General features: G+C 46.7%; 49 protein-coding genes (1 of these 49 running past the window's edge). 38 read left to right on the top strand and 11 right to left on the bottom strand.

What is annotated here, in order from left to right; translation table 11 throughout:
* Positions 1-137 precede the first annotated feature (137 nt).
* The 16 genes from AC1DPK_RS03425 (at position 138) to AC1DPK_RS03350 (ending at position 40,873) form a co-directional block, all read left to right on the top strand.
* Entirely contained in the window at positions 138-281 is a 144-nt protein-coding gene (locus AC1DPK_RS03425; protein WP_477509322.1) for a hypothetical protein, read from the top strand.
* Positions 282-420: 139 nt separating this feature from the next.
* Entirely contained in the window at positions 421-1,014 is a 594-nt protein-coding gene (locus tag AC1DPK_RS03420; protein WP_339209204.1) for a hypothetical protein, read from the top strand.
* Positions 1,015-1,233: 219 nt separating this feature from the next.
* A complete protein-coding gene (locus AC1DPK_RS03415) occupies positions 1,234-2,298 on the top strand; it encodes a serine hydrolase domain-containing protein (protein WP_477509321.1) in 1,065 nt (354 codons plus the stop codon).
* Between the two features lie 696 nt (positions 2,299-2,994).
* Complete coding sequence (gene panD, locus AC1DPK_RS03410; RefSeq protein ID WP_076270779.1) at positions 2,995-3,378, top strand: aspartate 1-decarboxylase; 384 nt, start codon at positions 2,995-2,997, stop codon at positions 3,376-3,378.
* 29 nt (positions 3,379-3,407) lie between these two features.
* Complete coding sequence (locus tag AC1DPK_RS03405) at positions 3,408-15,515, top strand: amino acid adenylation domain-containing protein (protein ID WP_477509320.1); 12,108 nt, start codon at positions 3,408-3,410, stop codon at positions 15,513-15,515.
* 30 nt (positions 15,516-15,545) lie between these two features.
* Positions 15,546-16,400, top strand: a complete 855-nt coding sequence (locus AC1DPK_RS03400; protein WP_477509319.1) for a lysostaphin resistance A-like protein — start codon at positions 15,546-15,548, stop codon at positions 16,398-16,400.
* 1 nt (position 16,401) lies between these two features.
* Positions 16,402-17,202: a lysostaphin resistance A-like protein gene (locus AC1DPK_RS03395; protein WP_477509318.1), complete on the top strand. Its 801-nt coding sequence runs from the start codon at positions 16,402-16,404 to the stop codon at positions 17,200-17,202.
* Positions 17,199-17,990, top strand: coding sequence for a lysostaphin resistance A-like protein (locus AC1DPK_RS03390; RefSeq protein WP_477509317.1), 792 nt, complete (start codon positions 17,199-17,201; stop codon positions 17,988-17,990). Before AC1DPK_RS03395 ends, AC1DPK_RS03390 begins: the two co-directional genes overlap by 4 nt.
* Before the next feature lie 64 nt (positions 17,991-18,054).
* Entirely contained in the window at positions 18,055-31,518 is a 13,464-nt protein-coding gene (locus AC1DPK_RS03385; RefSeq protein ID WP_477509316.1) for an amino acid adenylation domain-containing protein, read from the top strand.
* An 88-nt stretch (positions 31,519-31,606) separates the two neighbouring features.
* Positions 31,607-32,578, top strand: a complete 972-nt coding sequence (locus AC1DPK_RS03380; RefSeq protein WP_477509315.1) for a cysteine peptidase family C39 domain-containing protein — start codon at positions 31,607-31,609, stop codon at positions 32,576-32,578.
* Between the two features lie 41 nt (positions 32,579-32,619).
* Positions 32,620-33,348: a thioesterase II family protein gene (locus AC1DPK_RS03375; RefSeq protein ID WP_477509314.1), complete on the top strand. Its 729-nt coding sequence runs from the start codon at positions 32,620-32,622 to the stop codon at positions 33,346-33,348.
* Between the two features lie 15 nt (positions 33,349-33,363).
* Positions 33,364-36,576 carry a non-ribosomal peptide synthetase gene (locus AC1DPK_RS03370; protein ID WP_477509313.1) on the top strand — a complete coding sequence of 1,071 codons (3,213 nt, stop codon included), beginning with the start codon at positions 33,364-33,366 and terminating at the stop codon, positions 36,574-36,576.
* Complete coding sequence (fabD, locus tag AC1DPK_RS03365) at positions 36,570-37,841, top strand: ACP S-malonyltransferase (RefSeq protein WP_477509312.1); 1,272 nt, start codon at positions 36,570-36,572, stop codon at positions 37,839-37,841. The genes AC1DPK_RS03370 and fabD overlap by 7 nt, the downstream gene beginning before the upstream one ends.
* 43 nt (positions 37,842-37,884) lie before the next feature.
* On the top strand, positions 37,885-39,228 hold the full coding sequence (locus tag AC1DPK_RS03360) for a M20/M25/M40 family metallo-hydrolase (protein WP_441876017.1): 1,344 nt from the start codon (positions 37,885-37,887) through the stop codon (positions 39,226-39,228).
* Between the two features lie 54 nt (positions 39,229-39,282).
* Complete coding sequence (locus tag AC1DPK_RS03355; protein WP_477509311.1) at positions 39,283-39,972, top strand: 4'-phosphopantetheinyl transferase family protein; 690 nt, start codon at positions 39,283-39,285, stop codon at positions 39,970-39,972.
* A gap of 169 nt (positions 39,973-40,141) precedes the next feature.
* A complete protein-coding gene (locus AC1DPK_RS03350; protein ID WP_477509310.1) occupies positions 40,142-40,873 on the top strand; it encodes an MOSC domain-containing protein in 732 nt (243 codons plus the stop codon).
* A gap of 66 nt (positions 40,874-40,939) precedes the next feature.
* Here the strand turns inward: AC1DPK_RS03350 and AC1DPK_RS03345 are convergent, their stop codons facing one another.
* From AC1DPK_RS03345 to AC1DPK_RS03335, 3 genes are read right to left on the bottom strand one after another with little or no spacing between them, the layout of a single operon-like run.
* The gene (locus tag AC1DPK_RS03345) at positions 40,940-42,922 is read right to left on the bottom strand and encodes a CotH kinase family protein (protein WP_477509309.1); all 1,983 of its coding nucleotides are present in this window, start codon (positions 42,920-42,922) and stop codon (positions 40,940-40,942) included.
* An 18-nt stretch (positions 42,923-42,940) separates the two neighbouring features.
* A complete protein-coding gene (locus AC1DPK_RS03340) occupies positions 42,941-43,657 on the bottom strand; it encodes a DUF4956 domain-containing protein (RefSeq protein ID WP_339207980.1) in 717 nt (238 codons plus the stop codon).
* Position 43,658: 1 nt separating this feature from the next.
* Entirely contained in the window at positions 43,659-44,372 is a 714-nt protein-coding gene (locus tag AC1DPK_RS03335; RefSeq protein WP_441876032.1) for a polyphosphate polymerase domain-containing protein, read from the bottom strand.
* A gap of 238 nt (positions 44,373-44,610) precedes the next feature.
* Here AC1DPK_RS03335 and AC1DPK_RS03330 point away from each other — a divergent pair, with 238 nt between their 5' ends.
* Positions 44,611-45,804, top strand: coding sequence for a purple acid phosphatase family protein (locus tag AC1DPK_RS03330; protein ID WP_477509308.1), 1,194 nt, complete (start codon positions 44,611-44,613; stop codon positions 45,802-45,804).
* A 51-nt stretch (positions 45,805-45,855) separates the two neighbouring features.
* Here the strand turns inward: AC1DPK_RS03330 and AC1DPK_RS03325 are convergent, their stop codons facing one another.
* Positions 45,856-46,857: a VanZ family protein gene (locus tag AC1DPK_RS03325; protein ID WP_477509307.1), complete on the bottom strand. Its 1,002-nt coding sequence runs from the start codon at positions 46,855-46,857 to the stop codon at positions 45,856-45,858.
* A gap of 202 nt (positions 46,858-47,059) precedes the next feature.
* On the opposite strand from AC1DPK_RS03325, the gene AC1DPK_RS03320 reads away from it, so the two are divergent.
* A complete protein-coding gene (locus AC1DPK_RS03320) occupies positions 47,060-48,091 on the top strand; it encodes an ROK family transcriptional regulator (protein WP_477509335.1) in 1,032 nt (343 codons plus the stop codon).
* A gap of 68 nt (positions 48,092-48,159) precedes the next feature.
* Complete coding sequence (locus tag AC1DPK_RS03315; RefSeq protein ID WP_477509306.1) at positions 48,160-48,720, top strand: maltose acetyltransferase domain-containing protein; 561 nt, start codon at positions 48,160-48,162, stop codon at positions 48,718-48,720.
* A gap of 51 nt (positions 48,721-48,771) precedes the next feature.
* Here AC1DPK_RS03315 and AC1DPK_RS03310 read toward each other — a convergent pair whose 3' ends face one another.
* Positions 48,772-49,560 carry a copper amine oxidase N-terminal domain-containing protein gene (locus AC1DPK_RS03310; protein ID WP_477509305.1) on the bottom strand — a complete coding sequence of 263 codons (789 nt, stop codon included), beginning with the start codon at positions 49,558-49,560 and terminating at the stop codon, positions 48,772-48,774.
* Between the two features lie 161 nt (positions 49,561-49,721).
* Here AC1DPK_RS03310 and AC1DPK_RS03305 point away from each other — a divergent pair, with 161 nt between their 5' ends.
* Positions 49,722-50,912 carry an acyl-CoA dehydrogenase family protein gene (locus tag AC1DPK_RS03305; protein ID WP_477509304.1) on the top strand — a complete coding sequence of 397 codons (1,191 nt, stop codon included), beginning with the start codon at positions 49,722-49,724 and terminating at the stop codon, positions 50,910-50,912.
* Positions 50,913-50,991: 79 nt separating this feature from the next.
* On the opposite strand, the gene AC1DPK_RS03300 is transcribed toward AC1DPK_RS03305, so the two are convergent.
* The gene (locus tag AC1DPK_RS03300) at positions 50,992-52,533 is read right to left on the bottom strand and encodes a sensor histidine kinase (RefSeq protein WP_477509303.1); all 1,542 of its coding nucleotides are present in this window, start codon (positions 52,531-52,533) and stop codon (positions 50,992-50,994) included.
* Positions 52,530-53,216, bottom strand: coding sequence for a response regulator transcription factor (locus AC1DPK_RS03295; protein WP_076269413.1), 687 nt, complete (start codon positions 53,214-53,216; stop codon positions 52,530-52,532). The genes AC1DPK_RS03300 and AC1DPK_RS03295 overlap by 4 nt, the downstream gene beginning before the upstream one ends.
* 301 nt (positions 53,217-53,517) lie before the next feature.
* Between AC1DPK_RS03295 and AC1DPK_RS03290 the strand changes: the two genes are divergently transcribed.
* The 12 genes from AC1DPK_RS03290 (at position 53,518) to AC1DPK_RS03235 (ending at position 67,184) form a co-directional block, all read left to right on the top strand.
* Positions 53,518-55,173, top strand: coding sequence for a urocanate hydratase (locus tag AC1DPK_RS03290; protein WP_477509302.1), 1,656 nt, complete (start codon positions 53,518-53,520; stop codon positions 55,171-55,173).
* Positions 55,170-56,270 carry a DUF917 domain-containing protein gene (locus AC1DPK_RS03285; RefSeq protein WP_477509301.1) on the top strand — a complete coding sequence of 367 codons (1,101 nt, stop codon included), beginning with the start codon at positions 55,170-55,172 and terminating at the stop codon, positions 56,268-56,270. The genes AC1DPK_RS03290 and AC1DPK_RS03285 overlap by 4 nt, the downstream gene beginning before the upstream one ends.
* Positions 56,271-56,315: 45 nt before the next feature.
* Entirely contained in the window at positions 56,316-57,875 is a 1,560-nt protein-coding gene (locus AC1DPK_RS03280) for an HAL/PAL/TAL family ammonia-lyase (RefSeq protein ID WP_477509300.1), read from the top strand.
* Positions 57,865-59,235 (top strand): dihydroorotase, encoded by a 1,371-nt coding sequence (locus AC1DPK_RS03275; protein WP_477509299.1) that lies wholly within the window; start codon positions 57,865-57,867, stop codon positions 59,233-59,235. Before AC1DPK_RS03280 ends, AC1DPK_RS03275 begins: the two co-directional genes overlap by 11 nt.
* 39 nt (positions 59,236-59,274) lie before the next feature.
* Positions 59,275-60,537, top strand: a complete 1,263-nt coding sequence (locus AC1DPK_RS03270) for a M20 family metallo-hydrolase (protein ID WP_477509298.1) — start codon at positions 59,275-59,277, stop codon at positions 60,535-60,537.
* Positions 60,530-61,780: an allantoate amidohydrolase gene (locus AC1DPK_RS03265; protein WP_477509297.1), complete on the top strand. Its 1,251-nt coding sequence runs from the start codon at positions 60,530-60,532 to the stop codon at positions 61,778-61,780. Before AC1DPK_RS03270 ends, AC1DPK_RS03265 begins: the two co-directional genes overlap by 8 nt.
* Before the next feature lie 96 nt (positions 61,781-61,876).
* Positions 61,877-62,521, top strand: coding sequence for an ABC transporter permease (locus AC1DPK_RS03260; RefSeq protein ID WP_477509296.1), 645 nt, complete (start codon positions 61,877-61,879; stop codon positions 62,519-62,521).
* Between the two features lie 18 nt (positions 62,522-62,539).
* Positions 62,540-63,445 carry an ABC transporter substrate-binding protein gene (locus AC1DPK_RS03255; protein WP_477509295.1) on the top strand — a complete coding sequence of 302 codons (906 nt, stop codon included), beginning with the start codon at positions 62,540-62,542 and terminating at the stop codon, positions 63,443-63,445.
* 68 nt (positions 63,446-63,513) lie between these two features.
* Positions 63,514-64,470, top strand: coding sequence for an ABC transporter ATP-binding protein (locus tag AC1DPK_RS03250; RefSeq protein ID WP_477509294.1), 957 nt, complete (start codon positions 63,514-63,516; stop codon positions 64,468-64,470).
* A 5-nt stretch (positions 64,471-64,475) separates the two neighbouring features.
* The gene (locus tag AC1DPK_RS03245; RefSeq protein WP_477509293.1) at positions 64,476-65,114 is read left to right on the top strand and encodes an ABC transporter permease; all 639 of its coding nucleotides are present in this window, start codon (positions 64,476-64,478) and stop codon (positions 65,112-65,114) included.
* A gap of 48 nt (positions 65,115-65,162) precedes the next feature.
* Complete coding sequence (locus tag AC1DPK_RS03240; RefSeq protein WP_256710970.1) at positions 65,163-65,906, top strand: IclR family transcriptional regulator; 744 nt, start codon at positions 65,163-65,165, stop codon at positions 65,904-65,906.
* 144 nt (positions 65,907-66,050) lie between these two features.
* Positions 66,051-67,184, top strand: coding sequence for a peptidoglycan-binding domain-containing protein (locus AC1DPK_RS03235; protein WP_477509292.1), 1,134 nt, complete (start codon positions 66,051-66,053; stop codon positions 67,182-67,184).
* Positions 67,185-67,359: 175 nt separating this feature from the next.
* Here the strand turns inward: AC1DPK_RS03235 and AC1DPK_RS03230 are convergent, their stop codons facing one another.
* Entirely contained in the window at positions 67,360-68,079 is a 720-nt protein-coding gene (locus AC1DPK_RS03230; RefSeq protein WP_477509291.1) for a collagen-like protein, read from the bottom strand.
* A 328-nt stretch (positions 68,080-68,407) separates the two neighbouring features.
* Here AC1DPK_RS03230 and AC1DPK_RS03225 point away from each other — a divergent pair, with 328 nt between their 5' ends.
* On the top strand, positions 68,408-70,033 hold the full coding sequence (locus AC1DPK_RS03225) for an S-layer homology domain-containing protein (RefSeq protein WP_477509290.1): 1,626 nt from the start codon (positions 68,408-68,410) through the stop codon (positions 70,031-70,033).
* 117 nt (positions 70,034-70,150) lie between these two features.
* Here the strand turns inward: AC1DPK_RS03225 and AC1DPK_RS03220 are convergent, their stop codons facing one another.
* Positions 70,151-71,026: a helix-turn-helix domain-containing protein gene (locus tag AC1DPK_RS03220; RefSeq protein WP_477509289.1), complete on the bottom strand. Its 876-nt coding sequence runs from the start codon at positions 71,024-71,026 to the stop codon at positions 70,151-70,153.
* A gap of 98 nt (positions 71,027-71,124) precedes the next feature.
* Here AC1DPK_RS03220 and AC1DPK_RS03215 point away from each other — a divergent pair, with 98 nt between their 5' ends.
* Positions 71,125-73,431 carry a glycoside hydrolase family 95 protein gene (locus AC1DPK_RS03215; RefSeq protein WP_477509288.1) on the top strand — a complete coding sequence of 769 codons (2,307 nt, stop codon included), beginning with the start codon at positions 71,125-71,127 and terminating at the stop codon, positions 73,429-73,431.
* A gap of 86 nt (positions 73,432-73,517) precedes the next feature.
* Here the strand turns inward: AC1DPK_RS03215 and pdxR are convergent, their stop codons facing one another.
* Positions 73,518-74,891, bottom strand: a complete 1,374-nt coding sequence (gene pdxR / locus AC1DPK_RS03210; protein WP_477509287.1) for a MocR-like pyridoxine biosynthesis transcription factor PdxR — start codon at positions 74,889-74,891, stop codon at positions 73,518-73,520.
* 116 nt (positions 74,892-75,007) lie between these two features.
* On the opposite strand from pdxR, the gene AC1DPK_RS03205 reads away from it, so the two are divergent.
* The 4 genes from AC1DPK_RS03205 to AC1DPK_RS03190 all read left to right on the top strand — a co-directional run bounded on the left by AC1DPK_RS03205 (position 75,008) and on the right by AC1DPK_RS03190 (position 80,554).
* Positions 75,008-75,952, top strand: coding sequence for a DMT family transporter (locus tag AC1DPK_RS03205; protein WP_477509286.1), 945 nt, complete (start codon positions 75,008-75,010; stop codon positions 75,950-75,952).
* Positions 75,953-76,055: 103 nt separating this feature from the next.
* Positions 76,056-77,336: a DUF445 domain-containing protein gene (locus tag AC1DPK_RS03200; RefSeq protein WP_441911228.1), complete on the top strand. Its 1,281-nt coding sequence runs from the start codon at positions 76,056-76,058 to the stop codon at positions 77,334-77,336.
* Positions 77,337-78,671, top strand: a complete 1,335-nt coding sequence (locus AC1DPK_RS03195; protein ID WP_477509285.1) for a DUF445 domain-containing protein — start codon at positions 77,337-77,339, stop codon at positions 78,669-78,671.
* Positions 78,672-78,904: 233 nt separating this feature from the next.
* On the top strand, positions 78,905-80,554 hold the full coding sequence (locus tag AC1DPK_RS03190; RefSeq protein ID WP_477509284.1) for a response regulator: 1,650 nt from the start codon (positions 78,905-78,907) through the stop codon (positions 80,552-80,554).
* A 114-nt stretch (positions 80,555-80,668) separates the two neighbouring features.
* Here AC1DPK_RS03190 and AC1DPK_RS03185 read toward each other — a convergent pair whose 3' ends face one another.
* Positions 80,669-81,175, bottom strand: partial view of an alpha-mannosidase gene (locus AC1DPK_RS03185; RefSeq protein WP_477509283.1) — the final stretch only. Its footprint extends 2,229 nt past the window's final position; the window shows 507 of its 2,736 coding nt (coding positions 2,230-2,736); the start codon falls outside the window, past its right edge; it ends in the stop codon at positions 80,669-80,671.

Below are 81,175 nucleotides of genomic sequence, written 5' to 3'. Positions count from 1 at the left end.
TTTACGGCCCGACAAAAGAGCAGTGGGCCGAGTACGGAGCGCTACCTCCAGTAATTTAGAGTAAGATTATATCCGCTTTGACCGTTTGGCTATAGTGGGATTTATAAGTATTTTATCATAGGATTGAAAGTGGTAGCTTGAATCATAGACAAGAGGATACCATCGGACTGAAACTGTTGATACTATTGAACAAACGGGGAACGATAGTTGAACGGAAAATGGAGCAGTTTGCCGGGGCATCTGCTCCATTTATTATTAAGCTAACGGGAAACGATAGTTAATAACACACTTGATGAGCAGGCGCTACGGTGGGCTGCTCTTTTTATTAAGCTAACGGGCAGTTTAGCGCAACTTAAGACTATATTAATCATATGAATTAGGTAGGAAAGTAAATGAGTTCCATAAAAGGGATGAAGCTAGTTGCAGACGAAAAGATGGATTGTATCAATCAGCTTGATTATTATCGTCATTGGCGCAATCTGGGTCATGTATGTGAAGCACCCCAGCACAATTGATGTAAAGCTGATTGGTGTTAAGTATCAGTTAGGTTACGAAGATGTAAAATCTGGGATAGAGCCTGCGACTGTTATAATTCAGGGCAAGGTGCATACGAGCTTGAAAAGAGAGCGAATATTTAAGGGTGTAGTACGAATTGTAGGTGAACAAATTCCAGTGCCTCAGGATCAGCGCAATATAGAAATTCATTTTTCTAGAGACGGCTGGGGCTCAATAGCCTATCCTTATTTTCTTTATGACGAACGGGGAACAACTGTAGGAGCTGAAATTTACCAGTCACATTCTATATTCGCGAACAAAGACTTTAGTCAAGTAACATTCCTTATAACAACGCCCAATCAACAGTCTGAATCCGAAGATGGAAATCTTCAGACCGTTTGGAACACTGAGAATGGAAAGATGCTATCTGCCCCCGCAACAACACGAGAAGAGGCCCTAGCCTTATCCAATAAGCTGATGCGTGAATATTTGAAACCTTATGGGAAGTCTTTACGATAACCTGTACATCACATAATTAAGCTAACGGGAAATGATTGTTCAATACACTACGTTAGCTGGTCTAATGCTCAGCTGCCGTTTCTAATTGAAATAACGAGCAGGAATATAAAGAATTGGAAACGAGTACATAATTCAGCATCAAAAATAGGTTGATTAACGTGATTTCAACAACCGAGGATTTTTGTAAGCATCATAAAACTAAAAGGAGTAGCTGTTACTATGAAGGATTTACATAATTTTGTTTCAGATTACACGAAAGATAAGAAACATTTGCATCTTGCGATCGGGATTATTAGAGAGGGCGGTATTGAATACTTTTCGTTCAGTAATAATCAAAAGAGAAGTACGATTCCTCCTGAGCATATGTTGTTTGAAATCGGCTCCATAACCAAAGTTTTCACATCCATTCTCTTATTAGAAATGGAACGGGAAAAACTGCTTTCCTCGGATGACATGGTTGGTAAGTTTGTGCCAAACGTTAAAAACGAYTATTTGAATAAGATTACCTTGAAAAGCCTTGCTACTCATACCTCTGGTTTACCTAGATTGGCAACAAACCACAATCTGGCTAAAAAAAGATCGAATCCTTATTCAATGTATACCGAGCAAGATTTAACTGCTTTTCTATCTGATGCTGACTACACGGATAGTATTGGTTCATTTGGATATTCCAATATCGGTGTGGGCTTACTGGGGAATATTCTATGCAAGGTGTCAGGAAGCAAGTATGATGAACTGTTGAAAAAATACATAACGGGCCCATTAAAGATGRATGAGACAGCCGTTACACTTGATTCAGAACAGAATAGAAGGTTTTTGAATGGACATGCTTCAACTGGGAAGAGAGTCCCTCACTGGGATCTCTCTATACATGAAGGAGCTGGGGGGATTAAGTCATCGGTTAACGATTTAAGTTTATTTGTCCAAGCCAATCTAAATGATGATAATCCGATAGCCTCTACACTGCAAAAAAGTCATATCCCTATGTGGATCGGAAATTCAAACCGTTATTTTGGCTGGGGTGAGGATAAACTTCTAGATAAAGGTATCCTCTGGCATAACGGGGGTTCAGCTGGTTTTAACAGTTATCTAGCTTTCAACAAGGAACTCCGTGTAGGAATTGTATTGCTATCCAATTATTCTTGTTTCTCAAATTCTCTTATGGATTATTATGTTGCTCAATTAATAAAATGGATTACTAAAAAAGAGCCTTCTCAAGGAACTATGATAGACGTTACAGGGTTAAAAATATTTGAAGCCATCCTAAGTAGTGAAAAGTCATGAACTAACGGAGAACGTTAGTTGAAATAGCCGCGGCAGTCTAAGACTTTATTTATCTGGTCTTGGTTCGCCGCTGCTTTTGTTATGGGGTTAGTCTAAAACTTATTTTTTAACCCCTATTGTTTTACACGAAATCGTTTATTATGCGCGAATCTATCACAATAGTGACCATATAAATCAAAAAAAGAGAATTCCACCCCTTTTTAACATAAAAATCCCCTTTCTTTCATAGGTGCAATCCAACTACTATAGGTATGAGTTCGAATGGTAAAAAGTATCATTTTTTTGATATTAGTATCAAATTAGTCAGGATGACCACGCTCTTTGATATCAAAATAAGCTAAACCTTTACAGCATTTTCCCACACCTCTTTCATTGCGCAGCTCTTTTCTAGTAAATGATTTCATTGCTAATCACTTGCTTGTCAGTCTCCCCAACAAGTTAACCCACATGTTATTTTAACTCGAATATTCAACCCGCATAAGCTATACCTTCAACCAAAACTACTTAGTCGTATGCAATCAGAAGTTATTAACAAACTATTGTTAACGCTTTCATGTTGACGGAGCGATTTCTTTGTCTTTTTTATTTTAAAATTTGTAATAAATACAAATAAAAGTAACTTTAAGGTTGTGTTAAAGCACTATTATTTATCGGTATATTAACCAAATTCACTATTCTATGAGGAGTGTGTTATTTATGTTTAGAGAAATTCACAAATCCAAAATTCACCGTGCGGTCGTTACGGAAGCAAATTTAAATTATGTAGGCAGCATCACGATTGATCAAGATATTTTAGACGCATCCAATATTTTAGAGAACGAGAAAGTACAAGTTGTAAATATCAATAACGGCGCGCGGTTGGAGACGTATGCGATCACTGGCCCAAGAGGCTCAGGCATGGTTTGTCTAAATGGAGCGGCTGCGCGAATGGTTCAGCCAGGAGATCTCGTTATTATTATCTCCTACGCCATGATGGAAGATCATGAAGCGAGGGTGTACAAGCCCGATGTGGTCATTATGGATGAGAATAATCGGATTGTGACGGACAAGTATCAAGAGCTGCACTCTACAACGGTATAATGCCACAGACAAAAAGTAGGGGGAGCTATATGAATATCATCCGAAATCTCTCAGAGGTACTCATTGCAAGCGGAACGAGCGGTGCGGGCATTACGTTCTGCGAGGCGGGTAAGGATCGATTCGTGTCGTATGGGCAACTACGCAAGGCAGCGGGTGCAGTACTCGGTCAGCTGCAGGAAAGAGGGCTTGGCAAAGGGCAGCATGTTGTGCTGCAGACCGAAGATAATGAACGATTTCTTGTTTTGTTTTGGGCCTGCCTATTGGGCGGCATGATCCCCGTTCCACTTACAGCGGGACGAACTGACGAAGGCAGGAAGAAGCTTCTTCAAGTAAGCAGCCAACTTGGAAATCCGTATTTGCTGTGCGAGCCAGAAATATGGGAATCTGTTGCAGCTTATTGTCTCAAAAATGAAGAACATGCCGCAGGACAGCTTCTGCAAAAAAAAATGCTGCCGATCAAGGATGTTTTGGATGAAGCAGCTGCTATAGATCGCCAAGGAACAGTCTATGCGGCAACCGAGGATGATGTTGCATTTATCCAATTCACCTCTGGTTCTACAGGTGATCCTAAAGGTGTTGTTTTGACACATGGCAACTTACTTTCGAATATGCGGGCGATATTGGAGGGCGCGCAGTCGACCGAGGCTGATTCCTCTTTAAGCTGGCTCCCGCTTACGCATGATATGGGTTTGATCGGATTTCATCTAACTCCGATGCTTGGGCTTATGAATCAATGGCAGATGCCGACCTCGACATTCGTGCTTCATCCGATGAAGTGGATGGAGCTCACGCATCAGCATCGCATTACCTGTCTATCATCACCTAACTTTGGTTATGTTCACTTTCTACAGCATTTTAAACCTGAGAATGCCACCTGCTGGGACCTTAGCTCGGTAAGGCTTATCTTTAACGGAGCGGAACCAATATCTGCGAGCAATTGCCGCGAGTTTCTCGCACAGATGAAGCCTTATGGGCTTAGAGAACAATGTATATTTCCCGTCTATGGACTAGCGGAAGCAAGTTTGGCCGTTACATTTCCGCATGTGGAGGAGAGCTTGAATACCTTATATGTAAGCCGAAAGGGCTTGAATATCGGAGATGTTATTCAGGATGCTCCAGCAGATGATCCCAATAAAATAGAAATCGTTGAGCTCGGGTTCCCTGTATCCGAATGCGAGCTTAAAATTTGCGACGAGTCTGGTCGGGAAACGCCAGATCGCTACGTTGGACTCCTCCATATTAGAGGGAGGAATGTCACCAAGGGTTATTTTAACCGCCCTGATGTGAATGCCGTTATTCTATCGACAGACGGATGGCTGAATACCGGTGATCTTGGATTTATGCAAGACGGCAGATTGTATGTGACTGGCCGCATGAAGGATATTATTTTCGTCAATGGACAGAACGTATACCCGCATGATTTGGAAATGCTGGTAAGCGAAATAAAGGGAGCAGAAATAGGCAAAGTAGCTGTTAGCGCGATTCAGAATGAAGCAACGAAGCAGGATGAGATCGCCGTATTTATTCAATATCGAGGCAAGCTTAACGGTTTTGTGCCGCTGAGGCAAAGCGTGCAGCGATTGCTAAATCGAAAAACTGGACTCCAAGTGGAGCTCATTGTTCCAGTAAAGCGTATTCCGAAAACTACCTCTGGGAAAATTCAGCGTTACACTCTTGCTGAGAGTATGCAGAGCGGACAATTCTCCTCAGTCATTTCGGAATTGGAGTCGCTGGCAGCGATTATGGAAGAAACAGCTCCCGAGTCGGCTGCTGCAGCTCCTGAAACGGATGCCGAACATCGCATATTGTCTATTTGGAAAAAAGTGCTGAAGACAGACCGCATTGGAATAGATGATCATTTTTTGGAGCATGGCGGTAATTCACTGAGCGCAGCTTATGTAGCTGCCCAGCTGCAGTCGGCGTTTGGCATAAATGTATCTCTGAGCGAGTTGTTTCAGCATCATACTGTTCGGTTACTAGCCGCTTATGTCGCTGAAGTGACTGCTGGGGAAGATCAAAGAAATGACAGAAATGGCCAGTGCGAAGTGATTTCAAATGGAGGCACGAGGGATTGGTATCCCGCCACATCTACTCAGAAGAGATTATTTATTGTTGAGGAAATGAATTCAGGTCTCCTTCGTTATCATCTTCCGCAGCGCATAAGCATTGAGGGGGAGCTGGATCTCAGTAAGTTTCAGCAGGTGTGGGAGTCCTTGATCAACAGGCATTCTTCACTACGTACATCATTTGTTATGGACAATGATATCGTGGTCGGTCGCATTGCAGATTCAGTAAAGCTGCCCATTGTTTATACAGACGGCCGCGGCTGGTCTGAGAGTGATATGCAGCACAAAATAAGTACATTTCTACAGCCCTATGAGCTGTCTAAGGCGCCGTTGTTCCGAATGGAGTTAATCACACTCAGTCATAACCGCCATCTGATGTTATTTGATATGCATCATCTCATTACGGATGGCACGTCGATGGGAATATTAATCGGGCAATTTGTTGCGATGTATGAAGGGGCTGAGCTGCCTCCAATTCCTTTTCAATACAGCGATATTGCTGATTGGGAGAAAAGGTTCAGGGCAGAAGATAGGCGCATGAGCGGACAGAGAGGATATTGGCGGCAAATCTTCAAGGAGGGAGCGGGGGAGATCGATATCCCGGCAGATTATCGGCGTCCGCTCACTCCTAGCTACAAGGGAGCTATTGAAAAATTTGTACTCGATGCAACACTTACAGCTAAGCTGGAGCAATTAGCTTTCCGAACAGGCGGTACGTTGTATACCGTTTTAACTTCCGTTTACTTTATGCTGCTGAGCAAGTACACCGGAGCAGTTGATATGGTGATCGGTACTGCGTCGGCAGGGAGAACAAGGCCGGAGATGGATGGTATCGTGGGCCTGTTCGTCAATATGGTGCCGCTGCGACTTCGGGCTGGCAAGGAGCTTTCGATCCTTCAATGCTTTGAAGAGATCAACAAACAAATATTGTTATCGCTAGACCATCAGGACGTCCCTTACGAAGAAATTGTAGAGCTGGCAGAGGCAAAACAAGAACTTGGCCGTAATCCATTGTTCAGCACTGTATTTACGTTGCACAACATGGAAATTCCACAGTTTCATACAGCGAATGTCACATTCAAGCCTGAGCCGATAGGGACAGGTACATCTAAATTTGATATGACCTGGGAGTGTATAGCTTCGGAGGAAGGCATTACAGTATCTATTGAATATTCCCTCGACTTGTACAGTCAGGAAACAGTAAGAGGATTTGCTCGCCATTATAAAACATTGGCTGATGCAGCAGTTCAATCCCCTGAGACGACTGTTGAGATGCTTCCTATGTTAGACGAGGATGAATGCCAGCTTATTTTGGCAACTAGCGAGTCGAGTCGAGCACCTTACCCTAACGATGCTTCGCTGTACCGGCTGTTTGAGAGGCAGGTGGATCATACACCGCAGCTCCCGGCTATAGTTATGGATGAGGCGACCCTCTCTTACACAGAGCTGAATGAAATGGCAAATGCTCTGGCTAGATGGCTTATCAATCGAGGAGTAGTTCCGCATTCACGTGTGGCGCTGCTTCTTCATCGATCCTTTAATATGCCAGTTGCGATACTTGCTGTGTTGAAGACCGGCTCCGCTTATGTGCCAATCGACCCGAGTTATCCTATCGACAGGATTGAGTTTATGCTTGGAGACGCTGATATTTCTACAATGATAGTAGATGCTCAGACAAGCCATATAGGCGGCAAGCTTGCTCAAGCTGGGAATAGGCCAGTAGATAAGATTGACATGGATGCTATGAGGAACGAGTGGAGACAGGCAGAGGGACATAATTATAATGTGGATGTAACAGGGGACGACGCAGCTTATGTGATGTACACCTCTGGTTCCACAGGACGGCCAAAAGGAATTTTAACTACGCACCGAAACGTCATTCGCATTGCTCGGGATACTGACTATATCCGAATCACGAATGAGGATGCGCTGCTGCAGTTATCGAATTATGCGTTTGACGGATCGACGTTTGATTTTTATGGGGCACTTTTGAACGGCGCAAAGCTCGTCCTTGTGAATGAAAACGATTTGCTTGATATCCATCAGCTTATTTTATTGATGAAGAAACAAAGGGTTACGGTATTTTTTGCGACTACAGCTTTGTTTAATGCATTCGTTGACTCTGGATTGAAGGACTTGCCTTCCCTTCGTCATCTATTGTTTGGCGGTGAACGCGCATCAGCCTCGCATATTAAAAGAGCTTATCAGATCGTCGGTTCAGGCGTGCTGCTTCATGTGTACGGTCCAACAGAGTCTACTGTTTTCGCTACTTGTTATCCGATTGACTCGCTAGAGCAGGACAATGCTGCAATTCCAATAGGCAAGCCTATCGCACATTCAGAAGCACTTGTATTGGACGAAAATGGTGCCTTGCTCCCACCACTTGTGCCTGGGGAGTTATGTATTGCCGGCGATGGTTTAACACAAGGTTACTTGAACCTGCCGGAGCTTACTGCAAATAAATTTGTTCCCCATCCTTTTAAGGAGGGAACCAAGCTTTACAGGACAGGGGATTTGGTTAGGCGGCTGCCTGACGGTAATCTAGAGTTTTTGGATCGGCTCGACACCCAGGTGAAGCTGCGTGGATTTCGTATAGAACTGGGGGAAATTGAGAGCAAACTGCTAGAGTGTGAGGACGTTAGGGAAGCAGTAGTTATGCTGAAATACCGCAGCGGCGATCCACAGCTTGCTGCTTACATCGTAGCAAATGGTGAACTTTCCATAGATCGGCTGCAAGCAGAACTGGGAGCAAAGCTGCCGCAATTTATGATTCCGGCAGTCTTCGTGCGGGTGGAGAAGCTCCCGCTCACCTCTAACGGCAAGATTAACAAAAACGCATTGCCTGAGCCTGACTTTTCCAAACTGAGCATCGTAATGGCAGCAGCCTATGTCCCGCCTACAACCCAAACCGAGATTCAGCTTGCAACCATTTGGGAAATGGTTTTGAAGGTAGAGGCTGTTGGCGTTAATGATCATTTCCTCGCACACGGCGGTCACTCATTGAAGGCTGCAACGCTTGTGTCGGAAATTTATAAGCAATATCATGTCCGAATGCCGATCAAGGAAGTATTTCTACGTTCAACAGTTAGAGAGCAAGCAGAATGGATTGACAGCGCAAATAAAGAGGCATATGAACCCATAAAACCGATAAACATTTCTCGTTCTTACCCGTTAAGTCCATCCCAGCAGCGTATTTTTCTTATTGAAGAAATAGCAAACGCGGGTATAGCCTATCATATCCCGCTAGCGCTGCGCTTAACTTGCCATGTTCAGCGATCGGATATGGAACGGGCCATAAAAGGACTTATTGCTCTGCATGAGCCGCTTCGTACATCATTCCAGTTTATTGACGGTGAGGCGCGTCAAGTTATACATGAGCATGCTTCGTTCGAGCTTCAAGAGATAAGCGATACAACAATAGACCTGGAGCAACAGTTCTGCGAATTTGCTAAGCCGTTGCCGCTTTCACAAGCACCGCTCCTTGACGCACGGCTGCTCAGCAGCGCATACGGAGAAACTTATTTGCTTCTAAATATCCATCATATTATTGCGGATGGCATTTCGGTGAGTCTGCTTATTGAAGAGCTAGTCAAACGACTAGACGGCAAGCGCTTGGAAGAGCCGCATATTCAGTACAAGGATTATGCGGTATGGAGAGCAAGCCAAGGGAATACGGAACGCATGCGGAAGAGCATCCGATATTGGGAGACCGAGTTTAGCGATCCACCTCCGAGCCTCGACATGCCGCTTGACTTCCCGCGTGGGGAACGGCAATCGCTAGAGGGGGAGACGTTTGGATTCCATGTCCCTTCAGAGCTAGCAATTCGGCTTCAATCTATATCCGATACGCTCAATATTAGCTTAAATAGTCTGTTGTTTGCTTCCTACGCTCTGCTTCTTCAAAAGTATACAAGTGGAAATGACTTGATTATTGGGGCGCTAGCGGCAGGAAGATCACATCCCGAAACGGCTAATATGATCGGTATGTTCAATAATTTTCTTCCAATTCGCCTTAAAATAGGCGATGGAATGAAATTTGATCAATTTGCGAAGGCGTCACATGATCATATGCTTGCAGCACTCGAACATCAAGATGTGAGCTTTGACCAGATGATTGAAGCTGCGCAAATGACGATGGATCCCTCACGAAACCCGCTGTTCGATACGATGATGATTTTGCACAACCAGATCGGAAATGATCTGGAAGTAAAGGGTCACACTGTAGGGGTACAGCCTATACGCGCAGGTAAAAACATGACATCTAAATTGGATTTTAAACTTGATCTTTATCCTCATGGTGACGGAGGCCTTCGAGCAGAGCTAGAGTTTAATACGCGATTATTTCATAAAGCGACGATGATGAGGCTGGCGGACCATTGGCTCAATGTACTGAAACAAGTGACGGATGAGCCAGGTATGAGATGCTCTTCCCTCAGCCTAATTATGAAGAAGGAAGCGCAAATGCTTCTTCAAGAATGGAATGATACAGCAAGGCCGTATCCTGGTGGCGAAACCATCCATGGCTGTTTTGAGGCACAGGTGCGCAAGACGCCTGATGCTCCAGCTATTCGATCGAACGAGGGCATGTTTACTTACCGTGAGCTTGATGAACGCGCAAATCGACTCGCTCTGCTGCTCCGTCAGAAAGGTGTTGGAGCTGACACAATCGTCCCGATTGTTGCAGAGCGCTCTTTTGAAATGATGGCAGCGATTTTAGGCATTCTAAAAGCCGGGGGCGCTTACTTGCCTATCGATCCGCATTTTCCAGAGGAGCGTATTGGGTACATTCTTGAAGATAGCGGAGCCAATATATTATGTTCCCAGCACAAATGGATGAACCAACTGCCGTTTAATGGTGAAATTATAGATATAGATGCTGTTGAAGACAAGGGTTCCCATGATGCTGAGAAATGGCTATGGGAGCCTGCAGTGAACGCGCATCATTTGGCATATGTCATCTATACATCAGGTTCTACTGGAAAACCAAAGGGAGTTATGATCGAGCATGCTGCGGTCATCAACCGTATACATTGGATGCAAGATCAATATCCACTTGATTCGCAAGATGTCATTCTTCAGAAGACACCTATAACTTTTGATGTTTCAGTGTGGGAGCTGTTCTGGTGGAGTTTTGCAGGGGCATCTGTTTACTTGCTGGAACCGCGGGGGGAGCGGGAGCCGCAGGTCATGATGAAAGTAATCCGTGAGCAAGCGGTGACGGTCATGCATTTTGTCCCATCCATGCTGGGCGTATATCTCCAGTATGCATCGGAAGTTAAGGCGGACAAGCCTTTCGGAGGTTTGCGTTACGTATTTGCAAGCGGAGAGGCGTTGAAGCCTGCACAGGTGGAAGGGTTCTACAGCCAACATTCTGCAGGCAGCGAAAGTCCACGACTCATAAATTTATACGGACCGACTGAAGCGACCGTGGATGTCAGCGCATATGACTGCGCGAACTATAAGCAAGGATCAGTTCCGATTGGCTCGCCGATTCAAAATATTCGGCTGTACGTTGTGGATGAGCAGCGACGGCTGCAGCCCATTGGAATTCCGGGCGAGCTCTGCATCGCTGGAGTGGGACTCGCTAGAGGTTATTTGAACCGTCAAGAATTGACAGCGGAAAAATTTGTACCCGATCCTTTTTTTGCTGGGGAACGCATGTACTTGACCGGAGATCGCGCGCGCTGGCTTGCTGACGGTCATATCGAGTATTTGGGTCGATTCGATCATCAAGTGAAGATTAGAGGATTTCGAATGGAATGTGGAGAGATCGAGCATGCGCTGATGCAGCTGGAGGAGGTTTCCGATGCGCTCGTCATGTCCGTGAAGGATCGGACGGGAGAACCAGCCTTATGTGCATATGTGGTTTCTTCTTTTGAACGCAATGAACGTGAGCTGAAGGAGAGGCTGAGGGGGATGCTTCCGGAATATATGATTCCTTCCCTGTTTGCCTGCCTGCATTCCTTTCCTCTTAATGCTAGCGGGAAGATAGACCGCAGCCGCCTTCCACAGCCGACGTTTGCTGATTCTATTGGCGGCGCCGATCCGCGCAGTGAGACGGAGCTTCGACTAGCAGAGCTATGGAAGAGCATACTTGGTGTTCGCATCGTACGCACCGACGATCATTTTTTCCAGCTTGGCGGACATTCGCTGCGCGCAGCGCAGTTAACGGGTGCAGTGGAGCGGCAGTTAGAGGTCACATTTACACTAAAGGATGTGTTCGCCTACCCGGTCCTAGAAGAGATGGCAGCGTTCATTGATAGATCGCCGAAAAGGACTGCAGCATCTATCACAAGGGCCGAGCAGAGGGATGTTTATCCATTGTCGCTTGCGCAGAACCGACTATTCGTTTTGCATCATATGAAGCCTTCCAGTACAGCCTACAATTTGCCGCTCGCACTCAGTATGCGTGGTGAACTGAACGTTGAGAGACTGCAAGAGGCGCTGCAGCGGCTCATTGATCGTCATGAACCGCTCAGAACAAGCTTTGAATGGCGCGATGGCGCCCCCGTTCAACGCATTCATGAGCGAGTAATGGTGCGAGCTGATGTAACAAAAACGGATCAAGTGGATGGATGGAGCAGCATGCAAAAATTCGTTCAGCCATTCGATTTGAGCATTGCTCCGCTGCTGCGCGCTTCGCTTATTACGAATGGCGCGCAAGAGCATTTGCTGTTGCTTGATATGCATCATATCGTATCTGACGGTATTTCAATGACAGTGCTGGCACATGATTTCACCAAGCTTTATGAAGGCGGCACGTTGCTGCCGCTTGAAGTCCAGTACAAGGACATAGCTGTATGGCAGCAGGGTTTTATGAAGAGCCGAGAGCGGGATAGGCAAGAGCAGTACTGGCGAGAGGAGCTGGCGGGAACGCTGCCGCTTCTGGATTTGCGAGTGGACAAGCCAAGGCCAGCCGAACAAAGCTTTAAGGGGAGCAAAATCATTCATGCGCTGCCTCTCTCGTTAATGTCCGAAGTAGAGTCATTGGCAGCAACGGCTGGCATGACTAGTTTTCCAATATGGCTTGCTTGTTTTCACGTGCTGCTTCATAAGCTGACGAGGCAAGAGGATATTATCTCCGGTACACCGATTGGAGGAAGATCCCATCCAGAGACAGCCCCGCTTGTTGGGATGTTTGTCAATACCGTTTCTATACGGAGCCAGCCATCGGGCGAGCACAGCTTTCTTCATTTTGCCAAACAGATCAAGGAGAAGGTGCTTGGTGCGATGCATAATGGGATGCTGCCGTTCGAGCATTGTGTAACCGCACTTGATGTGAAGCGAGACCTGAGTCGAAATCCAATCTTTGACGTCATGTTCGTTATGCAAAATATGGATGTGCCGGCAATGAAAGCTGATGTGCTGCAATTAAAGTCGCAGCCGCTGGAGCACGCTGTATCCAAGCTGGACCTGACGTTTGAGCTTGCAATGCGTGAGGATGGTGCAGACCTTACTGTAGAATATGCAACGGATCTATTCGAACAACAAACAATCAACCGAATGATTAGCTACTATATTCGAATTGTGGAGCAAATTACGAAAGATACGCATATCTCTTTAAACCAGATACGCTTGCTGACTTCGGATGAAGAAGCCATTCAACTTGTTCAATTTAATGAAACGGCTACCGCTTACCCAAGCCATATGACCGTTGAGTCTTACTTGGAAGCACAAGCTGAGTGGATACCGCATGCCACTGCCCTGATCTATGAGACGGGGAAAATGTCCTATAGTGAATTGAATGGGAAGGCTAATCGGCTGGCAAGAGCTCTGAGAAAGCATGGGGTGGAGCATGAGGATACTGTAGCCGTCATCATGGAGCGTTCTGTAGACATGATCATTGCGATTTACGGCATATTGAAGGCAGGAGCGGCGTATGTCCCGATCTCACCTGGGCTTCCTGAAGAGCGAGTTCGATATATGCTGGATGACTCGGGAGCAAGGATTGTTTTGACTCGGGGCTTAGACGGGCAGATCGGCAACATGTCGCTAGACTCTGAACGATTGAACATAGAGGAAGCGCTGCAGCATGAGCAAAATGATGGGCCGTTAGAAAAAATCCATCGATCGCGCAGCTTAGCGTATGTGTTGTACACCTCAGGGTCAACAGGACAGCCGAAAGGGGTAATGATTGAGCACCATTCCGTAGTGAATCGCCTTACGTGGATGCAAAACAGATACACACTTGATATGCATGATGTGATTTTGCAAAAAACGCCATTTACGTTTGATGTGTCGGTATGGGAGTTGTTCTTATGGAGCTTCTCAGGCGCTAAGCTATGCTTGCTTGCACCAGGCGGAGAAAAGGACCCTGGGGCGATATATGATGCCATTAATAAGTATGCGGTGACTACGCTACATTTTGTACCTTCTATGCTTCATCTGTTTTTGGATTACCCGGGCCTTGTTAAGGATAGTAAAAAGCTTGAGAGCTTACGTTATGTTTTTGCCAGTGGAGAAGCGCTTACGGTCAATCAAGTAGAGAGATTTAGAGAGCGAATCGGAGAACCTAATGCTGCGAAGCTCATTAATCTGTATGGTCCAACGGAAGCGACGGTCGATGTGTCCTATTACGAGTGTATAGGAGAGCAAAGTTTAACGAGCGTGCCTATTGGCAAACCAATCGACAACATTTCCTTATATGTGGTCAATGAAGTTATGCAGGCTCAACCGGTAGGCGTGGCGGGAGAGCTGTGTATTGCGGGAGTTGGCTTGGCGCGAGGGTATTGGAAACGTCCTGATTTGACCTCGGAAAAGTTTGTGATAAATCCATTCGCAGCTAACGAGCTCATGTATCGTACAGGTGATCTTGCGAGGTGGCTGCCTGATGGCAGCATCGAATTTCTGGGACGAATGGATCACCAGGTGAAAATTAGGGGGTACCGCATTGAATGCGGGGAGATCGAGCATGCGCTTACGGGTCATCCAGACGTAAGGGAAGCCGTTGTCATGAAGCGTGACGGGGCTGCGGGGGAAAGCGCATTTCTATGCGCGTATGTCGTAACGAGTAATGCAGTCACTACTGCACAATTACGTTATCATTTGGCTAAAACATTACCCGATTATATGGTTCCGGCTGTCTACGTGGAACTGGATCAAATGCCGCTTTCTCCAAATGGCAAGGTAGATCGTAAGTCATTGCCAGCACCAGACGAGCGGTTGGATGTAGGCGTGCGTTATGTGGAGGCAGCAAGCGAAACGGAAAAAACCATTTCTATTGTGTGGGGAGAAGTGCTAGGCCGAACCGCTATTGGGACGCATCATAATTTCTTTGATGTTGGGGGAGAGTCGCTGCTGCTTGTCCGTACCCACCAGCGACTGGAAGAGCTGTACCCAGGTTTACTCAAGGTGACGGATCTATTTAATTATCCGACGATTGCCGCGCTTGCGGAATATATTGATTCCCGAAGCAATCTTCCTCACATTTGGCATTACGCTGGAATTGCTACAGGTGAGGACTCCTTCAATAACACATACACTGCGCAGCGGAATGGTTCGTACCAATTCACCCTTGAGGACGATTTAATTGAGGGACTGGCAGAAATGGCATATTCGGAGTCCGTGTCCATTACAACCGTTGCACTAGCAATCTATCTGCTCTTCTGGAAGCAGCAGTCAGGCGCTAATGATCTGGTAATGCCGGTTGCAACATCAAGGGGACGGCTCACACCTTTAGCGCTTGACTTTAGTACGGTGCTGGAGTTTAGCGAGCTAATCCGAGAAGCCGACTCGTTGTTTGACGATACGAAAATTTCCTACGATTGGAATCAAGTGGAGAGAGAGCTTGGGAGCCATAATAGTTCCCGCATAACGCCTTTGTTTGTAGATCGCTCGCGCACAGGCTTCATTCCCGAAAATCAACTCATGCACCACTTCGATATCATTCTGACGTTAGACAGCGCCAGGGGAGGAGCAGGTAAAGGGATGAGCGGTTTATGGGAATTTAATGCACGTCGATTAAAGAAAGAAAAGGTTAAGGCATGGGCTCAGGGCTATATTAAACTGCTCAGAATGGCCGTTCATCAATTTCAGCAGACTTCTAATGCTAGAGCTGGCGGCAAGCAGTAAGGACAACCCTATATGCAAAGGAGCATTACGTTGAAAAAGATCTTGTTTATGCTCGGGAATATCGCATGGTATTTAGGTATCTTCTACGCTTTGCTTTATCTGCTGCGATCAACCTATCAGTATGAAGCTACACTCGGCCTTGCCAAGTTTATGGATCGTAACCCGGCGATGTTCATGGCGATATTATTTACCTCCATCTTACTCATCTATATGCTTGTTTTCCGTTTAAAGAGAAGCATATGGAAAGAGCAGAAGCAAACTTTGTTTCAAGTTAGCGGCTTCAAGAAGATCGGGGTCAAAGATGCCGGGTTGATGCTGGCTATGGGGGCAGCCGGATGCCTGTTTAGTATTGGTCTAATTGAAATTGATGTCATCGCTCGGCACTTTCCGTCCATCCCCTTTCTCGTAGATGATCTCATTAGGGGAGATTCCATTTTATTCGTTATTTTAGGTGCGGGGCTTATTGCCCCCATCTATGAAGAAATTTTGTTTAGAGGATTAATTTACGGACAATTACGTCAAGTGATGCCGCTGTATGCTGCGCTTATTTTGCAAGCATTGGTTTACGCCTATTTTCAGCCAAGCCTCAGCCTGTCATTCATTGGTTTTGGTTCTGGACTCATCTACGCGATATTGTATATCCGAATAGGGAGCCTATGGGCGCCAATTATTGTACAAAACTCAGCCATGAGTCTTATTTTTATAACAAAATATGTTGGATGGCATGAAGCGATTAACGAAATAGGAGAACCCGCGTTGTATGTTCTAACGGCTGGAAGCCTGCTCTTTCTCGTAGGAGGAACGGCATATATTTGGCGCAGAGGGCTCGAAAAAGGTGCAAGTTCAGTACAAGCAGACCCGATTACGGTTGGAAGAGGGCGATAAGATGAGAAATTGGACTGTATCGATAGGGCGTGTTCTACTAGTCATCGGGTTGTATTTCGCCTGGTTTCTTACCGTTACCAAGTTATTTTTTGCTTATATCTACCCGTTGAGTCCTTGGTTTGAACAAAATACGCTTGCTGTCATTATATTAAATGACATTATTGGTTTTCCGCTTATGTACTTTGCGATAAAGCTAATATTTAAACAAAACCTATTCAAGGAAGCCCGATTTCAAAAGATGGATGGCAGCGCTATTTCCTTGTCGCTGTGGGTGGGTTTGGGCGCGGGGTTGTTCACTGTGGCATTCTCACAATTGCCTGCGATCCAGTCTGATCAGTTCAAATTCCAAGAGTTATTCGAATATTTGAATCGGGCAGAATGGTATGTTTTCCTCGTTTTTCTATTGCTAGGCAATGTATACAAGGAAACGTTATTCAGAGGTTTACTGCTGAACAGTTTTAGAGGCGTTCTGCCTGTCACCGTTGCGATTTTACTGCAAGGGTTATTATATGGCGTTCTATTCTTCTTAGGTGATATTCCGCTTTCCTTGTATGGGTTTCTTGGCGCTATCATTTTTGCCCTCTTGTACGTATGGTTTGATTCCATCTGGGCACCGATTGCCGCGCAGGTGGCTTGCCAAGGAGTTCAATACTTGCTCTGGCATCTAGGCCCGAAGAGTGACGATGTATTCATATTGTCAGCCGTAATGGCAGTTGCAGGTGCCATGATTGTTGTTGGATTATATTTGGGCAATCGCCGCTTTCGCAAGCCATACAGTCACGAAGAGGTCATTCACACATGAGAACGTTAACTGTAATTAGTAAAGTTCTACTCTATTTAGCTATTTACATCTGCGTAGTTTTATTCACCAATTGGGCGTTGAACAATTGGATTCAAGATGCTGAGTTTAGTACGTGGCTTAGCAAAAATCCAGCGAGCTCTCTTATCGCAGCGAATACGATAGTGATCGCCATTTATGTGCCGCTGCTTCGCTGGCAAAACATTCGAATGCAAGACCTCGGCTTCGTTCGACCACAATCAGCAGTGATGGCTGCTGGGACAGGAATTTGGCTTGGTCTGTTCATCGCGGTGTTCACACAGCTTGGTTGGATCGCTGAGAATTTCCCGGAAATTGCGAATTTGGTTCAATTTGTAGCTGGTGGAGGGAATTTCTTCATATTTGTGTTGAGCAGCTTATTGCTAGGTTCTTTGCTCGAGGAATTGCTGTTCCGGGGGATGCTGATCCATATTTTCCGCCAACGATTCTCCTCTGCATGGTCTGTGCTGCTGCAAGCTTTGTTGTTTGGCACTGTATTTATGAGCGTAACCATTGGTGCCTTCGCTGCTCTTGGAGCGATTATTTATGGTGTAATTCGCGTGGCCACAGGATCGATATGGTCATCTTTGCTCGCGCATGTGTTCAGTACAGCAACCTTGTATGTCGTCTCTCATTTTATGAAGGATTCCTCTCCCGAAATTTTTCTTATTCTGTCGTTCATAAGCGGATTAGCGATTATTGTGCATTTGTATATTTTGCTGCGTAGACAATCGGAGAATTTGAAGCGGCACAACAAAAGTATAACGAGTTAAATCAATGATTCATGGTAGTGATCACATTGCCACTGCAAACAACCGCAAAAGAGGAGTGTGCAGCATGTTCCAGTTGGATTTGTTGGAACCAAATCGCAATGAAAATGAAGGAGACGCAAGTAGTGACGCGGTGCTGGAAACCGCAAGCCAAGAAATTGCGATCATCGGCATTTCTGCCAAGCTTCCGAAGTCAGACACACACCGAGAGTTTTGGGATATGCTGCAAAATGGAGTGGACGGTGTACGTTCCTTCCCGCAGTCGAGGCGGCAGGAGTTGGAACCGTATCTTCGTCGCCTGAGCGCATTGTATGAAACCATTTCAATATTTGATGGTGCATATTTGGAGGATATCTCTTCCTTCGATTATTCCTTTTTTCGATTGTCTCCGAAGGAAGCTTCTCTAATGAGTCCGAACCAGCGCATGTTTCTGCAGACCGCATGGAGCGCATTGGAGGATGGCGGGTATGGGGGCGAAGCGCTCCATGGCTCACGAACAGGTGTATTTATCGGTCATAACGCCGATGCGCTGCATGATTATAAACGTATTATTGAGACGGTAAATCCAGAAGCGCTCGCAATGGCAGCGCCAGGCAATTTAAGTTCAATGATCGCAAGCCGCATCTCTTATCTCTTGAATTTGAAAGGGCCGGCACTTAATGTCGACACCGCTTGCTCATCCTCTCTTGTGGCCGTCCATTTAGCATGTCAGTCCATTCGCAGCGGTGAATGCGATGCTGCTATCGCTGGAAGTGTGAAGCTCAATTTGCTTCCGATCGATATGGGCATTCGGCTTGGGATCGAGTCAAGCGATAACCGTGCAAAGCCGTTTGATGACAGATCTGACGGGACCGGTATCGGGGATGGTGTAGTCGCATTGCTGCTTAAACCGCTCGCAAAGGCGCTGCAGGATGGGGATCATATTTATGCACTCATTAAAGGGAGCGCTATGAATCAGGATGGCAGCTCCGTAGGCATCACTGCGCCTAACGCCTTGGCGCAGGAGGATGTCATTGTCCGTGCTTGGCAGGATGCAGCCATTGATCCCGAAACGATCATGTATTTGGAAGCGCATGGTACAGGAACCACATTGGGAGATCCTATTGAAATTGACGGCATTACGAGAGCATTCAGACGTTTCACAGACAAGAGGCAGTTCTGTGCGATTGGCTCGGTCAAAAGCAATATCGGACATCTGGATCATGCTGCTGGTATTACAGGGCTGCTGAAGGCAGTTCTTTCTCTTTGCAATAAACAGATTCCACCTACGCTGCATTATCGTTTCCCCAATCGCAAAATATCGTTTGTTGATTCTCCAGTGTATGTCAACGACAAGCTATCGCATTGGAGTGATGAGTTTGGTGCGCGTAGATGCGGTATTAGCGCATTTGGTATGAGCGGAACCAACTGCCATGTTGTGCTGGAAGAAGCACCGTCAATGTCAATGAATGATAGCGTTATGTTGGACGAGGTAGCGAATGCAGCTTATGGGGAAGAAAAAAATGAAGTTTTTTGCCTATCCGCCCAAAGCGAATCGGCTCTTAAGCGATCCATTATTAATTATCGTGCTTGGTTTACCGATCAGGAGCAGCAAGAATGGCGCTTGACGGACATCTGCTTTAGCGCGGCGATAGGTCGCGGACATTATCGATATCGTTTGGCGATCGTCGCCAAAAATGAAGTTGAGCTTAGAAATAGGCTGGAAGCCTTAGATGTTGAGCGGTTGCAAAACACGAAAATGCCGAATATTTATTACGCCGATTCAAATGCAGCGCATATGGGAGGGAATGACGAGCGAAAGCAAAGGGAGCTCTTAGAGCAGGTTGTCCGCAGTAATCGGGGCTACGATGATGCAAGTACACAGTTAGCTCAGTTATATGCAGCTGGTGCTAAAGTAGATTGGAAGGAGCTTTATCGTGATGAGAGACGCAGAAGGGTACCGCTGCCTGTATATTCATTTGATCCCTATCCGTGTTGGGTAGAGGAAGATGATCGCAGTGTTAATATAGCACCTCTGAGAGAGATTAAATATGAATCGGCAGTTAACCATGTGAGGCTGTGCAGTGAAGGTGCCGTCTCGGAATCGGAGCAAAGTGTCGCTAATGTATGGGGGGAACTGCTCGGTTATCGTGAGTTCAGCAATGATGCTAACTTCTATGAATTGGGCGGTGATTCGATCATTGCGCTGCGAATCGTTAATTCACTTAGTCAAAGCTGGGGGATTCGACTAGAAGTGCAGCATTTGCTAGGACATCCTACACTTAGCGAGTTTGCTGGAGTTGTGGAAGAGCGGCGATTAAGGAGCGGTTCGCCAGAAACGGAAAAAGTAATTCATATGCCCCAGGTGGCGGAGCGGGAGTATTATACGATCTCTTCGTCGCAAAAGCGCATGTACTTGCAGCAAGCTGCATCGCCTAGCGATAGAAGCTATAATTTGCCGGAGCTTTTACATATAGAGGGGGAAATTGATGCAGGCAGATTGGAAGCGTCTATACATTTATTAATAAAAAGGCATGAGATGTTAAGAACGTCATTCGCCATAGTAGACGGTGAAATTTGTCAATTTGTCCAAACTGATGCTCACTTTTCCCTTCAGCGGCTGCAGGCATCCGAAGAAACGGTGCTTGAAACGCTGCATAGCTTGTTTACATCATTTGACCTGAGTCATGCACCGCTGCTTCGCGCTGCTTTATTGACCGTTAATCCTGAGCGGCATGTGTTGTATTTGGATATGCATCATATTGCTTCGGATGGCTTCTCCGCAGGTATTTTGCTCAAAGAGCTTATGATGCTTTACCGAGGAGAGAGTCTTGAGCCGTTAACCTTGCGGTATATAGACTACGCAGCGTGGCAGAGAGAGGAACTGCAATCGGAGCGGATGGAGCGACAGAGAAGTTACTGGATGAAGCAATGCCAAGGGGAGTGGCCTGTGCTGGAGCTTCCGACTGACTTTCCTCGCCCTCTGATAAAGAGCAATCGCGGCGAAACATTTGATATATATGTGGACAACGAGTTATCGGATAATCTACGAAAGCTGGCAAAATCAACGGAATCTACGCTATTTATGGTGCTTTTATCGGTCTATTATACCCTTCTTGCAAAGTATTCTGGCGGGGAAGATATTGCTGTAGGCACACCGATTGCGGGGAGAGTCAACCGTGAAGCTGAGACTCTGGTAGGGATGTTCGTCGGAACACTTGTATTGCGCGGGTATCCCGTGGCAAACAAACCGTTTACCCAGTTTTTAGAAGAGATAAAAGCAGCATCGACAGAGGCTTATGAAAATTCCGACTTTCCATTTGAAGAGCTAGCGTCCATGGTGGATCGGCGAGACAGCAGCCGCAATCCGTTATTCGATACGATGTTTATTATGCAAAATTTGAACATTCCCAACTACTCGAGTGAAGAATTGACCTATCGACACGAGAGGTTCCCGCATGGGACGGCGAAATACGATCTGATGGTTCAAGCCGTGGAGCAAAATGACGGCACCCTGCGATTGGTAGTCGAATATGGCAAGGACTTGTTCCGCGAAGAGACTGTAAGGTCGATGATGAGGCATTACGTTACGTTGCTAAGTTATGTATCGGACTATCCAGACCATACATTAGGCGAGTGTGAAATGTTGTCCCCTCAAGATTACAACAAGTTGCTGACGGAATTTGGCAGTCGTGCGGCTGCTTTCCCTAGTGCTCGCTGTATCCACAGCAGCTTTGAAGAACAGGCAAGACGGGTTCCTGGAAGAGTCGCCGTTCAGTGCAGAGGGGAGTCATTAACGTACGAGCAATTGAATGGGCGAGCAAATGCGCTGGCGCGCAAGCTTGTTCGCTGCGGTGTTGGCCCTAACAGCATTGTCGGTGTGATGGCTGAACGTTCGATTTCAATGGTGACAGGAATGCTTGCGATTATGAAGGCTGGCGGTGCATACATGCCAATCGACCTTCAATATCCGCAGGAGAGAATTAGCTATATGCTTGCTGACAGCGGAGCAAGTTTGCTCTTAGTAGACGATTCGGTTCATAGAAATGCGTATCCATCCGCTCAGGAAATGCGATTAACGGATGAAACGATATATGACGGGGATAAAAGCAATATGGACGTATCCATTTCAGCAGATGATCTTATGTATGTCATCTACACTTCGGGTTCTACTGGGCAGCCGAAGGGGGTTATGGTTCCGCATCGCAGCTTTTATAACTTCAGCCATTCGTTGAAGCTGTTTTATGACGGAAATTTTGATGAAAGAGATCGCTGCTTAAGCCTTACCAATATTTCGTTTGATGTGAGCGTATGCGAGCTGTTTATGCCTTTTATGTTTGGCGCGTCCCTGGTCCTTTATCCAAATCCCAAGCTGCTTGATCCTAGAGAGCTAGCTAAAGTAATTGTAGAAGAGCAGATAACTTTTGCTTATATTCCGCCGACGCTGCTTCGGGATGTGGCGCAATCGTTGGAACAATCGAGGATGACGATCTCCTTGGACAAGCTGCTTGTTGGCGTTGAACCAATAAAAGATACAACGCTTGCGCTTTTTGTTCAATTAAATCTGAATATACGTATTGTTAACGGCTATGGTCCGACTGAGGCAACGATCTGCTCCAATATGTATGTGTATAAATCAGCTGCTGCCAGCGGCGTTAATGTGCCAATTGGCGGACCGATGCATGGCGTCGCGGTTCATATTTTAAATTTTGGAGACAAGCCTGCACCGGTGGGAACGGCTGGGGAGCTATGCATCTCCGGCAGCGGCCTTGCTGCTGGGTATGTTAATAAACCGGAATTGACCGCGGAGCGGTTTGTTGAACACCCGCTACTGCCAGGCACCATCATGTACCGTACTGGTGATTTGGCTAAGTGGCTGCCAGACGGAAATGCGATGTATTTAGGCCGAATGGATGATCAAATCAAGCTAAGAGGCATTCGGATTGAGCTTGGAGAAATTGGTGCGCAGCTTCTAAGACATGAGGCGGTAGACGAAGCGGTTATCATCGCATATGAGGATCAAGCAGGCGATAAAAAACTTTGCGCATACATGGTTGTGAATCAAACAATAGGAGTTCAGGATTTAAAGAGCTTTTTGAAAAATAAAATGCCAGATTATATGATCCCTTCGTTTTTTATGGAGATCGCTGCGATACCGTTAACACCTAATGGCAAAGTGGATCGCAAGGCGCTCCCAGAACCTGTTTTACAGCAACGAGTCGTTGCTGAGCTTACCCTGCCTCGAACCTCGCTGGAGGCAGAGGTGGCTGAAATATGGAGAGATGTACTCGGCATTGAGCAAATTAGTATGTATGATGATTTCTTCGAGTTGGGTGGACATTCCCTGAAGGCTGCGGTATTGGTAAGCCGGATTCAAGCTAAATTCCATGTTGAAATGCCGCTAAGCGTCGTATTTGAACGACTGTCTGTTGCGAGTATGGCTGAGTGGCTGTCAGGGGGAACGCTGTTAAATTCTGAGCTGGGCATCGAAGGAGCTATCATTCCACTGCAAGCAAATCGGGATCATTATCCAATGTCTCCTGCACAGAGACGCCAATATATGATCGAGCTCATTGCCGGACAATCGACGATGTATCATATTCCGTTTGTGCTTCACATCCTAGGTAATCTGGAAAAAAAGAAACTGGAAGCCGCGTTTACTGCACTAATTACGAGGCATGAGAGCCTGCGAACATCATTCCACTATGTGGGTGAACAGTTCTGTCAGCGAATTCATCCTGCAGAGCCATTTGAGCTAACGGAAATGGTTATAAAAGGCGAGCAGGCTGATCTATGGCAGCGCGCGTCATCTGCAATCGGAGCAGATGTGAGGATCAATGAATTAATGGCCCAATTTACAGATCCATTTGATCTCGGAAGCGGTTCACTGCTAAGAGTCGGTCTTGCTGAATTGGCAGAAAACCGTCACTTGTTGTTGCTGAACATCCATCATATTGTGACGGATGGGATATCGATGAGCGTGCTCATAAAAGAGTTGATCGATTTATACAACGGGCAGGCGTTGCCAGAGCTGACGGTGCAATATCGTGATTATGCAGTCTGGCAGCTGGAACGATTAAGCGGTGACTATTACTCGAAGCTGAGGCGTTATTGGCTGGGCATGTTCTCGGACGAACTCCCGGTGCTTGATCTGCCTGCAGACAAGCAGCGTCCGGCGGTTCAGCGTTATGAGGGCCGAAGGTATGCTTTTCAGCTAAACGAGGAGCTGGCATATCGGGCGCGGCAATTGGCAAGGGAACGAGGGACGACTTTATATACGCTGCTGCTTAGCGCTTATACGGTACTCCTTGGGAAGTATAGCGGACAAGAGGATATTATCGTGGGTACTCCCGTAGCCGGACGCAGTCACATAGATGTAGAAAGGCTAATCGGCATGTTCGTCAATACGGTCGCCATTCGTTGCCGTCCGCAATTCGGAATGACGGTTGGCAGTTACATTACTGAAATGCACGGGAATGTGCTGCAAGCGCTGGAGCATCAGGAATTTCCGTTCGAGGATCTTGTAAATCAGCTTGATATGGAACAGGATTTAAGTCGCAATCCCCTATTTAACACGATGTTTATATTGCAAAATATGGAGCAGCCAGCAAGGCAAGCGGGGGATTTGATCTTCGAGCCGCAGCCGTACGAAACCGGATTCAGCAAGTTTGATTTGTCGCTGGAAGCAGTGGAGACGGGGAAGGGGATCACATGCTGCCTTGAGTATGCAACCTCCTTATTTCATGAGAGTACGATCGAGAGAATGGCCGCGCATTTCTGCACAATCGTTAAGGAGATGACATCAAGCGAAGGGTCCAGAAGAACGATAGGTGAGCTGGAATTAGTGGATGAGGCAGAGCGATTGAAGCTTTCTTCGCCGTTAGCAAGCGCTGCTGATAAAGCGGAACAGAAGAGTAATGACATCGCGGAGAAGGTAAGAGATGCACTGCTCGATGAAACAAAAGAGATGGTAGAGATGTCAGCAAATAATGCACATTTCTCTGCATCCACCGAAGAGCATCCCTGCTGGATGAGCATTATGGAAGAGATAGAGCGGCAAGCGGCAGAAACGCCGCATTCCGCTGCGATTTTATTTGGTTTGGAGACGCTCTCGTATTCCGAATTAAATGAGCAAGCGAATCGTCTTGCCCATACGCTTCGCAGCCGCGGGGTAGGGCCGGAGCGAATTGTAGCATTGATGGCAGACCGTTCACCTCTGTTGATGATCGGCATTCTTGGCATTTTGAAAGCAGGAGGCGCTTATGTCGCTATTGATCCGGCATACCCTGCTGAGCGTATTCAGTGGATGCTGGAGGATTGCGGCGATCAATGGCTTCTGACAGAAAGAAAATATGCCGGGTTTGTCATGAACGCTTCAGAAGAATGGTATTTGGATGATGCTGATCTGTATAGCTCGGAACGAAGGAATTTGGAGATCGTAAGCCGTCCGGAGCATCTGGCGTATGTACTGTATACTTCCGGCTCAACGGGCAGGCCGAAGGGGGCAATGATCGAGCATCGCGGACTAGCAAGCTTCGTGAGTTCATTCCGTGAGCGAATTCCATTCGAAGCAGGCCAAAGCCTATTGGCAATGGCGACCGTATCATTCGATATTTTCATTGTAGAGAGCCTGCTCCCATTAACAATGGGGATGAAAATGGTGCTGTGCAATGAAGAGGAACGGGGTGATGCTCATCTGCTGCAGGAGCTTATAAAAAAGCATCGGGTAGAGGTGCTGCAAATTACGCCATCACGCTTCAAGTGGTGGATGGCGCAGGTGAGCCAAAGCGAGGTTTGGAAAGCCTTAAGCGTAGTCATGATTGGAGCGGAGCCGTTGACGATGAAACTGCTGGAGAGACTTCGTTCGGTGACGAATGCACGTATCTTCAATCTTTATGGACCAACGGAAACAACGGTATGGACTTCAGTGTGCGAAGTAACTAGCGGTGAGAACATTACGATTGGCAAGCCTATTTCCGGGGCAGCAATGGTTGTGCTAAATCCAGCGCTGCAGCTGCAGCCAACGGGTGTGATTGGTGAAATCTGCATCTTAGGAGCAGGCGTTGGACGGGGTTATCTTCGCCATCCAGAATGGGATCATGGAGTATTCATCACGAGCCCTTTTAATGCAGGTGAGAGGATGTATCGTACGGGTGATCTTGGCCGAAGGCTGGCGAACGGTGAATTTGTATACGCAGGCCGCCGCGATCATCAGGTGAAAATAAGAGGACATCGCATTGAAACCGGTGAGGTGGAGCAGCAGCTGCTGCTGCATGAGCGTGTGAAGGAAGCAGTTGTCATTGCATTTCAGGAGGAGAAGGGCGAGCACGCGCTTTGCGCGTATGTTGTACCCGCTTCCGACTCTAGTTGTAACAACAATATTATCGAGCACAACCTCTCCGACATGATTTCGGAGCTGCAGACCCATCTCAGCAGCAAGCTGCCTGCCTATATGATTCCAGCTTATGTGATGCTGCTAGATGCAATACCGCTCACACCAACCGGAAAGCTGCATCGAAAGGCGCTGCCGAAACCTCATAAGGTTGCGCGGAGTGAGCGCCAGTTCTTAAGGCCAAGAAACGAAACGGAACACAAGCTTGCCGAGCTGTGGAAAGATTTGCTGAAATCGGACGATATTGGCGTGATGGACAGCTTCTTCGAGCTTGGCGGCCATTCGCTCAAGGCTGCAGCGCTGGTGAGCCGAATCCACGAGCAGTTCGGTGTACATGTGCCGCTGAGGGAGCTGTTTTTAAATCCAAAGCTAGGGTCCCTTGCTGAAGTAATTGAAGGTAAACATCTGCAAACATATGAATCGATTCCTCGCCAGATGGATCAGGAGCATTATCCGATGTCGCATGCGCAGAGAAGACAATATTTGCTGGGGCTGCTAACAGGAGAATCGACGATGTACCATGTTCCGTTTGCACTGCGAATTCGGGGCAATCTGGACGCTTCGAGACTTGAAGCTGCGTTTTCATCATTAGTCGCTAGGCATGAAAGTTTACGAACTTCGTTTCATTATATGGATGAACAATTCAGGCAGCGAGTTCATCCAGCGACGGCATTTCATTTCGAGGATGCTGTAGAGGAGCTAGTGCCAGCTGGCAAGTGGTTGGGAGCATCTAGTGATGATGTAAGCGCTGAATCCGAATGGCTGAATGAGCTTACTACGAAGTTTATAAGACCTTTTGATTTGGAAAGCGGACTGCTGCTAAGGGCAGGACTTCTTCAACTGGAAGAAGAGCATTACTTGCTGCTGCTGGACATCCATCATATTGTGACTGATGGCGTTTCAATGAGTGTGCTGGTAAAGGAATTAACAGCATTATACGGCGGAAATGAACTGCCAGAGCTGCGGGTGCAATATAGGGATTATGCGGTCTGGCAGGAGGGACAGCTAGGCGGCGAAGCAATCGAGGCGCATGAGCGTTACTGGTTGAAGAAGTTTGAAGGCGAGCTGCCGCTGCTGGAATTGCCGACAGATAGGAAACGCCCGATCGTTCAAACTTTCAAGGGGCGAAAACATGTCTTCCATCTAGACGGAGAGCTTGCACAGCTGGCGCGGCGTTTGGCGGTAGAGCAAGGTGTGACACTATATTCAGTGCTGCTGAGTGCGTATGCTTTTATGCTTGGGAAGTACAGCGGACAAGAGGATATTATTGTTGGCACGCCAGTAGCTGGACGTAATCATGTTGATGTGGAGGGACTCATCGGCATGTTCGTCAATACAGCAGCCATTCGTTGTCGACCACAGCTCGATCGTACGGTTAGCAGCTACGTTGCCGAATTGCACGAGGATGTGCTGCAGGCGCTGGAGCATCAGGAGTATCCGTTCGAGAAGCTGGTGGAGCGGCTAAACCACGTTCAGGACAAGAGCCGAAATCCGTTGTTCGATACGATGTTTATTTTGCAAAATATGGAACATTCAGCGTTGCAAGCGGGCGGTTTGAGCTTCGAGCCGCAGCCGTTTGAACACGGTGTCAGCAAGTTTGATTTGACACTTGAAGCTGTAGAGCGCGCGGAAGGCATTGCCTTCAGCTTGGAATATGCAACGGATCTGTTTCATGAGGAGACGGTCATCAGGATGGCGAACCACTACTGCGCGATTATTAAAGCAATGATGTCGAGCGAAAATCGATTGCGGACTCTTGGCGAACTAGAGCTGCTAAACGATGAAGAAAAGTTGGAGCTGCTTGCGGCATTGAATAGTATGACGTGGATGAATAGCAGTGGAGCTGATGGTGGAGGGGCTGTAGCTGCAGGAGATGCACCCGCTAAAATGCCGCTGAGTTTGCAGGGCCAAGTATTATCTTTGCCAGGAGACCCGTTCAAATGGCGATCCGTCATCGAAGAGATAGAGCGGCAGGCAGCAAAAACTCCTGATGCGGTTGCAGTCCATTTTGAATCGGAGCAGATGACCTATCGCGAACTAAATGATAGATCCAACCAGCTGGCACATACGCTTCGCAGCCGCGGGGTGGGACCGGAGCGAATCGTAGCGCTGATGGTAGACCGTTCACCCCTGTTGATGATCGGCATTCTTGGCATTTTGAAAGCGGGTGGCGCTTATGTCGCTATTGATCCGGCATACCCTGCTGAGCGTATCCAGTGGATGCTGGAGGATTGCGGCGATCAATGGCTTCTGACAGAAAGGAAATATGCCGGGTTTGTCATGAGCGCAGCAGAAGAGTGGTATTTGGATGATGCTGATCTGTATAGCTCGGAACGAGGAAATCTGGAGATCGTAAGCTTTCCCGAGCATCTGGCGTATGTACTGTATACTTCCGGCTCAACGGGCAGGCCGAAGGGTGCAATGATCGAGCATCGCGGACTGGCAAGCTTCGTGAGTGGATTCCGTGAGCGAATTCCTTTCGAAGCAGGCCAAAGCCTATTGGCAATGGCGACCGTATCATTCGATATTTTCATCGTAGAGAGCCTGCTCCCATTAACAATGGGGATGAAAATGGTGCTTTGCAATGAAGAGGAACGGGGTGATGCTCATCTGCTGCAGGAGCTTATAAAGAAGCATCGGGTAGAGGTGCTGCAAATTACGCCATCACGCTTCAAGTGGTGGATGGCGCAAGTGAGCCAAACCGAGGTTTGGAAATCCTTAAGCGTCGTCATGATTGGTGCGGAGCCGTTGACGATGGATTTGCTGGAAAGACTTCGTTCGGTGACGAGTGCACGTATTTTTAATCTCTATGGCCCAACGGAAACAACAGTATGGACATCGGTGTGCGAGGTAACTAGCGGTGAAGCTATTACGATCGGCAGACCTATTGCAGGGGCAGCAATGGTCGTACTGAGTCCAGAGCTGCAGCTGCAGCCAACAGGTGTGATTGGTGAAATTTGCATCGGAGGAGCAGGCGTAGGTCGGGGTTATCTTCGACATCCGGAATGGGATCAGGGAGTATTTATTACGAGCCCGTTTGGTACAGGTGAGAGGATGTACCGCACGGGTGATCTTGGCAGAAGGCTGGCGAATGGTGAATTTGTATACGCAGGCCGCCGCGATCATCAGGTGAAAATACGAGGGCATCGCATTGAAACCGGTGAGGTGGAGCAGCAGCTGCTGCAGCATGAGCGTGTGAAGGAAGCGGTTGTCATCGCGTTTCAAGAGCCTGAGGGTGAGCCTGTTCTCTGCGCTTATGTTGTCCTACAAAAGGCTGATGATGCTGATCTGCCAAATATGACCTCGTACGCGGATCATTATGTTGCAGCAGCTTTCGAAAGTATCCATAAGGGAGAAACCGTATGGTTAGAGAGCGTAGGCGGGCATTCTCTCGGTGTAACTGAGGAGCTAATCCAACATCTGAGAGGCAAGCTGCCTGCTTATATGATTCCAACCTATGTGATGCTGCAGGATGAAATACCGATGACGCCAACAGGCAAGATAAATCGCAAGGCACTTCCAAGACCGCAGCAGACAGAACGGAATGTACGACATTACCGGGAGCCGAGCACGGAGACGGAGCGCAAGCTGGTTATGCTCTGGCAGGAGCTGCTATTGACGGATAACATCGGAGCGACAGACAGCTTCTTCGAGTTAGGGGGACATTCGTTAAAGGCGGCAACATTGGTCAGTCGGATAGGCGTACAATTTGGTGTGCGCGTCCCTCTGAAAGAATTGTTTCAGAATCCGACACTAGAGTCACTCGCTCTAGTAATTGAAGGTCAAGGCCAGCAAACGTATGAATCGATTCCGCGTCAGATGGACAGGGCGTATTTCCCAATGTCGCGCGCTCAAAGAAGGCAATATGTTTTATCTCTGCTGTCTGGAGAAGCAACGACGTATAATGTCCCTTTTGCACTGCATATTCATGGGAATCTGGATGCGAAGAAGCTGGAGCAGGCGTTCACCGCTTTAATCATGAGGCATGAGAGTTTACGGACGTCTTTCCATTATGAGGATGGACAATTCAGGCAACGGATTCATCCATCTGCGGCATTTAAGCTGGATGGCAATGCATGGGCGCGAATGACTGCCAAACGTATGTTGTCAGAAACGGGAATGGATGAAACCATCACTAGATTAATGGCGCGGTTCATCCGTCCATTTGATCTTGGCAGCTGCTTATTGCTGCGGGCAGCTCTTGTTCCGCTAAGCTCTAGCTCTCACTTGCTGCTGCTTGATATGCATCATATTGTTACGGATGGTGTATCGGTCAGTGTGCTTCTGAAAGAATTGATCGAATTGTACTCCGGCAATGAGCTTGCAGAGCTGCGGGTGCAGTATAGAGATTATGCTGTCTGGCAGGAAGCTCAATTAATTGGTCCAAGGTACGAGGCGCATGAGCGCCACTGGCTGGATATGTTCTCAGGCGAACTGCCAATACTGGAGCTCCAGACGGATAATCCGCGACCAGCGATGCAGAGCTTCGAGGGGCGCAGATATAGTTTTAAGTTGAATGAGGAACTTACGAGACGAGCGCAGCACATGGCAAGAGAGCTGGGGACAACATTGTATACGGTGCTGCTTGGTGCTTATGCGCTTTTGCTTGGCAAGTACAGCGGCCAAGATGACATTATTATTGGCACGCCGACAGCGGGACGTGACCATGTCGATCTTGAGGGCCAAATTGGCATATTCGTTAATACAGTTGCGATTCGATGCCGACCACAGCCTGAAAGAATACTCGGCGGTTACATCGCCGATGTTCATAATCATGTACTGCAAGCGCTGGAGCATCAGGAGTATCCGTTTGAGGATTTGGTGAAGCGATTGGAGCTTGGGAAAAATCAGAGTCGAAATCCTTTGTTCGACACGATGTTCATTTTGCAAAATATGGATCGTTCTGTCATGCAAGGAGGCGATTTAACCTTTGAGCTTCAGCCGTTCGAGCCAGGAGTTAGTAAATTCGATTTGACGCTGGAGGTTGTGGAGAGCAATGGTGAAATGATTTGCAGCTTGGAGTATGCCACAGCACTGTTTCACTCAGATACGATTACGCGCATGGCTCAGCATTATTGTGCAACCGTAGAGGAAATGACGGCTGCTGCCAGCCCTCTGATGAAACTAAGCGATCTATTGCTGCAAGATGGTCCGAAATAACATCGTTCTCGGAGGTATTTCCTTCGTGCAGTACCGCCGAGAAATGATTAAATGATACGAGTTTGGATCTATTAAGGAGGATAAGCGGATGAAAGTTACGTTGGACAGACAACCATTTAATGAATTCTGGGCGAACTGTATGCTCAATCAAGCCTATTCAATCGCTGTTTCTGCTCATCCCAGCTATCGATATGCGGCATATTTGAACATTCATCGATATTATCCTTGGTCTGCAGCGACAGACCAGCAATTTCGATATCCGACGATTGATACGCTATATTATCTCGACGATTGGACCAAATTCCCACTAACCGGTGTTATTAAGTGGATTGAGCCGGGGCACTTCCGCGATAAGGAAATGTTTATAGATGAAATAAAAGAGGTGCTTGACGGTGGGCGCAATTTAAGTGTGAATGTCGATTTGTTCTATTGGCTGCCGGGAAGCATGGCTTGGAAAAAGTTTCATTGGTACCATTATTCGCTGTTTAATGGTTACGATAATGAACGCTCATCCTTCTATGTCATTGACGATACGCTTGCTGGCTACAATGAACATGAGGTTCCTGAGGATCGGCTCAGAAAAGCATTCAAAAATTCAGAATACAATATCAACAAAAACTATAATGGCCCTGCCTATTATATTTACAATCTTCATTCAACGATTAAGCCATATGAATTGAACTTATCGGAAGTTGTTGACAATGCGGAGCGGCTTACGCGGGAGCTTGATGATTTCTCTATGGAGGGAATGTGGCAAGTAGATTCAAGCCCGGATAAATATAGCGCTCATATTACGTATGCACTCATTGGAATCAACATTATATGCAACCGGCATATTGCAAATGAAGGACTTATTCGAACGCTGCGAGAGCAGAAGAAAATAAATGTGACATTATACGAATCCCTTAAGGATCAATTGGAGATGATCTGTGACGGCTGGCATGCGATCAAGCAATCTTTTGTTACGTATAAATTTCAGCGAGACAGAGAGATAGCTCTAGCAGAAAAACTATTTGCAATGGAAAAAACATTTTGGCGTACGCTGGCTAGTGGTGTTTAACAAAATCAAATCGCTTCCTAACAAGGTGGTCGTTCCTAATTATGGATAGTATACCGTTGCTTTGTTTGCCTTACGCGGGGGGCTCGGCTCAGGTCTATAAGAAATGGTCGCGGCAGCTCGATCCTTCTATTCAATTGATTCCGATTGAATTAGCTGGGAGAGGAAGCCGGATGAGTGAGCCGCTCTACGAGGATATTCATGAGGCAGTTAAAGATATATTGCATTTAATCCGTGACTATACACAAAATCAATATGCTTTATTCGGCCACAGCATGGGATGCTTGATCGCTTTTGAATTAATTCATAGCATTCATGCAGCAGGATTGACGCTCCCATCCGTAGTTTTTATGTCAGGGTACGGGGCGCCTCATTCCAGCCATGTGAACCGAGAAATATATCAGCTTCCCGATAAAGCTTTTATCGAAGAAGTATTAAGCCTTGGCGGAACATCTGCTGAGCTGTTCGAGCATAAGGAGCTGCGAGACGTATTTATGCCCATATTGCGAGCTGACTTTAAGCTGGTTGGCACGTACAAGCCAGAGGTTAAGCCGCCGCTCCCTCTTCATCTCATTGTTATGAATGGCTCTGAGGACAGCAGCCTGTACGGGACTTCAGAAGATTGGCAGTCACAAACGACGGAGACCTGTAAAATCGTCAACTTCAAAGGAGGTCATTTTTTCATACATGAACGGGAACAACAAGTCGTTTCGCTCCTAAATGATACGCTCCTGAGGATATTGGCTGGCAAAGAAATCATCCATTCACAATAGAGAGGAGCAAAAAATATGGATAAGGTAGTCATAGACGCTGGTGAGAGAAATCAATATTTGTGGCGAGAGGATGGAGGGTTTCCCCCAGATTTGCTTAGCAGAGAAGCGGAGTATCGTTCTATGGAGCAGCGCATCCATTTACCCAAAGAGCTCACAGAAATGCTGCTCCGATATGCTGAACAGTCCAATCAGCGATTGTATAGCGTACTGCTTACTGCGGTTTACATCATGCTTTATAAATATAAAGGGGATGACCGATTAACGATCGGCATTCCGTCTCAGAGATTCGGAAGTCATATGGACGGGACATGGATTCCGCTTCAAATCAGGGTAGATGAGCAAAATATGCTTCAGTCATTGCTAAAGCAATTAGACGGAGCTCTGAATGAATTCGAGGACAGTAACAAGGGACATATTTTGGAACTAGAAACTATCGATTCCGCCAGAACAAGCAGCTTCAATTCGGGACAGGCTGTAGCCGTAACCTTGGAAAATAGTTATGGGAAACCGAGCGCTGATGGGGTTGGTTTGCTCTTTTCGTACAGTGTCTTGGAGTCAGAATCACCCGCCATAATGCTTACTATGACATACAATAGCTCTGCTTACAGCACGACAATGATGAAAAATCTAGCTAATCATGTTCATCGGGCAGCGGAGCTGTTAGTTCGAGGCGACGATATTCTCCTTAGAGATGCAGCCATATTGGATGAAGATGAAGTTCAAGCATTAATAAAATCACTTTGTATTGGTTCATGCCCATCCACTGAATCTAAGCCATTGCATAGAAAGGGAATAGCTGGTGAATCAAGCATGACCCTGCATCACCTATTCGAGAAGCAGGCTCAATTTCGCCCCTATGAGACTGCACTTATTTGCGGCGAGGAGTCGTTTACTTACAGCACGCTGAATCAGCGGGCACACGAACTTGCTAGTAGACTGCGTAGCGAAGGCGTGCGTTCAGGAATTGTGGTTGGACTGATGGTGGAGCGAACGGTCGAGCTGGTAGTTGGCATCATCGGCATTTGGAAGGCTGGAGGCGCCTATTTGCCCATTGATTTGGAATACCCAGAGGATCGCATTCATTATATGCTGGAGGATACTAAGGCTCCGGTTTTGTTAACGCAGCACGAATACCTCTCGAAAGCTTCTCAATATGAAGGCAATATTGTTTGTATCGATGAGAGAGACGAGCAGTGCGCTGCTGGCAGGGAAGAGAAGGATTCACACATACTCTCAAGCAGCATGGAGCAGGACAATGCCTCTCAAAATCTAGCTTATGTGATCTATACATCAGGTTCAACAGGCAGACCAAAAGGTGTCATGATTCAGCATGAGAGTGCGATACGGTTCATAGAAGGAATGGCAGAGCAAGTAGAATATGTACCAGGAAAAACGATTGTTGCTTTAGCAAGCGCTGCGTTCGATGTATCTATACATGACTTAATTATGCCGCTTCTTTATGGGCTGAAGGTGATTCTAGCATCACAAGCGGAGCGCAGAGACCCAGACCTGCTGGATCGTCTCATCGTCAAACATGATGTTGAGATGATGGTAACTACCCCGATGAGACTGCAAATGCTGCTGGCTGGCAAAGAAGAGAGACCATGCTTGCGCTATTTAAAAGATTTGATCATTGGCGGGGAGCCGTTTATTCCAACCCTATGGAATCGGCTGAAGCCTTATCCACAGCTTCAAATATACAACGTTTACGGGCCTACAGAAACGACGGTATGGTCAACGATACAGCGGATAGAGGATAATCATCCCGGAATAGGCAAACCGCTTGCTGGAGTGCGAACGTACATTTTGGATAAGGCGGGACGTCTTCAGCCTCCTGGAGTAGCTGGTGAACTTTGTATAGCGGGGACAAGATTGGCCCAAGGTTACCTTGGGAAGCCGGAGCTTACGGAGGAACAGTTCGTTAGCGACCCTTTTTATCCCGGTGAGAGAATGTATAGAACAGGTGATCTTGCACGCTTCTTAAACGACGGAAACCTCGAATTTCTCGGGCGCAGTGACTTTCAAGTGAAAATCCGCGGACATCGCGTCGAGCTGGAGGAAGTTGGAATGATGCTCGCACGGCACGAGGACGTTACTGAATCGGCGGTGCTGCTGGAAGATGAGCAGTCTAATGGCGGATTGTTATGCGCTTATTATGCAGCGGAGTCTGAATTGTCGACATCAGAGCTTCGCAGCTTTATGGCAAGTCGAGTGCCTGAATATATGGTGCCGCAGCGTTACATTTGGCTTGCAGCATTGCCATTGAATAATAATGGAAAGATTGATCGCAAGGCGCTGCCAAAGCAGAGTGAAGTGGCTCGTTTGCAGGATAATGCTGCATTTGCTCTGCAGCTGCTTGAGCTGGATACCAATACGGAGCAGAAAGTAGCGGCTCTTTGGCAAGAGGTGCTGCATACAGTCGATTTTGCCGCTGAAGACAACTTCTTCGAGGTAGGAGGCAACTCCATCCTGCTTGTTGCTTTACATCACAACTTGGAGCAGCACTACCCTTCTCGTGTATCCGTTGCAGATCTGTTTGGACATGCGACACTCCGCGGAATGGCTGCGCTAATGGATGCACCATTCAGTGAAGAAGGAGATATGGAAGGGCTAGCAGGGCTGAAAGGTTTAACTTTCCCTAATCGCATGATAAGTAGAGAAACGGGTATAGATCATGAAGCCATTCCCCGTTCATGCAAGCTGGATGAAGCGCTGCTCGGGAAATTGATGCAGCTATCAGAAGACATTGGATCAGATATCGTCGATATATTGCTTGTCCTTTATATGTACGTGCTCTCCGATATTACGATGTCCGATGAAGTTACAGTCATCGTCAAAGACGGTGTAGGAGATCGGATGGTGCCTGTGTCGCTGAATATGTCCCACTATATGACGGTTGTGGAAATGATCCCTGAAGTAGCTAATCAACGGGAAAGCGGCGACTATTATACCTTTTCCTCGCTTGCGACAGCAGCTGGTTTCCGTACATTGGACAATGGAATCATACCATGGTTCTCTTCAACCGACTTGAGAGGAATGGAGTCCTATATGCCGCTAATCGGCTTTGCGCTTCAGCTTGAGTTTAGTGAAGACGAGTTAAACATCCGATGTCTATATGATGCTCGTTCATGGGACATAGCAAGTGTGGATGAATTGCTCTCTCTGTATCTAGCATCTCTCAAAGTTGTAATGGCAGAATTAGAAGAGGGAGCTGAAAGCGTATGGTAGGCGGCACATTGCTGTTTCCCGGTCAAGGCTCACAGTATGTTGGCATGGGCAAGGATTTGTATAGGAAATATGAGCTCGCCAAAGAGACCTTTCATGAAGCGAGTGAAGCGATAAACATGGATCTCACAAAACTTATGTTTGAGGGCAGCATGGAGGAATTGACAAGGACGGAATATGCACAGCCAGCTATATTAACTGTAGGGATGGCAATGTACAAAATATACAGAGACCTTCTGGGGAAGGCTCCGCAATTTTTAGCCGGTCATAGCCTTGGAGAAATTACCGCCTTGACTTGTGCAGGGGGTATTCCATTTGACAGCGCTGTCCGTATCGTTCATCGTCGTGGCGAGCTCATGCGTGATGCGGACGATGCTGGCAGTGGTGCAATGGCGGCGGTAATGTCGCTTAGCGCAGCTGAAGTTGCAGAGATCTGCAAGCACGCTAGTTCCTCGTTTCAGGGTGGAGCTGAAATTGTTGTAGTGTCTAATATTAATTCAGATGATCAGGTTGTCATTTCTGGACATAAAGGAGTATTGAACGAAGCGGTGCAGCGTATCTCCAAGCGGGGAGGCGTTGTCATCCCGCTTCATGTGAGCGCGCCGTTCCACAGTCCTCTTATGGCACCAGCGGCGCAGCTATTTGCAGAGGAGCTTAAAGGACTGAAGCTTGGAACACTCCAGCATCCGGTTGTTTCCAGTGTGACTGCAAGATTATATCGGAGTGCGGATGAGATTCCAGCAGTGCTGGCAGAGCAGATTACCGCACCCGTACAATGGACAGCGGTTATCCGTTTTTTGCTGGAGAACGGGGTTTCGGAAGCGGTTGAGATGGGCCCCCAATCGATATTGAAGAAACTAGCCAACAATAGTACAGCTCTTAGGGTGCTTTCTTTCGACCATGAACCGGATAGGGAACAGCTCCTTGGGAAGTGCCGGGATGAGGGGCAAGACTATTCGTTAGATTTTATTATTCAATGTTTGACTATCGTTACTTGCATGCGTAATCGGAACAGGGATTTAGAGCAGTATGAGCAAGGTGTAGTTGCACCTTACCGCGAGGTTCAGACGATGTTGAATGGGCTTCAGCTTTCTCGTGGCCGGGCAGAGTGGAAGCATCTGGTTAAGGCTTATGAGATGCTGATTTCTGCGTTCCATACGAAGCTTGTTCCAGAGAACGAACAGCAGGATCGATTGGAACAAGTGCTTCACGACAACGGCCTTAAGGATAAATTAGGGAGTCGATTTTCAGCTTCTAATAGAAGTTAAAGGATGAAAAAGGGAAGTCAACCATGCCAAGGAGGACTTTACGATGATTAGCAGCTTGGACGGGCCAATATATGAGTCCCCTCAATATCTATTGCAGCAATTAATACGGTTTAATACAACGAATCCGCCAGGCAATGAGCGAGATTGTATTTATTTTATTCGTGATCTTCTTCTTGAATCGGGAATCAGCGATACGATCATTATTGCTCAAGAAGAGCATAGACCTAATTTAATTGCACGATTAAAGGGGTGCGGAGATGCACCTCCTTTTCTCATGTACGGGCATGTTGACGTTGTTGGTGTAGAGAAGCAAGCATGGAGCCGCGATCCATTCGGGGGTGAGATTATCGATGGTTACGTATGGGGGAGAGGAAGCCTAGATATGAAAGGCGGTGTAGCGATGATGCTTGCCGCCTTTCTAAAAGCCCACGCGGAGAAAACAGCATTACAAGGCGATATGATTTTGGCTATTGTAAGTGATGAAGAAGCAGGAGGGGATTTAGGAGCCTCCTACTTAGTTAAACATCATTCTTATCTCTTTGCTGGCGTGAATTATGCGATTGGGGAGTTTGGGGGCTTCTCCTTTCAAGTAAGCGGCCAAAAATTTTATCCCATTATGGTGGCAGAGAAACAAATTTGTTTCCTTAGAGCTACGGTTAGAGGAGGGGGCGGACATGGTTCTCTTGGCCAAAATGAAGGAAGCATGGCGCAGCTTGCCTATATGCTGGGAGCGTTAAATAAGGTCAAGCTGCCGATTCATGTCACGCCCGCAGCGTCGTATATGATTCAATCCATGGCATCGGCATTGCCCCTATTGCCGAGGTTATTATTGAAAGGGCTGCTTCGGCCACGCCTGAGCAATCTCATGCTGAGGATAATGGGTGACAAGGGAAAGCTGTTTCAACCGCTGCTTCGCAACACAATAAGTGCTACGGTTGTGCATGGTGGCGAAAAAATCAATGTGCATCCAAGTGAAATCATCGTGGAGATGGATGGGAGGCTGCTGCCCGGTTTTACTCCAGAGCAGTTCATAGCCGAGCTGTACGATCATGCCATACAACATCAAATAATGTTAGAGGTGATTCGTCATGACCCTTGTCCAGAAAACCCGGAAATGGAATTGTTTGAATTGCTGTCAGATGTGCTGAAGAAAGCGGATGAAGCTGCAGTGCCTATTCCGATGCTGCTGCCGGGTGGAACAGATGCGAGACATTTTTCAACATTAGGTATTCAAACGTATGGTTTTTTGCCTATGACGCTCCCAGAGGACATGAATTTCTCGGAGTTGATCCATGCTGCAGATGAGCGTGTGCCTGTTGAGGCTATTCGTTTTGGGGCAAAAGCTATTCATGAAGTGATGGCGCGTTATGGAAATTCGAGGTTGTGATAGATTCAGACGAGTGCTTTTAGGATTAGTTGAGGGGGAAAGGAGCAGCAAACTGTGCAGGCTGAGATTATGGTTTTGAAAATACCTCAAAACATCACGTCGAATGACTACCGGCAATTGTTAAGTCTCGTATCAGAAGAGAAGCGTTTAAAAATAAGTCGATTGCGACAGCAATGTGATGTTTATCGGACGTTATTTGGTGAAGTGCTTGTACGTGCTGCAATTGTGCGAAACCTAGACCTATCCAATCAAGCGATTCAGTTTACTTGCAATTCATATGGTAAGCCGTCACTTATCGGCTGCGAAGATTTTCACTTTAATATTTCGCATGCTGGAGATTGGGTTGCCTTATTTATAAGCTCTTCCCCGGTAGGCATTGATGTGGAACAAATATGTGAAATAGATGAAAGTATAGCAAAATCTTATTTTTCGAAAATGGAATATGAACGTTTGTTTTGTTTGAGAGGGGAGGAGCGAACCGCTTATTTCTATGAGCTTTGGACGCTGAAGGAAAGTTACATAAAAGCAAAGGGTAAAGGGTTGTCCATACCGCTGGATTCCTTCTCAATACATATTGGCGAGGATAGCTCCATCGCTTTAACTCCGAGAACGGAAGCTTATTTTTTCAAACAATATGAACTGAACCGAAGCTATAAGCTGGCGGCTTGTACTACTGCTCCAAAAGGATTCCCTAATCAGCTGCAGCATTGGAGCATGGAGGATTTAATACACCTTTTTTTCTAATCGTATTACAATGCGTTTGAACCAATCATATGAAATGACATGACGCGTGATAAGCGGAAAGCCTTTCTGTACCGAAAGGTGTACTTGGCTTATCGCGCGTCTTTTGTGTTTATACTATAATCAAAGATACATGTGAATGGAAGAAAACGGATGTATGGAGGTTGTTGGATTGACATTAACGTTGATTGGTAAAATTAGTAGTATAAGCAGGTACCCGATTAAGTCATTTGCAGGAGAGGAACTGGATACCTGTAAAATCGATAGATACGGATTGATGGGCGACCGTTGTTATGCTTTTTATGATGAAACAAAGGAAGGCTGGGATAGCTTCTTTACTGCAAGAGAAATTCCAGCGATGCTGGCATACAAAGCGAAGCTGGTTGATGAACGCACGAGCGCAGAGCATCCCCTAGTAGAAATAACTTCTCCAGAGGGTCAGACCTTTAGCTGGGACGAGGAGCTGTTAGCTGAAATGCAGAAGTACTCAAAGAAGAAGATGCGGATGCGCAGCTATCAGGCACAAAGTCCTGACCTTAAAGCGGTGGATGAAGGCAGTATCCTCATCATTACCGATAAGAGCTTGCAAAAGCTCGAAGCGATATGGGGAAAACAGCTGGACGCGCGGCGCTTTAGAGCAAATATACTTATTACTGTAGAGGAAGGCGCTTTTGGAGAAAAAGAGTGGCTAGGCAGACGAATAACGGTAGGCGGTGCTGAATTGCAAGTGGATAAATATTGTGATCGCTGCTCCATGGTTACGCTTGATCCAGATTCGCTAGCACGTGATGCTTCCTTATTGAAAAAAATTAACACAGAGATGAATTTAAACTTCGGGGTGTATGCTTCTGTAAAAAAGACAGGAGACATTGAAATAGGCGAAAAGGTATTTCTTATGGATTGAAAAAAGATCGCTGCCCGAATGCCACTGTGGCAAAGGGTTCGCGATCTTTTTTTTGAACTAGAATGCTTATAGTCGTTTACGTTTATAGAAGACGATGAATGCACAGGAGAGAAGCAGGATCACGATGGCGATTCCAGCCGTCGCGGCTTCTTTAGGGCTGCCTTGTGCCTGAGTTTGCTGCGTGCCAGGGCCGCCGAAGCCGCCGCCCATGCCGCCACCCATATCGTTTGGTCTTTGGCCGCCAAACCCGCCTTGCATGCCGCCTTGCTGATTAGGCATTTGACCATCTGGAGGCGCCATGCCCGCATCGCCCTGAGGTAGCTGCCCTTCAGGAGCAGCAGCACCTGCATTGCCCTGAGGGACCTGCCCGTCAGGAGCAGCATTACCTGCATCGCCCTGAGGGACCTGCCCATCAGGAGCAGCAGCACCCGCATTGCCTTGAGGGACCTGCCCGTCAGGAGCAACAGCGTCTGTATTGCCCTGAGGGAGCTGCCCTTCAGGAGCAGCAGCATCTGCATTGCCTTGAGTGTTCTGTGTAGTAGGGGAGGTAGTGTTATCAACTACTTGCTGAACGACGCCATCTGCCAGAGCACCTTGCGGACTCAGCTCTTTGTTCACTGTAATGCCGGCATTTTGCTGCCCAGCTCCTACATTAACAGCAGCATTGCTGTTTCCGGTGTTGCCCTGAGTGTTACCCTGCTGCCCGTTTGGCCGATTTCCGCCGAAACCGCCGCCACCCATACCACCACCCATCCCGCCGCCGCTGCCAGAGCCGTCGCCAGCAGCAGGAATAGTGCCGGCGAGCTGCTGTGCAATGGTGCTGGTTTGCTGCGAGTTAAAGGAAACAACCTGAGCAACACCTTGCTCATATTGCTCATACGTGTAGAAGGAGGAAGGGTCTGCTTTTACATAATTCGAGATCATAGCTTTAATTACATCGACCCTTGCCTGAAACGTATCGGTTGCCAAATATCCTTCTAACATGCTTGTAACGATTTCGTGATACTTATCTTTATAGGCATCCACTTTAAGCAGCTTGTCAATAAGCGACCGATCGGCAATCGCGCCAGTAGTTGGCTCATCAATGAGTACGCTGGAGCCGCCGAAACCGCCAAAGGACATATTGTAATCCCATGGCAAAATGCTGAAAATACCATCATCCTCATACAAATAATAATTATGTTTTTTCTCAGAGAGGTAGCTGTCAAAGTTGCCGGCTACTGCGTTTAAGGCGATGAACTTAAGCGCTTCATCAACGTCCAGCACACTCTCGTAACTTGCGCCATTGTTCAGTACATCCAGCATATCGAGCAAAATATCATCATTTGATTTGTCGGACTTCAAATCGAGGCCCGTATAGGAATCGATCGTTTCTAACCAGTTGAGCTCGCTGCCGTTGCCGCCGTTTGCTTTGTAAAGCGCGCCATATGCATTGCCGAAATTACGTTCAAGATAGGCATCGCCAATCTGCTCGACAGCCAAATAAAAGCCCCAAAGCTCGCCATTGACGTAAACATTGACATAAGAATATTTTGGGGTTGGAAGTCCCATTTGCTCAGCAAGCTCATACGATAGAAACTCTCGCATATAAGAGGCATCGCTGTAGTTGTTATTTAAATTAATTTTGCTTATTCCTTGCAAGGTTTGATTAACATACTCATCGAATGAAATTTTAAAGCTGTACCGATCGGATTCGGTCATTCTTACGACACTGTTCAAGCTGAGATTGCCCTTCGTTCGAATGGCTACGTTTTCGAACTTCTGACCGTTATATTCGACCGAGGCTTCTTTATATTCCTCCGCGCTGGCGTTGTCCAGCATATTTTGGAACGCGTCCTCGTCGATCGTAATTTTTACATCTACGATTTTATCTTTAGGAAAAACCGTTTCATCTAGCTTTTGCTCATCCGCTGATTTCTCATCTGTACCCTTTGCCGCACCCGAGCTGCTGAGACTGAAGGATGTACCGCCTGCGGCACATCCAGCGAGTAAAGTAACCAGGAGAATGGAGCAAAAGCATAATAAGATTACACGCGCTTTCGCTTTCATGAAAACACCTCCCGATAATTAGGATACATAGTCCCCGCTATAGCTAATAAGTACGGCGTTACGAACGCCAGCCAGCTCCGTTAGTTGGTTAACGAAACGTCCGGTTTCGTCGCGAAGGCGAATTTCCAGCGTCATTTCAATATTGCCCTGCGTCACTGTTTTTTGCTTCACGTTATAACGCTTAACGAGCGTGCCGACTTGCTTGTGAACAAGCTGCTCGGTAGCATCGCTGTCGCAGTTAACAACAAGCAGGTAAGGGGTTTCTACCGATCCGCCCTTAACGAAGAAGAACAGAATAAGACCAACCACAACCGAACCAATTACCGCTAGTGTAAAGAAACCCGCGCCAGTAACGATACCTGCAACGGCAGCCCAGAATAAGAAAATTAAATCGGTTGGATCTTTAATTGGAGTACGGAAACGGACGATGGACAAAGCGCCAACCATACCAAGCGACAGCACGAGATTGGAGTTAATCGCGATAATAACAACTGCTGTAATCATGGTCATGCCGATCAGCGAAACGTTAAAGCTTTTTGAATAAAGCACGCCGCTAAATATTCGTTTATAAAGCAAGTAAATGAAGAAGCCAAGTAAAAAAGCGACGCCCAGCGTAATCAATATTTTCGAAAGGCTGATATCAGAAGCAAAGTTATCCAGTACTGAATTTTTTAAAAGATCGGCAAAATTTGTTGTCGTCTCCGTTGCTGCCGCGGCAGTTGTATTGGTTTCCATTTTAATAATCCTCCCAAGTGTTGAACTTCAAATGTTTTCGGCAGATGACATACTTTGATGCGGATTGCCGGTTTAGTCCTTCCAGCTGCAAAGCGATTCGGATAAAGGCTGGAATGTATTCATCATATTTCACCTCAAGAATGATTAAATCATTGTCGAGTGCGCGTACGGGCTCCACCTTTTCATCAAAAATATTAACGGCATGAAGCCCGGTGCGCAGCTCCTTGTCGAACGTAATGCGTACGTTGCCGTTAGCGTAAACATATGGCTCACGGACATAATCGACGATGACCTTCGGACGCAGCAGATGATGCTTCATTTCATTGTGAATTTCGTTCAAAAGCGGCTTGTCCGGCCCTCTAAGGACGTCGTATTCGCCATCCATAAGCTTGTCGTACATTTCCCTCGTTAGCGGTTCCTTTACCTTTGCGATGTAGTCCTTGAATTTAATTTTTTTCTCAAAATGAATGACATGGTCTTGGCCATTGTATATGCGGATACGATATTTGACCCGATCACGAATGCCGCCAAGCTTCTCATGCAAAGCTTTGTTGTTTATATCATCAAAATATAAGCTTCTAATATGGTACTCGCCTGACGGACCGACATGTTTGTCTTGTTCCATCAGATCCTTTAGCCGCTGGCGAATAATAAAGTATTGATGGTAGTTAATGAAAAATTTCAATTCATGGCGATAGTTTAGGTTTTTGTTCATCTCACACCTCATTTCATGTTCAGCGCCCCTCGCTGCTTACAAATGTTATTCTACGGGCCTTTACTTATTCTTAACTTAAGGCTGGCTGAAAGATTGCTGAATGCGCCGTGCAACAGCTTTTTGTTAAGATATAATTAAAATTAGATAGAGAAGAAGGAGTGTGACTAGGATAAAAATCCGAAAAGACATGATCATACTGCTCATATGCTGCGCCTTATTAGTTGTTGGAGCCATTGGCATGGAATGGTTAAAGGCCAATAAGTCGGCGAAGCCAGCCGCGATTGTGACTACGTTCAAGGGCGATCCAAAAACTAGCCGCGCCTTCACTTGGCATAGTACGAATGCACACTCGGGTTCAATTGTTCAGATCATTGAAGGAGCCGTCCCTAGCGATTGGGAAGAGGCTCTTGTAATGACCTTTAAGGGTACGACATCATCGATTGACATAGGTGAGGATACTTTGCGTGGTGTTCATAAAGCAGAAGCAACCGGCCTTAATCCGGGAACCACATACACGTACCGAGTAGGCAGCGGAGAAAAAGAGGCATGGAGCGATGCTGCACAATTTAGGACGGAAGCTGAAGCAAGCGATGCTTTTACTTTCATAAACATAACGGATTCGCAAGGCATGACGGAGCAGGATTTTGAGCTGTGGGGAAATACGCTGGGTCAGGCGTTTAACGTTTTCCCAGCCTCTGCCTTTATCGTTCATAATGGTGATCTGACAGAAGAGCCCACCGATGAGCAAGCCTGGACCGAGCTTTTCGCAAAAGCAGGCAAGTGGGTAACACAGGTTCCATTTATGCCAGTTACGGGGAACCATGATGAAGTGGATGGAGATGCCAAGCGATTTGTTTCTCATTTCAACTTACCTGCGAGTGGCGCGAAGGGATCGAATGCGGGAACGACATACTCGTTTGATTATGGTTCTGTTCATTTTGTTATTTTAAATTCGGAATCGAATATAAAGGAGCAAACAAGCTGGCTGAAAAAAGATTTGGAGAGCACGGATAAGCYATGGAAAATCGTTGCTCTGCATCAAGGGCCTTATGGAGGAAATACGAACAAGAAGGTGAAGGATTGGACAGCGCTATTTGATGAATTCGAGGTTGATTTGGTGCTGCAAGGTCATAATCATGAGTACTCCAGATCCTATCCGCTTCGTGATGGTCAAATCACAGGCGACGGTGATCAAGCGGTGCAAAACCGAGCGGGCACTGTATATGTGGTAACCAATACAGCAGGGCAAAAATTCAATGAGAAAAAGGAAGATAAGTTTTATCATAAAGTTCATTTTCAGAATGAGAAGCAAATGTTTGCAGGGATTACGGTAAATGGTGACACTTTAACCTATCAAGCCTATGACGTGGAAGGTGCAAAGCTGGATGAGTTTGTGCTACAGCACGGAGATGCCGATGCTAAAATGAAGTGACATTACAAAAAGCCGATTTCTTTGCAAGCTAAGAAATTCGGCTTTTTCCATTTAAAATAATGTTTTTAGTTTTTGTTTGATCCCATTTATTATTTTTTGTCCGGTATTTACTTTATGAAGTGCAATGTCCCACAGCAGGACATCTCGATCGGATGTATGATTAACAAATTTTATAGTAAGTTCCTTTGCTCCATTTAAGGGGATTTGAAAAAACTCGGAAGGAAGCTCTTCCTGTCTATCGAAACTCCATCCAAATGAATGGATTTCGGTTCCGTCTGCGCTAAAAATGAGATCGATATTTCCATTGCCGGTACTTTGAGTTAAGGTTTTTGATATCGCGAGATTACCTGCTATCATGTGATATTTGCCGTCTAAAAGATAGGTAAACTCATTTGTTCGTGTATTGTTTCGGCTGTACATATTTAGTTTCGGCTCAACGTTCTCTTGGGCTGCGGGAAAGCTGGAGAGACTTTTATCCCAAAGAACAGTTCCAGCCTTTAATGGCAGTTTATCTAAAGCGATAACCTCGCTGCTTGCTTTATCTAAATAATTATTAATGCCTCCAATACTGCCGATGACACCAACCGCAAGTACAAATGCTGTTATTATTATTTTGCAGAAGCCATTGAATGTATCACGCTCATGTCGAACAAGCCTTTGTGCGCAGTAGCCTACTGCAGCACCTAACGTATTAATAATAATATCGTTGATATCAAAGGAGCCTAAACGGGAAAACATCTGCAGCGTCTCAAGCATGGTAATCGATACAATAAATAGCAGTATAAAACTCAGAAAACGAGAACGAAACAGAAGCGGGATCATGATTCCGAAAGGTATAAATGCTGCAAAGTTGCCGAACTCAAAAAGCGAAAATGGAAACTCTCTTTGCATAGGGAGGAATAAATGGATCTTCTCGGGTATTAGATTATATCGCAAGCCGCTGTCATGAATAGAAGCAGCTCTGTTGAATCCGGCATATAAGAAATAGAAGATTAATACGGTATATAAAACCAACAGTAAAATAGTCATTTTTCGCTGCTTTCCTTGATACATCAAAACATCCTTTCTTGTCTCTGTGCGGTAATTACCAGAACAATTGCTTTACGTGTTATTCTATAGAATAAACATGAAAACTTTTTTAAGCATCTCTTATTTTTTCCTGAAGATTACTTTTATCCAAGACGATATTCTGATATTATCGGTGTAACTTATTAAATAAATTTAATAAGTATTGCGCTTAGAGGTGGTGATCATCATAAATGAGCTATTTGCAACTCCAAAAGAATGGAAAAAAGTTATTTTACGCAGCATTCGAGCGGCTCTTCTGGAGCATGGGAGTGCGACGAAGGTTGAGCTAAGTCAAAAGCTAGGAGTAAGCTTCCCTACCATTAGTAAGTTTCTCACGCAAATGGAAAAGGACGGGGAACTCATTTTAGTTGGTCTCGACCATTCAAGTGGCGGAAGAAGAGCAAAAAGATACGCATACAATCCCGAGTTCATGCTCGGTTTGGCTATATTTTTAGAGAAAACAGAAACTAACTATACCATTTTTAATTGTTTAGGCGAAGAGAAGGAACAAGGCAGTACTTCAAGTGTGCTAATGGATGATGCTTTGAGCTTATCTCATTTACTTGAAAGCATTATAGAAAAGCATCCCAAAATCAGCTCTGTAGCTATAGGTGTGCCGGGTTCAGTCAATAATGGCCGAATTATTTTCATCCCAAGCTATGAGCAGTTTCATGATTTTGATTTAAAAGGATATTTTGAGGAGCGTTTATCCATACCTGTCGTTGTAGAGAATGATATGAATGCGGCTGTCCTTGGATACTATGACAACCGAAACAATAAAGACAAGGGTTCCTTGGTCTACTTGTATTTGGGTCAAAATGGTCCTGGTGCCGGCATTATGATAAATGGTGATGTCGTGCGAGGCAGTACGTTTTTCTCAGGAGAAATATCCTTCGTTCCTCAGTATGATGACCGAAATTTTGTACAAGCCCTGAATAACGAGGATGGAACAGAAACTGCATTGGTTCATGATGAGAAAAAGATTGATGCGATTAGTCGGTTGGTAGCCTCATTTACAGCTACAATAAACCCGCACACGATTATTTTTTCCAATGATGAAATAAATAAGCAAATAACCGACCAAATAACATTAAGAAGCGCAGCCTATATTCCTAAAGAACATTTGCCAGAGCTTACTGTGAGCGACTGGAAACAAGATTATTTGTATGGATTACAGAAGCTTGGTTTAGGCCTCATGATTTCAGGAACAAGAAAATAAACGAATGTAGTGACCAGACAAACCGTATTTCTGCTTAAAATTGAAACAACAAACAGGAGTGGTACCAAATGAAGACAGAAAAAGAGAAAATGCTGAATGGTGAGCTTTATAATGCTGCCGATGCTGTGCTGGTTGCGGATAGAATGAACGCTCGCAGACTAACGAGGTTATTCAATCAAACTTTGGAGACAGAGGATAACAAAAGAACGGAGCTGCTAAAGGAATTGTTCGGGTCCACAGGCAAAAGTCTATATGTCGAGCCCACTTTCCGTTGTGATTACGGCTACAACATTCATGTTGGAGAAAACTTTTATGCTAATTTTGATAGTGTACTATTGGACGTTTGCGACATTCGGATTGGCGACAATTGTTTTCTTGCACCAGGAGTACACATCTACACAGCAACTCACCCCTTGAATGCAAAGGAGAGAATATCTGGCGTTGAATACGGAAAACCGATAACGATTGGCCATAATGTATGGATAGGCGGGAGAGCCGTTATAAACCCTGGCGTGAACATCGGCAATAATGTCGTTGTTGCTTCCGGTGCTGTCGTTACAAAGGATGTGCCAGATAACGTAGTTGTAGGTGGAAATCCCGCCAAGATTATAAAGCAGATTGAAGAGTAATGAAACGTAATTGAAATTTTTTATTAAACAAAATCGCGGGCTTATGCTTGTTTAAGGTGCCGAGCTTGAGAAAATAATATCGTTGACCATCCATGTATTTTGAATTTGTTTAAGGATGATTTTTCGCTCGACAATCATGCCTCCAGCATTTAAGGGGGATTCATATTGATTAATAGATCCTTCCTTTCCTTCGGAATGACTGTATGCTGTACCTGTGAATGGAACGTTGAACTCTAGTCCATTTTGTTTGATGATTTTATTAATGAATGTCCCAGTAAAATTGGATTTAAAATGGGCTCTAATTTGTGAATAGGAAGATAGCTTAGTCGCTTCGTTCGCTTTTTGGATCAGCGTATTAATATGTTCTTGCGGGATCGTAGACAAGTTAAAAGTAGACTCTGTAGTAATTCTAACTTGTTTGTCGCCTAAAGAAACGTCTGCTGATCTACGTTCGGCATCCCAACTAATGGTGCCGCCTAAGGTCTGTGAAATAAAGCGAATGGGGACGTATGTAACCCCTTTGGTTATTTGAGCAGGAACATCAATCGTGATTTCAGTACCATTCTGCATCACTTTATTTGAATTAATTTTGAGCATAACCTCGGTTTTTTCGTTAAGAATGGTTACCGTTTTGGACTGTTGGTTCCAATTAACCTCAGCCCCTAACCCTGCAGCAACATAGCGTACTGGAACTAAAGTGCGTCCCTGAACCACTTTTCCCTCTATTACGAATGGCTGATTTGCTGCTTCTGCATGAATGTGATTAACTGAAAATATACTGGCAGACAACATTAGCGCTAATAATGCAATAGTAGTTTTTTTTATCTGAAAGCCCTCCATATCATGTATATCGTAATAGACGTCTCTACAAAGGATTAGTTGCTTAGATCACCTAAGCAATTTAATCCTTTTTTCATTTTTATTTTGGCAGGATGGGTGTAAACTGAAAGGAAAGATTGCTATACAGATATGAAAGTGTGGATAGGAGGCTGGACAGCTTTATGCAGGTGAAAATCGAAAAGGATCGGTTCGTTCGCAATGAGCGCGAAGCGGAAATCGCGGCGACAGCGGATCAGCTGGCGAGCAAGTTTGCAGGAAGATCAGCTAAGCATGATAGGGAAGGCTCTTTTCCACATGACAACTTTGCCGATATGCGGGAGTGCGGTTATTTGAAGCTTACTGTGCCGAAGCAATATGGCGGGGATGAAGCGTCATTGTATGAATTTGTACTAGCGCAGGATCATTTGGCCCGCGGTGACGGTTCAACGGCGCTCGCCGCGGGCTGGCATCTGGGGCAGGTAATGCAAATGCGGATAAGCCGTCCATGGCCCGAAGCTTTATACGCCAGCTTTTGCAAGGAGGTTGTAAGCAAAGGCGCCACAATAAATCATTATGCAAGYGAGCGAGCAACTGGAAGCCCAAGCAGAGGCGGCAAGCCGGAAACTACAGCGATAAGAACGGCTGGAGGTTTCCTTGTTAACGGGCGCAAGACCTATAGCACGCTTAGTCCTGATGTGTCTTATTTCACCATATCTGCATGGATGGAAGAAGAAAATCGTGCAAGCGAGTTTTTAATTCCAATGGGTGCAGGCATAAGTATTGAGGAAACATGGGATACACTCGGCATGCGGGCAACAGGGAGCCATGACCTCCTGTTGAATCAAGTATTCGTGCCAGACAGCGGTACGCTTGAAGGCGCAGAAATTAATCGTAAAGGCGGGACGGCCTTCGATGGCGGAACGCTGCTTCATATTCCTGCCTGTTATATCGGCATTGCACATGCGGCACGTGATTTTGCAATTCACTTTGCCCAAAACTATCGGCCTAACAGTTTGCCAGGCCCGATATCCGAACTGCCAACGATCCAGCGGCAAATTGGCGAAATGGAAGCGGAGCTAATAACGGCTCGCACCTTACTCTACAGCATCGCCGATCGCTGGGACCGGGAACCGGAGGGACGGAGCGGATTAAAGCCAGAGCTGGGCCTCGCTAAATATGTGGCGACCAATTCAGCCGTTCGTATCGTTGATCTTGCCATGAGAATAGTGGGGGGAAGCAGCTTGTCTCGCACGCTTCCGCTGGAGCGGATGTACCGCGATGTTCGCGCAGGCTTGCATAATCCGCCGATGGATGACATTACTTTAAACGGATTAGCTCAGCGGGCATTAGCAGAGATGCAGTCTGCGGAATAAATAATAAATCATGAAGAAGAGGCAGTCTCAAAAGTAGAAAATCTACTTTTGAGACTGCCTCTTCCTGTTTTTTTCTAAGTTAATCTTGCATATCAATCGGCTGGAGCGGGGTGGTTGGGAGCAAAATGCGGAAGGTTGTTCCTGCTCCGGGCAAGCTGTCTACTGCAATTGTACCTCTATGAGCATCTACAATCGATTTCGTAATGGCAAGCCCGAGACCTGCGCCGCCCTTCTTTCGCGTTCTGGATGATTCGTTTCGATAAAAGCGTTCAAACAAATGAGGCAGATGCACGGCCTCAATCCCTGTTCCATTGTCGGCAACGAGTATTTCAGCTTGAGTATTGTATGTGGCAAGCGTGATGCTGATCACGCCAGTCTCCGAATCGGTATGCTGCACCGCGTTGAAAAATAAATTGAGCACCACCTGTTTCAGCTTATCCGCATGGAACTGACCGCTCACATGAGGAGTGAGAAGCAGCGCTACTGTGCGATTGCCAGCAATCAATTGTAATTGCGGCTCCATCTCGAGCAGAAGCGCATCCAGCTTTGTTTCGGCCAGCTGCAGCTGCGGGTCTTGATCAAGCTTCGCCAGCACGAGTAAATCCTCGACCAGCTTGTTGATACGATTGGATTCAAGAAACATGCTGTTAAGCGCGCGCGCGAGTTGATCCGGATTCGAGGCCGCTCCGCGCAGCAGCACTTCTAGAAATCCGTGAATAGAAGTAAGCGGCGTCCGCAGCTCATGGGAGGCGTCCCCTACGAAACGCCGCATTTTTTCAGTTGTTTTCCGTTCCGCCTCGAAGGAATGATCGAGTCGCTCAAGCATCCCGTTAAATGCATCGGATAAACGATCGATTTCCTCTTGTCCTTGGCTGGCGGGAATTCGTTTCGTTAAGCTGCCTGCATCGGTTTGCTGTGCTGCCACAACGACGCGAGATAAAGGACGAAGCGTACGCCGAAGCAGCGGCAAATAAAGCGCGAGCCCTGCTGCAAGTGCAAGTACAGATAAGCCAGCGAATATGGCAAGCTGTGTCATGAGCAGCTGCTTGAGTGAATCGGTTTCGGTGCTCACTTGAATGAGGCCTTCGGCTCTGCCTGGCGGTCCAGCCATACGGAAGACGACTAGCTGCTCGATGCCTTCGGCATTGTTCAAGATTTTATAACCAATTTGCTTATGCGCTTTAAGCTGATTTCTAATTTGCTCATATTCATCCGTTGATAGAAGCGGGGCGTTAAGGTTATTATCCTTCGATACGTCAGCCGTGACACCGTTTGGATCAATAAGGACGATAGACAAGCCCGGTTGATAGAACATAGGCGAGTCGCGTCGATCACGCTGGGGCCGTTCAGCCGGATTAGCGGGATCACCCTGATTGCTCGTTTCAGGGCGGTTATTCGTATCTTTCCCATCCATAAACCAATCCATGGGCATCGACATGATTTGTGCATTTAAGGAATCGGCTTTATTTTGAAAAATAAAGTCCTTCATAATGAAGTATTGAAGCACGCCAATTAACAGAAACAAAGCCGCTAGTATAAGCAGCGACCGATATAATAACTGATATTTTAGTGAACGTGGAGCAAAGAAACGAGTGACGTCTGACGTTTTAATACGCGTCATGGCAGATCCATCCGATAGCCGGCCCCGCGGAGTGTTCGAATGAGGCGATGCTCCTTGTCGTCCAATTTGTCGCGAAGCGAGCGGATATACACCTCGACAATATTTTCTTCTCCACCGAATTGATATCCCCATACCTTATCCAAAATGAGCGATTTACTAAGCACGACACCATGATTTAGAATGATAAACCTTAGCAGCTCATATTCGGTAGGAGACAGCTCTAGAACCTGTTCCATATAAATGAGTTCTTTGCGGCGGTCATCGAGCCGGAACGGTCCATACACAGCTTCACCAAGCAAATTAGGAAACTGATTCCGCAGTCTTGCACCTATGCGGGCAAGCAGCTCGCTGAAGCTGAAGGGCTTCACCAAATAGTCGTCAGCTCCAAGGGTTAAGCCTTTGACACGATCCTCAATCTCATCTTTTGCTGTCAGCATAATAATAGCGATATTATCGCCTGTAGCCCTTAATGCCTCGCATACTTCAAATCCGTTCAGCCCGGGCATCATCACATCGAGGATGACGACATGGGGCTGAAAGGTACTCGCTTCCTGCAAAGCGGATTCCCCGTCATAGGCGAATCGAATATCAAATCCTTCATTGATGAGCCCGAGCTCCAGAAATTGCACGATATTTGGTTCATCATCTACAAGCAATATTTTAATCCCTTTGAAGGACACCATTTCAAATTCCCCTTTCGCAGCTTACCCCTCTATTATCTGTCTTTTTAGAAAAAGATGCATCTGTTTACTCGTTCTTTCAGCAAACTTTCAGCCACATATGAAACCGATTGATGGGTTTAGTTTACAGGTTCTATTTTGCAAAAAATGAGGTAACCTTTATATTTATAAAGCATCTTATTCCTAGTGCGTTACTTAAACTGACGTAAACTTGTTTTTTTGTATTGACTAGAGAGGAAACGTTTGTTAATTTATTGATTAATAGAAACTAATTATTGAATAATGATAATAAGGAGAATCGGACATGGATCGAATTGTAGCTGCCAGAGGCGTTGAACTGCGTTGCAAAGGCTGGAGGCAGGAGGCGCTGCTGCGAATGCTTGAGAATGTTCTTGAAAATGGCGAAAACCAACAAGAGCTTACTGTCTATGCTGCCCTCGCGAAAGCAGCGCGTAATTGGGACTCCTATCATGCAATTGTCAGCACGCTCAAATCATTAGAGGAAGATGAGACGCTGGTCATTCAATCAGGCAAGCCTATCGGCATTATGAGAACGCATAAGTACGCTCCAATTGTTGTGATGGCGAATTGCAACATTGTTGGCAAATGGGCAACGAGCGACAATTTCTATAAATATCAAGAACAGGGATTAATCGTTTGGGGCGGTTTGACCGCGGCAGCTTGGCAATATATCGGTTCACAAGGAGTCATCCAAGGAACCTATGAGATTTTTCAATCGATAGCTAGAATGCATTATGACGGCAATCTGGCTGGGAAGTTTATTTTGACAGCGGGTCTCGGAGGGATGGGCGGCGCACAGCCGCTTGCAGGAACGATGGCGGGTGCCGTTATTTTATGCGTAGAAGTGTCCGAGGCTAGAATCGACAAACGTATCGAGGTCGGTTATTTGCAGAAAAAAACAGCAAGCTTGGATGAGGCTTTGGAATGGATTCAAGCAGCTTGTGCGAATAAGGAGAGCTTGTCAGTCGGTCTTCTTGGCAACGCAGCCGATATTTATCCTGAGCTGATTCGCAGAGGCATTCAGCCTGACGTTGTAACCGATCAGACGTCGGCGCATGATCTCATGTACGGTTATATCCCTTCAGGCTACAGTTTAGATAAGGTTGCTGAGCTGCGCAGAACAAAACCGGCTCAGCTTCAAGCGGATGCAAGAGCTTCTATCGCATTAGAAGTTGAGGCGATGCTGGAGTTTCAGCGCAGAGGTGCAGTCGTTTTTGACAATGGCAACAATATTCGTTCGCAGGCTGTACAAAATGGAGTTACAAATGCTTTTGATATTCCTGTGTTTACCGAAGCGTTTCTAAGACCGTTGTTTTCTCGTGCGATTGGGCCGTTCCGCTGGGTCGCTTTGAGCGGTGAGGTTAGTGATATTCGCAAGATAGATCAATATATTTTGGAGCATTTCAGCGATAACGAGGTTGTAGTGAACTGGATTCGCTTAGCGAATCAGTATGTTCCGGTCGAGGGCTTGCCTGCGCGCATTGGCTGGTTCGGTCATGGCGATCGGACGAAGCTGGCACTAGCGGTTAACGCCATGGTTCAAGCTGGCGAGCTGAGCGGTCCCATTGCCTTCTCGCGTGATCACCTTGATGCGGGAGCGATGGCTCACCCGAATATTATGACGGAGAACATGAAGGATGGCAGCGATGCAATATCGGATTGGCCGCTGCTTAATGCGATGATTAACTGTTCATCGATGGCTGATCTTGTAGCGATACATTCCGGAGGCGGCGGATACAGCGGATATATGACAAGCGCAGGTGTCACGCTCGTTGCAGATGGCACATCCGATGCAGAGCTTCGATTAAAAACGACGCTAGACAATGACACAGGCCTTGGCGTACTGCGATACGCTGACGCTGGTTATGAGGAAGCGCTGGATGAAGTAAGCAAAAAGGGAATACGACGAATTGATACGAATCGGAAGGAGAATGCATGATGCGTGAATTAACGATAGAGGATGTAAAAGCAGCGGTAAGAGGAGGGGCAGTATTCGCATCCGGAGGCGGAGGCTGGGTTGATCATGGCCTTGAGATTGGCGGAGCAGCAGTAGGCATTGCTAGACCAAAGCTGGTTTCGGTTGATGAGCTGCCTGACGATGCCATTATTGTGACAGCGACGGCGATTGGCGCACCAGCAGGAAATGACTGGGAAATGTGGGGCATTGATTATATTAAGGCTGTTCAACTGCTGATGGACAACTATGACGGCAAGGTTGTGGGGGTTATGACACCGCAAAACGGCATGTCAAGCACCATAAATGGCTGGCTTCCAGCTGCAGCGCTCGGATTGGTTGTCGTTGATGCGACTGGTGATATTCGTGCGCATCCAACAGGCAAGATGGGTTCGATGGGCCTTGCTTCCCGCACCGATTATGAAACGATTCAGGTCGTTGTTGGCGGACGCAGAGATACGGGTTCTTATTTGGAGCTCGTTGTAAAAGGCACGCCAGCTAAGACATCGAACATTTTGCGGACAGCTGCAGATATGTCGGGAGGATTTATCGCTTCTGCTCGCCATCCGATTCCAGCATCTTATGTGAAGGAGCATGCAGCGATTGGAGGCATTTCGTTAGCGCTTGATCTAGGTTATGCGATGATCGAGGCTGAGCCGAACGGCGCGGAAGCGATTATGGAAACGGTTTGCAGCAAAACAAATGGACAGATCATCGGTCGCGGTGTCGTATTGAAAAAGGACGTCCATTATTCAGGCGCTTTCGATATTGGCACCATTACTATGACGGATGGATCAGGCGGTCAACTGACGATGCATGTCATGAATGAATATATGGCTGTGGATGATGCTGACGGCAAGCGACTTACAACTTATCCGGATGTCATTACGACCTTTGAAGCAGCAACAGGTTTGCCGATCAGTGTAGGCGGCGTGAAGGAAGGCATGGAGATCGCATTGTTTGCAATCGACAAGCAATATGTGCCTTTAAGCTCCAGCGTGAAAGATCCTACCGTATATCCAGAAGTGGAAAAAGCGCTTGGCATACCGCTTGCTGAGTATGGCTTGAAGGGTATCGTCTAGCACGATCATTCTAATTTATCGATATCTACTAAGAAGGTGCCTGTTATGAATGAAGTTATAGATGGTATCGGTCTGGAGGATACACAGTCGTCCGAACGGGTGGTTACGCTTGATGGCAATGCGCTCACGATTCGCGAGCTTGAGCAAATTGCATTGGAAGGTTATCGCGTGGAGTGCTCGCAGCATGCATTAAAGCGAGTAGAGGAGGCTCATGTTCTCATTCATGAGCTTGCCGCCGAAGGCATTCCGATCTATGGGCTAAACCGCGGCGTAGGTCTTAATAAAGATCGAACCATTACAACGGAGATGTATGAACAGTTTAACCGCAATCTTATTTATTCCCATTCGGCGGCTATTGCGCCTGCTGCTTCTGAGCAGCAGGTGCGGGCCGTGCTCGTTGCCAGGCTGAATTCATTGCTTATTGGTTGTACAGGTGTGCAGCCTGCGGTCGTACTCATGTATCAGGATTTGCTTAACGCAGCTATCCATCCGATCATTCCGCTTCGAGGATCTGTTGGCGCAGGCGACATCTCGGTTTTGTCTCATATCGGCTTAACGATGATGGGAGAAGGAAATGTGAATTACAAAGGCCAGATGATGAGCGCGGAAACGGCTTTTCAAGCTGCGGGGATTACTCCTGTGAAGCTGGGGCCAAAGGATGCACTGGCAATTGTAAGCTCCAATGCGCTGTCCGCGGGCACTGGTGCACTGGCAGCAGCAGCGGCTTTAAAGCTGCTCGGTACGGCAGATGCTATTTTTGCATTGTCGCTTGAAGCGCTTCGGGGATGCATGAATCCGCTTGATCCGGCGTTATTTGAGGTTAGGCCATTCGAGGGAGCTGCAGCAAGCGCGGCAAATGTGAGAAGTTATTTGCAAGGCGGAACGCTGCAGCAGTCAAGTGAAAACGATAAAATTCAAGATCCGCTCAGCTTTCGCAGTGCTTGCCATGTACATGGCGCAGCTCGTGATGCGCTTGCTTATGCGACAAGGCTGCTGCTCATTCAATTAAACGGATCTGATGATAATCCTTGTGTATTAATAGATGAAAGAAGAGTAGTGCCCTCCTCAAACTTTGACGTAACCTCATGGACCGTGGCGTTTGAGATGGTAGCGATAGCGCTAAGTCATGTATCCAAAATAAGCTGCTACAGATCACTTAAGCTCGGAACGCCATCCTTTACGGGTCTGGAGAGGTTTCTAGCCCCAAATCCTGAGTCTATCGCATTCGGAACGCTTCAAAAAACATACACCTCCCTTGATGCGGAAATCCGCTTGCTCTCTAATCCGGTATCTGCTGATTATTTATCGCTGGCAGGCGACATGGAGGATCATGCAAACAATACACCGCTCGTCATTCGTAAGCTCGAAGATATCATAGATCGCTTAACCTACATTATAGGGATGGAAGCGCTGCATGCAGCCCAAGCCATTGATTTACGCGGTATACAATCTGAATTAGGCAGAGGCTCGGCCGCTGTTTATTCGCAAATTCGCAGTGCAGTGCCTATGTTGACGGAAGATCGTCCGCTAACCCCAGATATTTCTGCTATGTATGAGCTTATTCGCAGCGGCATTCAATTGGAAGGAGGAGCAAATGGTGAATAACAGCTATGATCTCGTCATTTATGGAAATCTCGTACTTCCAGGGGGCGTCGCATACCATTCCGCAGTTGGAATCAAGGACGGTAAAATTGTTCGTATTGGTGATAGAGACGACACGGACATGGCTGCCGCAACAGAAAAGATTAATGCCGAAGGCAGCTATGTGCTGCCTGGTGCAGTCGACGCTCATGTCCATTGTTACAGCTCGCTTGACGAAGGGTTTTACACAGCGAGTGCAGCTGCAGCTGCCGGAGGCGTAACGACGATTATTGAAATGCCTTATGATGCGACGGGGATGATCTGTACGCTTCCTGCTTTTGAGGAAAAAAAACAACAGCTAGAACAGCAATCCATAGTTGATATGGCGATGCTTGTTACGATTCATAAGCAAGACGGTTATGACCATATCCGCCAGCTTGCCGAGGCCGGTGCATGCGGCTTTAAAGTATCGATGTTTAATACGGATTCCTTCCGCTTTCCGCGAATAGATGACGGACAATTGCTTGATTCGTTTGCGGTTATTGCTGAAACAGGTTGTCCGGTTGGCGTGCATGCGGAAAACGATGAGATCGTCCGCAGATATATTGATAAATATCGCTCCCAAGGCGCAGATCCACGTTCGCATGGCTGGAGCAGGCCGAAAGTAAGTGAATCAGCAGCAGCGCTGACCGCTATGGAGCTTGCTTATGAGACAGGAGTCAAACTGCATTTATATCATTGTACGTATCCGCGTATTTTTCAGCTGGTGGACTATTTCCGTTCAATCGGAGCGAGAGTCACTGCGGAAACCTGTACCCACTATTTGACGCTAAGTGAAGAAGATATGCCGCGTTTGCAGGCGAAAGGTAAAATCAATCCACCGCTTCGCACGAAGAAAGATAAAGAGGATTTATGGGACTTATTGAAAACCGGATCGATCGATATGATTACTTCCGATCATGCTCCGTGGCTAATTGGGCGTAAATCAGACGCGGATATTTTTAATAATGCTTCAGGTGCTCCCGGAGTAGAGCATTTGCTTCCGATTATTTACAGCGAGGGAATGGCGAAAGGAAAATTAGCGCTTACCGACATGGTCAGGCTGATCAGTCAAAGGCCTGCTGACGTATTTGGGCTTGGTCATCGCAAAGGCAGATTAACTGAAGGTTACGATGCCGATATCGCGATTATCGATCCTGCTGCAGCTTGGACGCTAGATGAGCGTGAGCTTCAATCGAGTGCTGGCTGGAGTGCTTATAACGGCATGAGTATGCAAGGAAAAGTGACGCACACGCTCGTAAGGGGAACGCTTGTGTATGAAGCGGGAGCGGTTACCGGCAAGGCGGGTCATGGCGAATTTATTAGAGCAGAGCATCTTGCTTAATCATTTTGCGAGAGAGGAATGAATGGGATGGGTAGCAAAATGGATAGACTGGTGCCAAGTGTATCTCGAATGATGTCTGATATTGAACATCTATCAATGTTTGTTGATCCAACTAAACCCGGCTGGACGCGTCGTCCATTTACGAAGCAATATGCTGACGGCAGGCGCTGGCTGACCGAGAAAATGGAGGAAGCGGGCCTGTCTGTTTCGCTGGATGCAGTTTCAAATTTGATAGGCAGCTTGCCTGGCAGCGATCCGAATTTAGCGCCTATCATGATTGGCTCGCATACAGATACCGTTACTGGCGGCGGGCGGTTCGATGGAATCATAGGAGTGCTAGCCGGCATAGAAATTGCCCGTTTGCTTCAACAAACAGGAACGAAGCTTCGGCATCCGCTGCAAATTGTCGATTTCACGGCAGAGGAGCCGAGTGAGTTTGGCATCTCCACGATTGGGAGCAGAGGGATGGTTGGCAATTTGCCTGAAGCGATGCTGGAGCTTCGCGATGATACTGGGCTGAAGCTTAGCGATGCGATTAATCAACAAGGGGGAAATGTCGAACGGCTGATGAGTGAGGCAAGGCAGCTGGGTGATGTAGCGCTCTATCTTGAGCTTCATATCGAGCAAGGTCCGGTGCTGGAGCAATCAGGCCATCAACTTGGGGCGGTGCTCGGTATCGTAGGTATTCATCGCTATCGTGTCACGCTCAAAGGTGCGCCAAATCATGCAGGGACGACGCCGATGACGCTTCGGAACGATGCGCTGGCAGGCTTTTGCGAGATTGGTTTAGCATTTGAACGTCACTGCAACGATCATGCGAGCGTAGCCGTAGGCACGATCGGCAAAGTGACGAATGAGCCGAATGCATCCAATGTCGTGCCCGGCCTCGTTCGGTTTGAGCTTGAAATCCGCTCACTTGATCGYACGGTGGCTGACGCGGTGTACGCCGCTTTTGCAGCGGAGACGATCCAGATTGCTGCAAGGCGAGGCCTTCGTTTGTCGCTTGAGCTGCTGTCGAAGTCAGATTCCGTCATTGTCAAAAAGTCTGTGCTGGGTGGAGTGCTTGCAGCCTGTGCTTCTGTTGCTCCAGCTATTCACCTCGCAAGCGGGGCGGGGCATGATGCGAACCAGCTTGCGCGTATTGCACCAATTGGCATGATCTTTGTTCCTAGCAAGGATGGCAGAAGCCATTGTCCCGAGGAATGGACCGATGAGGATGATATTGCTTCGGGAACGCAGGCTCTAGCCGCCGCATTGCTTTATTTTGATAAGGAGGATTTAAGCGGGTGGCAAGATGGCTAAGGCTCAGCATGTGCAGGTCAACGGTAAACGGTTATGGGATTCAATACAAGCTTTAGGTTTAATCGGCGCAGATCCAAACGGCGGTGTAACACGTCTATCGCTCAGCAATGAGGAATTTATAGCGAGGCAATTTATTATCAGTGAAATGAAAGCAGCGGGACTAGAAGTCAGGCAGGATGAAGCGGGCAATCTAATTGGGCGATTGGAGGGGGAGGAGCCGCGGGCAGGAGCTGTAGTGACGGGCTCTCATATCGATACGGTCATTCAAGCAGGCCAATTCGATGGAGCGCTTGGTGTACTTGGCGGTATTGAGGTTTTGCGAACGATCAAGGAGCAGTCAATCAGGCATGATAGACCTTTCGAGGTTATTTGCTTTACGGACGAAGAGGGCGTGCGCTTTGGAGCCGGCTATTTGGGAAGCCGTGCGATGGCAAATACTTGGGATGAAAAGTGGCTGGATCTTACGGATTCTTCCGGCATGTCGCTTCGCGAAGCGATGGAGCATGGCGGCTTGAACCCTGATCAAGCAGCTCTTGCAAGTCGCAGCTCAGAATCCATTCATGCCTATGTTGAGCTTCATATTGAGCAAGGACGAGTTCTGGAAGAGCTGAATACAGCGATTGGCATTGCAACAGCGATTTATGGACATCGCTGGTTCGAAGTGACCATACATGGACGAGCGGACCATGCGGGAACAACGCCCATGAAGTTAAGACAGGACCCTTTGCCTGCCGCAGCAGAAGTTGTGCTTGCTGTGGAACGAATCGCAGTGAAGTATGGGGGCGTCGTAACAACAGGGACGTTTAAGCTTGCGCCAGCCGCAATCAACGTAATTCCGGGTGAAGCGGTATTTACACTCGATGTGCGGCATGAATCCTTGGAGTCGCTCAATAAGCTGGAGGTTGCGATAAAAAGCGAGTTGTCACGCCTTACTGCAGCAAGAGGGCTGAGCTACGCTATCCGGACATTAGATGCTGCTGTGCCTGTTCAAACGTCGGAGTATATTACAAAAGTGATTGCAGATAGCTGTGAGGATGCTGGTATGCCTGCGGAGTATATGATTTGCGGCGCAGGTCATGATGCGGTGGTCATGAGTGAATTAACGGAAATGGGGCTCATCTTGGTACGTTCTAAGGATGGTATCAGTCATCATCCACTTGAATGGAGCAGCCGTGAGGACTGTGAAGCAGGAGCAAATATACTGCTGCAAACCCTTATTCAGCTAGGAAATGATGTAAATTAATAATTCCGATTGACATAATGGGGTATAAAGTTTAATAATAGTGGTAACAAGTTATTGATTAGTGATAATACATAGGGGAAGGAGGATGACAAACGGGTGAATGTGTTCCTCGAAGCTTATGAATATGTGAATGCTAACAGCGACAGATTTTTGGAAGCGGTCAAGGTGCATTTAAGCATAAGTTTCTACGCGCTCCTTATTGCTTTCGTCGTATGTGTGCCGCTCGGTATATTATGTGCCAAGAAAGAGTGGCTGACCGGTCCGATTATGGGGCTGTTCAACTCCTTGCGAGTCATCCCAAGCCTTGCGGTTTTAGTCATTATTTTACCGATCATGGGAACTGGCTTTGCACCGGCATTAGTTGCATTAACGCTGCTTGCTTGTCCGCCTATTCTCATTAATACATACATGGGCTTTAGAGGTATTGAGCCAGCGATTATTGAAGCTGCTTCAGGCCTCGGTATGGGAGAGAAAATGATTATGCGGAAAATCGAGCTGCCGTTAGCTGCTCCGCTGCTGCTGTCAGGACTAAAAACAGCCGCTGTAGAAGTGATCGCCAGTGCAACATTGGCCGCATTCATCGGAGGAGGCGGGCTGGGAACGTTTATTATCAACGGTCTTGGCATGTACAAATTCTCATTGCTGCTTGTCGGGGCGCTGCCGGTAGCGCTGCTAGCTATTTTATCGGAGATCGGATTTGCTGGAATTGAAAGAGCAGTAACCAAATATCAGCGTGTATAATGAAAGGGGAAAATTCAGATGAAAAAGAAATGGGTAAGCTTGGCATTATTGATTATAAGTGTGGTACTCGTTATTAGCGCTTGTTCTTCTAAAGGAGGTTCAAGCAAAGAAAAGATTAAAGTCGGCTCGAAAAACTTTACGGAATCATTGATTTTGGGCGAGATGTACGCACTGGCACTTGAGGACGCAGGTTACAAGGTAGATCGCAAGCTCAATCTTGGCGGCACACTCGTTGCCCATGAAGCGCTCAAAAAAGGCGACATCGACTTTTACCCGGAGTATACAGGAACAGGCTTAATCAACGTATTGGAATTGCCGCCAAACTCCGATGCCAAAACCGTATATGATACTGTAGCAAAAGGCTACAAAGAGAAATTCAACCTGGTTTGGCTGGAGCCAACAAACGCAAACGATTCACAAGGTCTTGTTACAACAAAGAAAATTGCTGAAAAATATAATCTTTACAAAATATCAGATTTGGTGAAATTAGCTCCTGAGCTTAACCTCGCTGCTGTTCCTGAGTTTGAAGAGCGCGAAGACGGATTAAAGGGACTAAATACTTTCTACGGTAAAATGAACTTCAAAAGCATCAAGCTGTTTGATTACGGCATCAAATACCGCGTAACGCTAGATGGTGAAGCGGATGTAACTGTTGGCTTCACGACTGATGGCGATTTGACGAATCCGGATCTTGTATTGCTTGAGGATGATAAGAAGTTTTGGCCTCCTTACTTCGTAGCTCCAGTGCTTCGCGGCGAGCTAAGCGAGAAGGACCCTGAAATTGCTAAAGTGTTGAACAAAATTTCTGCAAAGCTGGATAACACAACTGTTCAGAAGCTGAACGCGCAAGTGGATATCGACAAGAAAGAATACGCGGATGTAGCGAAGGCATTTTTGGTAGAGCAAGGTTTATTGAAAAAATAATTCATAATTAAATGCAGCGGGGTTTCTCCATATTGGGGAAGCCCCCTTCCTACAGGAGTTGATATAGAATGAGCAAAGAGGCCATTATTTTTGAGCAGGTGTCCAAAACATTTCCAAAGTCTGCGAATCCCTCCGTTAATGAAACGAGCCTTATTATTCCGCAAGGCTCCTTTGTTACGATTCTAGGTGCTTCAGGCTGCGGCAAAACGACCTTGCTAAAAATGGTAAACCGAATTATTGAACCGACCGCAGGCACGATTTCGATATTTGGCAAAGACATTCGCAGCTTGCCCGTGACAGAGCTTCGCCGAAGCATCGGTTATGTAATCCAGCAGGTAGGGTTGTTTCCGCATTTGTCGATTGAACAAAATATTGCAACGGTCCCCAATATACTGGGCTGGGAACGCCAAAAAACAGCGGAGAGAATCGATTATTTAATGGATCTTGTTCATTTGCCAGCAAGCTATAAGAAGCTTTATCCGCGGCAGCTGTCAGGTGGGCAGCAGCAGCGTGTAGGGATTGCTAGAGCGATGGCAGGTGATCCAGCTATATTGCTGATGGATGAACCGTTTGGAGCGATTGACGCTATTACGCGTACGAAGCTGCAGGATGATTTTAAGCAAATACAACGTGAGCTTGGCAAAACCGTATTGTTTGTGACGCATGACGTGGAAGAGGCGATGAAGCTCGGCGATCATATGATCGTGATGAACGAAGGGACGATTCAGCAATATGATACGCCTCTTGCCATCATGTCCAAGCCCAATAATGCTTTTGTATCGCAACTGATTCAAGCCGATGATTTGTTCCAACAGCTTCACCTGATTCGGGCAGAAGAGAAAATGGTTGCGCTGGAAGAACCGGCTGGATCTGATATTCCCCGCATGCCCGCTGGTGACAGTCTAAAGTCGGCGCTTCAAATTCTGCTGCAGCAAAATGCTCCTTATGTGGTTGTGGAAAATACCGAGCATGAAATCATTGGAATAATAACGCTTGAGCAATTGAAGCTGCAGAACGGCAGGTGAGAGGCATGATTGACTATTTAACCCGCCATTATGATGATTTATTAACCTCGTTGCTGGAGCATATTTATCTCACCTTTGTTTCGTTATTTATCGCACTTGTTATTGCGCTGCCATTAGGGTATTGGCTGTCGAGGCATCGGCGGATTTCCGTTCCTATTTTGTCCGTGCTAGGCATTATCTATGCGATTCCAAGCCTCGGGATGTTCGCTTTGCTAATTCCGCTAGTTGGCCTCGGCAGCAAGCCGGCGATTATCGCATTAGTTGTGTATAGTCAGCTGATTTTGGTGCGAAATGTCATTTCAGGCTTTCAATCGATTGAACCTTCGATTATTGAAGCAGCCAAAGGAATGGGCTATGGCAAGTGGAGGCTGTTCGTCCATATCGAGCTGCCGCTGGCACTGCCTGTCATCATTGGCGGCATTCGTATAGCATCGGTATCCGTAATAGGTATCGCAACCATAGCGGCATGGATTAATGCCGGCGGGTTAGGCGGTATTTTATTCGAAGGCTTATATCAAAACTCAGTGCCAAAAATGGTATGGGGCACGCTGCTCGTATCGTTATTAGCTTTATCTACAAATACGATTTTGCTGCAATTTGAAAAATCAACGATGCGCAGAGCACGCGGAGAACAAAGGGTATGATATACTGATCCTTATAATTGACTACTATTGTAAATATTTTGAGGTGCAATGATGAATGGAACTCAAACATTAGGACGTGCTATCGATATTTTATTCGTACTCGCTGAATCGGGAGCAACGCTCACGGTTAGTGAAATTGCGGAGAAGGTAGGCATCCCCGACAGTACCGCATATCGTTTTATTCAAACACTTATAAAAAATGGTTTCGTAGAGCGTAAGGGCAGAGGGCAAATTGGTCTAGGTCTGCGTATTTTTGATTTGGCAAGAAGCTTATCGCAGCAAATCGAGAAGGAGCTTCTTACGATCGCGAGGCCGATTATGGAGGATCTCACCGCACTTACGAATGAAACGACGGTGCTTTTTGTCCGCTCCGGTTCCAAAGCCATTTGTATCGAAAATGTAACGAGTAAACGTTTGATCAGGCTTTCTATTGAAAATGGAAGAATATTGCCGCTTAATTCAGGCGCTTCTGGGAAAACGCTGCTCGCTAATGAAAATGACAAAGTTATTGAAGAGATGTGCAAGCTTTTTGGCGAAGATGCCGGCAAGCCTTTGCTTTTGCAAGAAATGCATCGTATTAGGGAAGCGGGTTATTGCTTTACTTTGGGTGAGGTGGATACGGATGCTTTTGCAATTGCTGCCCCTATTTTTGATCCTCAGCAGCGAATCGTAGCCAGTTTATCTGCAGCAGGACCTATCCATCGGCTTAACGAGAATGAAATTCCTAATGTGATCCAATATGTAAAGGCAGCTGCATCACAAATTTCGTGCAAGCTCGGTGGTTTGGCATAAGTATTTTCAAATAAGATGAAGAAGAGTAGCGGAGCGCAAATAAGCGATCCGCTTTTTTATTGATTCAATATGGAATGAAATTAAATATTTGGGGATAGTAAGGGGGGAGTTAAATTCAAGAATCAAAAGGATGGTGTATTTTGCATGCAGCAGCATAAAAAGGCAATTGGTTTGGATGAACAACGCAATAAGATTGGGAGGTTTGCTGCAAGGTACATAGGCGCAGCATTACTCGCGATTACATTGATGTTCAGTATGCCTCATACTGGTCAAGCGATTGGCAAAAATGCGAAGGGTCCAGATGTCTATGTTATTCAAGGCATGCTGAAATCCCTGGGCAGCTATTCTGGCAAAATTGACGGTCGTTATGGGCCTTCTACAGTGCGCGGCGTAAAATATTATCAAAAAACTCATGGCTTGCCTACAACAGGAGCCGTAGATGCTAAAACGCTACAATCGATTTCTTATTCCTATTCGGAGAAGAAAGCAGCAACGAAGGCAAAAACGCAAGCAAAATGGAAAGGTAAAGCAAAAGGACTCGGCAACGGTAAAGGCGCTGGTAACGGAGCAGGCGGCGGAGCTGGTAACGGAGCAGGCGGCGGAGCTGGTAACGGAGCAGGCGGCGGAGCTGGTAACGGTGCAGGCGGCGGAGCTGGTGGCGGCGCAGGCGGCGGAGCTGGTGGCGGTGCAGGCGGCGGAGCTGGTGGCGGTGCAGGCGGCGGAGCTGGTGGTGGCGCAGGCGGCGGAGCTGGTGGCGGTGCAGGCGGCGGCGCTGGTGGCGGTGCAGGCGGCGAAGCTGGTGGCGGTGCAGGCGGCGGAGCTGGTGGCGGCGCAGGTGGCGGAGCTGGTGGTGGCGCAGGCGGCGGAGCTGGTGGCGGTGCAGGCGGCGGAGCTGGCAGAGGTTATGGTGAGAACCAAGGCAAAGGCGGCGGATTTGGCGGAGGCCAAGGAGAAAACCGTGGCAAAGGCGGCGGCATTGGCGGAGGCCAAGGAGAAAACCGTGGCAAAGGCGGCGGGTTTGGCGGAGGCCAAGGAGAAAACCGTGGCAAAGGCGGCGGGTTTGGCGGAGGCCAAGGAGAAAACCGTGGCAAAAGCGGCGGCATTGGCGGAGGCCAAGGAGAAAACCGTGGCAAAGGCGGCGGTATTGGCGGAGGTCAAGGCAATAACCAAGGTATCGGTGGAGGCAACTCTAATAATCAAAGCAACAAAGCTCCATCCGAGAATCAAGGCAAAGGCGGCGCTCAAACGGAAAACCAAGGGCCGAATGGAAGCCATTAAGCAATTCGCTTCCTTGCTATAGATGAAAGGACTTCTCTTAAGTGGAGGTCACAGATTAACAGCGATTAATGTTGTGAAGTGAATTTAAAATCAAAAAGGCGGCTTTCATTCCGTAGTGAATGTAAAGTCGCCTTTTTATATTTTCGGATGTTGCTATGAGATCCATTCTATTTCCTTATGCGATTTGCGTAATAACAAGATGAGCTGAAACAGATCTTGTTCCTCCAGCGAGCGGTGTGATCGTAAGTGCCGTGGAATTGCCCGCAGGGTTTCGCACGGTGAGTATTGAATTAATGACAGTCGTTTGTACAAGAGCCATTCCTACAATTTGAGAAGTACCTGTTGCTCGGGCAACCACTGTATAAGCTAGATCGGCGCCATTAACAGTTAAAATGAGCTGCCCCGGTTCGGTCACACTTACTTGAAACAAAATCTGATACGTTCCAATTACAGCTAAGTTAAACGTAGTAGCACCAGTACGGGTAATGTTAGTTCCGCTAGTAGGTCCATTTTGCGGGAAACTTACATCTGCACCGACAGCAACTGTTGCTGCATTATCAGGCGGCATCAATGCAAAAAAATCGGCGAAGCTTAATACTCCTCCGGCTCCACCAGTTGCGCCTGTAGCTCCAGTTGCCCCATTAGTACCAGTCGCACCAGTTGCGCCAGCAGCTCCAGGTGCCCCATTAGTACCAGTCGTACCAGTTGCGCCAGCAGCTCCAGGTGCCCCATTAGTACCAGTCGCACCAGTTGCGCCTGTAATACCAGTTGCGCCATTAGTGCCAGTCGCACCAGTTGCTCCTACTGAACCAGGAATACCTTGGGGTCCTTGAGGTCCTGTTGGTCCTGCCGGAGCAGTTACATTCACTTGAGGAGGAGGACATGTTACCTTCACAATCTTTTTAACAACTCTATTACAGCGTTTTTTTCTTCTTCTGGATTTGCATACTACTACACGTATGTTTTTGCAGCGCTTTTTTCTATTCAAGCAGCTCACTAAAGACACCTCCCTAGATCATTTAGTTTACGTTTATACCATTTTTAAAGGTTGGACTAATAACCATTTTTAACTAGACTAAAAACTATTTTAAGAAAAAAGGGCTAATGATAGTGTTATTTCGCCGCCCAAAAGTTGGGTCTATTAGACTTTTTATGGAATATAGGATATGATTCTATCGAATAATCGATAGAGTGATAGCTATGCTCATAAAGGAGAGGATGTAGTGAGGTTCAAAGGGAAAACAACCGTTATTATTGGAATCCTGCTGATGTTTATGCTGGGAAACGCCATGCAGGCGTTTGCGTATGATGCGCAATTAAAGCCTTATCGAGATGTAACTGTGAAGGATTGGGCAGCCGAATCTATTTATCGTTTAGTCGCACTTGGAGTTGTTTCTGGATATGAGGATGGAACCTTTCGTCCAAGCGCCGAACTTACGAGAGAAGCATTCGTAAAGTTGCTAGTACAATCCGTTAAACCGGTGATAGATAAAGAGAAGTCTGCTGGACTCTCTGACGTAGCCAAGGATCGTTGGTCTTATGCCTCTATTAAACCCGCATATGACGCTGGTTGGTTGGATTTGCTCATCGTAAATGGGAAATTTAATCCGAGCCAAAATATTAAGCGTGAGGAAGTAGCAGCTTTAACGGCTTTTGCACTGCTCCAAGGAAAAACGGCAGAAGAGAAGCAGCAATGGTTAGATACAGGCTGGCAAGAAGCTAGCGAGAAAGCGGCATTTGCCGATATGAATCAAGTGGATAAAAACCTTGCACCATACGTGCTGCGTACATACGCGGATTCCATTATGCAAGGAGATAATAAAGGCTTGTTTCTTCCAAAAAAGTCGTTATCACGACGCGAAGCAGCCGCTATTGTTGATCGGATGATCGACTTCCAAAGCGAAAGCCACCAGCTAGAGGTATCAGCTTTTTTTGCAGCAGGTGGACCTTACAAGAAACTGGATAGATTCGCTGCCGCAGATGAGGTTATCTTTGACTGGGCTAAGCTTGACTATCAGGGAGCGGGCAAAGCATCCGTTCTTATGTCTCCGCCAAGCGATTGGAAGCAGACTCTAACAGCGGCAGAAACGAGTGGTTCTACGAAGACGCTAATGATCTTTGGAAATACAACGCTTCAGAAACTTGGTGATTTTATAATCGATGCTGAAGCTCGCAAAGCATTTGCTAGTTCTGTAGCCGAGGCAGCCGCTAATCCATTATATGGTTTTGAGCGAGTGGCGATTGATTTTGAAGGCATGGTACCTGCTGAGTATAAGCAGCCTTTCGTTGAACTGATTCGCGCAATTAAGGCTCAACTAAGCAGTGAAATATCACTTACGGTAGTTGTACCGCCTTCTTATTATTATGCAGGTTATGATTACAAACAAATTGGCGAACTGGCTGATGAAGTTATATTGATGGCCTATGAATTTACGCATGAGGAAAGTGGGTTGCCGTCTGCGCCGCTTACGCTTGTTGGTGATTCCGTACGAAATATACTCTCGTATATTCCAGCAGATAAACTGAAGCTAGGCATTTCTAAGCAGGCTAACCAATGGACAACAAAGGCAGACGGTACTGTAGAGTTTTTCCGTTCGCCAGCCATCGCGGCTGTAGAAAGTCGCTTAACAGCTGCAGATACGAAATCCGTCATGCAACTGCCGTACTTTTTGAATCAAATTACGTTTAAGGATGATAGAGGCTCGCATCTGCTTTGGTATGAGAACACGCAGAGCATCGAGGCCAAACTACGTTTAGCGAAAGCATTTGGCTTGCGCGGTGTTGCGGTATGGCAAATCAATCAATTAACGGATGCCGATTGGACAATGATCTCTTCTTATCATCATTAAGCAGCAAAAAAATAGGACAAAGCAGGCTGCTACAGCTGCTTGTCCTATTTTTTGTTGCCATTAGAAGGCAGACCCTTAGAATTATACCCTTATACCTTAGTTTCTTACATCGTCACATTATGAATGCGCTTTTATAATTGAATTATCGCCTTGAAGCGATCGCTTCTCCGAATAGGCTGTTCGATAATCGGTTGGGGTTAGATTTGTTTCTTTACGGAAAAATTTCGTGAAATGATTCGTTTCTTTAAAACCAGATTGATCGGCAACCTCCTTAATACTGCGAGAAGTTGTCGTTAAGAGCTGTTTGGCGCGATCTATTCGTTTGCGGCTGACGTATTTAAGCGGAGGCATTCCGAAATGTTTTTTGAAATAGGAACTGAAATAGTTGGGATGAAGATGAACAGATTCGGCCATTTGATCGACGCTGATGCTCGTATGAAGACGACTGTCTACATATTGCTGTATGACGTTCAAACGGTTCATCTCCTCGGTTCGGTGCTGCAGTACGCGAATCGGAACGGATTCGAGAAAACAGCTTATGATTTCTAGCAATACAGCTTTTTCGCGGAGCCTAGCAACGATTGAATCTTGTTTATGCCATTCGATGAGATCATGGAACAAGCGCGTCATGCTGCTCGTATTTTTAATATTGATGCAGAGAGGAACTCCAATCCACTGAAAAAGATCAAGTGGACCTGCCATGATATTGAAATGGCACCAATACTTTAAGTATGGGCGATGATTTAAAGAGGAGAACGATATCTTTGTATGCGCAGGAGTGAGAAACAGCTGGCCGGGTTTAGGATAATAGTCGTCGTTGCCGATGCGAATCCAGCCTTCCCCCTCGCAAATAAAATAAAGCTTATTGTATTCAGGAACAGAGTCGGTTTCTCCCCAATTTAGAGAGACTTGCGTTTTATGCGCCATAAGCAATTTTAGCTGCAGCGACTGCAGCAGCTCAGATAACGCATGTTGTTCACTTGTTCTATCCACCTGCGGCACCGCCATCCAATGTTTTTTGTAGAATTATTAATATAGTAATGGATTGTTCTCTTAAATAAAAGATGAATGAATGAAAAGGGGATTGGAAGATGACGCTGGTTGAAGAAACGCGCTTATGGTATAAGGAGCCTGCCTCCAATTGGGAGGAAGCGCTGCCTGTTGGCAATGGGAAGCTCGGAGGCATGGTATTTGGTGGCATAAGCCGTGAGCGGATTGCTCTGAACGAAGACAGCGTATGGTATGGCGGACCGCGTGATCGCAACAATCCAGATGCACTGCCGCATTTGCCGAAAATTCGTGAGCTGCTGCGAGAGGGAAGACTGCATGAAGCGCATGATTTATCTGCGATGGCTTTATCGGGCGTTCCCGAGACGCAGAGGCACTATATGCCGCTTGGAGATTTAGAGCTAAACTTAAGATATGATTCGAAAGAAGAAGTACGAGAATATGTCCGAGCTCTCGATATCACCAACGGTATTGCAAGTGTAACTTTTACTAAAGGAGATGTGCGTTTTGATCGTGAGACATTTGCTAGTTTCCCAGATGAAGCGCTAGTTACAAGATTCTCAGCAGACAAACCGGGTAGCATCAGCTTTAAAGCTCGATTACTGCGCGGCAGCAATCGCTACTATGACGAGCTGGTGAAAGCAGACGAGAATACGATTGTGATGCGTGGCATGTGCGGCGGTTCAGGCGGATCTGATTTCCGAACTTCTTTGCGCGCGGTTGCGGATGGCGGTTCAGTATCAATTATTGGCGAGCATCTCATCGTGGAAGGCGCCAATAGCGTAACGCTTCTATTAACCGCAGCAACTTCTTTCCGTCATGCTGACCCGGAGTCATACGCTGTCCATGCAGGAGTCCGTGCTGGCTTAATAAGCTATGATGAGTTGAAATCGCGCCATATTCAAGATTTCACTTCATTGTCAAAGCGGGTACAGCTTCGCTTAACGGATGCTGCTCATTCGAATGCTGCCGATGTACCTACAAATGAGCGCTTAAAGCTAGTTCAAGAAGGCAGCGCCGATGCAGGATTAATGGCCTTATATTATCAGTTTGGCCGCTATTTGCTCATTTCAAGCAGTCGTCCGGGCTCGCTTCCTGCCAATTTGCAAGGCATCTGGAATGAGAAGATGCTGCCGCCATGGGACAGCAAATATACGATTAATATTAATACGCAAATGAATTATTGGCCGGCAGAAGCGGGCAATCTAGCAGAATGCCATGAGCCATTATTTGATCTCATCGAGCGGATGCGTGAACCTGGCAGAATAACCGCAAGAGCAATGTACGATTGTGGAGGTTTTGTCGCTCATCATAATACCGATATTTGGGGCGATACCGCTCCACAGGACATTTATTTGCCAGCCTCGTATTGGACGCTTGGTGCGGCTTGGCTTTGCCTACATATGTGGGAGCATTATGAGTATGGCCTTAATGATGCTTTTCTTGAGCAAATATATCCAACCTTGAAGGAGTCGGCACAATTTTTTGTGGATTTCTTGACGGAAACAGAGGATGGCCTGCTCGTATTGAATCCTTCCGTATCTCCTGAGAATACCTATTTATTGCCAAATGGACAATCCGGTACGTTATGCATTGGTGCATCGATGGATAGTCAAATTTTATATGAATTGTTTACGGCTTGCGCAGAAGCGGCAAAGAAGCTTGACATCGACTCATCGGAGCAGGAACTTTGGCACAATATGAGAGCCCGTTTGCCGGAGCCCGCAATTGGCAAGCACGGGCAAATTCAAGAATGGATGGAGGATTACGAGGAAGCGGAGCCGGGACATCGTCATATCTCGCATTTGTTCGCACTGCATCCAGGCAAGCGCTTTACGGTTAGAGGGACACCTGAATGGGCAGTTGCTGCAAGAGTCACGTTAGATCGAAGGCTTGAAAGCGGCGGCGGCCATACAGGCTGGAGCAGAGCTTGGATTATTAATTTCTGGGCAAGGCTTGAGGATGGGGAGAAGGCGTATGCGAATGTGCAAGATCTGCTAGGTCATTCCACGCTGCCAAATCTGTTTGATAATCATCCTCCGTTCCAAATCGATGGCAACTTCGGAGGCGCTGCAGGCATAACGGAAATGCTGCTTCAATGCCATGCGGGCAGCCTGCATGTGTTGCCTGCTTTGCCGGAAGCATGGCCTCATGGAGAAGTGACAGGTCTCCGTGCAAGAGGCGGCTTCGAGGTGGACATCCGCTGGTCAAATGGCTTGCTTGTTGAGGCTCGCATACGTGCTACCGCAGCTAATAGCTGTGTCGTGCAAAGCAGCATTCCGCTCATCGTAAGGAAAGATGGCCATGAGGTGAAAGACGTATTCAGCAAGGATGGGCTTGTATCATGGACGGTGAGCGCCGGAAGCGAATACGTGCTTTCTCCGAAGTAGAGGGTTAGCCCAAAGAAACCAGCTGTACCTGATAATCGGGTGCAGCTGGTTTCTTTGGTTTGCCGGCTTTTCTCGGCTGGAGACATTCAATTCTTGAGGGCTTTGCCAATGCGACGGACGCCCTCATAAATTTGCTGATCATCCAAATGCCCGTATCCAAGCAGCATCCGGTTATTCGGCAGCAAGGCCGCAAATACAGACGCTGCTTCCAGCCGGTTCATTAAATCCTCCGGCAGCTGCGCTTCAAACTGAGCGACCAGATGCAAACCAGCCGCTCGTCCACATATCTGGTAAGGCAGGGTAATTTGCTCATGTAAAGCATCAAGCAGGAGCTGGCGTCTCTTTTTGTACAACTTTTTCATTTTTAAAATATGAGCATTAAGCGATCCGCTGTTCATGAAACGAATCAAAGCAAGCTGCTCAATCATAGGCGTTTGATAGTCAGACAGCCGCTTAAGCTGACGGCAGGGCTCCACTAGCGGTTCAGGGACTATCATATAGCCGATTCGCAGCGAAGGGAACATGACTTTGCTGAAGGTTCCAATATAGACAACCTGTTTAGGACATAAGCTTTGGAGTGAATGGATAGGAGCGCCGTCATACCGGAATTCGCTGTCATAATCATCTTCGAGGATATAGCTGCCGCTTTGGCGGGCGTATTCAACTAATTCAATCCGCCTTTGTATCGGTAAAATGCCGCCAAGCGGGAATTGATGAGAGGGTGTGACATAGATGCATTTTGGCCGAAGGTTTACGGGAAGCTTGTGGGTTAAAAGGCCGGAATCGTCAACGGGAACGCCATGTAGCTCGGCTCCTGTAGAAGTTAATATCGTCTTTAAATCTACATTGGACGGATCTTCGACTAAAACATCTTCCCCGTCTCTCAGCAGCAGCTTAACGATCAGCTGAAGCGCCTGTACCGCACCGTTTGTAATTATAATTTGTTCGGGATTGCTGACAACTCCTCTTGAAATCCACAGCTGTTTGGATAGCAGACGACGCAATTCTAAATCACCGGACGGATCGCCATAACCTAATTCAGCAATAGAGGAATCCATGCATACACTTTGCAAAATAGAGCCCCATTTTTTCATCGGAAAAAGATTCAGTGCGGGCAGGCCCGTACGAAACGAGATGAAATCGAGCTCTGATGTGTTCGTCGATTCTGCTAATGAAGCGGGTAATGGTAACGGTGACGCCTTCGTAAAGCCAAGCAAGCAGGCTCCTTGAGCTACATAAGTTCCTGCACCAGAGCGGCCTGTTATGTATCCTTCAGCTAATAAAAGCTCATAGGCTTCCAAAATCACGTTGCGCGAGACATGAAGCTGCGAGGCAAGCTCTCTAGTAGATGGAAGCTTGTAGCCAGCAGGCAGCTCACCCGAGAGAATAGCAGCTTGGAGTGAGTTGAAAATCTGGCGAAACATAGGCAAATTCGCTTGTCTATCAATGGACAGCCACAAAATATCCAAACTCCTTTTGAAGTGGTACTATGAAAATGCCTGTTTAATGGCACTACAACCAGTTAACGACCCTTTGCTACAGTATACATGAAACAAAAGTAGAGGGGTTGCTGAATGTGAATCATTCTCGTATTATTGCGTATTTTGAGCTGACCATTGCCGCTATTCTCATCGGAAGCTCCATAGTAGCCGGCAAAATAACGACGATGCAGATGCCGGTTTTTTTGTCACAGGCGATTAGCCTAGTCATTGCTTTATTGTTGTTAATTCCGATTTTGATGCTAAGCGGCAAATCCTCGCTCCGAGTCGGGAGAAAGGATTTTTTATTTTTACTGCTGCAAGCGTTTCTCGGGATGTTTTTATTCCGCGTATTCATGCTGTATGGCCTGCGGACCGCGCTCGCAACGGAAGCGGGTATTGTGACGAGCTTAACGCCGGCGGTCGTTGCTTTCCTTTCGTATATGATTTTAAAAGAAAAATTAACGAATCCGATTAAAATAGGCATCATTTGCTCCATACTGGGTGTTGTTAGCATTCAGGTGCCAGGATGGCTGATTCCTTCCTCTGCACCTCCGTCACAAGCTTCGTATATTGGACTTTTACTCATTTTAGGCGCAGTTGTTGGGGAATCGATGCTTACGATCCTGCGCAAAATGACCGCAAGCAATGTCTCTTCACTGCTTGGGACAACCTATGTCACCTTGTTTTCATTCATCATGTTTTTGCCAATAGCGCTTGTTGAGGCTAAACAATACGATTTCAGCAGTCTAACTGTTGGCGATATCGGCATGTTGTTTTATTACGGTATTTTCGTTACCGCCTTGGCTTATATATTATGGTTTCGCGGTGTTTCCAAAGTGAGTGCGGGAACAGCCGCTGTCTACACAAGCTGCATTCCGCTTAGCACTGTGCTTCTATCCTACGGCATTTTAAACGAACCTTTCTCGTGGTCTCATCTCGTAGGGGGAGCGTTTGTTTGCTTAGGCATTTGGCAAGTTTCTAAGAGCGATTCATTAGTGCCGCGGAAGCCCAAAAAAAGCCCTAAAAGCAGCAGGGCTTAATCCTTATAAAGATCAATTCTCAGATTATAGAAACTCCATTGTTTCACACCCCATACATATGGGATAATTAATGTGGAACGATCATCAGGAATGGAGCTTGTGTATGAACAAATTCAGTATTAAGAAAAAAGCGGATTTAGCGCTTCTTTTCTCAGCGATCGGAATATTGGCGGCTTTTCCCTTTCATGAAACATTTATTGGAGGCCTGTTATTTTCCTTATTTAGCGCTGCAACGATCGGCGGACTGGCGGATTCCTTTGCGGTTAGCGCATTGTTTGGAAATCCTTTGCAAATAAAGTGGCCGGTCTGGATGGGAACCAACATCATTTCTCGGAATCGTGAGCGCTTGATTGGCGAGCTTGTCCAAATGGTTCAAAATGAATTGTTAACCATCCCGAATATTAGGGAGAGGCTTGACGAATACAATATTGCAGACGTTTTAGTCACATATTTGAAGCAGCACGGCGGCGAACAGGGTGTGAATGACATTTTGCAGCAGCTGGCGGATGATGTAATTACGACCATTGATTTGCAGGAACTGGCCAAAACCGTTCAAACCTTCCTTCTCGAGCATGCCGATTCGATTCCTGTCGCAGACATTGCTGCCGATGCTGGCGATTGGACTATCAAAAATGGTTACGATGATCGGATTATCGAGTTTATCATTCCGGAGCTTATCAAAATTGTGAAATCGGCACCATTTGGCGCTGTTGTAGGCCAAATCGTCGATTCAGCCATCCGTTCCTACGAAGGCGATAAGTTTAGAAGGAAGCTGATTGATTTCTCCGCAGGGCTGGAAGCGGCAAATATTAGCGGACGATTGCAGGAGTGGCTGGTATCTTTTCTACAGAAATTTCATGCTGAAGACCACCCACAGCGCAAGGAAATCAAAGCTTTTATTGCGCAATTTGTTGCAAGACTGCGTACGGATGAACAATTGCGCAGCCGAATAGAAGCGGGGAAAACAACGCTTCTGGCATCTGTTAAGGATGAGCTTAAGCTCGATGCGTTCATCCAGCGGGGACTGGAGTCCATTCGACTCGCTGCGGCTTCCAATGCGGAAGGCGAGCAGGTGCGCTATCCTTGGATCAAGGATAAAGTGGAAGAAGGAATAGCTTATGTAGTGGGAAATACAGAGCTGCTTACTCGACTGGATCAATACGTGAAGACGACGCTGCTGAAATGGGTGGAGCAAAAGCATTCTTTTATCGGCAAAATGGTAACTGACAAGCTGAACAGCTTCTCAGAAGAAGAGCTTATTGAGCTGGTTAAAGAGAAAGCGGGACGCGACTTGCAGTACATTCGGATTAACGGAATCGGTATTGGAGCGCTTATCGGCGTAGTCCTGCATCTAGCGACGTTTTGGATTGGAGGGCGAGCATAAATGGCTATGAGAAAAAAAGCAAACCGCAGCTTAATATTGCTTGCCGCCTTGTTCGTCATTGCGGCTTGCTGTTTATATGTCTTCCCAGACCAGTGGTGGGCACGGATGCTGCTCTACACGACCGAAGCGGGGCTCGTTGGCGCATTAGCTGATTTATTTGCTGTAACGGTATTGTTCCGCCACCCATTTGGGTGGAAGTGGATTCCGCATACAGCGATTATTCCTAGAAATCGCGATAAGCTGATTGAAGGCGTCGCGAATATGGTCGAGCAGCAGCTGCTCAGCAAAGATTTGTTAAAGGAAAAGGTAAAGCAAATATCGCTTGTAGAGATCGGCATATCATGGATCGATCGCCGACCAAACGGCATGCTCGCTGAACAAGGCTGGACGCTGGTGGCTGGTCTACTTGCCAAGCTGGACATTAAAGGTCTTTCCGTCATTTTGGATGAGAAAGCACGGAAAAGCTTAGGCAAGATCAGCTTGTCGCCTTACGCGGGCAAGGCGCTCAAATGGGTGATGGCTAAAGGCAATTTCCAAAGCTGGGTTAGCCAGATCGTTGAGTTTGCAGCGGCACGCGCAGCGGAAGATCAAACCAAGGTTGTCATTCGTGAGCTGCTTGGCAAGGAGAAGGAGAAGTTTGTAAATCAAGGCAGTATCTTCTCCAAGTGGCTCAAAAAAATGGCAGTGGAGATTGCGGAATCAACGAATGCGTTGAATCTCGACGATGCTACAAATGTGCTGTATGACGATTTGCAGCTGCTCATTAATGATTTGCGAAATCCAGAGCATGAGCTTCGTGTTTTACTGGAGGAAATGGTGCTGCAGCTTGCCGACAATTTGCAGCACCGCGAGGATGTTTCGGCTGCTGTTGATGAATGGAGAGATGAAGTGATTGAGAAGATCTCGTTGCTTCCTTCTATTGAAGCTTTGCTCGGCAACTTTAGACAGCTGCTGATCAGCGAACCGAAGCTGCAGCTAGCCTTGCCGCAGAAACATTCCGTCAATCCATCCGATATTAAGGAGCTGATTAATCAGTTCATTATGTCATACTGGGAGTGGTTCAAAGCGAACGAGGAAACGAAGGGATGGCTGGAGCAATACGTGCAGAAATTCGTGCAGAAGATGATTGAAACCGAACATGCAATTATCGGAATCATCGTACGCAAGACGCTTGATAGCTTCACAGAGCAAAAGCTGGTGCATTTCATCGAGAGCAAGGTCGAGACGGATCTGCAGCGTATTCGTTTGAACGGAGCTTATATAGGCTCAGCGCTCGGAGCGGCATTTTATATTCTGCTGTACGGAGTATACGAGCCGATTTTGAACTTGTTATAACACGAGAAGTAGCTGTTTCCAGCAGGTTTTTGAGACCTATTGGGACAGCTGCTTTTATTTTTAAGTGAGCTTGTCTTTGGACGATCGTACGCAGGTACATTCGTTTATTTAATACTACACCATAAAGTTTGCAATTACCCCCGTGTAATCCGAAATACAGTCAGGTAGTATGTAGATAGGTAATGATTCCGTATTGAACATCTTTGAAAATGCATGAAGGGGAAGGTGAGAGGATGCTGCGTGCTTTAATAGTGGACGATGAATTCGAAATCCGCGAAGGTTTACGTAACCGCTTTCCATGGGAAACATTCGGAATTGATGAGGTACTGGTGGCTGATGATGGAGATACGGCATTAATGCTTGCACTAGATATGAGACCGGATCTTATCGTCACAGATATTAAAATGAATCGGATGTCGGGGCTGGAATTTCTTCGTTCGTTGACTACCGTTGAAAATTATAAACCGGAAGCGATTGTTGTAAGCGGGTATGATGATTTTGAGCTGGTGAAGCAGGCGATACAAATCGGCGTTATGGACTATATCCTTAAGCCGATCAATTTGGACGAGCTGACCCAAATCGTTAGAAAAACGATGGATCATATCCACAGAAAGAGAATGGACCAGCATAACGAGCAGCAGCTTATTAATCAAGTGAGGTTCGCGATTCCAAAAATGCGCGAGGAGCTGCTCAGAGAAATGATTGAGCAGGACTATGATCCTTACCGTGAAGCACGGAGAAGACATCGCTTGCAGACATTGAATTTGCAGTGGATAGCGAATCAGCATATGACGCTTGTTGTTGTGGAAGCTGATGATCTGAAAGCAATCGAGAATCGCCATACGAAAGAAAAGGATTTAATATTGTTCGGAATCGGCAATGTGGTCAATCAAACGCTGGAGGAAGATTATCCTCATCCCTTTGCACTTTGCATGGACAGCAGCAATCGATGGATTGTCATTTTCAGCTGCTCGCGGCCAGAGCATGCGGAGCTGAGCCGGGGCATGGCGCAGCTTTGCTTACAGCGAATCAACGATTTTGTTAAGGTGAAAGCAAGCGCTGGCATGCGAACAACACCTTGCACATTTGAAAATCTTCATGAAATGTATGCGGAAGCGATAAACGTATTGGAGCAAAAGGCTGTATACGGAGGCAATCGATTATTTACGGAGCAGGGTTTATTTTATGAGGGTGATGGGAGTGACTTGTCGCTTAGCGAGCCTGAAGAGGTGCTCGATCTCGTGAAGTATGGCACGGATGAGGAAATTACAGCAGCGATGGATCGATTTGTGGAGATGGTACAAGCCTGGCGTCTCAATCAATTGCGTGACATTCAGCAAAAAATATTTGAATGGCTGTTCGAGGTGTTTCGCAGAGCAGCGGCGGCAGGTGTTCCAAGCAAAAATTTGGGCAGCAATCCGATCGCGGTGTGGGAGCTATTAGAGCAATACGATACATTGCAGTCGCTGCGTGTGCAAACAGAGCTGTTCCTTCTTGCAATCGCAGCAGATTTCCGCAAGCTGTCCAATACGCCGAGCCAGATCGTTTATGAAGCGGAGAAAATATTGCAGAGGGATTATGCTGAAAGCTTAACTCTTCAGAGTGTTGCAATGGCCGTTCATGTGACGCCGGTATGGCTGAGCAAGCTTTTTAAGAAGGAGAAACGGAAAACCTTTTTGGAATATTTGACAGAAATACGGATTGAGAAGGCGAAGGAAATGTTAGGCGACATCAAATACAAAGTGTATCAAATCTCATTTCAGGTGGGGTATAAGGATCCGGTACATTTCTCGAAGCTGTTCAAAAAGCAGGTTGGCTGCACGCCGAAGGAATATAGACGACAAAGAGGCATTGCGGATGAAGAGCCAGCTGTGCCACACTAATGATATGAAAAATTGCACTCCGCAAGAAGCATGAAGAGGCAGACTCCTAGGTGAAAATGGCATAACCTTGGGAGACTGCCTCTTTGCATTTTATCTTTTAATTTTTTGATTTGGTTATTTTGAAGCTGCGGCTAAACCAATCGTTACGATTTTGAAGCCTTCGACCTGAACGCTGTTTTTGATCTTATTAGCGCTATCGTTCTCCATAATGTCACTTACATAGGACGCAGAAGCAGCGCTTGGATGAATAGCTAAGCTGGTCGTGGATTCTGCTAAATTGTACCACCTTGCCATGCTGTCGCCACGTTCTTCATTGATCTTCAGGCTGGAGAAAGCGAGCTGGTCACCATTCCATTTGAGGAAATCACAAGCGGGAGCAAGCTCGCCATCATGCAAACCAGCTGCGATTGCCGTAACGGGTATAGGAAAACGATAGGCTTCGCGATATGCGGCAAAACGTTCTTCAGCGCTGCCGTAAGGAATGATCATCCATTCGGCTTCATTTGTACCTAAGCACTGCGCTTCAGGCGTATGAAATACACCCCAATCGCCAAGCTCTCCGACGGAGCGCAGAAGGGTTACAGCGATCGTATTTCTGCCATCTTGAAGCACTTCATATTC

Source organism: Paenibacillus sp. 01T424 (assembly GCF_056398745.1).
The sequence above is the reverse complement of the archived record's forward strand: the minus strand, read 5'-3'. Positions and strand labels throughout refer to the sequence as shown.

What these genes read in the sequence shown, in the direction of transcription:
- panD (WP_076270779.1), top strand. Translation starts at nt 2,995, where the DNA reads ATGTTTAGAGAAATTCACAAATCCAAAATTCACCGTGCGGTCGTTACG.
- AC1DPK_RS03405 (WP_477509320.1), top strand. Translation starts at nt 3,408, where the DNA reads ATGAATATCATCCGAAATCTCTCAGAGGTACTCATTGCAAGCGGAACG.
- AC1DPK_RS03395 (WP_477509318.1), top strand. Translation starts at nt 16,402, where the DNA reads ATGAGAAATTGGACTGTATCGATAGGGCGTGTTCTACTAGTCATCGGG.
- AC1DPK_RS03390 (WP_477509317.1), top strand. Translation starts at nt 17,199, where the DNA reads ATGAGAACGTTAACTGTAATTAGTAAAGTTCTACTCTATTTAGCTATT.
- AC1DPK_RS03385 (WP_477509316.1), top strand. Translation starts at nt 18,055, where the DNA reads ATGTTCCAGTTGGATTTGTTGGAACCAAATCGCAATGAAAATGAAGGA.
- AC1DPK_RS03380 (WP_477509315.1), top strand. Translation starts at nt 31,607, where the DNA reads ATGAAAGTTACGTTGGACAGACAACCATTTAATGAATTCTGGGCGAAC.
- AC1DPK_RS03375 (WP_477509314.1), top strand. Translation starts at nt 32,620, where the DNA reads ATGGATAGTATACCGTTGCTTTGTTTGCCTTACGCGGGGGGCTCGGCT.
- AC1DPK_RS03370 (WP_477509313.1), top strand. Translation starts at nt 33,364, where the DNA reads ATGGATAAGGTAGTCATAGACGCTGGTGAGAGAAATCAATATTTGTGG.
- fabD (WP_477509312.1), top strand. Translation starts at nt 36,570, where the DNA reads ATGGTAGGCGGCACATTGCTGTTTCCCGGTCAAGGCTCACAGTATGTT.
- AC1DPK_RS03360 (WP_441876017.1), top strand. Translation starts at nt 37,885, where the DNA reads ATGATTAGCAGCTTGGACGGGCCAATATATGAGTCCCCTCAATATCTA.
- AC1DPK_RS03345 (WP_477509309.1), bottom strand. Translation starts at nt 42,922, where the DNA reads ATGAAAGCGAAAGCGCGTGTAATCTTATTATGCTTTTGCTCCATTCTC.
- AC1DPK_RS03340 (WP_339207980.1), bottom strand. Translation starts at nt 43,657, where the DNA reads ATGGAAACCAATACAACTGCCGCGGCAGCAACGGAGACGACAACAAAT.
- AC1DPK_RS03335 (WP_441876032.1), bottom strand. Translation starts at nt 44,372, where the DNA reads ATGAACAAAAACCTAAACTATCGCCATGAATTGAAATTTTTCATTAAC.
- AC1DPK_RS03325 (WP_477509307.1), bottom strand. Translation starts at nt 46,857, where the DNA reads ATGTATCAAGGAAAGCAGCGAAAAATGACTATTTTACTGTTGGTTTTA.
- AC1DPK_RS03315 (WP_477509306.1), top strand. Translation starts at nt 48,160, where the DNA reads ATGAAGACAGAAAAAGAGAAAATGCTGAATGGTGAGCTTTATAATGCT.
- AC1DPK_RS03310 (WP_477509305.1), bottom strand. Translation starts at nt 49,560, where the DNA reads ATGGAGGGCTTTCAGATAAAAAAAACTACTATTGCATTATTAGCGCTA.
- AC1DPK_RS03300 (WP_477509303.1), bottom strand. Translation starts at nt 52,533, where the DNA reads ATGACGCGTATTAAAACGTCAGACGTCACTCGTTTCTTTGCTCCACGT.
- AC1DPK_RS03295 (WP_076269413.1), bottom strand. Translation starts at nt 53,216, where the DNA reads ATGGTGTCCTTCAAAGGGATTAAAATATTGCTTGTAGATGATGAACCA.
- AC1DPK_RS03290 (WP_477509302.1), top strand. Translation starts at nt 53,518, where the DNA reads ATGGATCGAATTGTAGCTGCCAGAGGCGTTGAACTGCGTTGCAAAGGC.
- AC1DPK_RS03285 (WP_477509301.1), top strand. Translation starts at nt 55,170, where the DNA reads ATGATGCGTGAATTAACGATAGAGGATGTAAAAGCAGCGGTAAGAGGA.
- AC1DPK_RS03280 (WP_477509300.1), top strand. Translation starts at nt 56,316, where the DNA reads ATGAATGAAGTTATAGATGGTATCGGTCTGGAGGATACACAGTCGTCC.
- AC1DPK_RS03275 (WP_477509299.1), top strand. Translation starts at nt 57,865, where the DNA reads ATGGTGAATAACAGCTATGATCTCGTCATTTATGGAAATCTCGTACTT.
- AC1DPK_RS03265 (WP_477509297.1), top strand. Translation starts at nt 60,530, where the DNA reads ATGGCTAAGGCTCAGCATGTGCAGGTCAACGGTAAACGGTTATGGGAT.
- AC1DPK_RS03255 (WP_477509295.1), top strand. Translation starts at nt 62,540, where the DNA reads ATGAAAAAGAAATGGGTAAGCTTGGCATTATTGATTATAAGTGTGGTA.
- AC1DPK_RS03250 (WP_477509294.1), top strand. Translation starts at nt 63,514, where the DNA reads ATGAGCAAAGAGGCCATTATTTTTGAGCAGGTGTCCAAAACATTTCCA.
- AC1DPK_RS03245 (WP_477509293.1), top strand. Translation starts at nt 64,476, where the DNA reads ATGATTGACTATTTAACCCGCCATTATGATGATTTATTAACCTCGTTG.
- AC1DPK_RS03240 (WP_256710970.1), top strand. Translation starts at nt 65,163, where the DNA reads ATGATGAATGGAACTCAAACATTAGGACGTGCTATCGATATTTTATTC.
- AC1DPK_RS03235 (WP_477509292.1), top strand. Translation starts at nt 66,051, where the DNA reads ATGCAGCAGCATAAAAAGGCAATTGGTTTGGATGAACAACGCAATAAG.
- AC1DPK_RS03215 (WP_477509288.1), top strand. Translation starts at nt 71,125, where the DNA reads ATGACGCTGGTTGAAGAAACGCGCTTATGGTATAAGGAGCCTGCCTCC.
- AC1DPK_RS03200 (WP_441911228.1), top strand. Translation starts at nt 76,056, where the DNA reads ATGAACAAATTCAGTATTAAGAAAAAAGCGGATTTAGCGCTTCTTTTC.
- AC1DPK_RS03195 (WP_477509285.1), top strand. Translation starts at nt 77,337, where the DNA reads ATGGCTATGAGAAAAAAAGCAAACCGCAGCTTAATATTGCTTGCCGCC.
- AC1DPK_RS03190 (WP_477509284.1), top strand. Translation starts at nt 78,905, where the DNA reads ATGCTGCGTGCTTTAATAGTGGACGATGAATTCGAAATCCGCGAAGGT.